The following is a 115,343-nucleotide window of genomic DNA, read 5'->3' on the forward strand; positions in this document are numbered from 1 at the left end:
CGACGCCGCCACGTTGCGGTACGCCTCGGCCAACGCGAGCTGCGCACCACGGTACGGATCGAGGAACGTGTAGCGCCCCGACGCGTCGGTGGCCAAAGCGATTCCGCGACCGGTCTTTTCGTCGATCCGAATCACCCCGGAGTCGGCATGCTCGGCGAGCACGGTGTTGCCGCGCACGTACCGGTCGTACTGATCGGTGATGAACTTGCGGCTGCAGAGCGCGGGCGACTCGAGCATGTCGAGCAGCGTCTGACGCAGTTCGTCGGGAGTCGACGGACGCTGCAGGGCCTCCGTGGTCGACTCGACCACACCGTCCTGCCAGTCGGGGCGGGCGACCGGACGCTCGTAGACCGGACCCTCGTGCGCGACGGTCCGCGGCGGGACGTCGACGACGGTCTCACCGTTCCACGTGATCACCAGGTTGTCGCCGTCGGTGACCTCGCCGATCACGGTGGCGAGCACATCCCACTTGCGACACACGGCGAGGAAGGCGTCGACATTCTCCGGGGTGACGACCGCGCACATGCGTTCCTGTGACTCGCTGGAGAGCACCTCTGCGGGCGTCATCCCCACCGCGCGCATCGGAACCTTCTCGAGCTCGATCTTCATGCCGCCGTCGCCGGCCGATGCCAATTCCGATGTGGCACAAGAAAGTCCGGCACCGCCGAGATCCTGGATGCCGACGACCAGCCCAGCGTGATAGAGCTCGAGACAGCACTCGATGAGCACCTTCTCGGTGAACGGATCGCCCACCTGAACGCTCGGGAGCTTCTTGCGATTGGGGCCGGACTCGCCGGTGTCGTCGAAGGTCTCCGACGCGAGCACCGACACACCGCCAATGCCGTCGAGTCCGGTGCGAGCACCGAACAGGATGATCTTGTTCCCGGTGCCCGATGCGAAGGCCAGTTGCAGGTCCTCGGTGCGCAACGCACCCGCGCACAGCGCGTTGACCAGGGGGTTGCCGGCATAGCTGGAGTCGAAGACCGTCTCGCCGCCGATGTTGGGCAGCCCGAGCGAGTTGCCGTAACCGCCGACACCGCGGACCACGCCGTCGAGCACGCGTCGCGTATCGGGGGCGTCGGCCTTGCCGAAGCGGAGTTGGTCCATCACGGCGATCGGGCGGGCACCCATGGCCATGATGTCGCGGACGATGCCGCCGACACCGGTCGCTGCACCCTGATACGGCTCGACGTAGCTGGGATGGTTGTGCGACTCGACCTTGAACGTGACGGCCCAGCCGTCGCCGATGTCGACAACGCCCGCGTTCTCGCCGATGCCCGCGAGCATGCCCGAACGCATTTCCTCCGTGGTGGTCTCACCGAAGTAGCGCAGATGCACCTTGGACGACTTGTAGCTGCAGTGCTCCGACCACATCACCGAGTACATGGCGAGTTCGGAATCAGTGGGTCGGCGCCCGAGGATCTGCTTGATCCGCTCGTACTCGTCGTCCTTGAGTCCGAGCTCCTTGTAGGGCTGGGGCTGATCGGGGCTCTCGACTGCCCGTTCGATTGAATCCACAGACGTTGAATCCACAGACACGGTCTCCACAGGATCGCTCACCTGCCAGATTCTACCGCCCGGCCCGCAACGACCTCGGACTGTGTCGAGCACGGCCCCGGCGCGCGGCACAACGGCTACGGTGATTGATCTACGCGAAGCGGTTCAATCGGACTTTTTGGGGGGATGATGACCGACGTCCGCAAGGCGCGGCAGCTCTTCGAGCTCGGGGTGCTCTCACTGGGGATCCCCGTCGAGGGCACCGACCCGGTCGACAACAGGGCGCAGGCCACCAAGGCGTTCACGCGCGCCAGCGAGTGGGACCCGAGCATGGCCGACGCCTGGCTCGGCCGCCTGGCCTGCGGCGACACGTCGAACGAGGTACTTCTCGCGCTCTTTCGCCACAGCGATCGCATCGGCGCGGAACAACGCAGGCTGGGCCTGCCGCCGCGAACGTTGGTCGGGCGCTGGTACACCGGCATGTTCCTCGACTACCCACTGTCCGACGCCGTCGAGGCCGCGGCCGCGTACGCCGCGACGCTGATCGCGGGCGACGACTTCGCCGGAGCACGTGACGTCGTGGACGCGATTGCAGCGCAGCGTCGAACACCGATCGTAACGTTCATCGAAGCCGTCCTCTACTTCCGCACCGGGCGGTGGCCGGATGTGTTGTCGACGCTCGCGCGCTCCGAACAGTGGCGCGACCCGCACATGAGCGCGGTCGCCGACTACCTGACGGGCACCGCGTGCGCGCAACTCGGAATGAGCGCCGAAGCCCTTCGACGCCTCGAACGAGCCATGTCGTCCGCCATTCCCGCATGTGCGAGCCGTGCGATGTACACCTACGGGCTGACACTGCGTGGCGAGGGCAAACAGGCGGAGGCCACGTCGATGCTCGAGCAGGCCTTCGCCAGCGATCCCACCCTCACCGCGGCGGCCGACGCTCTCCAGTCGCCCGCGACGCGACTCACCGTCACCAGTGCCGACGAGATCGCTGCGCGGACCGATCCGTGGGATCCCGCGTCTGTCCCGACGACTCCACCGACTCTCACGTCGAGTAACTCCGACGAGGTGTCGCACTCGGCGGAAGATCTGGTGAGCGCTGCGCAGGCAGAGCTCGACGCCCAGATCGGACTGACGTCGGTCAAGGAGCAGGTCGCCAAACTACAGTCCGCGGCGACGCTGGCCAGAATTCGCGCCGACCGCGGGCTCTCGACGTCGGCGCGCAGCCTGCACCTGGCATTCACCGGGCCGCCGGGCACCGGCAAGACGACCGTCGCGCGCGTGATCGCGAAGATGTATTGCGGCCTCGGGTTCATCAAGTCCGACAAGGTCGTCGAGGCCACCCGGCGCGATATGGTCGGCGAACATCTGGGCAGCACGGCCATCAAGACGGCGGCGCTGATCGACTCGGCCATGGACGGCGTCTTGTTCATCGACGAGGCGTACACCCTTGTCCAGCAAGGACTTTCCGGTGGCGACGCCTTCGGGCGCGAGGCCGTCGACACCCTGCTCGCGCGCATGGAGGACAACCGCGACCGGCTCGTGGTGATCATCGCGGGCTACGACGCCGAGATCGACAGATTCCTCGCCTCCAACGACGGCCTGGCGTCACGATTCGCCCGACGCATCCGCTTCGAGTCGTACACGCCGCAGGAGTTGGCCCGCATCGGCGAATACCTCGCGCGGCGTCGTGATTCGATACTCACCCCCGAGGCGGCAGCCGAAATCGAGCAGGCGTGTGCACCGCTGTATGAGGACGTGCGCGAAGCCGGCGCGGGGTTGCGGCGGGGAATCGACCTGGCGGGCAACGGCCGATTCGTGCGGAACATCGTCGAGTCCGCCGAGGAGGAGCGCGAATATCGGCTCACCGCAGGCGATCTGAGCGCACTATCCGCCGACGACCTGATGCGGATCGAGGCAAGCGACGTACGCGCAGCTATCGCGACTCTGATGTCGGGGTTGGCTCTGAACTCGTGACCGCGATGATCGCGTCGCGCAACTCCGGTCGGCAGATCACCAGGTCGGGCAGATACGTGTCGTCCTGGTTGTAGACCAGCGGCGAACCGTCGATTCGACTGCACCACAGACCTTTTGCCTGAGCGACGGCCACCGGGGCCGCGGAATCCCACTCGTACTGGCCACCCGCGTGCACGTAGGCGTCGGCCTCGCCGCGCACCACGGCCATCGCTTTCGCTCCCGCTGAGCCCATCTGCACGACCTCGCCACCGATCGCGTCGGCGACGGCCTGCGAGAACGCGGGCGGACGAGAGCCACTGACGACGACGCGCGGGGCGTCACCGCGCGGAACGTCGGCGAGACCTTCGGTCGGCGCCACGGGCGTCTCGTGGTCGATGTAGGTGATACCGAGGGCGGGCAACGCGACGGCACCGGCGATGAGGGTGCCGCCACCGGTCGACGACCAGAGCGCGACGTGCACAGCCCAATCCCGACGGCCCTCACCGGATGCGTCGACGGCGCCGTATTCCCGTGTGCCGTCGACGGGATCGACGATCCAGACGCGCGGCGAGATCAACCGCGCCTTGTCGTCCGTCGACTCCTCCGAGAGCACGGCGTCGTCGGGGCGATCGGTGGCGAGGCGGGCGAGCAGAAAGTCGTTGGAACGTCGATCTCCCTCGTCACCGAGCGCGCGACCGGTCAGGCCGCTGTTCGCACGGATGTCGAGAAGCAATTCACCTGCTGCGGTCGCCAATTCTCCGGCCAGGCTGCGGTCGTCCACTCGTGGTCCCTCCACCTCTCACCCAGGCGCCGGGATGCGCCTGCGCGCGCCGACTACGCCGACGCCTGCTGATCGTAGACCGAGAACGTAGCGCTCATAGCCCGAGCTGCTCAAGGACAGCGGCAGCCGTCTCCGCTGGTAGCCCGTCCGTCGGCCTGATCACGACGTCCGGTTTCTCCGGCCGCTCGTAGGGCGAGTCGATACCGGTGAAGTGACTGATCTCACCGCGCCGTGCACGGGCATAGAGACCCTTGGGATCGCGACGTTCGCATTCCTGCAACGACGTGTCGAGGAAGATCTCGTAGAACGGCAGAGCGCGTTCGTCGTGAATCTCGCGGGCGCGCTGACGCTCCGCCGCGAACGGCGAGATCAGTGAGACGATCGCGACAGAGCCCGAATCGGCGAACAGTGCCGCGACTTCTGCTGTGCGCCTGATGTTCTCGCGCCGATCGTCGTCGCTGAAACCGAGGTCGGAGTTGAGGCCTTGTCGGAGATTGTCGCCATCCATCAGATATGCCGGGCGCCCCAGCGCCACCAGTCGACGCTCGAGTTCGATTGCCACAGAGGACTTTCCAGAGCCCGACAATCCGGTGATCCACAGCGTCCCACCACGATGGGGGCGCTGCTCCCGACCCACTTTGCCGGCCTGCCACACCACATTCGGGCTCAGATCGCGCTCGTCGCCCGACGGCCGCCCGCCGTCGCCACCATCTGCCGTCATCGTGCCGTCACTTCCGTCGCGCCCACCTTCATCTCGCCGCTGACGCCGAATGGTGTCAGCTTGCCACGTCACGGTCGTGTCACAGCTCACAATCCCGGCTAACGGTTCAGGCGAATTGCCCGAATTAACCGCCGTGCATCGCCGCACGCCCCGATGCAACACCTTCGCACTCGAACCCGATCGAGGACTACACCATGCATCATCGACACACGATCCGCACCCGCCTCACAACTGGACTCGCAGCAGCCGCAATCGCTGCGTCCTCACTCGCCGCGCTCAGCGTCGGCTCGGGCACCGCCCATGCCGAAACCGTCGCACCCCTCGAGCGGTGTTGGGGCATCAGCCCGAACATCGTCGACCAGCCCTACAGCACCGCGCGACTGTTCGTCTCCGGGACGGGACCGGGCAGAGTCACCGCCGCTGTCCGCGACATCTCGTCCTTCTGGACGTTCAGCGGAGGCTACGAATCCGTCGGTCGACTCGACTGGCACAACCTGACGAACAACCGCAAAGGGACTGCCTTCAACACGGCAAAGATCGGCCTCTACGGCGGCGGGCCCACCTTCGCGCTCGACACCGGACCGGGCAAGGTCCGGGTCACGCTCAGCGCGGTCAACCGCAACGCGCTGTGGGCAATCCCCACCACCGCCTGCAGCGGAACAATCACCGTGCGCTGAACCCCAGGCGCCAACCTGGGCAGCACGGCACAACACTACCAACCAAGCATTTGCTAGGTTAGGCTCGTGAGCATGAGCGACGCCGTGATCCCCGCCCCACTTGGTCCCGACGACCTCGGCCCGGACACCTCGCCGGTCGCCTACGAGGTCGGCGGACCAGGTGGCGCCGTCGCCTACGTGACGCTGAACCGGCCCGAGTACCGCAATGCCCAGAACTCGGTGATGACGTACTCGCTCGACGCCGCGTTCCGCAAGGCGGTCGACGACGCCGGCGTCAAGGCGATCGTCCTTCGTGCCAACGGCAAACACTTCTCGGCGGGCCACGACATCGGTACCCCGGAACGGGACTTCGACACGTACTACGACAACGTCGCCGCCCTGCACTGGGACCACACAGACAAGTCGGGAGCCGATCAACGTCTCGCCCGCGAGACCGAGGTCTACCTCGGGATGTGCAGGCGGTGGCGGGAGATCCCGAAGCCGATGATCGCGGCCGTGCACGGCGCATGCATCGCGGGCGGACTGATGCTCGCCTGGGTATGCGACTTCATCGTCGCCTCCGACGACGCGTTCTTTTCCGATCCCGTTGCACGCATGGGTATTCCGGGCGTCGAGTACTTCGCACACGCCTACGTGCTGGGGCCACGCCGAGCCAAGGAGATCCTCTTCACCGGCGAGCGTTTCACCGCGATACAGGCGGAACAGTGGGGCATGGTCAACCACGTCGTCGAGCGGGATGGCCTGGCCGCCAAGGTCGATGCGATCTGCGAGAACATCGTGGCGATGCCGATGCAGGGACTGTTCTTGTCCAAGAAGGCGGTGAACATCTGCGAGGACCAGATGGGCATGCGCACCGCGATGGACTCCGTATTCGGTTGGCACCATTTCGCCCATTCGGCCAATGCCGAATCCTCCGGCGGAGATTCGCTCGGCGGCATGGACGCCAAGTCGATGAAGGCGTCCGCTGGTTCGACGTCGAACGGACGCTGACCCATGGACCTGACGTTCGACGACGCCGCTGACGAGTTCCGCTCCGAGGTGCGCGCCTGGCTCGCAGATCATGTTCCCGCACAACCACTTCCCTCGATGGACACGGCCGAGGGTTTCGAGGCGCACCGGGAGTGGGAACGAACGATGGCCGCCGACCGCATGTCGGTGGTGAGCTGGCCGGAGGAATTCGGTGGCCGCGACGCCCCGCTCCTGCAATGGGTCATCTTCGAGGAGGAGTATTACCGCGCAGGCGCACCAGGGCGGGTGAGCCAGAACGGCATCTTCCTCTTGGCACCAACGCTTTTCGAGCACGCGCATCCCGAACAACTGGCCCGCATCATGCCCCGCATGGCGCGTGCCGACGATATCTGGGGCCAGGCCTGGAGCGAACCCGAAGCCGGCAGCGATCTGGCGTCACTCCGCTCGACGGCCACCCGCACCGACGGTGGCTGGCTCCTCAACGGCCAGAAGACATGGAGTTCCCGGTCGAGCTTCGCCGACTGGGCATTCGGACTGTTCCGCACCGACAAAGAGGCGCAACGCCACCGGGGACTCACCTACTTCATGTTCGACCTTCGCAGCCCGGGCGTCACGGTGCGGCCGATCCCCCAACTCGACGGCGAGCCGGGTTTCGCAGAAGTCTTCTGCGAGAACGTCTTCGTCCCCGACGACCCGACCGATCGCGCGAACTCCGGCGTCATCGGCGACGTCGACAACGGCTGGCGCGTCGCGATGAGTACCGCCGCCAACGAACGCGGGCTGTCGCTGCGTTCTCCTGGTCGCTTCCTCGCCACCACGGACCGCCTCGTCGACCTGTGGAAAGCACAGCGGGACACCGTACCCACGACCTCCGGCGTCGATACACGCGTCGCCGACGCCTGGATCGGCTCGCGGGCCTACGAGCTGTCGACGTACGCGACGGTCAGCAGGCTCGCCGCCGGTGGCCAGTTGGGCATGGAATCGTCGATCAACAAGGTCTTCTGGTCGCAGTGGGACATCGCGGCCCACGAGACGGCCCTGGAGCTACGGGGCACCGACGCCGAGATCGACGACGCATGGGTTGACGGCTATCTCTTTTCCCTGTCCGGGCCGATCTATGCAGGCACCAACGAGATTCAGCGCAATGTGATCGCGGAGCGTCTGCTCGGCCTCCCGCGCGGGGATAGGTGAACGATGGACTTTCTGCTGTCCGATATCCACGACGACCTCGCGTCGAGCGTCGACACGCTCCTCACCAAAGCCGACACGCCCGCCGTCGCACGGGCGTGGGCTGGCGGTGATCACGCGCCCGCGGCAGGCGTCTTCCGTCAGCTCGCGGACATCGGCGTCTTCGGACTGCTCATCGACGAGGAGCACGGTGGCGCCGGAGCAGGCGCCGTCGAGATGGTCGTCGCACTCGAAGAGATCGGGCGGCACGCATTGCCCGGGCCGATCGTCGAATCCGTTGCGGTGGTGCCGATCCTGCTGCGGTCGGCCACGGAGTCAGATGCGCTCGACGCCGCGGCATCCGGGCGGCTGAGTTCGGCGGCAATCGCGCCACTATCTCCGCGCGCAGCCGACACCGATGCTGCCGAACGTGTGTACGTAGTCGACAACGACGTGTTGTCGCTCGCGACGGTCGACGACACGGCACAGTCGGTCGATCCCACGCGAACGGTGTCCACGGTGCGCCCGGCCGAGGTGATCACAGAGGGTGTCGATGGCGACCGAGCCGCACAGTTCGGCGCACTGGCCACCGCGGCCCAACTACTCGGCCTCGGCTCGACGATGCTCCGAATCGCATCCGACTACGCATTGTCACGCAGGCAATTCGGACGTCAGATCGGATCGTTCCAGGCGGTCAAACATCACCTCGCCGACGTCGCGATCGCCCTCGAAATGGCGCGTCCACTCGTCCACGGTGCAGCGGTCGGCATCGACGGCGGAGTTCCCGAGGGCGTCGACGCGAGCCGTGACATCTCCGCGGCCAAGGTCGCGGCAGCCGACGCCGCGTACCTGGCATCCCGGCGATCTCTTCAGGTTCTCGGCGCGATCGGATACACCTCCGAACACGATCTGTCGTTGTACCTCACCAAGACTCGCGCACTGGTGAGCGCGTGGGGGACGCCGGCACAGCATCGCGCGCGGATTCTGGAGTCGCTGTGAGCACGACAACACACGGCGCGACAACAGACGGCGCGACAACAGACGGCGCGACAACAGACAGCGCGATATCCACCGAGGACCGGGATGCGTTGCGCCAGTCCGTCGCCGACCTCTTGGCCAAGCGATCCGACTCGACAGCGGTGCGCGCGGCGATGCGCACGCCCCGCCGGTTCGACGACGCCCTGTGGCGCACGCTGTGCGACGAGATCGGCGTGGCAGCACTCGCAGTCCCCGAAGAGTTCGGCGGGGCGGGGGCGTCGTTCGTCGAAACCGCGACCGTGCTCGAAGAACTCGGCGCGACGTTGAGTCCCGTGCCGGTCTTCTCGACCGCACTCGCCACCGGCGCACTGCTGCTCAGCGGCGATACCGACGCGTGCGCGCGGTTCCTTCCCGAGATCGCATCGGGAGAACGCATCGCGAGTCTGTGCTGGGCGGGCGCGACGGGGTGGGACAACCCCGGTGTTTCGAGCGAGGCCGGATTACTCACCGGCACAGCAGAGTTCGTCATCGACGGCGAGTCCGCCGACCTGCTGCTCGTCCTCGCCGGCACACCGTCCGGCGTGACACTGCACGTCGTCGACGCCGACGCCGACGGCATCGAGGTGACGGCACTCCCCACGGTCGACCCGACGCGGCCGTTGGCCCGCATCACCTTCGACGACACCGCGGCCACAGCGATCACCGCGGAGGGCAACGTGGTGGCGCGACTGCGCACGCTGGCCTGGGCGCTCCTGGCCGCCGAACAGGTCGGTGGCGCCGACCGCGCGCTGCGGCTCGCCGTGGAGCACGCATCGTCGAGGACGCAGTTCGGCCGGATCATCGGGTCGTTCCAGGCGCTCAAACACCGCATGGCCGACATGTACACGCTCGTCGAGTCGTCGCGATCGCTCGCGCGCGCGGCCATCGAGGCCGTCGTCTCCGACGACCCGAATGGCGCCGACCTCGCGGCGTCTGCCCACGTCTACTGCTCGGAATCGTTCGCCACCGTCGCGGGCGAGGCGATCCAGATCCACGGCGGCATCGGGATCACCGCCGAGCACGACATCGGGCTCTACTTCAAGTGCGCCCACGGCAGCGCCCAGCTCTTCGGCCAACCACACGACGTCGTCGCCGAGATGGTCGACGCCCTGCGCGGCTAGCCGAGCCGCGGCTCGAGCGCGCCGCTGGTCGAGCGTCCACCGCTGGTCGAGCCGCCAATCGCTGGTCGAGCTTGTCGAGACCACCAGCCGCAGCGGGAAGTGGTCTCGACTCGGGTGCTCGCTCCGCTCGCGCCCGCTCGACCAGCGAGGGAGCTTGCGCCGGCCGGGCCCACCCAACCGCGGTCAAGCCGCCAACCGCTGGTCGAGCGTCCCACCGCTGGTCGAGCTCGTCGAGACCACCCCACCGCCGGTCGAGCCCCAACCGCTGGTCGAGCTTGTCGAGACCACCCCACCGCCGGTCGAGCCCCCACCGCTGGTCGAGCTTGTCGAGACCACCAGCCGCAGAAAGTGGTCTCGACTCGGGTGCTCGCTGCGCTCGCCCCCGCTCGACCAGCGGGAGACTACCTGCGCGGGGCCACGGCGGCGACGATCTTGTCAGCGGGACCCGCCAAGAAGAGCAGGACCAGCCACCAACTCCCCCACTGCGGCACCACCAGCGACCCGACGAGCGCCACGACGAGCGCAATCACCGTTCCGAGATCGGGCGCACTCGACACCCACTCGTCGACATCGTGCCCAGTCGCCAACAGCTCCCGATGCCTCCTGCCCCACTCACTCATCGCCACCAGGCTCGACACCGACACCAGGAGCACCGCAATATAGAACGCCGTCCCCCACTTCAACGTCGGACCACTGATGAGTGAGGTGGCGAACGGCAGCACGACAATCGTGAACAGCCACACCATGTGCAACTCGAACAGCACCCGGTCGTAGGCGTCGAAATACTCGATCATGCGATGGTGATTGCGCCACAACACCCAGATCACGAAAAAGCTGATGAGAAATCCGAGTAGCTCACTGGAGTGGTCACGAAACACCGCGACCACCGTCGTATCGCTCCCGATCTCCTTACCGATCTCGGCAAGAGGCAAGACCAACAGGGTGAGCGCAATGGCAACCACCGCATCGGCGAACGAGATCAACCGTCGAAAACCCTCGGTGGTACGTCGCCCTTCGGGTGCTGCCATGCCCCGACTCTAGAACGCCGCGGCGACCTCCGCCTCCGTGAATCCGTAATCCGACAGGTCGTACCGATGGTGCGGCCGACGTGCGCCTGATGCACTCTCCGCATCGAGGGCGACCATCGCGGCACGCGCCTCTCCGGAGATCTCCGTGCCCAGCGCCGCATACACACGTTCGACGGTCCCGAGCGGATCTGCCCGGAGGTCGTCGAAGTCGACGTCGAGAAACTGCGCCTCGTCGTATTGCGCACGCGCCTGCGAGAATTGGTGCATTCACGCGACCAGAGGTCGAGTTGTGTCCGGCCGATCGTGTCGCCGACGAACACCGTCGACCACCCCGGAGTGGCGTGTTCGGCGAGGCTGCACATCGACGCAATGATCGTCTCCGGCGCGCGATGCGTCTGGATCACCAGGGCGTCGGGATACACCGCCATCAGCGCGTCCAGCGCGAAGAGATGACTCGGGTTCTTCAGCACCCATCGCTTGCCGGGATCATTCGAACCGATCATCTGAAGGTTTCGACGATGCCGCGCGTAGGCCGGTGTCCAGTCCTGCTCGGCGAGCCACCTCGAGTACGTCGGCACGTAGGCGAGCGATTCGTACGAGATCGACATGATGCTCTGCCGCAACAACTGCCAGCATTCCTCGACCTCGCCGGCGTCGAGATAGTGCAGACCCATGAACTCCGGATTCTCGACGTGGTGCTGCGCGATACCGGCATCAATCTGCTGATAAACCGGATTGCTTGCCCACTGCTCACGCGGCGGCCGCGGCTGCGGAAACTCGGTCAGCCACATCTCGAGTCCCTGGTGCGCGGGGTCGGCGGCGAGCAGTCGATGCAGGGCAGTGGTCCCGGTGCGGGGCAGCCCGGTCACGAAGATCGGACGGGTGATCTCGACGTCGGCATACGACGGGGTGGCCCGCCACGACGCTTCGCTCATCAGTCGAGCGATCAACGCCCCCTTGAGGAAGTACCGAAACATCTTGCTACCGAGCTCGGTGAGGCCCGCTTCGTTCGCGTACGAATCGAGAAGCACGCCGAGCGGCTCGAGGTATGCGTCGTCGCCGAAGTCGTCGAGACCCGTTGTCCTCATCGCAGATTCGTGCAGATCGTCGATCGTTCCGACGTTGCGCCTACCGACCGACTCAGTCATGGTATTCCCCACAGTTCACGTCGAGGGTGTGGCCGGTGATCGCACTGGCCGCGTCGGAGGCGAGAAACACGACGGCGTCAGCGATCTCGTCCGGCTCCGGCAGCCGCTTGAGGTCGGAGCGCGCGGCGGTCTGCGCGTAGACGTCGTCCTCGCTGATGCCGTACTTCTTGGCGACCTCGCCGAAGTACCACTTGAGCTGATCGTCCCAGATGTATCCCGGCGCAACGGAGTTCACCCGTATCCGCTTGTCACCCAATTCCGTGGCCAACGTCTGCGACATCGCCAGCAGCGCCGACTTCGCCAACTTGTAACTGCCGTAACGCGGTTCGGAGTGTCGGATCACCATCGAATTGATGTTGACGATCGCACTCGTCGCTCGCGGCGAAGAAGACTCCGACGCCGCGTCGGCAAGTGCCCCGGTGAAGGCTTTCACAACGCGCAGCGTGCCGAGTACGGTCAGTTCGATACTCGCGTTGATCTGCTCGAAGTCGGTGCGGGCCAACGGCTTCATTGAGGGAAGCGCAAAGGCATTGTTCACGACGACGTCCACCCGCCCGTACTCGGCAAGCGTGGCAGCGACCAACTGGTCGACCGCATCGTCGTCGGTGATATCGGTGGGCACGACGAGTGAGCGGCCACCGGCAGCGTCGACCTCGGCGGAGATCTCCTTGAGTCGCGACTCGGTTCGCGCAGCGAGCACCACGCGAGCGCCGTGTGCTGCCGCGCGCAGGCAGATCGCTCGACCCAGTCCCGGTCCGACCCCGGATACGACGACCACCTTGTCGTCGAGGAGTCCCACACCCGCCATGTCAGTCACCCCAGCATTCTCTCTGCAAAACCGCGCTGGCGGAGGGCGATTCGCGCAGCCCATCCCGCGGGGTCGAGCCTGTTGTCGTCGAGGTAGGGCAGATGATCGGCGATGTCGCCCGCGTCGACGACCTGTGCCGTCGGCCCTTGTTCCGGCGGGATCGGCACATCTGTTCGCTGCCAACGGAATTGCATGATCCCGACCTCGTGACCGGTGGTCTCGATCCAGTTGGCGACGCCGGGATTCTCGTGCGCAAGTACCAATCGGATCATGCCGTCACGGTCGACCTGCGCCTGCGCGGAGTTCAGGCTGGTCTGGTGGTTGACGTAGTCGAGCGAGATGTACCACATGCTGCCGAGCTGAAAACCCTGATATGGCGCAGCAGATTTCGGAACCGTGATGATCATGGCCTCGCCGGGCAGCAGTCTGAAATGCCCGACGGACGAATACTGTGTCGACAGTCCACCGGGCGTGAGCCGCGGCGGTGTGAAGGTGTTGACCGGCTCGTCGAGGTAGAACCACTTCGGAAAGTTGAACCAGGTGTTCAGCCGTGCGAGCAGCATCTTGCCCGCGGTGGCGTACCGCCGCTGCACTCGCGCGAGGTCGAGGTCGGCGGGAGCGCTGCCCACCGTGTCGACACGCTCGATGGCGATCTCTCCCCTGCGCTGCGACCAGTCGGAGTACACCTCACGCACCGCGAGCATCGACGCGCCATCGCCGAGCGCGAAGTAGTCGTCACGCGCAGACGCCGCGGACAGATCCGGCCCGAACGTGATCTCGAACGTCCCGTCGGCGTTGATCGGAATCCGCCGGTCGTCGAAGGCGTCGTCGCCGCCGGGCACCTCGCTGGGTGTGTAGTCGCCGCGCAGTACCTGGAAACTCAGATCCGTTGTGCTGCCGCGGCGTCCCCAGACCCGATACGTGGCGCTCGGCTCGATGTCGGCGTGGAGGTAGAGGGTGTCCGGGTTGTCGAGACCCATCTTGGTGGCCGGTCCCGTCGAGGTGATGAACCCTGGATGGGTCCGACTGCGCACTCGCGCCAATTGCAGTGTTGCCGCGATACTTCCGGCGAGATAGTCGAATCCCTCTGCGAGATCGGCATCCGTGCGCGCGAAGTCGGCGTTGGCGACCAACGCCTGTGCCTGCGTGATCGCGTCGGTGAAGGAACCGGTCACGTCGACTGTGTGCGAGACGGCATTCGTCGTCATAACCACGTATCTCCTCCGGTCCATGTCAGGAAATTGTCGAGCTCGGCCTGCGCTGGGGTGACCCGCGGATGCTCGGTCGACAGATAGCCGCCGCGGTAGAAGAGAAGTGGCTTGTCCTGCAGCACTTCTCCGAGCGTGAGTGCCCGACCGATCACGATGTGGTGGTCGCCGCCGTCGTCGACGCGTTCGACGGAGCATTCGACCCAAGTCAATCCGTGTCTGATCACGGGCAGTCCCGCGGGCGAAGGGTCCCAGGCGATTCCCGCGAACTTGTCGTCGCCCGGTGCGCCGAAGGCAGCACTGACATCCTGCTGCCGGTTGGAGAGGATGTTGACGCAGAACTTCCCGTTCTCTTCGATCACCCGCCAGGTCCGCGACGTCTTCTGCGGACAGAAGAGCACGAGAGGCGGATCGAGCGAGAGCGCCGCGAACGACTGGCAGGCGAATCCCGACGGCGCCCCATCCGCGGTGAGCGTGGTGATGACGGTGACGCCGGTACAGAACTGCCCCATCGCCGTGCGGAACTGACGTGTGTCGAAATCGCTTGACCCGTACGGTGTCGCAGCCATCTGGGCGCTCGCCCTTTCGTTCACTGGTTCTTGAATCCGACGGTGAAGTCGTGTCCCCACAAACTCACCGCGGTACTCTCCCTCGCCACCCACTCGCCGTCGTCGACCTGTCTTCCCTCACAACCGAATTCGACGTCGAATCCGCCGGGGGTCTTCATATAGAACGAGAGCATCAGGTCGTTGACGTGGCGTCCGAGCGATGCAGACATCGGCACTTTACGACGCAGCGCCCTGTCGAGGCAGAGCCCGACGTCGTCGGACTCACCGACCTCGACCATGAGGTGCACGATGCCCGTCGCGTTCGGCATCGGCAGGAACGCGAGCGAATGATGTCTCGGGTTGCATCCGAGGAAGCGCAGCCACGGAACCTCGTCGCCTTCTTCACGGCCCACCACCTGCGGTGGCAGACGCATCGAGTCACGCAGCTTGAAGCCGAGGACGTCGCGGTAGAAGGCCAGCGCGGCTTTGTCGTCGTCGCAGGTGAGTACGACGTGGCCGAGTCCCTGGTCGCCGGTGACGAACGAGTGCCCGTACGGACTGACGACGCGGCGATGTTCCAGTGCTGCACCGTGAAATACCTCGAGGGTGTTGCCGGCCGGGTCGTCGAAGATGATCATTTCGTCGACCCGACGATCGGCGCGTTCCTCGTCTTTACCCTCGCGGAAGATCACGCCCGCGGATGCGAGACGGTCCCGAACATCCTGCAGCGCTTGCGCATTCGGACACTCCCAGCCGGTGCTGCCGAGGTGGTCGCGGTCGGACGGCACGATAACCAGTCGCGCCGGAAAGTCGTCCATGCGTAGATACAGGGCATCGGGTGTTGCACCCTTGCCCTCGATCATGCCGAGAACCTTGAGTCCGTATTCGCGCCACGCGGCCATGTCGGTGGCCTCGATGCGCATGTAACCGAGGGAACTGATGGGGCTGTCGCTCATCGTTTCTATTACTCCACTCAGACCATCGTGTCGCCGACGGGAATTCCGAACTCGCCGTTGCCGAATGCGACGTAGGCACGCTCGGGGTCGTTGGCGGCGTGGACGCGTCCCGCGTGGGCATCGCGCCAGAAGCGCTGGATGGGCGTGCCGTTCTCGAGGGCGTGCGCACCCGAGTTCTCGAACAGCGTGTCGATCGAGGCGATCGCCCGGCCGGTTGCCCGCACCTGGTCGCGACGTGCGGCGAGCCGCAGTTCCATCGGCACCTCCTCACCACGCAGGATGTAGTTGTACTCGTCGGCGAGGTTGCCCGACAGCTGTCGCCATGCCGCGTCGATATCGCTTGCCGCACCGGCGATCCGGACTTTCGCGAACGGATCGTCCTTGGCTTTCTCGCCCGCATATGCGGCACGCACGCGCTTGCCCTGATGTTCGACGTGCGCGGCATACGCCCCGTAGGCCATGCCGACGATCGGCGTCGAGATGGTGCTGGGATGAATTGTGCCCCAAGGCATCTTGTAGACGGGGGCGGTGTTGCGCTCGAGTCCTGGCGCCTGACCCATCCCCATCGTGCGGTAGCTCAGCATGCGATGCTTGGGCACGAAGACGTCTTTGACCTCGATCGTGTTCGAGCCGGTGCCCCGCAGGCCAACGACGTTCCAGACGTCCTTGATGTTGTAGTCCTCACGCGGAATCAGGAAGCTGACGAAGTCGACGGGCTTGCCGTCCTTGATGACCGGGCCGCCGACGAACACCCAGTCGGCGATGCCACTACCCGACGACCACGCCCACGACCCGTTGACGATGTACCCGCCGTCGACCACCTGGCCGGCACCCATCGGGGCATACGACGACGAGATGCGCACCGACGGATCGGAGCCCCAGACGTCTTCCTGTGCCTGCTGGTCGAACAGGGCGAGGTGCCAGTTGTGGACGCCGATGATGCCGGAGACCCATCCGGTCGACCCGCAGGCGCTGCCGATCCTGCGTACCGCTTCGTAGAACGTGACCGGGTCGGCCTCGTATCCACCCCACTGCGATGGCTGCAGCAGTTTGAAGAAACCTGCGTCGTCGAGGCTGGACACCGTTTCGTCCGGGATCTGGCGGAGGTCCTCGGTCTGTTGCGCCCGCTGCTCGATCTCGGGCAGCAGTGCGTTGACCTTCTCGAGCACCTGTGCAGCCGCGTCTGCCCGATCGGCGCTCGTCTGAGCGCCCGGCGCCATCGATTGTTGTGCTGACGGCTCATGTGCTGGCATCTGGCCCGGCTCCTACCTGTCGATTCGCGGTCGTGAGACACTGGTTTCAGATCTGAGATTAGAACAGGTTCTAGTTTTTGTCGAGATATTCGGAAACACGGGACCTTGGCCCGATGTACTGCTGCGATCGGGCAGCGCAGAGTCGATGTGGACACGAATACTGGAACCTGTTCTAGTATTCGATGTAGACCAGCCCCCACCTCAAGGAGCATCGGAGATGACCGTCACCCCACGACCCGCTGCCCACACCGGAGCATCCGGTGCGGCACGCGACAGTGACGTGCGCGAGATCGACACCGGAGTACCCCCGACGCGGTTCGCGCGCGGCTGGCACTGCCTCGGCCTGCTGTCTGAGTTCGACGACGGCGAGCCCCACTCGATCACCGTGTTCGGCACCAAACTCGCGCTGTGGATACACGACGGCGAGGTCAACATCCTCGACGCGTACTGCAGGCACATGGGCGGCGATCTCAGCCAGGGCTCTATCCGCGACGGGAACGTCGCGTGCCCGTTCCACGGCTGGATGTGGAAGGGCAACGGACGTTGCGCGGGCGTGCCGTACGCGAAGCGCAATCCCAAACTCGCCAAGACACGTTCGTGGCCGACGATGATCCGCAACGGACAGGTCTTCGTCTACAACGACCCGGAGGGCAACCCGCCACCAGATGACTGCGTCGTCCCGGAACTCGACGAGGTCGGTAGCGACGCCTGGACCGGATGGACCTGGAACCGCCTGGTGATCGAGGGTTCCAACTGCCGCGAGATCATCGACAACGTCGTCGACATGGCGCACTTCTTCTACGTCCACTACGCGCTGCCCGACTACTTCAAGAACGTCTTCGAGGGCGAGACCGCCGCGCAGTACATGAACTCCCACGGCCGACCCGACATCGACTTCGGCAGCGGATATGCCGAGAGCCGCCTCGAATCGATGGCCGCGTATTACGGGCCGTCGTACATGCTCAACCCGATGGTCCAGTTCTACGGCGACTTCAAGATCGAGACCATCCTGACCAACTGCCACTACCCCATCGACGCCAACTCGTTCGTGCTGATGTACGGCGTGGTGGCCAAGGTGCCAGACGGCATGACGGGCGAGCAGGCGTCGCGGATGGCCCATAAGATCTCCAAGGGCGTCGAGGTCGGGTTCCTGCAGGACGTCGAGATCTGGAAGAACAAGACACGCATCGACAACCCGCTTCTCGTCGAAGAAGACGGTCCGGTTTACCAACTTCGACGCTGGTACGAACAGTTCTACGTCGACAAGGCCGACGTCTCCGACGAGATGACCCAGCGCTTCGAATACGAGATCGACACCACCAAGGCCGTCGAGAACTGGAGCATCGAGGTGGCCGAGAACCTGCGCCGCAAGCAGGAACGCGAGGCGGCAGAGGCTGCGGCTCCTGACGATTCCTCCGCGGACAACTCGTCCGACACCGACACGCGCGTCTGACCATGACCACCGCCGCCGATCGCACGGAGACAGGCGAGACCCCGCGGGGTACCTCTCCCGCCCTCGCCGGGTGGTCGAAGGCACCCGACTTCGGCGACGATCCGCAGCGTCGGGCCGCGGTCCACGAGTCGACGGCACGCGACCGCGAACACTATCTTCGCGGCGGCATGACCGAGATCGAGTGCCGCGGATGCCACGCGTGCGTGCTGGTCAAGAAGACCAGCTCGCACCACACCAGCGTGCAGTGGAACGCGGACGCCCGAGAGCGGTGCAACGAACTCGCCCGCATACGTGCCGAGGGCGGGAATCCGGCGCTCGTCCCGACCTGCTCGCGGCTGTCGGCGAGCATCGATCACGGTGTCGCAGAAGGGATCATCCCGGCGGAGTCGCCGGAGTCCGATCCCGACGGGTACTGGTGAGCCTCGTACTCGTGAGCACTGCTGTGGCGCTGACAAACACCACGCCGACGGCGAGCAGAATCGCGACGACGAGCACCGCGATCACGCCGTCGCCCGGTTGGAGGATCTGTTCGCCCGGTGCGAGCTCGAGGGTGCTGGTCACCGCGTCGTCGAGCAGTTGTCCGGACGGGTCGGCAACCACGATTGCCGCGGCCACCGCGGCTCCGACCGCGGCGAGCCCGATCACTGCGAGCGCGATCGGGCGCAGCCGACGACGCCACCATCCCACTGCCGCGACGGCAGCGATCACCGCACCCAACACGATGGTGATCAGTCCGGGACGTTGCGTGTGCGCTTCCAGGAATGCGACGTCTTCCGGCGCGGCACCGGGCACCGATACGCGCCCGACACCGGAGATCTTGGAGCTGAGCCCCTGGCTGGAGTCGCCCCACGACACCAGGCTGAACGCGACGATCAGCAGGCCGGACACGGCGAAAAGCGGCCATGCGAGTGCGCGCGCACGTTCTGTCATGGGGTCAAGCGTGCCACCCCGGGTCTCGCTCGCGTACCGACCTCCGGTGTTCACCGACGCCGCCGATGACTTTTCGCAAGGATGAAGGTCAGTACCAGCGTCCGAGACCAGCGACCACAGAGAAGAGCTACTGCCATGACCGACTACACCGCTCCCCCCGGCGCACCCGTCTGGTTCGACCTGATGAGCAGCGACACCGCGAAGGCCATCGACTTCTACAGCGACCTGTTCGGGTGGAAGGTCGAGGAGCCGAACCCCGACTTCGGTGGATACCAGAACTTCACTCTCAACGGTCACCGCATCGCCGGCCTGATGCCCGCCATGGGCGAGGGGTCGGTACCCAACGTCTGGTCGTCGTATCTACGCACCGACGACCCCGAGGCCACTCTCGACCTGGTCAAGGCAGCGGGCGGATCGGTCATGCTGCCTCCGATGGAGGTCGGCGAGGAGGGCACGATGGCCGTGGCGGTCGACGCCGCAGGCGCGGTGATCGGCTTCTGGAAAGCCAACAAGCACAAGGGCTTTGCCGAGTGGGGCGTCCACGGCGCGCCGTACTGGTTCGAGTGCGTGAGCCAGGACTACACCAAATCGGTGGTGTTCTATCCGGAGGTCGTCGGCGCTCGCGTCGAGTCGGTCATCGACAACAGCGCCGTCGAGATCGTCGAGCCGGGCAGCCCGCTGCGGTACGCGCAGGTCTTCTTCGGCGACATGGCCTACGCTGGAATCATGGACGCGGCCAACCTCTTTCCGCCGGAACTACCCTCCTTCTGGCAGATCTACATCTGCGTCGACGACGTACCCGCGACCGTCAAGCGCGCCGAGGAGCTCGGCGGCTCGGTCATGATGCCCGCCACGGACACGCCGTACGGCACCCTCGCCACGGTGCACGACCCCAACGGCGCACTGATCTCGCTGGGGCACCCGCCGGCCGGGATGTAGGCGGGCTCCAGACGCGGCTCGAACGTGCAGACGCGGTCGGTGTACCAGCCGCGTTTGCACGTTCGGGCCGCGTTTGGGTGCAAGGGGAACCGCCGGGCGCTCGCGCGCGTCGGAGCTGTCATGACCCCGTTCATCGCAGACGACCACGGCATCATCTACCGCAAGACGGCGCTTGCAGCTGGCTTCACCGACGACGATCTGCGCCGAGCGTGCCGACGCGGCGAGATCGTCCGTGTCGGCCGTGGCGCCTTCGCGCCCGCCGAGAAACGCACACCCGACGACGCGCACCGGCTGACCGTGATCGCGTCGGCCATGCTCGGCACTGTCGCGGGAGTGGTGACCCATCAGTCGGCCGCCGCAATGCACAGGCTGCCGATGCTCAAGCCCAACTTCCAGCGCCTGCACGTCACCACCGGTGACGCCAACCACGGCGGACGCACGGCCACCAGGCACACGCACGTCGGAGTGGTCGCGCCCAGCGAGACAGTCGACGTCGATGGTGTGCTGGTCAGCTCGCTCGAACGAACAGCCGTCGACATCGCCTGCACGAGCCCGATGGGCTTCGCGGGCGCACTCGCAGTGCTCGACGCCGCGCTGCGCCTCGGCGCCGACCGCAAGGTGATGCGCAAGATGCTGCGGGCCACGCGGCGGGGCGTCGGGCAGGCGCGCCGTGCGCTCGCACACGCCACGGCCGACGCGGAGAGTCCCGGTGAGTCGTGGTGTCGGGCGCAGATCATCGAGGCGGGCCTGCCCATTCCACGCCTGCAGCACGAGTTCCGCGATCAGGACGGGTTCGTCGCGCGAAGCGACTTCGACTGGTCGGGGCTACTCGTCGGAGAGTTCGACGGAAAGGTGAAGTACCAGAAGTACTTACGGCCCGGCGAGGACGCCACCGACGCCGTGGTCCGGGAGAAGAAGCGCGAGGACCGACTGCGTCGACTCGGCGTCATGGTGATCCGCTGGACCTGGGCCGACCTCGAGCGGGGCACCGTCGCGGCGTCGGTCCGGCAGTGGCTGACAAGACTGCAGCTCGACGTGGCGTGAGCGGATCGTCGAACTCCAGACGCGGCTCGAACCTGCAAACGCGGCTGGTACACCAGCCGCGTCTACACGTTCGGGCCGCGTTTGGGCGAACGCGGAACCCCTCAGACGCCGGCGTTCGCGTCGGCCTTCTTCCTCAGCTCAAGGGCGATATCGATGAGCTGATCCTCCTGGCCGCCAACGAGTTTACGGTTGCCGGCCTCGAGCAGGATGTCCGCCGCGGAGACGCCGTACCGTTCGGCGTGGCCCTCGGCGTGCTTGAGGAACGAGCTGTAGCAGCCCGCGTAGCCCATCATCATTGACGAGCGGTCGACGAGGCACTCCGACGGCATGGCGGGTCGCACGACGTCCTGGGCGGCGTCGGCGATCTTCATGAAGTCGACGCCCGTGGTGATCCCGAGCTTGTCGCAGACTCCGACGAAGGCCTCCGTCGGCGTGTTGCCCGCGCCTGCGCCGAAACGGCGGATCGATCCGTCGATCTGCTGCGCTCCTGCGCGAATGGCATTGATGGAGTTGGCAACCGCGATGTCGAGGTTCTCGTGGCCGTGGAAGCCGACCTGGGCGTCGTCGCCGAGTTCGGCAACGAGTGCCTGCACGCGGACCGTCACGTCTTCGAGCACGAGCGCCCCGGCGGAGTCGACGACGTACACGCACTGACATCCGGCATCGGCCATGATTCGCGCCTGTGCGGCAAGCACTTCCGGCGGCTGACTGTGGCTCATCATCAGGAACCCGACAGTCTCCAAACCCAGCTCGCGAGCCAGGCCGAAGTGCTGAATCGACACGTCGGCCTCGGTGCAGTGCGTCGCGATCCGGCAGATCTGACCGCCATTGTCCTGCGCGGCCCGAATGTCGTCCTTGGTGCCGAGCCCCGGCAGCATCAGGAACGCGATCTTGGCACGCTGCGCGGTCTCGGCGGCCGCCTTGATCAGTTCCTGCTCAGGGGTTTTGGAGAAGCCGTAGTTGAACGACGACCCGCCGAGCCCGTCGCCGTGGGTCACCTCGATCACCGGGACGCCGGCGTCGTCGAGCGCGCCGACGATGGACCGCACCTCGTCGACGGTGAACTGGTGGCGCTTGTGGTGGCTGCCGTCGCGTAGCGACGAGTCGGTGATCCGGATGTCGAGCGTGTTGGAGTACTTGCGCGCGTGCGCCATGAGATCTGTTGTCGCCGTGGTCATGCCGACACCCCCAGCTTCTGCTTCGCGATTTCTTCGCCGACCTTGGTGGCGGCAGCCGTCATGATGTCGAGGTTTCCCGCGTACGGCGGCAGGAAGTCGCCCGCGCCCTCGACCTCGACGAAGATCGAGACGCGCGCGTGCCCGCCGTTGAGCACACTGGGCGGATCGAACTGCGGGTCCTGTAGCAGCCGGTAGCCGGGAACGTATGCCTGGATGTCTTTTTCGCGCTGATGAATCGACGCGGCGATCGCGTCGGTGTCGGCATCCTCGGGAATCGCGCAGAAGATGGTGTCGCGCATGATCATCGGTGGATCGGCCGGGTTGAGGATGATGATCGCCTTGCCGCGCTGCGCACCGCCGATCGTCTCGATCCCCTTCGACGTCGTGCGCGTGAACTCGTCGATGTTGGCGCGCGTGCCCGGCCCCGCCGAGACCGATGCCACCGATGCGACGATCTCCGCATACGGCACCGGAACAACCGAACTCACCGCGTGCACCATCGGGATGGTCGCCTGCCCACCGCAGGTGATCATGTTGGTGTTCGGGGCGTCGAGGTGCTCGCGCAGGTTGGCGGGCGGCACCACAGCGGGCCCGACCGCCGCGGGTGTGAGGTCGACGGCGATGATGCCTGCCTCCTCGTAGCGAGGCGCGTACTCGCGGTGCACGTAGGCCGACGTCGCCTCGAAGATCAGATCGGGCTTCTCCGACGACGCGAGCAACTCGTCGGCGCCGCCGCTCATGGTGATCAGCCCGTGGTCGGCGGCACGTTTCATGCCCTCGGAGTCGGCGTCGATACCGACCATCCAGCGCGGGTCGATGACCTGACTGCGTTCGAGTTTGTACATGAGGTCGGTGCCGATGTTGCCCGACCCGATGATGGCTGCGGTCAGCGTTGCCGCCACGGTGCCTCCTGTGGGTGAGTGGTCATGATTCTTGACGAAAACTGTTGAGACTCAGTCGAAGTCCAGTGTGACGGTGCCGAGTCCCGCGAACTCGGCGACGACGTGGTCGCCGGGCGCGACGTCGAAGGCCCGTGTCGCGGTCCCGGGAAGGATCAGGTCGCCCTTGCGCAGCCGCACCCCGAAACCCTCGACCTTGCGCGCGAGCCACGACACCGCATTGAGCGGATGTCCGAGTACCGCAGACGAATTGCCCTTGGCGACGACCTCACCGTTGCAGTGCAGCACCGCGTCGACGTCGCCGGTATCGATATCGCCGATGGCCACCCGCTGCTCGCCGAGAATCCATCCGCACGACGACGCGTTGTCGGCGATGGTGTCGCAGAGCGTGATCTTCCAGTCCGTGATCCGCGAATCGATGAGTTCGATCGACGGCACCACCCACTCGACGGCATCGATGACGTCGTCGTTGGTGCACCCCTCCCCCGGCAGGTCCTTGCCGAGGATGAACCCGACCTCCACCTCGACCCGCGGGAAGCAGAGCCGAGCCGTGTCGATGGGGGTCGACTCGTGGTACTGCATCTCGTCGAGCAGATGCCCGTAGTCGGGCTCGTCGACGCCCATCATCTTCTGCATGGCCTCCGACGCAAGGCCCACCTTGTGCCCGGCTACCTTCGCACCCGCATCGAGACGCCTGCGGATATTGATCAGCTGGATCTCGTACGCGTCGACGACGTCGAGGTCGGGATGGGTGTCGGTCGGGCGCTCGATGGCGGTCGCGGTCTGTTCCGCGGTCCACAAATCCGCCGCTATCTGCTCGCGAGTTGCCTTGTCGACGGCCACTTCTGCTCACTTCCGAGGTCGGTACGTTATCACACCCACCGCGGCGAGCACACAGGCCACCACGGCATGAACACGTTCTAGTTTAGAACATGTTCCAGTTTTGCGGCAGTCCCCTTCAGCGCCCCACCCACGCCCCCGCCCACTACTCAGTCGATGACCGCAGGGCTGAACGTCGGCGGGTCGCCCAGCATCGCGCGGTGTGACGGCGGCTGCCGACCGTCGGTGTCGACGACGCCGTACTCGGCAGCGAGTTCCGCTGCGATGAGAACCCGCCCACTCCGCGACATCCGATCGGGGTCGTCGGCGAGCGCGGCGACGACCCGCCCCACGAACTCCGGCGATTCGGCGTTGGCGGCGAGACCGGCATACGCATCCGGGTGATCGGCGAATGCCGCGCGGGTGCGCTCGGTCAGCAGCAGGCCCATCCACAGCGAGATCACGGCGACGTCGTGCGGCCGGAAGTCGACGGCCATGTCGTGAGCCAGTTTGTCGACGGCAGCCTTGCCCGCGCCGTACGCGGGTCCGTGCATGTAGCAGGCGCCACCGAAGGAGGAGGTATTGACGATCAGGCCCGAACCGCGGTGCACCAGAAGCTGTGCGGCGAAATGGCTTGCGACATACGTCGAGCGCATTCCGACGTCGAACAGGTCGGTGAGCGAGAGCGGCTTGCTCCAGAACGGACCCTTCCCCGTCAATGCGTCCGGCAGGGTCAGCGCGTTGTTGACCAGGATGTCGAGGAAGCCGTCGTTCTCGTCACCGACTCGCTCGAACAGTGCGGCGACCGCCTTGTCGTCGGCGTGGTTGAGCACCACCGGAACACCGACGCCGCCGCGAGCGCTCACCTCGGCAGCAGTCGAATTCACCGAACCGGGTAGTCCGCTGTCGCCGTCGTTCGCGGTCCGGCCGGTCACGTACACCGTCGCCCCGCTCGCGCCCAGCGCGAGCGCGATTCCCCTGCCCGCGCCGCGGCTCGCGCCGGTCACCACCACAACTCGCCCATGCTCCATGCGCACCGACTCTCCCACACCCTGGCGCCACATTTCTGAAACGTGTTCTAATTCGTAGATAGAACACGTTCCACCGCGGAGCACGAAGGGAACCCGATGGCAGGCGAGCGCGAGCAAGGACAACCAGAGACCTACGACGTCATCGTCGTGGGTGCGGGTGCGGCAGGGCTGAGTGCCGCGATCACCGCAGCGGCGCAGGGCCTCACGACGGTGATCATCGAAAAGTCGCCGTACTGGGGAGGCTCGACGTCGCGCTCGGGTGGCGGCGTCTGGATTCCGAACAACTCCGTGTTGAAGCGCGACGGCGTCGACGACACACCCGAGCGGGCCCGCGAGTACGTCAAGGCGATCATCGGCGAGCACGCACGCGAAGACCGCATCGACGCCTACATCGACCGCGGCCCCGAGGCGCTCGACTTCCTGATGAAGCACGCCCCTCTCGACCTCGAATGGGTGAAGAACTACTCCGACTACTACCCCGAAGCGCCGGGCGGTCGGCTGGGCGGGCGCAGCGTCGAACCTCGGCCATTCGATGCACGAGCACTCGGCGACGACCTCGACACCCTGCACCCGCAGTACACCAAGGCGCCGCTCAATATGGTTGTGCTGCAATCGGATTACCGCTGGCTCAACACCGGTATACGCCATTGGCGCGGCCCGGCGCGGATGGCCAAGGTCGGCGGTCGATTCTTCTGGGCACGCTCGCGCGGCAAGAAGCTCATCGCGATGGGTGCGGCACTCGCCGCCGAACTGCTGCTCGGCGTTCGACAGGCCGGCGTGCCACTGCGATTGAACACCGGCCTCGTCGACCTTCTCACCGATGACGGCCGTGTCGTCGGGGTGAGAGCGGAATCCGACGGTCAGCAGTTCGACATCCGCGCCGAGAAAGGCGTGATCCTCGCCTGCGGCGGATTCGAGCGCAACGTCGAGATGCGCCGCAAATATCAGCGCGAACCGATCGGGGCGGACTGGACGACGGGCGCGCCGTCGAACACCGGTGACGGGATCAACGCGGGCATCAAGATCGGCGCCGCGGTGTCGCTGATGGACGACGCCTGGTGGGGACCGACCATTCCCCTGCCGCGCGGGCCGTGGTTCGCACTCTCCGAACGCTCCGTCCCCGGCACGTTCATCGTCAACATGCGCGGCGAGCGATTCATGAACGAATCACTGCCCTACGTGGAGGCCGTGCACCAGATGTATGGCGGCGAGTTCGGCCAGGGCGACGGCCCGGGAGAGAACGTACCCGGCTGGCTGATCTTCGACCAGACGTGCCGCAACCGATACCTCTTCGCGGGGATCAACGCGCGACAACCGTTGCCCAAGAAGTGGTTTGATTCCGGGGTCGTCGTCAAAGCCGACACGATCTCCGAGCTCGCCGACAAGATCGGCGTCCCTGCCGACGCGCTGACCACGACAACCGAACGCTTCAACGGATTCGCGAAGTCCGGCGTCGACGCCGACTTCCATCGCGGCGAGAGCGGCTACGACCACTACTACGGCGACATCACCAACAAGCCCAACCCGAGCCTCGGGCCGGTCCGCAAGGCGCCGTTCTACGCGGTCAAGATGGTGCCGGGAGACCTCGGCACCAAGGGCGGCATCGACACCGACGCGTCGGGCCGCGCGCTGCGACCGGACGGCTCGGTCATCGAGGGCCTCTACGCCGCGGGCAACACCAGCGCACCGGTCATGGGCCACACCTATGCCGGCCCCGGCGCCACCATCGGCCCCGCGCTCGTCTTCGGCTACCTCGCCGCGCTCGACGCCGCCGCACGCACCGGGCAGGCAACCCCGACGTCGACGACGGCAGGAGCGTAAGCCGTGCCCATCGATCCATCGGTCGCAGTCGGGGCAGAGTTGCCCGAGGTCACCTTCTCGTGGACGGCATCCGACGTTGCGCTCTACCACCTCGCCGTCGGAGCAGCCCGTGATCCGCTCGACGCCGCCGGCCTGCGCTACGTCGACGACGCCGCTCCCAAGGTGCTACCGACGTTCGCGACGGTCGCCGCGACGTTCCACGCGACGCAGGCTCCCACGGTCTCCTTCCCCGGCATCGACATCGATCTGGCGAAGGTCGTCCACGGCAGCCAGCAGATCACCGCGCACCGACCACTGCCGCCGGAGGGCAAGGCGACGACGCGCAAGCGGATTGTCGAGGTCCAGGACAAGGGGTCCGCGGCGGTCATCATCTCCGAGGGCGTCACCGTCGACGAGACGGGCGAACCGCTGTGGACCGAGCGGTCGTCGATCTTCGCCAAGGGCGAGGGCGGTTTCGGAGGCGAACGCGGAGCGTCGAGCAAAGTCGCTTATCCCGACCGAGCACCCGATGTCACCCTGCAGGTCCCCACGCTGCCGAACCAGGCGCTGCTCTACCGGTTGTGCGGCGACCGCAATCCCCTGCACTCCGACCCGGCATTCGCCGCGGCCGCCGGCTTTCCGCGTCCCATCCTGCACGGCCTGTGCACGTATGGATCGGTGTGCCGGGCCGTCGTCGACGAACTCCTCGACGGCGATGTCATTGCGGTGGCCGACTTCTCGGCAACCTTCGCGGGCGTGGTGTTCCCGGGTGAGACTCTCGACGTTGCGGTGTGGGACGAGGCCGACAGGCTCCTGGTGACCGCCTCGGTGATCGACCGCGAGAACGCCCCGGCGCTGGCGAACGTGGTCGTGGACAAACGCCGCTGAGCAGTCGACGGGAGTCGCGGAAATTCGACGTCGAAGACCGGATGCCGCCAGCGCGCACCATCGCAGACGGAACCGATAAGGTCACTGACGGTCATTCCCGCAACCTGCCGTGGCCGTGCCACGGACCAAGAAGGAGATTCGATGAGCGATTCGCTGCAGTCACTGCTCGGAGCCAACCGTCCGGCAGTGGTCAACGATTTCGTCGGCGTGATCGACGCCGAGGTGTCGGAGCAGAAGGGCCTCAGCGGAGCCGCTGTCAAAGCGGCATACGGCGCAGTCCAGAAGATCAAGCCGGACATCGTGACTCGGGCCACCGATCAGTTGCTGCCCGACTTTCTCGCTGCGCTGCAACCGTTCTGGGACAGCAAGCCCGCGGGAGTCGCGTTCGGCGATCATCTCGCGAACAATTCCGACGCGGCCTCCGAAGCACTGCTTCAGGTGACCGACGATCAGGTATCGAATGCCAAGCCTGCACTGGCGAAGGCATACAACTCGCTGCGCGGCAAGGCGAAAAACTATGTGGCCGCGGCACTTCCGCGAGTCGGCGCAGTCGTCGAGAAGTACGCGGGCTGAGTCCGACGTGTCGGCTGGTCGCGCTAGGCCGCGGAGGTGAGGATGAGAACCAACACCACACCGACCGCGATCAGCGCGGCCAGCATCGACAACACCCGCCAGATGTGCAGGCGGACCGGCGTCGTGTCGGTTGCTCGTGAAGATGCGACCTGGGATGAGGCCATGATCTCTCACTTTCGATCGTCCGGGACACCCGCCAACTACCTTGTCGAATACTCCCGGTGTGTTACTACAGTGATAAATGTGTCACATGGTGCAGGAGTTTGGGGTGTTTCCCGGCAGCGTGTCGCGAATAACCTCGACACGATACCCACGGGGACGAAATGGCCGGGCTGACACGCACGAGACTGACCCGCGAGAACACACGTGCGGCATGGCTGATTCTGATCGCCTGCGCTGCGGTCAGCATGGTGGTCGCGGCGATGGCCGCACTGAACACCGCTCTGGCCGACATCGCCGTCGACATCGGCGCCGACTCGAGCGAGATGACGTGGATCGTCGACGGCTACACGTTAGCCCTTGCGGCACTTCTACTTCCGGCAGGCGCCATCGGCGACCGGTTCGGTCGGCGCGAGGTCCTGATCGTCGGTCTCGTCATTTTTGCCGTCGCCTCGCTGCTGGCGATCTGGACCACCAATCCCACCCAGTTGATCTGCACCCGAATCCTGGCAGGCGCCGCTGCGGCGCTCATCATGCCCACCACGCTGTCGCTGATCACCTCCGGCGTGCCCACGGACAAGCGCAGTATCGCCGTGAGCATTTGGGCTGCGGTGGCAGGTGCGGGAGCGATCGCGGGATTCTTCGTCACCGGTGTGCTGCTCGAATTCTTCTCGTGGCACTCGATTTTCATCACCTTCGCGGCATCGGCCCTCGTGACCGCTCTGCTGTGCCTGACGATCGGAACCTCCCGCGACAGCAACCCCGGACGCTTCGACTTCGGCGGTACCGCCCTCTCGGTCCTCGGCGTGACCGGAATCGTCTTCGGTCTTCTCGAAGCACCGCACCGGGGTTGGGGTGACGCGCTCGTACTGTTCACCCTGATCGGCGGACTGGTGCTGTTGGCCGCGTTCTGCGTGGTGGAACTACGCATCACCGACCCGCTGCTCGACGTCCGACTGTTCACCAACCGCGCCTTCGGTTCCGGCGCACTCTCGGTGGCATTGCAATTCTTCGCGTCCTTCGGCGCCTTCTATCTGATGTTGCAGCGACTGCAACTGGTGATGGGCTACTCCCCGCTGCAATCGGCTTTCGCACTGATGCCCATGGTCGTCGGCGTCAGCGCTTTCGCGCTCGTGGGCAACTGGGTCGCCGTGCGGTTCCACTCGCTGCGTTTCGTTCTCGCGGGCGGAATCCTCGTCGCAGGCATCGGCATGCTGCTCCTAGGGCTCGTCGACTACGACAGTTACCCGGTGTTCGCGGCGATGACAGGAGTCATCGCGACCGGTATCGGACTCGCGACCGCACCGTCGACCACGGCCATCATGTCGAATACACCGCTGGACAACCAGGGCGTCGGGTCGGCGGTCAACGACACAGCGCGCGAACTCGGTGCGGCCATCGGGATCGCCATCGCCGGGTCGCTGCTCGCGGCCGGGTACTCCGCCCGAATCGGGCCGACGAGCGCACTCGCTCACGACCAACTCGACGCCGCCGGACGCCAACGCATCGCCGCCGGCGACACGGCGGGTGGCCAGGCGCTTCTCGCCCAGGCCGACGAGGCGTCGACTCGCATCGGCAAGTCACTGGCGGAGGCCACCGAGGTGGCACACAGACTTCCCGCGCAGGCGAGCGGTCTGGCACGCGCCATCCTCGATGGCGCGCAAGACGCGTTCGTCACGCCGATGAATCAGGCGTGCGTCGTCCTCGGAGCGGTCCTCCTCGCGGGCGCAGCCGTGTTGCTGTGGCTCGCTCCTCGTCGTGTCGTCGCGGTCACCGATACCGACATCGGTACCGGAACCGGCGAGGGGGAACCTGTGACAGGGAGCAACGAGTTCGGCTGGGCCGACGGCGACAGGCAACGCTCCACGGAAAGGTGAGCAGCGTAGGCTCGCTCCGGTGATCGAGGCGAGCAGCGCGTTCGGCACCGTGGTCGCGGTCGTCGTGATGGTCGTGACCATCGTCGCCACCGTATCGGTCACACGCGTCCCCGCCGCAGTTGTCGCCGTTCCGGCGGCTGTGCTCGTCGTCGCGCTAGGTCTCGTCGACTGGCACACCGCCCTGGCAGAGGTGCGGTTCATGCTGCCGACGATCGGGTTTCTCGCGGCGATGCTCGTCGTCGCCGAGATCTGCGCACGCGCAGGCGTTTTCGTCTGGGTCGGGGTGGTACTGGCCAGGTGGAGTCGCGGTTCGGCGATCGGATTGCTGCGCATCGTGTTCGTGGTGGCAGCCATCACGACCGCTGTACTGTCCCTCGACACCACGATCGTCCTGCTGACCCCGGTGGCGGTGCTGACCGCACGACACATCGGCGCGCGGGTCACACCCATCGCCTTCGCGAGCAACCATCTGGCCAACAGCGCCTCGACGCTTCTGCCCGTCTCCAACCTGACCAATCTGCTCGCCTTCGGCGCGGCCGGGCTGTCGTTCACGCGCTTCGCCGCGATCATGGCGTGGCCGTGGGTCGCGGCGATCGTCGTCGAATATCTCGTCTTTCGGTGGTTCTTCGCCGTAGACCTGCGGTCTCCCCGTGGACAACGTGAGGTCGACGACCCTCCCGAACCAGACGTACCCGATGTGGCGCACGACCATTCAGGAGGAGGCGAGTCGCCACGAGCGCCGCTGCTGACGTTGGCCGCGCTCGGCGTGCTTCTCGTGGGATTCGTCGTCGCAGAACCTCTCGGTGTCCCGCTGGCCGCCGTGGCGGGCATCGGGGCGCTGGTCATGGCGTTGCCGTCGCTGTGGCGGGCACCGGCCGCAACATGCGTCGACGCCGTCCGCGCCGCAGGAGTCCCATTCCTGATCTTCGTTGCCGCGCTGGGTGTGATCATCCTGCCCGTGCGCAACGGCCCCGTGGGTGATCTCTTCTCGACGCTGATGCCCTCCGGGGCAGGACTTCTCGCGCTGCTGGGTGCCGCGGTGATCGCAGCGATCGCCGCCAACCTGTTCAACAATCTCCCTGCGACGCTGCTGCTCGTCCCGCTCGTGGCGGGTCAACCGGCGCTGGTGCTCGCGATACTGCTCGGTGTGAACATCGGCCCCAACCTGGCCGTGTTCGGGTCGCTGGCCAATCTGCTGTGGCGTGACGTCATGCGTCGGCACTCGGCGTCGACGTCGTCGCGTGTCTACCTGTCACTCGGACTGGTGTCGGTGCCGCTGACACTGGTAGCAGCCGTGCTCGCACTCTGGGTCGGGCTGCGAGCGTTCGGCTGAGCTTTCGGCTGTGCGGGTCAGCCGAAGAGCTTGGCCACGAACGGGATCGAGTCACCCTTCGACGCATTGACCGTGCCACTGTGGTCTTGGTTCGGATAGAACCGAAACGTGACCGGCTGGTTGTTCGCCTTGAGTCGCGACACGAGGAGCAACACTCCGGGAGTGTTCACATCGGTGTCGAGGCCGCCCTGTCCGATGAAGAACGGTCGGTCGTAGCCGGATTCGGGGATGCCCATGTAGTCGGTGAGTTTCGCCTGGAATCCGGGAATGTCCGACAGCGGGCGGCTCAACAGTTTTCCGGGATCGACCTTCTGCGACCGGACCAGACCGCCGAGTTCGTTGTCGGAGTCGCACAGGGTCTCGGCCTTGTCGACCCAGTAGCGCCCGTACGGGGTCAGGAACGAGTTGATGTTCCATTCCGGGAACGACGTGCGCAGTCCGGAGAGGATGTACATCACGTAGATCGTCGTGTTGGGCGAGAACCCGCCTAGTCGGACCGGCGACGGACGACCAAGCGCCGCAACGAGATTCTCGATGTATGCCGGAACGCCGGTCCCGACGGCGCCCCGATAGTCCAGATCCTTGCCACCGAACTGGGTTGCGTAGCGAGCCGTCGTGATCGCGGCTCCGCCACCCTGCGACTGCCCGACGACCGCCCACTTGCGCGACAACTGCGGATACACCTGCCGTGCCGCCTTCACGCTGTCGACGATGCTGTGCGCCTCGACCCGACCGTTCAGATACGGATGGTTACCCGGCGTACCGAGCCCCACATAATCCGAGGCGACCACCGCGTATCCCTTGGACATCCACGAGCCGAGGTAGTCCCAGTCACGCTCGACGGCGACCGGACCGCCGATGGAGTAGGCACAGTGATCGGCGAGCCCGGTAGTACCGTGCGCCCACGCGATCACCGGCCAGCCACCCTTGGGAGGAGTACCCGGCGGGAGATAGACAGCACCGCTCGACAGCGCAGGCACATCGCGAACGCCCTTGGTCCAGTAGGTGATTCGCTTTGCATCGACCGCACCGGGGACGGTGATGCGCGCCGGGAGCGGCTCGGTGGACACCACAGTGCCCGACGCACCGCTCGGGGCCGCATGTGCGGGCGAGGCGCCGGCCACCGCCGACACCGTCGCAACGGCCACTGCCATCGCCGACACCATCACGCCAACCCGACGCCCGACCCTGCTTCGCTTACTCACGATGAACACCGTATACATTCGGCGCCCCCTTCGCGCGGCAAACGGCCGATCGAGTGGGCGTCGCGTTACGCCGAGCGGGCGCTCTGTCGGGCCGAGTGTGCTCAGACGCCTGCCGACTCCGGGGCAGCAGGCGCCTGGGCAGCGGTGGCTTTCGCCCACTTGTAGTCGGCCTTGCCCGCGGGCGTCCGCTTGACCTCGTCGACGAAGACGACGAGGCGCGGCACCTTGTAGCCCGCCAGCGATTCGCGGCAATGCGTCTGCAAGTCTTCGAGAGTCGGCTCCGATTCGCCCTGCGCCACCGCGACCACCGCACCGACCCGCTGCCCGTATTTGGGATCAGGAACCGGGACGACGAGAGCGTCGGCCACGGCCGGGTGCGCGTGCAGCGTCGCCTCGACCTCCTCGGCGTAGACCTTCTCGCCGCCGGTGTTGATGCATTGCGAACCACGCCCGAGAAACACGATGGTCCCGTCGGCTTCCACTGTCCCCATGTCGCCGAGCACCGAGATGCGTCGACCGTCGGGAAGTGTCGGGAATGTCTTGGCCGACTTGGCCTCGTCCTTGTAATAGCCGAGGGGCACATTGCCGATTCGCGCGATGTATCCGACATCGCCTGAGCCAGGGGTGATCTCGTTGAGCGACTCGTCGACCACCATCATCTTGTCCGTCGGCGGCACCCGAAGGTTGCCGTTGTCGTCCATCATGATCTCGCCGTCGTTGCCCGACTCCGACGCGCCGAAATTGTCACGCAGCACCAGATCCGGCTTGACCGCCGCCATCCGCTCACGGACGTGCTGCGACCAGATCGCACCGCCGGAGGTGATCGAGAACAGCGACGACAGATCGACGTCGCCCTTGCGACGCTCGAGTTCCTCGACGAGCGGCATTCCCATCGCGTCGCCGACGATGAGGATGATCTGGATCTGCTCATCCTCGATGCCCGACACGATTGCGGCCGGATCGAAGTCGCGCATCAGCACCAACCGACCGCCAAGCGTGAGGAAGGTGAACAACGAATACGACGCCGCGCCGTGCATCAGCGGTGCGGCGATATTGAAGGCGATCGACGGGAAATCCTTCACCGCCGCACCGACTTCGGCAAGATCCTTGCGCGCCTCGCCATACGGGTTGCCACCGGAGATCGGCTTGCGGAAGAAGTCGTCGTGGCGCCAGATCACGCCCTTCGGATAGCCGGTGGTGCCGCCCGTGTACAGGAGATAGTGCTCGTCGCCGGTCCGCTGCTCGAAATCCTTTGCGTCGGACATTTTCTCCGAATCAGAGAACGGCACGATCTGCACAGTGCGTCCGTCGGGCAGATCGTCGGCCGCCGCGCGCAGTTCGTCGACGATCTCGCCGATGACGAATACCGTTCTCACGAGCGGTAATTCGGACAGCAGGGCGGCGACGCTGCGCTGATGCTCCGGCTCTTCGACGACGATTCCCCGCGAGTCGGAATTGTCGAAGATGTATCCCAGCTCGGCATTGGTATAGCGATAGTTGACGTTGACCGGCACCGCGCGGACCTTCAGCAGGCCGAGCAGACTGGTGACGTGTTCGACGCTGTTCTTGAGAAACAGTGACACGTTGTCGTCGAGTCCGATGCCCTGCGCGGCGAACATGTGCGCGACCTGGCTCGAAAGTCGATCGAGCTCGGCATAGCTGATCTGCCGTCCGCCGTAGCTGAGGGCTATGCGGTCGGGGACCGAATCGGCGACTGTCTCGAAGACGTCGGCGAGGTTGAATTTCATTGCTGCTGGCTCCTCTTGCTGCACTGCTTGTGACCCGTCATCTCTCTCCGCGCTGCACGGCTCTTACGCCGCCGTCAGCACCAAACCACTTGTCGGAACCCCTGTTCCGGCCGTGACCACCACCCGCTCCGCGCCCGGCACCTGATTCACCGAGGTGCCGCGCAGTTGCCGGACCGCTTCGGCGATCCCGTTCATCCCGTGGATGTAGGCCTCCCCCAACTGACCTCCGTGTGTGTTCAGCGGGAGCCGACCACCGACTTCCAACGCGCCCGGCTCTCGCACGAAATCCTTTGCCTCGCCGCGGCCGCAGAACCCCAACTCCTCCAACTGCAACAGGGTGTACGGCGTGAAGTGGTCGTAGAGGATCGCGGCGTCCATGTCGTCGGGCCGCAAACCCGACTGCTCCCAGAGCTGCCGACCGACCAGGCCCATCTCGGGCAGCGCGGCGAGTTCGTCCCGGTAATAGCTCGTCATGATGAACTGGTCGACGCCGCTGCCCGACGCCGCCCCCGAGATCACGGCAGGCGGATTCGGTAGATCGCGCGCGCGGTCAGCCGACACGACGACGATCGCAACGCCACCGTCCGACTCCTGACAGCAATCGAGCAGATGCAACGGCTCGGCGATGTAGCGCGACTGCTGATGGTCGTCCAACGTTATCGGCTTGCCGTAGAAGAACGCCTCGGGATTGGTTGCCGCGTGCTTGCGGTCGACGACGGCAATGCGTCCGAAATCCTCACTCGTGGCGCCGAACTCGTGCAGGTACCGCTGCGCGACCATGGCGACGAACGCTGCCGGGGTCGACAACCCGTGCGGATAGCTGAACGCGTTGTCGGTACCCGACGAGTTCTCCTGGTTGGCCACAGCCGAATTGACCTGTCCGAAGCGCAAACCCGACCGCTCGTTGAACGCTCGATACGCCACGACGACGTCGGCGACACCCGTGGCCACAGCCATCGCCGCCTGCTGCACCGTCGAACATGCCGCACCTCCGCCATAGTGGATGCGCGAGAAGTACGTGAGCTCGGGGATTCCCACCGCGCGGGCGACGGCGATCTCCGAGTTGGTGTCCATGGTGAAACTGACCAGCCCGTCGACATCGGCGGGAGTCAGGCCGGCATCGGCGAGCGCTGCCTGCACCGCCTCGGTTGCCAATCGCAGTTCGCTGCGCCCGGAGTTCTTGGAGAACTCGGTGGCACCGATGCCTGCGATCGCGGCTGCCCCCGACAGCTGCCCCATCAGCGATCTCCCCACGTGAGCGTGACCGTCGAGATCACATGCTTACCAAGCGCATTGGTTCCCGTGACGGCAACGGTGATGAGATCGTCGTCGACGCCGGTCACGTCGCCGGTGAAGGTCAACGAGTCGTAGGCGTACCACGGCACACCGAGTTTGAGCTTGATCGAACGAATCCGCGACGAGGGACCGGCCCAGTCGGTGACGAATCGCTCGACGAGTCCGGTGTCGGTGAGGATGTTGACAAAGATGTCCTTGGACCCCTTGGCCTGAGCGAGATCGCGGTCGTGATGCACGTCCTGGAAGTCACGGGTTGCCAGCGCCGTCGACACGATGAACGTTGGTGTCGCTTCGATTGTCAACGGCGGCAACGTCGTTCCTACTTCGACAGCGGGAATCGCGCTGGTGGTCACTGGGCCTCCTGTGTGGTCACTGTGCCTCCTGTGCGGTAGGGCGCCACGCGTACAACGTCCAGGCGTCGGTGCCCGACTCCTCGTCGGCGGGAAAGTCGACGAACATCGCCTCGACGCGCTGTCCGATGTGCACGTCGGCAGGGTCGACGTCGCGCAACTCGGCGAGCATGCGGACGGGCGCGGAGAGCGGTACACCGTCGCCGCCGCTCTCTACCGCGTCGAGTCCGTCGAGTTCTACGAGGGCGACCACGAAAGGCAGCTCGCGCCCTGGCACTTTGGGTGCGCGGTGCACCACGTAGCTGTAGACCGTCCCCGTGCCTGCCGCGACGACGTAGTCGGTGACCGGCACCGTTCCGTCGGGTCGTCGCGGCTTCCAGGTCGCGGGTATCGGCGGATGACGTAGCGTTCCGTCGTCGAGTTTCTGGATGCGCAGTTCGTGGGCTGCGACGCCCTCCCAGAAGAACTCGGTGTCGCGAGATGCGCTGGGACGCAACATTCGTGAGGGGTCGAGATCGGAGGGTACGCCACCGGCCTCGGTGTCGGCGGTCCCGGTGTCGGCGGTCCCGATGTCGCGGGTCGTGGCGGCGTCGTCGTGCGGCCGGAACTTCAGGATGCGGAAGTCCATCTCGGCGACCACCTCGTCGTCGACCGACCAGGTGTTGCGCGTGGTGAAGAACCAACCCTCCCCCAGTGCCGTCTGCTTGGGTCCGACGACGTCGAGAAGTTCAGCCGAGAGCGAGACCTGCTCTCCCACATCGAGATAGCGATGATAGGTGGTGTCGCAGTTGGTCGCCACGACGGAGGTGTACCCCGCCTCATCGAAGAGCTCCGACGCCCTGCCGAGCGGATCGTCGGCGGTACGCCGCCCGTTCAGCCCGCGCATCGTCCACACCTGCGCCATCGCGGGCGGTGCGACGACTCCCGAATGTCCCGCTGCACGAGCAGCTTCGGCGTCGACGTAGACAGGGTTCGTGTCGCCGATGGCCTCGACCCAGTTGTTGATCATCGGGGTGTTCACCGGGTCGCGCCCGAGCGTCGGCGCGCTCGGCCCGGCGTCGATGATCGCCTGCGCGGCGGTGCGGATGTCGCTCATCGCTTGGCCCTCGGTAGTCCCAGTCCGGCGGTGGCGATCATGTCGCGCATCACCTCGTTGACGCCACCTCCGAAGGTGATCACCACGTTTCTCTTCTCCTGAACGTCGAGCCAATCCACCAGGGCTGCGGTCTCGGGATCGGTGAAATCCCCGTAACGGCCGATGATCTCGTCGATCATGCGACACACCACCTGCACGCGCTCTGTCGCGAACACCTTCGTCGCCGCGGCATCGGCCATCGAAATGGCCTCTCCCGTCGACGCCACCTGCCAGTTGAGTAGTTCGTTGATCCGCGCGTATGCGTCGATCTGGGCGAGCGCCCGCGCGACGTCGGGATGCTTGGCGATCACGGTGCCGTCGGGGCCGGGACGCGATGCCCACGCACGGACACGCGACGCCAGTCCCTCGATACGTCCGGCGGGTCCGAGCATCACCCGCTCGTGGTTGAGCTGCGTGGTGATCAGTCTCCACCCGCCACCCTCGTCGCCGACGCGCATCGATACCGGAACGCGAACATCGTTGTAGTACGTGGCATTCACGTGATGAGCGCCGTCGGCGGTGATGATCGGCGTCCAACTGAATCCCGGATCGGAGGTGTCGACGATGAGGATCGAGATGCCCTTGTGCTTGGGGGCGTCCTTGTCGGTGCGGACCGCCAGCCAGATGTAGTCGGCGTCGTGGCCGCCTGTGGTGAAGATCTTCTGCCCGTTGACCACGTAGTGATCACCGTCGCGGACCGCCGTCGTGGTCAGTGATGCGAGGTCGGTCCCGGCGTCGGGTTCGGTGTAGCCGATCGCGAAATGGACGTCGCCGGCGAGGATTCTGGGAAGGAAGAGCTTCTTCTGTTCGTCGGTTCCGTGTACCTGGAGGGTGGGCCCGACCGTTTGGAGGGTCACCGCGGGAAGCGGAACGTCGGCGCGCACCGCCTCGTTGGTGAAGATCTGCTGTTCGATCTCTCCGAATCCCTTGCCGCCGTATTCCTTCGGCCACCCGACCCCGAGCCACCCGTCGCGCCCCATCTGTCGGATCACATCCCGATAGGTGGGGCCGTGGCGCTCGGTGAGCATGGTGTGTGCTGCCGTGGGGTCGACCAGATCGGCGAAATACTCACGCAGATCGGCGCGCAACTGCTGCTGCTGCGGCGTGAGGTCTATGAACATCGGTGTACTTCCCCTGCGGATTCGGTATGAGCTGTCGGGTGAATCAGGTTGGTGCCGCTATGGATTCGACGCGTCGGCGAGCTCGTCGAGTCGGGCGTTGGCCCCTCCGACGAGTCGCGCGAGATCCTTGGCGATCGAGAAGTAACGATGCAACGGATACGTCAGGTCGACACCGACGCCCCCGTGGAGGTGGGTCATGGTCCGCATCGCCGCGGGGATCTCGGCTGCCGTCCAATACGACGCGATGCCCAGATCCTGTTGTGCATCAAGACCTTCGGAGAGTCGCCACGCGGCAGCCGTGGTCGAGAGGTTCAGCGACCGTCCGACGACGTAGATGTCGGCCAACTGCTGCCCGACAGCCTGGAACAGCGCGATCGGTTTGCCGAACTGCGTACGGTTGGACACGTGATCGGCGGTGAGGCGCGTAGCCCCCGCGACAAGGCCGTCGGCGTACGCACTCACCGCGAGTCGGTACAGGTTTCGCAATCCCGAGATCTCGGCGGCGAGAACGTCGGCGTCGTCGACGATCACGTCGTCGAACCGCACCGTGAACTCGCCCCAACCACTCGACGTCGGGGTTCGCGTGATCGACACACCGTCGGCGGCGGTTGCCACGGCGACCACCCCGGCATCGCTGGCGACGAGTAGCGTCGACGCGCCGTCGGCGTGCAACACCCCACTCTTGGTGCCCGACAACCGCCCGTCACGCAACGTGGTGCGCGGCGTCGACGTCAACGGATCGCCGGGTTCGCCGATCGCGATCGCGTGCCATCCGCCGTCGGTGAGCGTCGCGGCCCACCGATCGCGCGCGGCGTGGTCGACGGTCTGCAGGAAGAGTGCGGACACCAGTGCGCCGAGTGCCGGGGTCACCGCGGCGGCCGAACCCAGCTGCCGCAGCAGCGGTAGCACGCCGAGGACTCCGAGATCGTCACCCCCGAGCGCTTCCGGTAGTGGCAGGGCGAGCAGTCCGGCGTCGGTCAATGCCGTCCAGAGGTTGTGATCAAAGCCGTCGTACGACGCCGCGGAATCCTCTTGCGACTCGCCTGCCCTGACCCGTCCGCCGAACAGCGACGTCCAGTCGGACTCGTGGCGGGTGAATACATCCCGCGCCACATCGGCGACCGCTTCCGCGGAGCTGTCCATGCCGAAATCCACCGACGGTCCCCTTCTCGCCAACACCAAAACTAGAACTCGTTCTAGTTGTATCAGACTTCGCGCCCTCGGTGGGCGAATTGGCGGTTGATCTGCTGATTCTCGGGTCTCGTCACGCGTCAGCCGCGCGGCAGACCGAGAATCCGTTCGGCTGCGGCGGTCCGCAGTATCTGGGTGGTGCCGCCTGCAATGGACAGACACCTGTTCTGCAGGAGCTGATCCGACGCCTCACCGGCACCAGCACCGTCGACGCCGAGCAGGTCGAGACCGAACTCCGGCACCGATTGCCGGTGCGCGACGCCGATCAGCTTGCGCACGCTCGACACCGCACCCGGATCGTGGCCCGCCAGCCGACGCGACACCGCGAGGGCGTCGAGAACACGTCCGACGTGAGCATCGGCGACGAGCTCACCCAACCGTGCCAACTCGCCTGCGGACAGCTCCCGACCCAACGAATCGATCTGCCCCAGCAGCGCGTCCATCTCCTTGCCGAGTCCCGAACCACCCATGGCCACACGTTCGTTGGCAAGCGTCGTACGGGCCAGGCGCCAGCCACCGTCGACCTCACCGACCACGCACTCGTCGGGCACGAACACGTCGTCGAGGAAGACCTCGTTGAAGTTGGCCTGCCCGGACAACTCCCGAAGCGGTCGGATGTCGATGCCGGACGAAGCCATGTCGATCAGGAAGTAGGTGATCCCCTTGTGTTTCGGCACCTCGGGATTCGTTCGGGCGAGACAGATCCCCCACTGCGCGTTGTGCGCCTGGGAGGTCCAGATCTTCTGCCCGGTCAGACTCCAACCGCCATCGACGCGAATAGCCCTGGTGCGCAACGACGCAAGGTCGGAGCCTGCCTCGGGTTCGCTGAACAACTGGCACCAGATGATGTCGCCGACGAGGGTCGGATGCACGAAACGTGTGTGCTGCTTGGCGGTTCCGTGCTCGAGGATCGTCGGGATCGCCCATGCCCCGATCACGAGGTCGGGACGTTCGACGTCCGCGCGTTCGAACTCGGAGTCGATGAGCAACTGCAGCGCCGGGTCGGCACCGAGACCGTGCGGCGGCGGCCAATGCGGTGTGAGATAACCGGATTCGGCCATCGCAGCCCGCTGCGCATCCGGTGCTGCTGCCGCGATCGCGGCGATGTCGGCCCTGATCGCCGCGCGACAATGTTCGACGGAGGTCAGGTCGAGCTCAAAGCGTCGACGCCCACCGAGGATGCCGAGGCGACCGAGTTGCTCACGCTGCGTCGACGCGGCCGCTGTCGCGGCGCGCAGTGCCAATGCCGTCCGCAGGTAGAGATGTGCGTCGTGCTCGAATGTGAACCCGATGCCCCCGAGCACCTGGATGCAGTCCTCGGTGGTCGCGACGGGCAGCGATGCGATGAGCACATCGGCGGCGAGCCTGGAGAACGCGAGTTGTTCGCGCGCGGTCTCCGCGTCGTCGTCGCCCACGGGTGCGGCAATCGCAGCGTCGACGGCGACCGCGAGATCCCATGCCGCCGCGGTGACCTGTTCGCTGCGACAGAGCATGTCGGCGCAGATGTGCTTCACGGCTTGGAACGAGCCGATCGGCGCTCCGAACTGAGTGCGCACCTTGGCGTAGTCGACCGCGGTGTCGAGCGCCCAGCGCGTCACGCCGGATGCGTATGCGGCGAAGGCGGCCGACAGCGCGCCCGCAATGAGATCACCATCGTCGACGGCGAGCAGGTCGTCGACTCTCAGATCGGTGATGCGCAGCCGACCGACCGATCCTCTGCCATCGAGGCTCGCCGCAGGCTCCACATCGCGTACGCCCGCATCGGCAGGAATCACAAACCACCTGGCATCAATACCCTGACCTGCAATTTTTGTGAGGATTACGCTGCTGTCGACATATCCGACGATGCTGCCGAGATCGACTGATCCGTCGACCAGCACCGCCTCGCCACCTGCCCGCGTAAGGGTGGGCACCGTCGCGGAGACTTCTCCCGACACCAACGTGTCGCGCACCGCCGCGGCACGGGGGTCGATCGACACCGATAGCGCCAGGGTCGCCACGACGGTCTCGCCGATCGGACCCGGCACCAGGCTGGCCCCACACTGCTCGATCATCGCTGCGACGTCGGCGAACGAGGCTCCGACGCCGCCCTGTGCCTCGTCGACCAGCGCAGCGAACACGCCCAACTCGGCCAGTTCTGGAAACAGGTGGCGCCAGTGATCGCGCGGTTTCTCCAGTTCAGCCCGTACGATATCGGTGGTGCGACGGCGCGTCGCCCACGCGGAAATGGCTTCGCAGACGGCGATCTGTTCGGCCGACGTGGCAAGGCTCACGCTGAAATCCTCTGCATTTCGGTTGTGACGAAGAATTAGAACCTGTTCTAATAGTCCGAAGGGATTTTGTCCACCAGACCTGTCGACGTCCCAGCGACGTCGACGGTCACGAGATGAGGATGTCGCCTACACATGACCCGGTCGTCTGAAGATGCCGTGCCACAGAAGTCGGCACCGAGTCCGAACAAGGGAGCCTCGTCGAAGTCGGTCGCCGACAAGGGCTCTCCCGCCCAGCCCGACGCCGCATCAACCGCAGCCACAGCCGCGTCAATCGCAGCGACATCCACGACAGCCAATTCGACGACCGAAAGCGGTTCCGCAGCGCAACGCGACCGTCGACGCCGCATCCTCGACGCGACGCTCGCCCTCGCCTCCAAGGGCGGCTACGACGCCGTGCAGATGCGCACCGTCGCAGAGAAGGCCGACGTCGCGGTGGGAACCCTCTACCGCTACTTCCCGTCGAAGGTGCACCTGCTGGTCACCGCGCTTGCGCGTGAGTTCGAGCGCGTCGAGACCCGCGTCGACCGCTCCCAATTGCAGGGCGAGAACGCCATTGAGCGACTGCGCCACGTCCTCGACATGATCACCTTCGCGATGCAGCGCGATCCGCTGTTGACCGAGGCCATGACAAGAGCCTTCATGTTCGCCGACGCGTCCGCGACCGCCGAGGTCGATCAGGTCGCCGGGATCATCGACCGACTGTTCGCAGGCGCGATCGTCGACGAGGGCGAGCCAAGCGACGAAGAACTCGCGATCGCACGCGTGCTGTCGGATGTGTGGATGTCGAACCTGGTGCAGTGGCTCACCCGCCGCGCCTCGGCCACCGACGTCACCAACCGGCTCGAGCTCACAGTCCGACTGCTCCTCAAGGGCAGGGTCGCAGCACAGGCGTAACCGAACCGCCGGCGCGGACCTACCGGATCAGCCCAGGTCGACGGTGATCGTGCCCGACTCGTCGGCGCGCACCGCGTACGCACGGACTCCGCTGCCGCCGAAGGCGATCTCGTCACCGGTCCCCAGGTCGTAGGTGTGATTGTGCAACGGGCACACCACGACACAGTCGTCGATCAGTGCGTCGGCCAGTGGCCCGCCGCGGTGCGGGCAGACGGCGTCGAGTGCGCGCAGCGAATCGTCGCGCAGTCGGAAGACCGCGATCTGCGCACCGTCGATACCGAATGCCCGTCCCTCGCCCTGCGGGATGTCGGCGATGTTGCCGACTGCTATCTCGCTCATCGGACCGGCACCTGCGGGAGCGGCAGCAGCGGTAGCGCCGAACGGAACTGCCCGGGAGTTGCAGGCTGTTTGCCGTCCTGCCAAGGATCCCGATAGGCGTCGACGGAGCGCTGCATGTTGGAATCGAGTTGTTGCGCAATGCCTTCCGCGTCGTCGACGACGACGGCCCTGATCTTCTCGATGCCGTAGCGCGGAACCCAGGCGTAGGTGCGTTCGAGCCATTTCGCGCTCTCGCGGTAGTACTGCAGGAAGCGGCCGGCCAGTGTCATGACCTCGTCGGCACTGTCGACGGTCGCCAAGAGATCGCCCTTGCGGATGTGTGCGCCTGCGGCACCGCCGACGTAGATCTCCCACTTGCCGCCGTCGATCGCGACGACGCCGAAGTCCTTGCACAGCGCTTCAGCACAATTGCGCGGGCAGCCGGTGACCGCGAGTTTCATCTTCGCGGGACCCGCTATGCCCTGATACCGCTCCTCGAGAGCAATGCCCAGCGCCGTCGAGTCGCCCACCCCGAACCGGCAGAAGTCGCTTCCCACACAGGTTTTCACCGTGCGGAAACTCTTGCCGTACGCATACCCCGACGGCATGTCGAGATCGGCCCACACGTTGGGCAGATCCTCCTTGCGCAGGCCGAGCAGGTCGATGCGCTGGCCTCCGGTCAGTTTGATGAGCGGAACGTCGTACTTCTCCGCGACGTCGGCGATCTTGCGCAACTGCTCGACGTTGGTCACGCCGCCTTTCATCTGCGGCACAACGGAAAACGTACCGTCGCGCTGGATATTCGCGTGGACACGGTCGTTGATGAAACGTTCGGCGCGTTCGTCGATGAAGTCGGAACCCCACATCATCTCCAGCAGCGACGACAACCCCATCTTGGAGTTCGCATCCTCCTTGCCGTCCGGCGCGAGGGCAGCGAACACCGAACGCACCGAGTAGAGCTTGAGTTCGCGGATCAGCCGCATGAGTTCTGGCTTCTCGTACGGGATTGCGGGAACGTACCAGTTGGCCGACGGGTCCTCGGTGACCGCGTCGCCTGCGGCCCATTCGACGACCTGCGCCACCAAACCCTTACATGAGCCGCAGCCCTTTCCGGCGCGGGTCGCGGCCATCACGCCTGCCACCGAGGTGGTGCCGCCCGCGACACACCCGACGATGGTCGCCTTGTCGACACCGTTGCAGTTGCACACCTGGGCATCGTCGGAGAGTTCCTCGACACCCGTTGCGGCGTCGGGTGTTCCGATGTCGAACATCAGCGAGATGCGTTCGTCGGGGAGTTCGGTTCCCTGATCGAAGGCCTGCATCAGGAACGAGACCTTGCTGACGTCGCCGACGAGGGTGGCGCCGACGAGCTTGTTCTCCCGGATCACCACCGTCTTGTAGACGCCGTGCCGGGGCTCGTAGAACTGCAGGTACTCGTCGTCGGCATGTTCGGGTGCCTTGACGCCCATCTGGGCGACGTCGACGCCGGCGACCTTGAGTTTCGTCGAGGTCCGCGAACCATGATATGCGGCAGTCGAATTGGCTGCGGTGAGGTGATCGGCCAGGACCTTGGCCTGCTCCCACAGGGGTGCGACGAGTCCGTATACCTGGCCACGGTGCTGCGCGCATTCGCCGACCACGTAGATGTCGTCGTCGTCGATCGAGCGCATGTGGTCGTCGACGACGATGGCGCGTTCGACGGTCAGTCCGGCACCGCGGGCCAGCCCCACGTTGGGTCGGATGCCGGTGGCCAGCACCAGCAGATCGCACTCCATCTGCTCGCCATCGGCGAATCCGATTCCGGTGATGGCATTCTCGTCATCGGCGAAGGCTGTGACGGTGCGTTTACCGGTGACCACGGTGACGCCGGTCGACTCGATCGCGCTGCGCAACACCGCACCACCGGTTTCGTCGAGCTGGGCGTTCATCAGAATGGGGCCGGAATGCACCACCGTCGACGCCACACCGCGGCCGTAAAGACCGTGTGCCGCTTCGAGTCCGAGTAGTCCGCCGCCGATGACCACCGCATGCTGGGCGTCGTCGGCGTGGGCGATGATCGCCGTGGTGTCGTCGAGGCTGCGAAAGCCGAATACGCCGCTCAGCTGCGTGGTGTCGTCGACCCACAGCCCCTCGATGGGCGGGAAGAAGGCACGGCTGCCGGTGGCGATGATCAACTTGTCGTAGGCCACCCGCGAACCGTCATCGGCGAGCACGACTTTCGCGTACGGGTCGATGCGGACCACCCGCACCCCGGCCCGCAGATCGATTCCGTTGTCGCCGTACCAATCGACGGCGTTCAGGTAGATGTCGTCGGGCGCATCGGAGCCGGCGAGCACGTGGGACAGCGCGATGCGGTTGTAGTTTCCATACGGTTCGTCACCGAAGACGGTGATGGCGAACTGATCTGCTCCGCCACGCGCCAGGATCTCCTCGATGGCGCGGGCGCCTGCCATGCCATTGCCCACCACCACCAGCGATTGTCGGGTCATCGCAGACTCCTGCGCCATCAGAACTCCACCACGCCGAGGTCGATGACCACGGTGCCCGACGCGGAGGTGGGTGCGGCCAGCGCCAGGGATATCTCCGCGCCCTCCAGAAAATCCTCCACCAGCCGTAGCGGCACGTGGGTACCGCCCTGGGCGGCAATCGGGAAGTAGCGCACCGGCTTCCCGTCATGCATCAACGCGATCGTGATCATCTCATCGCTGCTGTTGCCGCCACGGAAGTAGACCGCCTGCAGCGTCGAGCCGTCGGGCACGGTCAGGGTGAGCGAGTCGTCGATGACCACGAGGGTCTCGAATCCGGCTCCCTTGAACGCGAACAGGCCTTGCAGAAATCGCGGTGTGCTGCTGTCACTCATGAGGTCTCAGGGCACCTTTCAGTAGACGTCACGCACGTAACGTTTATCGGCGGCAAGGGCTTTCACATATGCCTCGGCGCTGGGGCCGGACAACTTACCGTGTTCGGCGACGACCCGGGTCAGCGCGTCGTCGACATCGCGGGCCATGCGTGTCCGATCGCCGCACACGTAGAAGTGCGCACCGTCGGACAGCCATCGCCAGAGCTGCTCACCGTGCTCAATCATCCGGTCCTGCACATAGACTTTCGACTTCTGATCGCGGGAGAATGCGACGTCGAGCCGGTCCAACGACCCGTCGGCGAGCATCGTCTCGAGTTCGTCGCGGTAGTAGAAGTCGGTGGCCGCGTGCTGCTCCCCGAAGAACAACCAGTTCGGCCCACGATGACCCAGTAGCCGACGGTGATGCAGGAACCCGCGGAACGGAGCGATGCCGGTACCCGGGCCGACCATGATCATCGGGGCGTCCGGATCCTCGGGCGGCGAGAAGCCGGCATTGCGCTGCACCCAGATTCGGATGTCATCGTCGGCGGCGTGGTCGGCGAGGTAGGTCGAGCAGACGCCGTGGCGCGGGACGCCGTGCAGGTTGTAGCGCACTGCCGACACGGTCAATTGGACCTCGTCGGGGCTCTCCAGCGGACTCGACGAGATCGAGTACTGCCGGGGAGTCATCGGTGCCAGCTTCGACAGCCAGTCGGTCGCCGAAGCACGCATCGGGAACGTGGTGAGCAGGTCGGCGATCTGCCTGCCCCACAGCCAGTCGTCGAGTTCGGACTTGTTCTCCGGCGCCAGCATCGACCGCAGATCCGCCGATGCTGCCCGGTCGCAGACGAATTCGAGGACACCGGGGCTGATCTTCGCGATCTCGAGACGCTCACGCAGGGCAATATCCAACGGCATGTCGTCCCCGCCGACGGTGACCACCGTGTCGGCGTCGAGCCCCGAGGTCTCCAGGAACGCCTCGACAAGTGGTGGGCTGTTGCGCGGCCACACCCCGAGGGCATCGCCGGCATCGTAGGTCAGAGTGTTCTCGGGCAGCGCGAAACCGAACTGCCGCACATCCTTTGCTGATCCGTCGCCACTGAGGCGGGTGTTCCGGACCAGCGAGGTCACCAGCGGGTTCTTACGACCGTAGGAGATCGGCGCGGCCGGCGCCGGCGGAGCTTCCGCAGGGGCGCTCGCCGACGGCAGCGCGGTGGCCAGTTCACCGGACACGGCGTCGAGCCAGCCCTGTGCCGTCGACTCGAAATCGGGTTCGCAGTCGACCCGGTCGAGGAGACGAGTGGCTCCCAGTTCGGCCAGCCGGTCGTCGAGTTTGCGTCCGAAGCCGCAGAATTCGTCGTAGCTGGGATCGCCGAAGGCCAGCACCCCGTACCGCACGCCGCTCAACGGTGGGACATCGTCGCCGGACAGTTGGTCCCAGAAGGATGTGGCATTGTCCGGGGGATCGCCGTCTCCGGTGGTGGAGGTGACGATCAGTACCGTGCTCTCCGGGGTGAGGGACGCCAGTCCGGCCTCGTCGAGAGTTTTGGTGGCGGCCGAATAACCCTGCGCGGCCAGCGATTGCGCGACCGTCGGCGCGTAGTCCTCGACGGTACCGGTCTGCGATGCCCAGAGCACCTCGACGGTCGGTGCGGAAGCCTGTTCCTCCGGCGCTGCTGTCAGCGGCCCGCCCGTGGTGGACGTCGATCGTGAGAATGCCCCGGCGAGAACACCATTCACCCAGGCGCGATTCTGTTCGGACAGCGGCGCCTCCGGCGGCAGCAGCGGTACGCCTGCGACCGACGCCTCGCTCTGCAGACCGGCCAGCACGCCTGCCACATAGGCTTGTTCGGTGCTCGATAGTGCAGGCGGCGTGATGGCCGAAAGCCCCAGGGTCACAGCAAGAGACGACGCCGGGACATCGGCCCGGGCCTGCGCCGATGCGGGTGTATCAGAGGTCGGCGCTGCGGCGACCTTCTCCAATGCCACGGCACTGACCTTGAACTCCGGTTGCAGCGACGCCGGGTCGACGGCGTCGTTGGTGACGGCGTTGATGGTGACGTCAGCACCGAACATGTCGCTCCAGTGAAACGGGGCAAAGCAGTTGCCGGGGCGTACGCGGTCGGTGAGGACTGCAGGCAGCACCGCGGCACCACGCCGCGAGCGGACGCGCACCGAATCCCCTTCGGCCACATCGAGAGCGGCCGCATCGTCGGGGTGGATCTCGACGAACGGTGACGGGTTGAGTTTGTTGAGTTTGGCCACCCGCCCGGTCTTGGTCATGGTGTGCCACTGGTGCGGCAGCCGTCCGGTGTTGAGGACCAGGGGGAACTCGTCGTCGGGCATCTCGGCGGGCGGAAGGCATGGTCGGGCGTGGAAGATCGCCCGCCCGCTCGGGGTGGGGAAGACGAACTCCGGTGTGGTGCCGTCGGCCCGCACCACCTTGGTCTGGCTACGGCCGTCGTTGAGGTAGCGGATCGGGTGGCGGTCGGCGTCGTCGTCGGGCGGGCACGGCCACTGCAGCGCGGTCTCGCGGAGACGCGCATAGCTGGCACCGCGAATGTCCCACCCGGTCTTGGGATTCCAGAAACGCTTGATCTCCTCGAACACCTCTTCGGCCGATCCGAAGGAGAATCCTTCGCCGTATCCCATCTCGGTGGCGATCCGGCAGATCAGTTGCCAGTCGGGTAGCGCGTCGCCGGGTGGCGCGACGGCGGGCTGGAAGAGGGTGAGGTTGCGTTCGGAGTTGATCATCACCCCGTCGGACTCGGTCCACAGGGTGGCAGGCAGTGCGACGTCGGCGTATGGCAGGGTCTCGTTCTCGGCGAACACATCCTGCACCACCACCAGCTCACAGCGCTGCAATGCGTCGATGACCCGCGACCGATTGGACACGCTGGCAATGGGATTGGTGCAGATGATCCAGCAGGCCTTGATCTTGCCGTCGGCCATCTGGTCGAACATGTCGATGGTGCCGGTCCCGACCTCACTGCGCAGGGTGCCGCGTGGCACCTCCCAGGTGTCCTCGCAGAAGTCACGGTCGGCCTCGGAGATCACCGCCCGCTGGCCGGGCAAACCCGGCCCCATGTAACCCATTTCGCGTCCGCCCATCGCGTTGGGCTGTCCGGTGAGCGAGAAGGGGCCACTGCCGAGGCGGCAGATCGCGCCGGTGGCCAGGTGCAGATTGATCAGCGCGTTGGTATGCCAGGTGCCGTGGATCGACTGGTTGAGTCCCATTGTCCAGCAACTCATCCAGTTCGTGGATTCGCCGATCCACGTTGCGGCCGTGCGGATGTCGGCCTCGGGGATGCCGGTGGTCTCGCTGACGAATGCTGGCGTGTACTCGGAGACGAACTCCTTGGTCGCGGTGAAACCCTCGGTGTAGCTCTCGACGAAGTCGTGATCGACGTTGTCGGCCTCGATCAACAGGTGCAGCAGACCGTTCAGCAGGGCGAGGTCGGTGCCGGGTTTGACCTGCAGGTAGAGGTCGGCCTTGGCCGCGGTGGCGGTGCGTCGTGGATCGATGACGACCAGCTTCGCGCCTGCCTTGACCCGTTCCATCATGCGCAGGAACAGGATCGGATGACAGTCGGCCATGTTGGAGCCGATCACGAAGAACAGGTCGGCGTGTTCGAAGTCCTGATAGGAGCCGGGTGGGCCGTCGGCGCCGAGGGACTGCTTGTAGCCGGTGCCTGCGCTGGCCATGCACAGTCGCGAGTTGGATTCGATGTTGATGCCGCGCAAATAGCCCTTGGTGAACTTGTTCGACAGGTACTGTGCCTCGGTCGACATCTGGCCCGACACGTACACCGCAACCGAATCCGGGCCGTGCTCGTCGGCTATCGCCCGCATCCGGCGTGCGGCGAAGGAGATCGCCTCGTCGATTCCGACCGACTCCCGGTCGGTGTCCCGGCTGGTCCGGATCGACGCCTTCTCCATCCGTCCCGGCGCGGCCAGCATGTCCGACGTGGTCGATCCCTTGGTGCACAACCGCCCGAAGTTCGTCGGATGGTCCTTACGTCCGGTGGTCTTGGTGACCAGCGGAAGTCCTGCGCCGTCGGGCGTCGACACGTGCAGCACCATCCCGCACCCCACCCCGCAGTAAGCACAGAGCGAGTCGACGGTGGAGGTCGCGGGCATGACTCCATGGTTGGAGCCGATTGTTTCCGATGCCATGAATGCGCGTTACCGGTCGATCACATGGTTCTCACACGGGCTGGTCGCGACTGTGAGTCGCGCAGACCCGCGGAGGTGAGCCGCGCGACGATCAGATCGGCCACCCGCGAGTCCGCGCCGATCGGTGCGGCAACGCCGTCGGCGCCATACTCGCTCAGGCGGGAGTGAAACAACCCGGGCGCCAACAGGTATGCGGCGATGAAGACCCGACGCCGCCGTGACCTGCGCGTCGCCGACACCACGTCGGGGACGCGCGGGGTCGCGGTGGCGACATAGCCGACCGACACGTCGTCGTCGATCAGCTCTCCGAGCTGACGAGCGGCGGTCTCGACGTCGGCCAGCGCGAGCGGGTCCGACGATCCGGCGGCGGCCATGACCACGGCGTCACCATCGCGCCAGCCTGCGGCGCGCAGTCGCTCGAGCATCAGCACCGCGAGCATCGGGTCGGGGCCCATGTTGTCGCACAATGTGACCCGCTGATGGCCACTGGCCTCGATGTGCTCCGGGATGTCGCGTCGGACGTGGTATCCGGCGGCAAGAAAGGCAGGCACGATGATCGCCGGTCCCGGGGTCTGCGCGAGCAGTTCCGACGGTGACGGACCGAGAACGTCGACGAAAGCCACGCGGGTCGTCCCCACGCGCTCCCCCACGAGTTCGGCGATGCGTCCGACGGTCGAGACTCCCGCAACCGAGCGGGTGCCGTGTGCCACGAGGATGGGTTGCGGACGGGTGGCAGCGGTGTGTTCAGGCTTCATCGGAATCGTTCTCGTCATATTCGAGGTCGACAGCCAAGCGGTATCCACGCTTGACCACCGTCTGGATCATTTTCGAATCGCCCAGCGCCGAGCGCAGTCTGGTGACCGCCATCTCGACGGCGTGGGTGTCGGTGCCTCCGCCGGGGAGTTCGTCGAGCATCGCCTTGCGCGAGATGACTTGTCCCGGAACACGATGCAGCACGCGCAGTAGCGCCATGCTCGAACCCGTCACCGAGTGAAAGCAGCCGTCGACGACGACGCCCGACGCCCGAAGGCTCAGGTCGTGCCCGGCGACGCGGAGCACACTCGCACGACGCGGCAGTTCCTCGGCGATCAGTCTGACGAGCGCACCGAGACGAAAGCGGGCGGGCTGCACCGTGGGAACCTGCAGCGCATGCAGGGGCCCCGCAGTCACATTGCCGACGCACATCGCAGGTACCGCGGTGCGCATGGCGTGCAGCAATGGTTCGAGTGCACCGGTGCGATGCGCCTGACCGAGCATCGACGCCACCGCAGGCGCGCTGGTGAACGTCACGGCGTCGAGGTCGCGGTTGATGACGGCGTCGATCATCCGAGCCATCGGGTCGGTGTCGTCCGGCGGAGTCCAGCGGTAGACCGGAACCGGGACGACCTCGGCACCCGCCTCGCGCAGCACGTCGCACAGGTCGGGTAGCGGCTCCCAACTCGTCGTCGCACCGTGGAGCTGTACGGCGACCCGCAGTCCCGCGACTCCCTCGTCGAGTAGCTCGCGAATGAGCTCGCTCGACGACTCGCTGGGTGGCGACCACTGCTCACGCAGGCCGGCCGCACGAATGGCGCCCTTGGCCTTGGGACCTCTCGCGAGCAGCCGAACCCCACCGAGTGTGTCCACGAGGTCGTCGGCGAGTCCCCACCCGTCAGCCGCCTCGACCCAACCCCGGAATCCGATTCCGGTGGTCGCCACCATGACGTCTGGCGGTTCTTTGAGGATCGACTCGGTGGCACGCTCAAGCTCGTCGTCGTCGATGAGCGGGATGATGCGAATGGCAGGGGCATGGATGACCTCGGCGCCACGACGTGTGAGCAGAGCGGCGAACTCGTCGGCTCGCCGCGCCGCTGTGATGCCGACGGTGAAGCCGGTCAGGGTCTTGTCCGGAGTCGCCGTGACAGTGGGTGAGTCGGAGGGTGTCATCGGGTATCGCTGATCTCGATGATCCCGATCTCGACCGTGCCGTCGACCACCCGCACCGGATACGTCTGCAGGGCCTGTGACTCATCGTCGAGGCACGCACCGGTATCGAGCGAGAACACCTGCTTGAGCAGCGGCGATGCGACGGTGGGCTCGCCGTTCCTGTCGCCGATGAGCCCGCGCGACATCACCGCAGCCCGACCGAAGGGGTCGATGTTGTCGACGACGCGCAGTGTGTCCTCACCATCGGACAGGCGGAACACCGCGACCTGCGTGCCGCCGACGAGTGCAGCGACACCACGGCCGACGGTCAATTGGTCGAGGGCGCACACCGGCACCCAGGTGCTTACGGCGTCGTCCAACGCGGTCATGGTGGTGTCTCCTTGAATCGTGTGGGCGTTCCGAGCAGCACCGGGACCTTGCGGCCCGACGAGTCGTCGAAGGCGATGGTCGGGTCGGGAGTCTCCGGGGCGTTGACAAAGGACACGAAGCGACGCAGTTTGTCCTCATCGTCGAGCACTGCGGCCCATTCGTCGCGGTAGCCGTCAACGTGCCTGGCGACCGCATCCTCGAGGTCGCCTCCGATACCCAGGATGTCGTCGCAGACGATCTCCCGCAACCGATCGAGCCCTCCGTCGAAGCTCTCCTGCCACGGCGCGGTGCGCTGCAACCGGTCGGCGGTCCTGACGTAGAACATCAGGTAGCGGTCGATGTAGCGCACCAGCGTCTCGTCGTCGAGTCCGGAGGCGAGAAGCTTTGCATGCGCTGGACTCTGGCCGCCATTTCCGCCGACGTAGAGGTTCCAACCATTCTCGGTCGCGATCACGCCGACGTCCTTGCCGCGTGCCTCAGCGCACTCGCGGGCACACCCCGACACACCGAGCTTGATCTTGTGTGGTGAGCGCAACCCGCGATAGCGATGTTCGAGACGGACCGCCATCGCCACCGAATCCTGCACGCCGTAGCGACACCAGCTCGAACCGACGCAGCTCTTCACCGTCCGCAGGCTCTTGCCGTAGGCGTGGCCCGATTCCATCCCGGCGTCGACGAGCCGACGCCAGATCTCGGGAAGCTGCTCGACGCGCGCACCGAACATATCGATGCGCTGACCACCGGTGACCTTGGTGTAGAGGCCGAAATCCTTGGCGATCTGACCGATCGTGATCAGCTGATCCGCGGTCACCTCGCCACCGGGCATCCGCGGAACGACCGAATAGGTGCCGTTCTTCTGCAGATTGGCCAGGAAGTGGTCGTTGGTGTCCTGCAGCGCGGCCTGCTCGCCGTCGAGGATGTGATCGCTCGACGTCGAGGCCAGGATCGACGCGACGGTCGGCTTGCAGATCTCGCAGCCACTCCCGGTCCCGAAGCGGGCGATCAACTCGGAGAAGGTGCGGATTCCGGTTGCCGCCACGATCGAGAACAGTTCGGCACGCGACTGTGTGAAGTGAGCACACAGCGCCTTGGACAACTCGACGCCGGAGTCGGCGAGGAGTCTGGTGATCGACGGCACGCAACCACCACACATGGTGCCCGCCGACGTGCACCCCTTGATGTCGGCGACCGAGCACGCACCGTCGGCGATGGCCGAGCAGATCGCTCCCTTGGAAACGCCGTTGCACGAACAGATCTCGGCGTCGTCGGGCAGTGCCGACAATCCGATCCCGCCGCCTTCACCTGCCGCCGGCGCGATCAGCGACGACGGATCGCCCGGAATCTCGCGCCCCACCATCGGTTTCAGCATCGCGTAGGCGTCGGCATCACCGACGAGGATGCCGCCGAGCAGGGTCGACGCGTCGTCGGAGAGCACGAGCTTCTTGTACGTACCCGCGACGGGATCGGAGTAGACGATCTCGAGTGCGTTCTCGGTGACACCCATCGCGTCGCCGAAGCTCGCGACGTCGACGTCGAGCAGTTTCAGCTTCGTCGACATGTCGGCGCCGGGGAACGTCGCCTCGGCGGCACCGAGGATGCCGTCCGCCGCGATCTCGGCCATCGTGTAGCCGGGAGCGACCAGGCCGTAGCAGCGACCCTCGACCGCGGCGACCTCACCGATCGCCCAGATCGACGAATCGCTTGTGCGACAGCCGGTATCGGTGATGATTCCGCCCCGCTCACCGACGTCGAGGCCGGCCTGTCGACCGAGCGCGTCCTGTGGTCGGACACCCGCGGAGAACACCACGAGCGCGGCGTCGAGGATGGTCCCGTCCGACAGGGTGACCGCCAGGGAACCGTCTTCGGCGTCGGCGATGGCCGTCGTCGACACCCCGGTGTGCACATGCAGACCGAGGTCGCCGACGAGCGATGCCAGCAACGCACCGCCGCCCTCGTCGACCTGCAGTGGCATCAGTCGGGGCGCGAATTCGACGATGTGCGGCGTCATTCCGAGCAACCGGAGTGCGTTGGCTGCCTCGAGTCCCAGCAGCCCGCCGCCGACCACCACACCGGGCGCACCCGGTCCGGCAGTCTCGGCGGTTGCGCGGATGGCGTCGAGGTCGGCAAGGGTGCGGTAGACGAAGCTACGCGCATTGTCCTTGCCGTCGACCGGTGGGACGAACGGGTACGAGCCGGTGGCGAGAACTACTGTGTCGTAGTCGATCTCGTTGCCCGCCGAAGTGGTGATCCGACGTTGCTCGCGGTCGATGGTGGTGGCGGACTCGCCGAGTCGGAGCTCGACGAGGCCGTCTCCGGCGTAGGTGTTGTCGGGCAGCGACATCGACGCTGAGTCCCACGACCCGACGTAGCTCGACAGCCCGACCCGGTCATAGGCAGCGACCGGTTCTTCGCTCAGCACGATCACCCGGTACTGGTTCGCGGTGTCGCGTTCGCGGAGTTCCTGTACGAATCGGTGGCCGACCATGCCGTGGCCGACGACCACACAGGTGCGCGTGTCCATCGTTGGCGCCGAATCCATTTCGGGGGTCACTTCGCGGGTTCCGCTGCCGGGATGGTGGCCGCGGGAGCGTCGTCGACGACCGTCGAATCGACCGCGATGTCGGTGGTCTCGCGCTCCTCGAGCACGATCTCGCGTCGAGCGTAAAAGACCCAGGTGATGATCGCGGCGATCACATAGAAGCCGAGGAACACCCAGAAGGCAACCGTCGCAGACTGATTGGCCTTGTAGCTCGAACGCAGCACCAGGTTGATGCCGACGCCGCCGAGTGCACCGACCGCACCCGCGATACCGATGAGCGCACCGGACATCTTGCGCGACCAGACCACATGGCCCATCGTGTCGAGGCCGGTGAGGTTGCGCGCCTTGTGCTCGAAGACGGTCGGAATGATCTTGTAGACCGAACCATTGGCGATTCCCGAGATTAGGAACAGCAGGATGAATCCGACGATGAATCCGATCAGCTGAGCGGTACCGATCTTGTGATGTGCGTGTGCGTCGGCAGCCATTCCGGAGATCACCAGCACCGACGCCGACGCGATCATCGCGAGGAAGCACACGAAGGTGATGCGGCCACCACCGAAGCGATCGGCGAGCTTGCCACCGTAGGGACGCGCAATGGAACCGAGAAGCGGTCCGATCCAAGCGATTTGGGCTGCAGCGAGTGCGGCATTACCGACGCCGGACGACTTGAAGCTGATCTGCAGGACCTGCGAGAAGGCAAAGCTGAAGCCGATGAACGAGCCGAACGTGCCGATGTAGAGAAGCGAGATCAACCACGTGTCGCGGTACTTCAGGCAATCGACCATGGAGCGGTAGCTCGACGTCTGGTGGTCGAGGTTGTCCATGTAGATCGCGGCACCGATGGCGGCGAATGCGAGGGCGACGAGGTAGATGGCGCACACGATCTCCGGCTTGTCGGACGCCAACCAGATGACCAACAGCCCGATCAACTGGATCACCGGGACACCGATGTTGCCGCCGCCTGCGTTGAGTCCCAGTGCCCAGCCCTTGAGGCGGTGCGGGAAGAACGCGTTGATGTTGGTCATCGACGACGCGAAGTTGCCGCCGCCGAGGCCGGTGAGCGCTGCGGCAAAGAGGAACCAACCGAACCCGAACTTGCCCGGATTCATCATCAGTATCAACACGAGGGTGGTCGGGATCAGCAGCACGATTGCCGAGAAGATGGCCCAGTTACGGCCACCGAACTTGGCAGTTGCCTGGGTGTAGGGAATGCGCAGGCAGGCACCGACGAGGGTGGCCGTTGCCGTGATGGCGAACTTCTGGTCGAGGCTGATGCCGTACTTCGGCGACATGAACAGCACCATCACCGAGAACAGCGACCAGATGGAGAAGCCGATGTGCTCACAGATGATCGACCAGACCAGGTTGCGCTTGGCGATCTGTGCGCCGCCGGCGTCCCAGGCCTGCCGGTCTTCCGGGTCCCATCCGGTGATGTGGTGTTTACGGGTGTACGCATAACTCATGGGGGGTGCCGCTTCCTGCGATGGGGCTGAGGTGTCGCGACAATCGGCGGCGCGACGTGATGTGTCTACGACGATAGGAAGCGGCTGTTGCAGAGAGTTTTCCGTGCGTGACCCCGCCGTCACAGTCTGCTCACCTGACGAGGCGGCGAGGTGTGAGAACTCTGCGGGGTACGAGAAGCGGGCTGTGAGAAGTCAGCGAGAAGACCGACTCGAGCAGTCGGGCGCAGCGTCGACTACCGGGCCGACGGCCCGTCGTAGCGCGACCTTACTTCTTCGGTGCGGGCTTTGCAGCGGGTGCGGGCTTGGCGTTGAGATCTGCCTCGATCATCGGCCAGGTGTCGTGGAGGTCCTGTTCCCAGTATGCCCAGGAGTGCGTCCCGCCTGATCGGGTCAGAACCTTGTTGGGAACGTGGAGCTGCTTCATGCGCGCAACCATCTGCTGGGTGCAGTTGTTGACCGCCGCCTCGATGACCCCTCCGAGCAGCACCTGGTTGGCGAGAGTGACCGGGTCGCCGTTGATCAGCGGCGAGTCGAGCCGATCGTATTGGCCGGGCAGTCCCGTGCCGCTTGTCATGTACACCTTCGTGCCGCGCAGCTTGGCCGCGTTCAGGTAGGGGTCGTTCGCTTGCCACCCCGGGCCGCCCGGGACGCCCCACATGTTCACGATGTTTCCGCGTCCGCGATCACCCACGACCATCCGAATGTATTGCAGCCCAAGCGGATCGCTGGTTCGCGCACATCCACTGTAGGCCGCGACAGCCTTGTAGAGCTTGGGCTCCGCGATTGCGAGATTGAGCACCGACGTACCGGCCATCGAGATGCCGGCTATCGCGTTGGCCTTGGTGGTCTTGAACTCCTTGTCGATCAGCGGCGGAAGTTCTTTGGTCAGGAATGTCTGCCACTTGTTGCGGCCGAGGACCGGATCATCGCGCTGCCAGTCGGTGTAATACGAGAATGCACCGCCGATCGGGGTGACCACGTTGACGTTCTTGTCGGCAAAGAACTGTGCATACGACGTCTTGGCGGCCCAGGTTGCCGAATCCTCGCCTCCGCCTGCGCCATTGAGCAGGTAGAGGGTGGCTACCGGCTTACTGGTGTCCTTCGGATGCAGCACCGTGACCGGGATCGCCTTGTTCATCGACGCCGAGTAGACGATCAGCGTCGACTGCAGCGGCGTGTCATGCACGACGGTCTGGATGCTCGACGGGGGCGGAACGGGCGTCGGGTCGGCTGCGGCAATGCCGCTCATCGTGGCGGCACCGACGATCACAGCCGCGAGCGCGGTCAGAGCCGTCGCACACCGAACTCCACGAAGTCGCACCATCAGCCCCTTTAGTCACATCAATAACAACAGCCTCAAATGCTACTGCCGTGCGCCGAGCGTCGCCAAATGCTCAGTGGGGTCGTTAGGCAGTTGTGACCACGGCATACGCCGATCGCGCCCTATCCGGCGTCGTTACTCATCGAACTTCGGCGACAGCCTCATCCGCCGCGGCCGAAAGTAGGGGAAGGATTCTTTCCCCTAGTTCCTGCACCCCGCGAAGGCGGCGCCGACCGGCCCGGCGGCGCCAGCAACCCCCTCCTCGACGCTCCCCACGCGCCGTCGAACTCTTCCCCGACTTGTCGACGCTTCCCCGCGCAACTTCTCGAGAAAGGGCACGAAACCCGCGGAAGGATTCTTTCCCCTACTTCCTGCGCCCCGCGCGGCCCACACCGACCGGCCCGACGGCGCCAGCAACAGACTCACCCCACACAGCCGAAAGTAGGGGAAGGATTCTTTCCCCGACTTGTCGACGCTTCCCCGCGCAGCTTCCCGAGAAAAGGCACGAAACCCACGGAAGGGTTCTTTCCCCTACTTCCCGCGCCCCGCGAGGAGCAGCACCGACCGGCCCGACCGCGCCGGCAACACACCTCCTCGACGCTCCCCGCGCACCATCGAACTCTTCCCCCACTCTCCAACGCTTCCCAGCGCGCATGCGGTGATGACAACTCCTCGCAAACTCTATAGACTATTTTTAATAGACACGGATCGAAGGAGTTCTCATGACCAGCACGCTGAGCGTCGAAGAAGAAGCCATCATCAAGACCGTTCGCGACTTCGTCGACAAGCAGGTCCGGCCGGTGGTGCGGGAGTTGGAGCACTCGAACACCTACCCCGACGACCTCATCGAGCAGATGAAGGAGATGGGCATCTACGGGCTCGCCATCCCCGAGCCGTACGGTTTCGCCCAGGTCTCCATGCCCTGCTACGCGCGGGTGACCGAAGAACTCGCCCGCGGCTGGATGAGTCTCGCGGGCGCGATGGGCGGGCACACCGTCGTCGCCAAGCTTCTCCTGACCTTCGGCACCGAGGAGCAGAAGGAGAAGTACCTGCCCCGTATGGCGACCGGCGAGATCCGCGCGACCATGGCGCTGACCGAACCGGGTGGCGGCTCCGACCTGCAGGCCATGCGCACCAGCGCCATCCGTGAGGGCGACGAGTACGTGATCAACGGCTCCAAGACGTGGATCTCCAACGCCCGCAAGTCCGATCTGGTCGCGCTGCTCTGCAAGACCGACCCCAAGGCCGAGCCCGCGCACACCGGCGTCTCGATCCTCCTCGTCGAGAAGGTGCCCGGTTTCGAGGTCTCCAAGGACCTGCCGAAACTCGGCTACAAGGGCGTCGAGAGCTGCGAGCTGAACTTCACCGATGCGCACGTGCCCGCCGACGCCGTGCTCGGCGGCGTCGAAGGCAAGGGCTTCGCCCAGATGATGAAGGGCCTCGAGGTGGGACGCATCCAGGTCGCCGCGCGAGCCACCGGCGTCGCACGGGCCGCCCTTCGACGACGCACTGAGCTACGCGCAAGACCGCGAGAGCTTCGGCTTACCGATCTGGAAGCACCAGGCCGTCGGCAACATGCTCGCCATGATGGGGACCAAGCTCTCCGCGGCCCGCAGCCTGCTGTTCGACGCCGCCGACCGCGTCGGCACCGGGCAACGCGCCGACATGGAGGCAGGCATGGCCAAGCTCTTCTGCTCGGAGACCGCGATGGAGATCGCACTCGATGCGGTTCGCATCCACGGCGGCTACGGCTACTCCACCGAATACGACGTCGAACGGTACTTCCGCGACGCACCGCTGATGATCGTCGGCGAGGGCACCAACGAGATCCAGCAGAACGTCATCGCCAAGCAGCTCGTGAAGCGCGGCGGACTCGACATCTGATCTGATCACCACACCCGAATATCACCGCGGAGGTGAGAGCATGCTCCCCCTGTCCGGAGTGACGGTCCTGTCGCTCGAACACGCTGTCGCAGCACCGTTTGCGACTCGACAGCTCGCCGACCTCGGCGCGCGCGTGATCAAGGTGGAACGTCCGGGCACCGGCGACTTCGCCCGCGCCTATGACGAATCCGTCGACGGTCTCGCCAGCTACTTCGTCTGGCTCAACCGCTCCAAGGAGTCCATCGCACTCGACGTGAAATCGGAGTCGGGCGCAAAAATGTTGCACGAGTTGGCCGATCGCGCTGACGTGATCGTCCAGAACCTCGGGCCGGGCGCGGCGGAGCGGCTCGGCCTCGGCGCCGACGCGGTGCGGGCGCGCGATCCACGCAAGATCGTGCTCTCGATCACCGGGTGGGGCAGCACCGGTCCGTGGGCTGATCGCAAGGCGTATGACCTTCTGGTGCAATGTGAAACGGGCCTGGTATCGATGACCGGGACTCCCGACGACGTCGCCAAGGTCGGTGTCTCCGTCGCCGACATCGCTGCCGGGATGTACGGATTCTCCGGAGTGCTCGCGGCGCTCTATCAACGCCAGATCACCGGCGAGGGCGCCACCCTTGAGGTCTCACTGTTCGAGGCACTGAGTGAGTGGATGGGCCAGCCGGCACACTTCACGCAGGGAGCGGGTCGCCAACCGGGACGCTTCGGCGCGGCGCACGCCACCATCTCGCCGTACGGGCCATACGCCGCCGCGGACGGACACGTCTTCCTCCTCGCCATCCAGAACGAGCCGGAGTGGCAACGACTGTGCGAGAACGTCTTCGACGACGCCGCTCTCGCCGATGACCCGCGGTTCGCGTCGAACACGCTGCGCGTGGCCAACCGTGACGCCGTCGACGCCGCGGTGACCGAGCACTTCGGTCGCATGACGACCGACGAACTCACTGCTCGGCTCCAGCAGGCGAAGATCGCCTTCGGCGGCGTCAACACCGTCTCGGAGTTCCTCGACCATCCGGTGCTGGCGGGCCGTGACCGCTGGCGCAGCGTCGACACCGAGCGCGGACCGACACGAGCTCTGTTGCCGCCCATCGGATTCGGCGACGAAGCGCGGATGGACCCGGTTCCGGCACTCAGAGCCGACAGCATCACGATCGCCCGCGAGTTGGGCGCGACCGACGACGACATCGACGCGCTCCTCTCGTCGGGAGTGCTCGATACACCCACACAGAAGACCGGAACCGCACAGGGAGGCACCTCGTGACCGACACCGCGACCACCACGTTGAGCAGTTACGTCGAGAACTGGACGCCGCAGCCCGTCGTCGAGACCGACGGCCTCGATCCCGCTCAGGCGTCACGATTGGCAGCGACCCTCGATCTGGACGACTCCTTCAGCGCAGATTCACCACTCCCGATGACCTGGCAGTGGATCTACTTCTCCGAGTGGCCCCCCACCGGTGAACTCGGCCCCGACGGCCATCCGACGGACGGCCACTTCCTGCCACCGATCCCCGACCGACGTCGCATGTTCGCCGGGTCGTCGATCCGCATCTCCGAGCCACTCCGCCTCGGTACACCCACACAGAAACGAACAAGTCTGCACGCGGTCACCGAAAAGCACGGCCGCACAGGCGACATGCTGTTCGTGACCGTACGGTCGGAGTACCTCCAGGGCGATCGGACGGCACTCATCGAGGATCAGGACCTGGTGTACCGCAGCGACTCCGGCTCGTCGCGCCCGTTTGAGCGCGAGGCCGAGCAGCTCGGCCCGACGGACGCGGCGTGGACCGCGGAACCGACGCCCAGCGCTCCCCTGCTGTTCCGCTACTCGGCGCTCACATCGAACGCACACCGCATCCACTACGACCAGCCGTACGTGACGCAGGTCGAGGGCTATCCCGATCTCGTGGTTCTCGGCCCACTTCTCGCGACCTACCTGGCCGAGCTGGTGCGGGAGAGGTCTGGACAATCGTTGCGCAGCTTCGACTTCCGACTCCGCAAGCCCCTGTTCCTCGGCGACACCTTCCGCATCGAGGGTCGACCCTCGGGCGACGATGGTGACGTCGAGCTGCAGATCATCAGTGGTGCCGACACGGTGCACGTCACCGGGCGGGGTGCGCTGGCATGAACGTCGATCTACTCCGTGCCGCCCGGACCCTTCTGTTCGTTCCGGGAAACCGCCCCGACCGCTTCGCGAAAGCCGAGGCGGCGGGCGCCGATGTCGTCGTGATCGATCTCGAGGATGCGGTCGCTCCCGACGACAAGGATGCCGCGAGATCCGATGTCGCCCAGTGGTTGTCGGACGGGCACGCCGCCGTTGTCCGGATCAACGGCGCAGACACGCAATGGTTCGATGATGACGTCGCCATGCTCGGCGCTGTGGGCATCAACCACGCAGCCGAGGCAGGAGCAATGATCGCCAAAGCCGAAGCGTCGGAAATCGTTTCGAGGGTCGCCACGGCGTCGAACGCACCGGTCATCCCGCTCATCGAAACCGCGGTCGGTGTGCTCAACGCGCCAGGTATCGCCGCGACACCCGGTGTCGCACGGATCGCGTTCGGCGCCATCGACTTCGCAGCCGAACTCGGCGTCGACCCCGACGACCGCGAGGCCCTACTCCACGCACGGTCGACGCTGGTGCTGGCGTCAGCGGCGGCACGGGTCGCATCGCCAGTTGACGGGGTCACGACGGCGCTACGCGACGCCGAGAAGCTCACCGACGACGTCGGATACGCCGCACGAATCGGTTTGCGCGGCAAGCTCTGCATTCATCCGAGCCAAGTCGCTGCGGTGCACGACCGACTCGCACCGACCGATGATGAGGTCGCGTGGGCACGGCGGATCGTCGACGCCACGCGTGCCGACGGATCGGCCGTCGCGGTCGACGGCCACATGGTCGATCCCCCCGTCGTCGCACGTGCGCAGCAGATCCTCGCCGCGGTCCGGTCATGACCAGCGGTGCTGTCAGAATGGTGCCCGTGCAGGAGTATCACGAAACAGCCCGTACCTCCGACGGCACCCGCCTGGCCGTACAGGTACGCGGGAGCGGACCGGTGTTGCTCCTCCTACCCGGTCAGTCCAACAACCATCACTGGTGGGACCGCACCCGCAACGACTTCGCGCGCCACCGCACCACCGTCACCTTCGACTACCGCGGCACGGGCGCAAGCGATTCCCCCGACGGCGACTACAGCACGCAGTTGTTCGCGCAGGATGCGCTCTCGGTGCTCGATGCGTTGTCGATCGGCCGATTCGACATCTACGGCACATCCATGGGCGGGCGCACCGCGCAGTGGATCGCCATCTCCGCACCGCATCGCGTCCGCAGACTCGTCCTCGGCTGCACCACTCCCGGGGGAAGCCATGCGCGAGAACGTGATCCGGAGGTCCGTCGCGCACTGGCGGGTCCGGATGCCACGCAGGTCATGACCGACCTGATGTACACGCCCGAATGGCAAGCGGCCAACCCCGGGCCGTACACGGTTCTCGGTGACCCGACGATGACACCGCGTGCACGACGACAACACCTGCGCGCCAGCGACTCTCACGATGCGTGGGACCACCTGCCGGAGATCACCGCGCCAACCTTCATCCTCCACGGCTCCGACGACAGATTCGCACCGGTCGTCAACGCCGAGATTCTGGCGTCGGCCATACCCGACGCCAGGACACACGTCTTCGACGGCGCCCGGCACGCGTACTTCGACGAGTGTCGTGCAGAGGCCAGTCCGCTGGTGATGAATTTCCTCGACGACTCGGCGAGCTAGTCGTCGGCACGAAGGCGTTCGGCGAGTTCGACGAGAGCGTCTGTCGCCGAGAACAATTCAGACCTCCGACGCTCCGACATTGCGTCGATTCCCACTGCGAGCATGTCGACGTGTTCGCGCACCCGCTCCTGCATGTAGGCGGCACCCGAGTCGGTGATCGCGATGAGCGATGCCCGTCCGTCGGCTGGATCGGGACGACGCTCGACCATTCCCGAGCGTTCGAGCGAGCCGATGAGTGCGGTCATGGCGGGCTGGTTGACACCCTCGAGCGCGGCGAGACTCGTCGCGCGCCGCGGCCCCCAGCGCCACAAACTGAACAGCGTCGACGACCCGCCGATGCTCAGGTCCCTGGTTCTGCGTTCGAGCGCATCGGTCAACAGGTCGAACAGTCGGGTCGCGACCTCGACACTCGTCTCGCCCTCGCCCGCCATGCCCTCATCGTAGGCGGATTGCACAGAATCCGTAAGTCGTTGCCCGGGCCCCGGTCAGCCCGATGCCTTCCTCAGCGCCGCGCGGCGAGGAGGTGTCCCGCATTCCTGATGTGGTCGATCATCGCCACCCGTGCGGCCTCGCCGTCGCGAGCTCGCAACCCCGCGATGATCGCCCGATGATCGGCGGCCGACGCCTGCGGCCACCCGTCGACCGAGGCGAAGAACCGGCGCGGCGCGTAGTTGAGCGATCCCTTGATCATCCATGACAGCTTCGCGGAGTCGGCAGCCGAATAGATCGACCGGTGGAATTCATGGTTGAGTCGTTCCACCTCGTCGTAATCGGCTGTGTCAGCGGCATGTTCGAGATCGGCCTGGATCTTCTCGAGTGCGTCGAGATCGTCGTCGGACATCCGTGACGTCGCGCGCGCAGCCAATTCGCCTGCGAGGAGCGATTGCCCGACGAACACGTCCTCGATGTCGTTGGCGCTCAATGGCGCAACCATGAAACCGCGGCGCGGTTCGACGCGCAGCAGGCCTTCACTCTGCAGGGTGAGTAGTCCCTCACGCATCGGCGTCGCGGAGATGTCGAGTTCGGCTGCCATCGTCTCGGGGCGGATGAACTGTCCGGGCTCGAGTTGACCTGAGACGATCAGCTCGCGCACATGCTCGGCCGCCTCGTCGGACAGCCGAGGTCGTCGTCTCCGGGGACGTGCGGGAACCTCGGCACTCATGCCGAACAATATAGTCTATTGAGTTGGGCGCGGCGGTAACGTCGATGGGGTGCGTCTGACAACACTTCTCGCAACGGGTCTCGGTACCGCCGTAGCGGCAGCCGTCGGCAGCTTCGCATCTCGCTCGGCGCTGCAGTCGTGGTATCCGAAACTGAACAAGCCGTCGTACGTGCCACCCGATCTCGCGTTCCCGATCGTGTGGACGGCACTCTATGCCGACATCGCGGTGACATCGGCGATCAGCATCGACGATCTGAGTGAGCACGACGCCGCCGAGGCGAAGAAGTACATCGCAGCGCTCGGCACCAATCTGGCGCTCAACGCGGGCTGGAGCTGGCTGTTCTTCGGCGCGCACCGCCTCGGGGCGTCGGCGATCACCGCGTTGGCGCTGACGGCGAGCAGCGCCGACCTCGCGCGGCGTACGGCCAAGGTCTCACCCGCAGCGGGCGCCGCGCTGGCGCCGTATCCGCTGTGGTGCGGCTTCGCGACGAAGTTGTCGACGGACGTCTGGCGGCTCAATCGCGCGCAGCGTTGACAGCCCCGACGTCGCCGCTACCCGCGCAGTCGACCGGGGTCTTCGCGTCACTGTCGGTGCACAACTACCGCCTCTACTTCGGTGGCCAGGCCGTCTCGCTTGTCGGGACGTGGATGCAGGCCACGGCGCAGGCGTGGTTGGTGCTCACGCTCAGCGGGTCGTCGTCGATTCTCGGTCTGATCGTCGCGCTGCAGGCGTTGCCGATCCTGATCATCGGGCCGTATGCGGGGGTGGTCGCCGACCGCGTGGACCGGCGTCTGCTCATGATCTTTCTGCAGTCGATCATGGGTGTCCTCGCGCTGGTGCTGGCCATCCTCACGCTCGGCGGGTGGATCGCGGTGTGGCAGATCGCGATCCTCGCGCTACTCCTCGGACTCAACAACGCATTCGAGAATCCGGCGCGGCAGGCGTTCATCCATCAGATCGTCGGCGAATCACTGATCCGCAACGCGGTCACCCTCAACTCCGTCATGGTGAACGCCGCGCGAGCGATCGGGCCTGCGGTGGCAGGCGTGATCCTGGCCGCCGTCGGCGCCGGATGGTGCTTCGTCATCAACGCGACGAGTTTCGTCGCGGTGGTGGTCTCGCTGCTGGCGATGCGGACCACCGAGATCTCACACGAGATCCCCGTCCCCCGCGCCAAGGGACAGCTTCGCGAGGGACTGCGTTACGTCCGCAGCAAACCCATCCTGTGGGTGCCGCTGGTCATGATGGCGCTCGTCGGCACACTCGCGTATGAGTTCCAGGTGTCGCTTCCCGTTGCCGCCCGCGACGTCTTCGACGGCGGACCGCAGGCATTCGGGTTCATGACGTCGTCGATGGGAGTCGGCGCTGTCGTCGGCGGCCTCATCGTCGCCGCACGCGGCACCACGGGCCTGCGCACGCTGATCGTGACCGCAACCGGGTTCGGAATCACGATCGCGGTGACTGCGGCAGCACCCAGCCTGTGGCTGGCGATCGTCGCGCTGTTCTTCGTCGGCTGGCTCAGCGTGTCGTTCATGTCGACAGGCAATGCGACGCTCCAGCTCAACTCACGCCCCCAGATGCGGGGTCGGGTGATGGCGCTGTGGTCTGTCGCTTTCATGGGTTCGACGCCGATCGGCGGACCGTTGATCGGCGCGATCACGCAGGTGGCCGGGGCACGCACGGGACTCGCGGTCGGCGCGGCGTCGTGCTTCGTGGCAGCGGCGATCGGTCTCGTGGTGTGGCGGCGCACCCGCTGACCAGCAATTACCCGATTCGGCGCAAACCGGACGTCGATTAGGCCAGACAGCTGTCTCACAGCAAGAATCACAGGATCGGGGAGTACCGTTCCTCGATGCAACACACCATTTAGGGCGACTCAGGATCTACGGGCGCCGGGTTAACGGAGGGTGAGCAATCGTAAGCCAGCAGACGACGCCGCGACTGCCAGAACCCGAAGGTTCCCCCGAAAGCGACAAAGCAGACACGACGGTGCTGGCCGAAAAGCCGACGCTTACCGAGAAGCCGACGCTGACCGAGAAGCCCCGCCGCGACAAGCATCTGTATCAGATCGACCTGGTCCGGCTTGTGACGTTCGGAGGCGTGATCCTCGATCACGTCATGATCGGCATCACCGCCGCGACAAGTATTGCGGCAGGCTCCATCGAGGTCTTTCTTCGCTACACCCGGTACGGATTCTTCGCGCTCACCGGCTTCGTGCTGACCTACCAGTACCGCCACCGCAGTCTCGAGCCGATCAGCTTCTGGCGCCGTCGATTCAAGCTCATCGGGCTGCCCTTCGTGACGTGGACACTGTTCTACTGGCTGTACGGGCGATACCGTATCGGCGGCATGGAGACATTGAAAGGTATTGTCGCCGACCAACATTCGATGGTGACCGCAGCCAAGAGCATCGGCTACGACCTCATCACCGGCAACGCCATGTATCACCTGTACTTCTTGTCGGTGAGCATGCAGATCTACCTGTTCTTCCCGCTCATCCTCGCGATCCTCAAGCGCACGTGGGGTTTTCACCGTTACCAGTTGATCGTGAGCTTCGCGATCCAGGTGACGTTGATGTACCTCATGGTCCGTCCGCCGCTCGACATTTTCGCCGACGGCGTCGGCGGCGTGATCTGGACGCACCTGGTCATCACGATCTTCCCGTATCAGTTCTTCATCCTCGCGGGATGTGTCGCCGCCATGCACTACGAGGCGTTCCAGGCGTTCGTGATCCGTTGGCGCTGGGCACTTCTCGCGGCGTGTGTCGCGACGATCGGCGCCACGCTGGCGTACTACCTGCACATCACGTCGACCGGCACTTCCGTCGCACGCGCCACCAACGTGTTCCTGCCGCACAACGTCTACGCGTTCATCGCGATCATCATGATGCTGTATTGCCTCGGCACGATCTGGCAGCAGCGTCGAACACCGGGGTCGGTCCCCGACAAGATTCTCCGCACGGCGTCGGACAGATCGTTCGGTATCTACCTCGCGCATCCCCTTGCACTGAGTGCACTGCTGCCCACCATCGCGCCGGCGTCGTGGCCCGGTGTTCCGCGCGTGGTCTTTGCCTACGCGGCCACCGTTGCGGCAACCATCTTCGTGGTCGAAGTGCTTCGACGCAGCCCCATCAGTCTGATCACCACCGGTCGTAATCGCCTCGATTGGCGATCGCAGAATGTCGGCCGATCGCTGGCCGTCGCGGCGGTGGCGATCGTCGGCGGAGTGATCGCCTCAGAGGTGTTCGACGTCTGGGCCGGCTACCTCTTCGCCGCGACCGGAGCGCTGCTCGCCCTCTCGGAGTTGATCGTCGCGTGGCATCAGTGGCGCAACCGCGACGACGAGTTCACCGAACAGCCGGTCTAAAAAACCAGCGTGCACGAAAAAGCCCCGACGACATCGTCGGGGCTTTTTTACCGGTGTCTGATGAAAATCAGAGAGCGGTCACGTTGGTAGCCTGAAGTCCTTTGGCGCCCTGTTCGACGTCGAACTCGACGCGCTGCTGCTCCTCGAGGCTGCGGAAGCCGCTGCCCGTGATGGCGGAGTAGTGAACGAACACGTCCTGGCTCTGGTCATCGGGAGCAATGAAGCCGAAGCCCTTCTCGCCGTTGAACCATTTGACGGTGCCCTGAGTCATGCAATTTCTCTTCCTGTTTTGCTGAGCCGTCAGTTCGACGACCCGACTTCTAGTGTGTCACACATTGGGGCCTGTCCACGATCCGATGTCCACAAGGACACGAATCCCTCTGAGCGAATGACATTCCGCGGGGTGAATCGGCACATCACACCGAGACCGAGGGGGCGTTGATCGCGACCGTCTGCGATACAACGCCGCCGTGGCCGTCGTCGACCGTGATCACGAAGCTGTCAGGGGTGGTCGAGCCCGGAGTGTCGGGGCTATAGGTCCATGCGCCAGTCGTCGGATCGATGACCACCGCGCCGTGGGCCGGCTGACCACTGACCGAATAGGCCAGTGTGTCTCCGTCAGCGTCCGAGCCGTGCGCTGTTCCGGTCACGACGCCGGTTGGAATCACACTCACGGTGTCATCGGAGTTGGCGGTGTACAGACGCGTGCCGTCCGGGGTGAGCGCGACGTCGTACGGCTGCGCGCTCACCGCGTACGTCCCGAGGACCTGCTTGTAGGTCGGGCTCTGCGGATCGACGTCGATGACCGAGACGACTTGTGCATCTTGCTCGCTGACGTAGAGGAGCTTGCCGTCTGCGCTGACTGCAGCGCCGGTCGCCACAGGCGCGCCAATCGTGCCGATCACCTGTTGGTAGGTGCTGCTGGCGGGATCGATGTCGATGATTCGGACGACGCTACTTCCGGTCACGTAGAGACGTGTGTTGTCCGGACTGACCAGCACACCGGTCGGAGACTTGTCTGTCGGATAAGTCGCGATCACCGTCCCCTGTGTCGAGCCACCCGTGACGTCGATGGCAACGACACCGTCGCCGGTGGTCGCATACAACGTGTTGCCATCGGGGCTCATCGTCAGGTCGCCGAGCCCACCTGGCATGGCGATACTCGCAACAACGGTACCCTTGGTAGGACTCGCCGGATCGAGGTCGATCACGTTCACGTTGTTCGAGCTGTATTCGGCGACGTAGAGCGTCTTGCCGTCCGGCGTGGCGACCACCCCGCTCGCACTGTTCGCAGGCACCTCCACGATGACCTGGTTGTAGGTGGGGCTGGCGGGGTCGGCGTCGAGGATCACGGCTGTGTTCGCAAGCGTCTCGCCGACAAAGGCATATTTGCCGTCGGAGCTCACCGTCACCCCGTTGGGACAACTGCCCGAGGTGAGTTGAATCGTGCCGGCAGTCGGCGCGGTCGAGGTCACCGACAACGTCCGGGCTTGGTTCTCCGGGGTGATCGGCACGACGACCGAGGCAGTCTGACCCTCCGTTGTCGTCGCCGACAAGTAGTGCCAGTGAACAGGATTCGACGATGTGTCGTCGGATACCGAGACGGTGAACGAGTCGGTCGTCGCAGCGGTACTCGATGTGTCGCTGAGCGAATGGGCGTATGCGGGGTCGGGCGTGTAGGTATACGTGCCGTCCGGATTGATCACCACCGTGCCGTGTTCGGGTTGGGTGAGGACGGTGTAGGTCAGCACATCACCGTCGGGGTCGCTGGCGCCGATTGACCCGGTGACCACACCGGTCGACGCATCCACCAGCGGCGTCGAGGGCGACACCGTCGGATACGAATTGAAGAACCGACGATTGACCTGCTGCCACGCCGCCCACGCGAACACCAGTGCAGGCGCCGGCGCAGGGGCGCTTGGGTCATGCGCCACAAGCGGATTGAACCCCAGCACGCTGAACAGCGTCGCAATCAACTTCGTCGGCGCATTCACCACTCGCACCCCACCCGACGTCGTCACCGGCGCGGGACCCGAACCGACGACCACCTGCGTCGCAGACGCGTCGGCAGCGGTAACGGCCAACGGGTTCACGACCGACAGAGACGCCACGCGGGAAGTCTGGGTGCCGACGGCCGCCGCACTGTCCGGGTGCCGCTGCGTGGTGTGGCGCTGGGTGGAGAGTCGCTGCCTGGGGTGTCGCTGTCTGGGGTGTCGCCCGACGACGCCGCGGCCGGCGTTGAGGGTGCACCGGATGTCACTGTGGGAATCGACGGCGCAGACGGCGCTCCTGTCGGCTGGTCGACGTGTGAAGGTGTCGACGTGTCCGCGGGCGGATCGGTCTCGGTCGGCGTAGCGGGGGGCGCGGTGGGCTGCGACGTCGTCGACCCAGCGTCCGACGACCCAGGGCTTGTGGAACCAGGGCTAGTGGAACCAGGACTCGGCGAACCAGCATCCGAAGACGGTGTCTCCGCGGGCGCGGCCTGCGAGTGAGCGTCCGGTGGTGTGGCAGTCGGGCCCGACGAGCCGGTCGGCCCTTCGGTCGATGCAGAGGAGTCAGGGGGCGCGGCCTGTGCCACCGAGGCGATCGTGGCCTGCCCTCCCCACCACAACACAGCACCGATCCCCGCACCCGCCACCGCCGCCCGCACCCTTCGAGTCGAACCGCTGCATCTCGTCTGGGTCATCGTGTTGCCTCGGTCATCGTGTTGCCTCGGTCATTGCCACTCCTCAGTGATGGGGAAGCCTCGCGTCGGGTTGCGCGCAATCGACGCGCGGGCGGCGCGCGCCCGCACCCCAGACGATTCCAACTACTGCGATCACTGGAAAGCCCCATCATTTGGGGACACAATTTGCCGTATCGGAGGCGGCTATTTCGGCGGATTCCGACGCGGCATGGGAAGCCAGCCGTCCTCGACAGCTCTTTTGTAGAGGTCCGTCTTCGTCGGAGCGTCGCGATGCACCTCGCGGTATTTACTACGAATGCGCTCGATGTATTCGTTGACAGTGTCCGGAGAGAGCCCCATGACACGAGCGACGTGAGCCCGGAGCCGCCCGCTGCGTACAGTTCCAACACTTCTCTCAGTCGCGTGGGAAGGTCGACGAATTGCGGGTCCGAGTCGAGCGCCGCAGCCCAATCCATCGATACGACGGTCGACCCCGACGCTGCCGTACGGACAGCCGCGCACACCTCGGTCTTCGTCGCGTTCTTGCGGACGACGCCGAGAGTCCCTGCACCAGCCGCATCCCGGACCAGATACGGTTCGTCTCCCGAGGTGTAGACGAGTGTCGATACCCCCGCTTCCGACAACTCCGCGATATTGCCCGCGGGCGTCGACCCGTCACCGAGCCGGAGATCGAGGACGACAAGGTCGAGTGGAAGGCCCATGTCAGGAGAGTCGGATGTGAGCTGAGCCAGGAGGTCTCCGACGGTGTGCGCGCCGACCACCAGGTGCAGGTCATCTGTGTCCGCGAAGAAGCCCCGTAGGCCTTCGATCACCGAATCGTGATCGTCGATGACGCCAATTCGCCGCACCACGATGTGGCTTTCGGATTCTTCCGAATTCACCATGGGATAGTCCTTCTTCCAGAAAGTGGTCGGAATACTCTCTCTACAAGACAGCATGAGCGCTGAGGGGAATAATGCGGGCGGTGAACGCACGGCGATTCCCCCGACCATATCGGTCGGTGTCCGAGTCCCGTCGGATTGATGCGGGCCGACTGCCGAAGAATGCTGCGCTCCGATCGCCTACCCCGGACTTCGCTGCGTCTCGAACAGCTGTCTCCCGAGCCCTTCGCTACTACGGGTTGTTTGCTGGTGCGGCCTACTGCGTGTTCATTCCATTTCTGATTCCCGCAGTAGCGCAAGCACGCTCGATATCGGCGTGGTGGTGGACTCCGACGGCATTGATCTGTGCGGCACTCCCGGGCGTCCTCGTCGGAGTTCATTGCCTGATCTCGGCCAATCCGGTCCGGCTCCGACGGTGGGCCGCCCTCGGAGCCCTCGGTGTGCTCGTGGCGGAGTTCCTCTGGTGGCCTGCGTGGAACGGAACGCCGCTCGACGACGCCACGGTGTACTGGCTCGGGCCGTTCGTGGTGTTGGGCACGATCTGCGCGATGATCGCGTGGAAGCCCGCCCCGGCAGCTCTGTATCTGATCGTGTGCGCGGTCACCTTCAAAGTCACCGGCAATGTGGCACAAGGGGTTTCGTCTCCGGCAACGATGATCACCGACGCCGCGTGCAGTGCGGCATTCGCCATCGTGCCGTTCGCACTGGGCGTGTCCGGGCTGAGCATCGCGGCCACACTCGACCGCAACTCTGCCGCCGAAATCGCCCTCGCCGAGCAGACCGCTGCGACCCGTGCACGGTTGGCCCAACGCGCGCTCGCGCGCGCGATCACCCACGACGAGATCATGTCCACTCTGCTCGAGGCCTCGCGAGACCCGGAGTCGCCCGAACTCCCCTCTCGTGCAACCGCAACGCTGGTCGCACTGGATGACGCTCTGCGTGAGACAACATCGGGCCTCAACCCCGAACCCGCCGGGGTCGTGGGCAGGCTCAGCGAGGCCGCACAGCGCAACGATCCGGGCATGACCGTGAGCAGCGACGTACGCGCATCCGCCGGATCGACGTATCCGCAATCGGCCGTGGACGCGCTGGTGGGCGCAACCGCGGAGGCCGCTCGCAACTGCTTTCGACACGTTCCGCCCGAATGCACCCGGTTCTGCCGAATACTCGTGGAAGATCATGGGATCGAGGTCACCATCGGCGATGACGGACCCGGCTTCGACCGCTCGGCGGTGCCGCGTGAGCGGCTCGGACTCGCGATGTCGGTCGAAGAACGGTTGCGCCGGGTCGGCGGTGAGGCAACTGTCGACTCCGTTCCCGGCAGGGGCACCACCTTGGCTCTAGGCTGGCGCAGACCGGCCGAGCCCGTCCCCGTCGACGACCCCGACCCCCTCCGGCTGCGCTCATCCACCGCTCGGGTGCTCGCTTCGACGATCATCGTCGTCCTTGCTGTGTCTGCGGCCCTCAATCCGGGTTCCGTTCCCTGGTGGGCCCCGGTGGCGATCATCGCCATGATGGCGGTCGCGGTCGCGTTCCTGGTCGGCGGTGCAGCAGACCTGCTGCGACCGCTGCCAGGGCTCTTCGTCGCCGCGGTGCCCGCGCTCATGTGCGCCACCTACCTGTTCACGCTCGCCGACACCACGCAAACGATCCCGCTGTGGGTCACCGGCCCTCCGGCGCTGATGGCGGCGTTGCTCGCGATGAGGGGACGCCCGACCGCTGCGATTCTCGGCTTCGCCGTTGCCTTGGCCGTTTCGGGTCTGTGGTCGTACACCGCGACGGGCAACGCACTTCCCGGGATTCTGCTGATCGGCCCGTCCGGCGGCTTCGTCGCGATCGGCATCGTGTTCGCGCGGGTCAATCGGACGCTCGCGCGAGATCTGACAGACAGTCGACGACGCACCGCGGATGCTGCGGGCAATGTCGCCGCGACACGTGCGGCTGCCCAGGAACGCGCTCGACAACTCGAACCGGTGACCGCGCTCGCCCGGCCTCTCCTGCTACGACTCTGCAGCGGCGAATACATCGACGACGCAACCCGAACCGAATGCGGTCTCACCGAGGCGCGACTACGAGATCTGTTGCGTTCCAGGGCATTGTGCACTCCGGACATCAACGCCGCGGTCGACGCTGCCCGACGTCGGGGTGTCACGGTCAGCCTGCTCGACGACCGCGGACTCGACCGCCCCGACAGTGACGCCCCGGATCCCCTCGACAAGTCAACGCGTGACCTGATCATCGACACGCTCCGCCGAGCCGCGGACGGTGCGGTCCGGATACGTGCGCTGCCGCAGCACCGGACATTTGCTGTCAGCGTGGTCGCCGAGGCCGACGACCGATGCGAGTGGATCGGAGTCGACACCGACGGCCGCGTTCGCACGACAGTCACCGAGATGGGTGTTACCGACCTGGGATTCATAGAATCACCGAGGTGACGGAAAGTCCTTCTCGGTGACCGTCGTGGGCGGAGGCGTCCACCCCTGTCGGGATGTCCCCTGTCGGGATGTCCCCTGTCGTCGAAATGTCACAGTCGGATGCAGACGCTGCCGAGATCGCGGCCCCCTCCCCAGAGCACCCGAACTCGGCAGACAACAGCGCCGGCAACAGTCACATGAACCTGCACCCACGAGATCTCCATCCACGATGACATCGCACGACGATGACGGATTGGCCCCGACCTGACCCCGGAGATACCGGGGCCATGAAGAAACCCTAGAGCGACCCCATCATCCGCACATGCCCCAACTTTCTGGGCCATCGACTCTCTGGGCCATCGACTCTCAGGGCAATCGACTTTCAGGGGACGGGACGTCAGTCAGGCGACCGGACCGCCGAGAGATGCGACGACGAGGTCGGCGACGCCCGCCTTGCCACGCGTCGTCGGGTGATACGGAATCGGCGGAGCGAACCCCCGCAGCCACGGCTCCGCAGAGCACACGGTGTGGTCGGCCCCGGCGACGGACGCCTGGACCAGGTCGACGCCGGTCTCGTGTGCCGCCAGCGCCGTGGCGCCCGCGAGCCTGTCGAAGATACGCACCGTCTGCGCGACCTGTTCAGGCGTGAGTGGCAGCAGATCGCACGCCGCCTCGCCTGCGACGGTGAGTGGCGGATAGTCGACGATGACCACTCGCGCACGTGGGGCACGCAGCTTGATCTCGAGGACCGTCTGGATCAACTTGCGCTGAACCTTCGCGTAGTCGGCGTCCGTGGGCTCTGCGGCAATCCGATGCCCGGTGTGACAACTCCTGGCGGCAGGCCCCAACGCCTTGTCGACGCCGCTCGCGACGTTGTTGCAGCTCATCGCGAGTAGTCGGCCGATGTAGTCGATGTCGTTTCCGCCGCTGGTGACGGTCACGAGTGCGGTGTTGCGGGTGACGGCGTCGATCTGCTTGTGCGCGAGGAATCGTTGCGGCTTGTCGACGATGTTCTCTGTCGTCGCGCCCGAACACGTCACGTCGACCAACCGCAGGCGCATCGCCCTGGCCACCCGATTGGGGTAATTGTCCGGGCTGCGGAAGCAGACGTTCAGTCGCGTCGGTACGGCGTCGGGGCCTGCGGCATACGAACTTCCGAGTGCCACGTACGCGGGTGGCGTCTCAGCGGAGGCGCGGACGGCAGGCTTGATCGTCGGCCCCTGGGACGTGCTGTCTCCGCCGCCGACACCTGGCACGACCACTGCGGCAGCAGCGAGAAGCACACCCGCGGCAATACCCACACGGCGGAACAGGCGTCGAGACACGACTGCGATCTTCCCATACTCCTCGCGCAGACCACCGCGACCACACCCGTCGACCGTCATGACGGAGGGCACACTCGAGGCGACGGGACCCTTCTCAGCTGTTACGGAACTCCGGCTTGCGCTTGGCCACGAATGCCGCCATACCCTCGGTCTGGTCGTCGGTGGGGAACGTCGAGTAGAACAAGCCGCGTTCGGCGCGCACGCCCTCCGTCAGCGTGGTCTCGAAGGCACGGTTCACCGCATCCTTGGCGAGTCCCGCAGCGATCGACGACGTGCCCGCGATTGTCGCGGCGACCTCTTTCGCGGTCGCGAGGCATTGGCGGCGGGGACGACGCGGGAGACGAGTCCCGCGCGCTCGGCCTCGTCGACCTTCATCTGGCGACCCGTGAGGATCAGATCCATCGCCTTGGCCTTGCCGACGGCGCGCGTCAGGCGTTGCGAACCGCCGATACCGGGGATGACCCCCAGGGTGATCTCCGGTTGCCCGAACACCGCGTTGTCGCCTGCGATGAGGATGTCGCAGAGCATCGCGAGTTCGCAGCCACCGCCGAGTGCATAGCCGGTCACCGCGGCGATGGTCGGGGTGCGCAGCCGCGACAGGTTGTCCCAGGCACCGAAGAACGACTCGCTGACCACTTCACTGAAGGTCTTGTCGGCCATTTCCTTGATGTCGGCGCCTGCCGCGAAAGCGCGCTCGGAACCGGTGATGACAATGGCGCCGATCTCCGGATCAGCGTCGAATTGCTCTGCCGCAGAGACGACTTCGTTCATCAGCGTGGTGTTCAGCGCGTTGAGCGCTTTCGGTCGGTTCAGTGTGATCACACCGACTCCGTCGGCACTGGTGACGATGATCGTCTCGTGGTCAGACATTCGATTCCTCCTGGACCGTTGTGGTGTCGAGCGAAAGTTCATACCGTGCGGGCAGCGGGGCGAACACGGCGTCGAGCGACGCGGCCGCCGACGCAGGATCCGAGGTCCACGCAGGGGTGCGATCCTTGTCGATCACCTGGGCCCGAATTCCTTCAGCCATGTCGGGGTGCTGCAGGAAGCGCAGCGAGACACGATATTCACGACGCAGCGCCGCTGCGAGGTCAGAGTCCCTGTGGCGCAGCACGTACAGGGTTGCGGCCAGGGAGGCAGGACTCTTCGAAGCGATCCGATCCGCCGCACGATCGGCCGACTCGGCGCCAACTGCCCGGCACCTCTCAATGATCTCCGATACGGTGTCGGCCGCGAAAGCCTCACGTATCCAGTCTCGTTCGGAGTCGAGCGCCGATGCCGGCGGCGTCACCGCGTACCGAGCCACCGCAGCGTCGACGCCGTCGGAGACGATCGCGTCGCGGAAGACGTCGAGATTCTCGGCCGGGACGTAGTGATCGGCGAGGCCCATGACGATCGCGTCGGCACCGGACAGCGTTCCGCCGGTCAGCGCCGCGAAGGTGCCGAGTTCGTCTGGCACACCGGAAAGGAGAAATGTCCCACCGACGTCGGGAACGAAGCCGATACCGACCTCCGGCATGCCCAGACGAGTTCTATCGGTCACAAAGCGTGTGTTGCCATGCGCGGAGATGCCAACGCCACCGCCCATCACGATCCCGTCCATGATCGCGACATACGGCTTGGGATAGGTCGAGATGTCGAGGTTGAGGCGGTATTCGTCGGCCCAGAAGCGACCCGACGGGCTTTCCGCGGCTGCGGCGTCATCTCCCCCACCCGCCGAGAGTCTCGACGCGTCGCGATGGATGGCCGCGATGTCGCCGCCCGCACAGAGCCCACGTTCACCCGCGCCTGCGACGACGACGGCGTCGATTTCAGGGTCGCGCGCCCACGCGCGAAGCGCGTCGTGCATCGAGAGCGCCATCGAATTGTCGAGCGCATTGATCGACGCGGGCCGATTGAGTGTTATCTGCCCGATCCGTCCGACCACATCGATGAGAACCGTCGGCTGATCCGTCATGGGTGCCACTCCTCGCTGTCTCGACTGCCTTCTCCCAAATACTTGCACATCCTAGTATTCGGGTGCCAGTCGCGCGCGGCTACGGGACGCGGTGTCCGGCGGCACGGAAGAGTTCGTACCACTCCGGACGGGTCAGCGGGATGTCGGAACCCTGCGATGCGGCGACGACGCGTGCGGGGGTGGTGGTGCCGAGCACCACCTGCATCTGGGCGGGATGTCGCGTGATCCAGGCCGTGGCGATCGAGATCGGTGCGACGTCGTATTTGTCTGCGAGCGCATCGATCACGGCATTGAGTTCCGGGTAGCGGTCGGACCCGAGGAAGACGCCGTCGAAGAATGTTGCCTGGAACGGCGACCACGCCTGCACGGTGATGTCGTTGAGTCGGCAGTAGTCGAGGACGCCCCCGCCGTCGAGCGTCTGCGCCTGCTCCTCGCCCGCCATGTTCGCGGCAACACCCTGCGCGATGATCGGCGCGTGGGTTATCGACAGTTGTAGCTGATTGGCGACGATCGGTTGTGTCACAGACTTTTTCAGCAGTTCGATCTGACGTGGCGTGTGATTAGAGACCCCGAAGTGGCGCACCTTGCCCGCCTGCGCAAGGTCGTCGAAGGCGCGCGCCACCTCGTCGGGCTCGACGAGGGCGTCGGGTCGATGCAGGAGCAGGATGTCGAGGTGGTCGGTGTCGAGTGCCCGCAACGATCCGTCGACGGCCTCGACGATGTGGTCGTACGAGAAGTCGTAGTAGGGACCATCTTTGACGATGCCTGCCTTCGATTGGATCGTGATCTGCTCACGCTCCGATGACGAGAACCGCAGTGCCTCCGCGAACCGTTGTTCACAGCCGTGGGCGGGCGCTGTGCCGTAGATGTCGGCGTGGTCGAAGAAATCGATGCCCGCGTCGCGGGCCGCTGCGACGAGCTCGCGGATCTTGTCGTCGGAGCGATCTTGGATACGCATCATCCCGAGGACGACGTTGGGCACGGAGACATCAGTGGCGCCAAGCGTGATTCGTTTCATCCCGCCGATGGTAGGCGTCACCGAGTCAGCGGCGGCGTGTGCGCACTAGGTGTGATGTCAATTAGTCGCCGTAGCTGGCGTCGACGTATCCGTCGCCGTTGGTGTCGTAATTGGCGGTATCGACGTAGCCGTCACCGGTCGTGTCGGTGTACTGCGTGTCGACGTAGCCGTCGCCATTGGTGTCGTAGTTCTCGACATCGGCGTAACCGTCACCGGTCGTGTCGGCGTACTGCGTATCGACGTAGCCGTCACCATTGGTGTCGGTGTCCTGCACGTCTGCGTAGCCGTCACCGTTGGTGTCGGTGTACCGCACGTCGGCGTAGCCGTCACCGTTGGTGTCCTGGAGTTCGACGTCGGCGTAACCGTCACCGTTGGTGTCGGTGAGCTGAACGTCCACGTAGCCGTCGCCGTTGGTGTCGTAGCTTGCAGTCGCCATGATCGTGGTCCTTTCGAGGGGGTGGATCTCCGGTGGTCGTCAACGCTTTCTGCGTTGTCATTACATTGGATGCGGCCACAGCACCGACATGTTCCCCCGCATCGAGATTTTTTTCGACGACTCAACCTATAGACACACACACGTCGTCCCTCGGCTGCCCCGATCGGTCATCTGCAGTGCTCGTCGAGAATGGTGTGCAGCACCTCTTCGGCGGCGATCAGCTCACGCCATCGCTCGCTGCCGCGCGGCGCAGTGGCCGTCGTGGTGAACACCACCGCACGGCTGCCGACAATCTCCACCGCCAGTCCGGTTCGCGAAATCGCTTGTGCGCGACGGCCCATCTCGGTCCATCGTGAGTCGACGAGCAACGAATCGACGGCGGCCTCGTCGCAATCCCGTGACACTCGCACCGCCATGCCGGTGCCCTTCGACGACACCTTGCGCGACCCTGGCGACCCGAACCGGCCGGCCAGTCGGTGATTGCCGTACGGCACCAGCCGCCATCCGATCTCGACATGCGGCAACGCAACACGCGTGTGATCGGGCGCCGCGCGACCAACGACGTCGTACACCGGCTGGTCGTACTCGTCGTTGAACACCTCGAGGTGTGAGGCCAGCACACCGCCGGGACCCTCGATCGCCCATGCCTGCCATCGGGCGCCACGTCGCCGGAGACCGTGGACATCGACGCCGGCGTGGGTCGGCGGCTGGATGGCCGAGAGATCCACCGACGCAGCCGTGGCCCATCCGAGTTGCGCTCCGACCTCATACAGCGCGGTCGGCGCATTGGGCCCACGTCGAAACATCCCGATGTCCTTTCGACACGCACTGCCCCTTCGGCCGACGCCGTCCTTCTGGCACGCCGCGGCAACTATCCGAGAAGATAAAGCGCAGGGGCGCAACAGCTTTTAACTGTTGCGCCCCTGCACTTGTCGATCTATTGACTTGTCGGTCTTTCGACTCAGGCGTCGCTCTTGCCCTCGCCTGCCTTGCTCAGCTCGACGGGAGCGTCGGGCAGCTCGCGAGGCTTCTCCGAGCCGACGAAGGTGAACTTCGCGTCCTCGCCTTCGCCTTCGCCATCCCAGTTCTCGACGTCGATCAGCACGATCTGGCCCGGCTCGACCTCGCCGAACAGGATCTTCTCCGAGAGCTGATCCTCGATCTCACGCTGGATGGTGCGACGCAGCGGGCGCGCACCGAGCACCGGATCGAACCCACGCTTGGCCAGCAGCGACTTGGCCTTGTCCGTGACCTCGATCGCCATGTCCTTGTTGCGCAGTGCGGTCTCGACGCGCGCCAGCATCAGGTCGACCATCTGGATGATCTCGTCCTGGGTGAGCTGGTGGAACACGACGATGTCGTCGATGCGGTTGAGGAACTCCGGCCGGAAGTGCTTCTTGAGCTCGTCGTTGACCTTCTGCTTCATCCGCTCGTACTGCGAGCCGTCGGAGCCGGTCTTCGAGAACCCGAGGCCGACTGCCTTCGAGATGTCGGAGGTACCGAGGTTCGAGGTGAAGATCAGCACCGTGTTCTTGAAGTCGACGGTGCGACCCTGGCCGTCGGTGAGACGTCCGTCCTCGAGGACCTGCAACAGGGTGTTGTAGATCTCCGAGTGTGCCTTCTCGATCTCGTCGAACAGAACCACCGAGAACGGCTTGCGGCGCACCTTCTCGGTGAGCTGGCCGCCCTCTTCGTAGCCGACGTATCCGGGAGGCGCACCGAACAGGCGCGACGCGGTGAAGCGGTCGTGGAACTCGCCCATGTCGATCTGGATCAGTGCGTCGTCCTCGCCGAACAGGAAGTTCGCGAGCGCCTTGGACAGCTCGGTCTTACCGACACCGGACGGGCCGGCGAAGATGAACGAGCCCGACGGGCGCTTCGGGTCCTTCAACCCGGCGCGGGTACGACGGATCGCCTTCGACACGGCCTTGACCGCGTCTTCCTGACCGATGATCCGCTTGTGCAGCTCCTCCTCCATGCGGAGCAGACGGGTGGTCTCCTCCTCGGTGAGCTTGAACACCGGGATGCCGGTCCAGTTACCGAGAACCTCGGCGATCTGCTCGTCGTCGACCTCGGCCACGACGTCCATATCGCCACTGCGCCACTGCTTTTCACGCTCGGCACGCTCGTTGACGAGTTGCTTCTCCTTGTCGCGCAGGCTCGCGGCCTTCTCGAAGTCCTGCGCGTCGATCGCGCTTTCCTTCTCCTTGCGCGCGTCGGCGATGCGCTCGTCGAACTCACGCAGGTCTGGCGGCGCGGTCATCCGGCGGATGCGCATGCGCGCGCCCGCCTCGTCGATGAGGTCGATCGCCTTGTCGGGTAGGAAGCGGTCGTTGATGTACCGATCAGCCAGGGTTGCCGCAGCGACGAGAGCTCCGTCGGTGATGGACACGCGGTGGTGCGTCTCGTAGCGGTCGCGCAGACCCTTGAGGATCTCGATGGTGTGCTCCACCGACGGCTCGCCGACCTGAACCGGCTGGAAGCGACGCTCGAGTGCAGCGTCCTTCTCGATGTACTTGCGGTACTCGTCGAGCGTGGTGGCACCGATGGTCTGCAGCTCGCCGCGGGCCAGCTTCGGCTTGAGGATGCTCGCCGCGTCGATCGCGCCCTCTGCTGCACCCGCACCGACCAGCGTGTGCAGCTCGTCGATGAACAGGATGATGTCGCCGCGGGTGTTGATCTCCTTGAGCACCTTCTTGAGTCGCTCCTCGAAGTCGCCACGGTAACGGCTGCCTGCGACCAGCGAACCGAGGTCGAGCGTGTAGAGCTGCTTGTCCTTGAGCGTCTCGGGCACCTGGCCGTTGACGATGGCCTGCGCGAGACCCTCGACGACGGCGGTCTTGCCGACGCCGGGCTCGCCGATCAGGACAGGGTTGTTCTTGGTGCGGCGGCTCAGCACCTGCATGACCCGCTCGATCTCTTTCTCGCGACCGATGACGGGGTCGAGTTTGCCCTCGGCGGCAGCCGCGGTCAGGTTTCTGCCGAACTGGTCGAGGACCAGGGAGGTCGACGGAGTGCCTGCCTCGCTGGAACGGCCGCCGGTGCCCGCCTCCTGCGGCTCCTTGCCCTGGTAGCCGGACAGGAGCTGGATGACCTGCTGGCGGACCCGGTTGAGGTCGGCGCCGAGCTTGACCAGGACCTGCGCGGCAACGCCCTCGCCCTCGCGGATGAGGCCGAGCAGGATGTGCTCGGTGCCGATGTAGTTGTGGCCGAGCTGCAGCGCTTCACGCAGCGACAACTCGAGGACCTTCTTGGCACGCGGCGTGAACGGGATGTGCCCCGACGGCGCCTGCTGACCCTGGCCGATGATCTCCTCGACCTGGCTGCGGACGCCCTCGAGGGAGATCCCCAGAGACTCCAGTGCCTTGGCGGCAACGCCCTCACCCTCGTGGATCAGACCCAGGAGGATGTGCTCGGTGCCGATGTAGTTGTGGTTGAGCATCCGCGCCTCTTCTTGGGCCAGAACCACAACCCGGCGTGCGCGGTCGGTGAACCGTTCGAACATTGTTCTCCCTCACATTGCTAGCGCCCCGGCCGTCGATGTCTTCAAGCCTCTTGGCGACAACTGCGGTGGTGTCGATATACGACGACCAGCCTGGCTTCCACTGTAGTGGTCAACAGGAGTGCACCTGCACTTAACGTCTGCACAGGTCGCAACGAAAACAGATGTCGGCGGGGATCTGACAGCTACAACTCCGCAGGACACGGGCATGTTCCGGCAAATGGTGACGTGGGCTACGCCGAGAGCGAACGAGGTTCTGTGGATTACCGGACCGGCTCGTAACGGAGCACGACGATGTCGGTGTCGAGCTCAGAGCGCTCGACGAGACGCAGGTCCACGTGCTGCGAGATCCCTTCGAAGATCCGTGGGCCGTGGCCGACGATCCTCGGATGGACGATGAACTCATAGGAGTCGATGAGGTCGAGCTCGGCGAGGACGAGCGGCAGCGTGACGCCGCCGGTGGCCAGCCCGTTGCCGGGTTGGGCCTTGAGTTCGCGGACCGTCGACTCGAGGTCGTCGCGACGGATCAGTTCTGCGTTCCAGTCGACGCTGGTGAGCGAGTCGGAGACGACATACTTCGGCGCGCGGTCGATGACGTGGGCGAAGGGCACCATCCACTCGGGCCTACCGTCGGGCACCTCGTCGTTTCTGGCGACCTCTCGCCATCCGGCTTCCATCATCTCGTAGATCACCCGGCCGAAGAGCAGCGCGTCGGCGTCGGCGAGCAGCTGTGCCGAGTGCCGATGCATCGCCTCGGTCGGGGTCACGGCCGTGTGGTCGACACAGCCGTCGATCGTGATGTTGATGGAATACCGCAGTGGGCGCATGGGGGAAGGGTACGAGTCCGCCGACGTCGAGCCCGACATCATTGCTCGCCTCGTTGCGCAAGTGCAATCACGTTGCCCGAGGGGTCGGTGAACCAGGCGATGTCGGGTCCGACACCGTTGCCGTGCACGATGCCGCGCTCGTCATGCTCAAAGCCGTCGTAGCGCAGGAACTCGACGCCGCGCGCGGTCAGGTCGTCGATGCTCTTGGCCAGGTCGGACACCGGGATGTTGAGCACGGTGAAGGTCGCGGGTTGGTGATCGGGCTTCGGATAGGCGAGGACAGTGGTACCGCGGTTGATGCGGATACCCAGAATGTCGTTGTCCCCCATGGGGAATCGCAAGACTCGCATGCCGAGTACGTCACGATAGAACTGCCCGGTCGTTGCGGTGTCGCGAACCGCGAAGCCGGAGTACGGCGACGTCGGATAACTCATCTGCGCCTCGTGCTCGTCGGAGAGCGATACGAGTTGCAGCCAGTTGCCGTCGGGGTCCTCGACCGTCGCGAACTGGTTGCCGTCGCGGTTTTCGAGCGGGCTGATCCAGGTGGCGCCGAGGGCGTCGAGGCGTGCGGCCGTCGCGGCTGCATCGTCGACCTCGACGTTGAGCAGCGTGCGCGCTCCCTGCGGGTTGCGCCCCGAGACGTCGTCGCGCTTGTCGAACATCAGGTAGAAGCCGTCGAGCTCGACGATTGTGTAGCCCGGTCCGTCAGGACCGCCCGGTGCCGACATCGGTTCGGCTTCGAATGCGGTCGCGTACCAGCGCGCGAGCTGCTGCGGATCGTCGGAGGACAGGAGCATGGAGGAAATGGTTGCGGTTGCCATGTAGGTGCTGACCGGCCCGCAGTCGAAAACTCATCGGAGTTGCGTGGGACAGCGGGGTGCAAAAATGCCCCCGTGGATCCCACGCAACTCAGATCCCCGGACGCAACCTGGCCGAGGTGGTGTCCCATCGATGAATGACTCCTGCTAACGACTGCCCCGACGCCGACCGATCACCTCAACAGCGGGCCGATCGCACGGCCGGCGGCCAGCGTCCACTGGTTCCCCGAGCGGAAGGCACCCCTCATGCACTCATTCGCCACCCGAACCCGGCTTTCCCTCCGAACGCGACGTCTCATCGTCCTCGCACTGACCCTCGCGGGCCTGGTCGCGGGAACGCTGGGGGCGACCACGCTCGGCTCGGGCTCCGCGTCGGCCGCACCGCCGTACGGCAGCGGCCACGGCCTCTGTTTCGACATCAATTCCCCGCTGGCGAAGTCGTCGCTCTCGAAGATCGGGCGTGACTCCAACGGTGGCGGCTGGTCGCCGTACCGCGCGAGCAACAATCCGTTGAGGAACGGGTGCAACCTCGACTGGATGTTGGTCAACGGCAACGGAATCGGCGATGCGACGTATCAATCGCGCGTCCTGCTGTTCAAGCACGGTCGATTCATCGGAACCGTCGATCCGAGGCCGTACGGCTACACCTGGGTGGCGAAGTACACCAAGAACTCGGTGACGGTCCGCTACCGCTGGCTCAAGCAGTCGGACCCGTTGTGCTGCGCCAGCGGCGGACCGACGTTCGTCACGGCGTACACCGTCGGCACCCACATCGTCCGCATCGGACAATTCCCGCCGCGCCCCTGAAAACCCCCAGACCGCCCGACCCGACCACCGCCCCGCTGCGTTCGCGCTGCGGGGCGGTGTGCTGTGCGAAGAAAGTTCTCCCAACGACCGTCGGGTTTCGGTGGCGGCGAACGATGATGATGGTGTGAGCGGCGAACACACCGGCCCCGAGGCCATACTCGAGGTCTACGACGAGGCGCTACCCGCTGTCTACGGGTACGTCTTTCGACGCTGCTCGGATCGGCGGATCGCCGAAGACGTGACCTCGGAGACGTTCCTGGCCGCGATGGACACGATGCGCCGCGACCGGACTGCCTCGCCGAGTGTCAGCTGGTTGATCGGCGTCGCGCGGCACAAGCTCGCCGATCACTGGCGGCGGGCGCAGCGCACACCCGAACCCGTCGACGACCTCCCCGAACTCGCCGACGACGAGTGGGATGCACACCTCGACCGCATGGTCGCGCACGCGACGCTGACGCAACTCTCACCGATCAACCGCTCGGTGTTGACGTTGCGCTACGTCGACGACCTCACGGTCGCCGACTGTGCGCACATCCTCGGTCGTACGGTCGGCGCCACCGAGGCGCTGCTCACCAGGGCCAAGCGAGCATTCCGCGAGGCCTATCCGCTCAACCAGTCCGCGAAGGGGTGATCGCATGAACGCCGATGACGCGAACACGACGTCGCATGACCCACTCAGCGTCCTGAGCGCCGCCACGACGCCGGGCTGGAACGAACCCCTCGCTCCCGCACACGATTTCGCCGAAGCACTGCGCAGGCGACTCGAGCGCGGAGTGTCTCTACCCGAAGGAGTCGACATGGACACCGCCCAACTCGAACACGAACTGACCGCCACCGAGGCCGACGCGGCCGCACCGCAGGTGCTCGTCGAACGCCCGGGTGCGCTGCCCTATCTCACCGTGCGCGACGCGCGCTCGGCGCTCGACTGGTACGTCGAACGCCTCGGCGCCACCGTGCGTGGTGAGCCGATCCTCATGGACGACAACACGATCGGACATGCCGAACTCGAGGTCGGGGGTGGAGTGATCTACCTGGCCGAGGAGTTCCCCGACATGGGGTTGCGTGGACCGCAGCCCGGAGCGGTATCGGTCAGCCTCATGCTGGCCGTCGACGACACCGACGAGGCTCTGCGTCGTACCGCGGCGGGCGGAGCCGCAGTGACCCGAGAACCCTACGAGGCGTACGGAACTCGCACCGCGACCATCGTCGACCCCTTCGGGCACCGATGGATGCTGACCGGTCCGACGCTCGCGGCGCGGGCGTCGACGAGCGAGCCGCCTGCCGCGCGAATCCTTCAGGGCGACATCGGTTTCATCTCTGTCAACACCCACGACGCCGCCCGCGCCCGCGCGTTCTACGGCGCGGTCCTCGGTTGGGAGTTCGACGACGAGCTACGCATGGTGACCACCACGAGTCACCCCACCGCGGTGGTGGAAACGTCTGGGCCGCAGACGATCTTCTGCGCCTACGCGGTCGACGACCTCGACGCCGCGCGGCGTCGAATCGAAGCAGCGGGCGGGACGACACGCGACGACCGGCACGGCCTCGACTGCGTCGACGATCAGGGCGTCGAGTTCGCGGTGTACGTCGCAGCCCCCGACGAACCGCGCGCGGCTCAGCATCCGCGCGGCGTCGGCGAGATGTCATACCTGACGGTGCACACCCGCGACAGCGCACGGTTGCGCGAGTTCTACGGGACCGCGCTGGGCTGGACGTTCACGCCAGGACGCATCGCCGACGGCTGGGAGGTCGACGACGCGCACCCGCAGATCGGGATTGCGGGCGGAGCGGATTCCGACGTTGCGGTCCCGATGTGGAACGTCGACGACGTCGACGCCGCAGTCGAGCGGGTCCGCGCAGCGGGAGGCGCGGTGATCTCCGAGCCCGACCGCGCGGCGTACGGAGTCGTGGCACTGTGCGCCGACGACCAGGGAGCGCAGTTCTACCTCGGTCAGCTCTTCTGAGGCGACCAACCGGACAGTTGCGTGGGACCCACGGGTACAAAAATGCCCCCGTAGGTCCCACGCAACTTTTTCGTCAGCGGCTGTCGTAGCGCTCGCGCGCCTGCTCGACGTCGGGTAGGTGTCCCTCGACCAGTTCGATGACACCCACCAGGCGAGTGGCCACCTCACGCCCCAGATCGGTCAGGGAGTACTCCACCTTCGGCGGGATCGATTGCAGCACAGTGCGGTTGACGAATCCGTCGCGCTCCAGCGTCTGCAGCGTCACCGAGAGCATCCGCTCGCTGACACCCTGCACCCGACGCCGCAGGGCACTGAACCGCAGGTCGCCGTCGTAGAGGGCCCCGAGCGCGAGCAGGCCCCAGCGACTCGTCACGTCCTGCAGCACTTCGCGCGATCCGCAATCCCGCGCGAACACGTCGGCTTCTAGCGCCGGATCTTCTAGCTGCGAGTCTTCTGAAGCGGGATCGATGTCGGAGTCACGCGCCGAGCGGTCTTCTGCCCTGGTCATGGTCTCAGTGTACTGCACATTACAGCCAGCGCTTCCAGAAGCTGTTGCACTATACGAAAAGTAAGTGCACGATGAGATGGACAGCTTGATCCACCAGAACACCAGGAGATCACATGACCACCTACGCAATCACCGGAGCAACGGGCCAGCTCGGCGGACTCGCCGCCGAGAGCTTGCGCGCCGCAGGCGTCGACGTCGCCGACATCGTGGCGATCGTGCGCGACGAGAAGAAGGCGAGCACGCTGTCGAACGCGGGAGTGAACGTCCGCGTCGCCGACTACGAATCCCCCGAGACACTGCGCGCGGCACTTGCAGGCGTCGACCGCCTGCTGCTGGTGTCCGGCAGCGAGGTGGGTCGTCGAATCCCGCAGCACCGCAACGTGATCGACGCAGCCAAGGAAGCCGGGGTCGGACTGATCGCCTACACCTCCATCCTGCGCGCCGACACCAGCACGTTGGCGCTCGCCGAGGAGCATCAGGCCACCGAACAACTGCTCACCGAGAGCGGAATCCCCACCGTGCTCCTGCGCAACGGTTGGTACTCGGAGAACTACCTCGCGGGCGCGTCGGCCGCGATCAACTCGGGAAACCTCTACGGCAGCGCGGGCGACGGCAAGGTGGCGGGCGCGTCGCGTTCCGACTACGCAGACGCAGCGGCGTCGGCCCTGATCAACGCCAAGGGTGGCGAGATCTACGAGCTCGCGGGTTCGGAGCATCTGACGCTCAGCGACATCGCCGCCACGCTGGCGAGGGTGAGCGGCCGTCACGTGCACTACCAGGACCTCCCCGAGGCCGACTTCGCAGCCGCCCTGACCAGCAACGGTGTCCCCGAGGCGTTCGCAAAGGTCCTCGCCGACTCGGATGCGGGCATCGCGCGCGGTGAACTCGACTCCGATTCCACCGACCTCGAGACCCTCGCAGGCCATTCCTCGACGCCGCTCGCCGACGTGATCAGCGGCGCGCTTTCCGCGACTGGCGCCTGACTCGGGAGAGCGTGACCTCACGCGGGGCCGGTCGACCGGAGGGCGCACAACGCGGCCGTGATTGACTGTTGCCCATGTCTGCCCGCTACGCTGTGAGGCGCGTTGCGCAACGCATGCCGTTTGGTATCGGCACGGTCACCCTGGTGTTGATCGCACTGCTCGTCGCGACCGTCGGGATCGTGTTGTCCATGGGAACCCCCACGGTGGCACGGACGTACGAGAATGCCCAGCTCCGCGGATACACGCATCAGCCAGAGGTCGCGTGGACGGCGTCGGCGGAGACGCTGCCCGGCTACAACCAGACCGGCAGTATCGAGGTCGCCGACACCAGCGGTGATCAGTGGTTGCTCTCGTATCCGCGCGGCATCGGACGCGCCTATGAACTCGTCGATCGCCACAGCGGGCGTGCACTGTGGTCGCAGCCCGTCGTCGCGGGGCTCGGTTCGTGTGCGTTCGACGCCACTGGGAACGTCGGGTGCGCCATCAAGCTCGGTGATCAACCGGACGGCTTCTATCTTGTCGACGATTCGGGCAGCGTCGGTGCGCAGTCGGCACTCGACGACACCGCGCAGGTGGTCGGGGTCGGCGCGAACTTCGTGCGCATCGATCAGGCGGGTTATGAGGTCTCGATGCGCACCGCGACGGGCAAGCGGGTCTGGGGTCGCACCTTCGCGTCGGCGGCGCACGCGACCTTTGACCACGACATGCTCATCATCTCGACGGCGGACGGCAGCCGATTCGTCGTCGATTCGCGCGGCAAGGACTCGCTGCGCTGCCGTCAGTGCGACATTCTGACGTACTCGACGGGCCTCGCCGTCATTCGCCGCGACGGGGATCAGCAGTCCGTCGACACCTACGCCGTGGTCGGTGGCACCCCCAGCCGCCGCCCGACGTCGGAGTCCGCGGAAGCCGACGTGGTCGAGGGACCGTCGACCCTTCCGGTGCTGACGACGGTTGGCGACGCCTCCATGCAGGCGACGCAGGGCTTCTACCAGGTACGTGACCCGGCGCGCGGGGATGCGCTCTGGCAGATCACCGACCCGAACCTGTCGAAATCCAACACCCGACCGTGCGGATCGATGGTCGCCTTCGCGCGAATGGACCGCTCTCGAGTGATCTACCGACTCGACGACGGCGAGCGCCTCGGGACCCTTTCCGTGCCGAGCATCGACGATCCCGACACCAACCTCGACCTGTTGAACTGTGTCGGCTCGTCCGGCGATCATCTGGTGTTCGGCAGCAGCGGCCAACTGACCGCATTCGACGTCCCCGCGGGCAAGGTCGCCTGGACCCGCCCGATCCTCGGGCGAGCAGCCGACGTGGACGGCTACATCGTGCTCACCGAGGGCACCTCGCTGTCGGTGTTGCGACCCAACTAGGGGTTTCACGCAGGGCCGAAATCCTTGCATCGACAAGGGTCCAAAGCCCCTGTGTGCCAGACGTCACACTCGACGAAACATCCCCGTAACGACCAGCAACGTCGCAGCCGGCATTCAGTGACAACTCAGTTTTCGATAACGCTGCGATAACGGTAAGGACACGTCCGCATGTACGGTCTCTTTCGGCACATCCACCGACGTACGTGCGAGGTTCAGTTTTGGGTAAGCATTCGAAGCCGCGGCAGACCATTCTGCCGCACGCGTTCACCAAGTCGCGGGCACCGCTGATCGGGGCCGCGTTGATCCCCGTCGTCGGAGCCCTGACTGTTGCCGCGGGAGCCAATGCCGACCAGGGCGCTCTGGGCGCCCCCACATCGAGCCCGACCCACCACACCCAGTCCGCTGCCGCTCCGAGCGCGCAGAAGGACGCTGAGGCGTCGAAGAAGGCACCCGCACCCGCGCAGCCGGTCGTCGCGACCCAGAAGGTGACCGCGACGCCGCCGCCTCCCCCACCACTTCCTGCCAGCGTCACCGACGGCGCCGTCCCGCAGGTCGCCTTCGAGGCGTACCGCCACGCCGCCGACACCATGGCCCACGACCAGCCGACCTGCGGTATCCCGTGGACGCTCATCGCCGGGATCGGCAAGGTGGAATCGCACCACGCCAACGAGGGTGACGCCACACCCGACGGCACGCTGAAGAATCCGATCTTCGGACCTGTCCTCGACGGTTCGCTCGCAGGCAATCAGGTCATCACCGACACCGACGGTGGACGCCTCGACGGCGACTCCGTGCACGACCGCGCCGTCGGACCGATGCAGTTCATCCCCGCCACGTGGGAGAAGTACGGCGCCGATGGCAACGGCGACGGCAAGATCGACCCGCAGAATCTCTTCGACGCCGCGCTGACCACCGCCCGATACCTGTGCGACGGTCACCTCGACCTGCGCAACCAGGCCTCCGAGGCCACAGCCGTTCTGCGATACAACAACTCGATGGACTACGTGAACAACGTCCTCGGCTTCGCGCGTAGCTACTGATCGCGCACACCGACCGTCCGCCGGGGCGTGAGGGGTGGCCCCGGCGGGTTGGATCTGGCCGGTGGGATTAAGCCACCGAACTCAGAAACGCCTGCAGCGCAGCGGAATACATCGGAACGTCGGCGGCGCCCATCAGTTCACGTGCGCTGTGCATGGCCAGTTGCGGCGCGCCGACGTCGATGGTGAGCAGTCCCGTCCGCGTCGCCGTGATCGGTCCGATCGTCGAGCCGCACGGCAGGTCGGCGCGGTGGATGTAGCGCTGCATCGGCACACCGGCGGTGTCGCAGGCGAGAGCGAATATGGCCTCCCCCAACGCATCCGATGCATACCGCAGATTCTGATTGACCTTGAGGACCGGTCCGCCGTTGATCGCGATCCGGTGCGTCGGCTCGTGCCGGTCCGGGTAGTTCGGGTGGGTGGCGTGCGCCATGTCGCCCGAGACGCACACGCTCGACGCCATGGCGCGTAGATAATCGTCGCGAGAACCACCCTGCGACAGCACGATTCGCTCCAACGTCGTCGCCAAGAAGTCCGACGCCGCGCCGCGCTCCGACCCGCTGCCCACCTCTTCGTGGTCGAACAGTGCGAGCACTCTCGTGTGGATCGTGGGCTCGCCGTCGAGCAGCGCGTGCAGTCCCGCGTAGCAGGTGCCCTGGTTGTCGAGCCTTGGGGCGCTGAGCAATTCGTCTTCGGGTCCGATCAGCCTCGAGGGCGTGACGTCGTGCGTCATCAACTCCCATCCGAGCAGTGCGTCGGCGTCGATACCCGCGTACTCGGCAACCCACTGCAGGATCGGGGTCGCGGCGTCGACGCCCCAGATCGCGTCGACGTGTCGCTGGGGGTTCAGTGTGACGCCCTTGCGGTCCTCGGAGAGGTGAATCGCCAACTGGGGCACGCGAAGTACCGGCTCGGTGACGTTGACCAGCACACTGCTGACACCACTGTCCGCGCGGTAAGCCAGGCGACCCGAGAGTCCGAGGTCGCGATCGAGCCACGAGTTGAGCCACGCGCCGCCGTAGGGTTCGAGCGCAACCGTTGCCAGCCCGGCTGATTCACGGTCGGGGTTCTGCTTCAGCCGCAGATTGGGGCTGTCGGTGTGGCCGCCGACGATCCGGAAACCGTCGCCGTCGCCGAGATCCCACGCGATGATCGACCCACCACGAATGACATAGAACCGACGGCCCGCGTCGTCGACAAAGCCCTCGAAGGCATCGCTCTCCTCCGTCGACCAGTCCTGATCCTCGAAAAGGCGTTGGAATCCCGCGGATTCGAGTTCGGCGGCGACCGTCGCGCACACGTGGAAAGGTGACGGCGAGGCGTCGATGAACTCACCGAGCCCCTCGGCTGTGGCGGACGTTGCCAGCGACGGGGTGGGCATCGGGATCAGGCGTTGGCGAGTACGGCGTCGATCGCGGAGTAGAACAAGCCGAGGCCGTCGTCGCTGGGGCCGGTCAGCGCTTCGGTCGCATGCTCGGGGTGCGGCATGAGTCCGACGATGCGTCCGTTGGGGCTGGAGATGCCCGCGATGTCGAGGACGGAGCCGTTGGGATTGCTTCCGGCGTAAGTGAATACGACGAGGCCCTCACCCTTGAGTTCTTCGAGCTTACGTTCCGGCGCGACGTAGCGACCCTCGCCCGACTTCAGCGGGATGAGGATCTCGGCGCCTGCGTCGAACCGCGACGTCCATGCCGTCGTGTTGTTCTCGACCTTGAGCCACTGGTCCTGGCAGATGAAGTGCAGACCCTCGTTGCGGGTGAGCGCGCCGGGCAGCAGTCCTGCCTCGCACAGGATCTGAAAACCGTTGCAGATCCCCAGAACCGGCATTCCGCGCTCGGCCGCCTCGATCACCGCGCCCATCACGGGAGCGAACTTGGCGATCGCGCCCGCACGCAGATAGTCGCCGTAGGAAAAGCCGCCGGGAACGATCACGGCGTCGACCCCCTTGAGGTCGGCGTCGCCGTGCCAGAGTTCGACGGCCTCGGCGCCCGCGATGCGCACCGCACGCGATGCGTCGACGTCGTCGAGGGTTCCGGGGAAGGTGATGACACCGATACGTGCAGTCATGTGGTCCTACTCGACTCGATCTCGTGCCGTCAGTCGGCGATGCGGGAGACGGTGAAGTTCTCGATCACCGTGTTGGTGAGCAGTTCTTCTGCGATGCGGCCCAGGGTCACGTCGTCGACCGAGTCGTCGACCTCGAGCTCGAACCGCTTGCCCTGCCGCACCTCGGAGACGCCGTCGAATCCGAGCCGACCGAGGGCTCCGACGATGGCCTGCCCCTGCGGATCGAGGATTTCGGCCTTGGGCATCACGTCGACCACCACTCGTGCCATCGGCTAGCGCTCCTCTTCTCACGTGACATCCGCTCGACGAGACGCCGACGGATTTTCGACGGCTCTCACCTTACCGTTCAACCCGCAACCTGCACTCTCCGGTCGCGGTTTGCCGGTTCTGGATTGACCTGGCGTGCAGTTGGCCCGGTCGTGGAGTCGACCCGGTCAGAGCACCGCTTCGATGGCCTCGATCACGACGGGGTCGGTCGGCTCGGTGCGCGGGCGGATGCGAGTGGTCACGTGGCCGTCGGCGTCGACGACGAACTTCTCGAAGTTCCACTGCACGTCGCCTGCCTCGCCGCTGGCGTCTTCGGTCTTGGTGAGCTCGGCGTACAGCGGATGCCGGTCGTCGCCGTTGACGTCGGTCTTCTCCAGCAGCGGGAAGGTCACGCCGTAGGTGGTCGAGCAGAAGGTGGCGATCTCCTCGGCACTGCCCGGCTCCTGGCCCATGAACTGGTTGCAGGGCACGCCGACGACGGTCAGTCCGCGGTCGGCGTACTTCTCGGCGACCTCCTCGAGGCCCGCGTACTGCGGCGTGAGGCCGCACTTGCTCGCGACGTTGACCACGAGCAGCGGCCCGGAGAAGTCCGCGAGACTCAGCGCCGAACCGTCGAGCGCGGTGACCGGGATGTTCTTGATGTTGGTTTCCGACATGGATTCGAGCGTAGTCACGCAGGCCGACACGTAGACGCCTATGCCACAGATCACATTCGGCGCAGATCCTGGTTACATCTCACATACATTTGCGTTGGTGAGATAGTTGCAGGGGCGTTAGTGTTTCACAGTGTCCGCTCCCGCTCCGCTCCAGAACGACGCCGCATGTGATGCGCTCAGCAGTTTTCTGGAGCGACTCTCCTGCCTCGGTACAGCCGAGGCGATGGATACTCTCGCGGCGTCGGAGCTGACGTTCACGCAGTTCCGCGCACTGTTCGTCGTATCGATGCACGACGCCCCGATGCCCGTCCACGAGATCGCCGAGTGCGTCGACCTCTCGATTGCGACCGCGGGTCGCACCGTCGACCGACTCGTGCAGGCGGGTTTGGTCGATCGTCGCGAGGATCCGGGCGATCGTCGGGTCAAGCTCGTGACGCTGACCGACCAGGGCCGCGAGACCGTCGAAAAACAGTTGGACATCAAGCGAGACCTCGTCGGACGATTCATCGATGGACTGCCCGATGAATTCCGGGCCGCGCTGACGTCTGCACTACGGAACATCGTCGACGCCGACGTCGACTACTTCACGCTCGACCGCGAGTCCTCGAGGACCCGCACTGCGACACCGTCCACCTCCGAACCGAAAGATCCCTCATGACGAGTTCCTCTGCCGGCGCGCACGCGCACGCCGGCCCTCCGGACACCAAGCTCGATCGCCATGTGCTGATCGTCGCCGGTGTGGTCGTGCTCGGCGCGATCATGTCGATCCTCGACGTCACCGTGGTCTCGGTCGCGCAGCCGACCTTCCAGAACGAGTTCAACACCGACGCCGCAGGCGCCGCGTGGACGATGACCGGCTACACGTTGGCGCTCGCCGCCGTGATTCCGCTATCGAGTTGGGCCGCAGCACGTTTCGGCACCAAGAACGTGTACATGGCGTCGCTCGTCCTGTTCACGATCGGATCGGCGCTGTGCGCGTTGGCCAGCAACATCGGCATGCTCGTGCTGTTCCGCGTGATCCAGGGACTCGGCGGCGGCCTGCTCATGCCGATCGGCATGATGATCCTCACCAAGGCAGCAGGTCCCGAGCGCGTCGGTTCGGTCATGGCTGTACTCGGTATCCCCATGCTGCTCGGCCCCATCGCGGGACCGATCCTCGGCGGCCTGCTCATCGAAAAGGCGAGCTGGCACTGGGTGTTCCTCATCAACGTGCCCATCGGCATTGTCGCGCTTGTCTATTCGTGGTTCGCTCTGCGCAACGACGACGAGAAGTCGAAGCCGAAGATCGACATCGTGGGCCTGCTGTTGCTCTCCCCCGGCCTCGCGTTGTTCCTCTACGGCATCTCGTCGAGCACGGAGGCAGGCACCTTCATCGACGCCAAGGTCCTGACGACGTCGATCATCGGTCTGATCCTAATCGTCGGATTCGTCTGGCACGCACTGCATACCGACCACCCGCTCCTCGACCTGCGACTGTTCAAGAACAAGGTGCTCGCCATCGCGGTGATCACCATGACGTTCTTCATGATCGCCTTCTTCGGCGCGGCGCTGCTCTACCCGCAGTACTTCATCGGCGTGCGCGGCGAGAGCACGCTCGCGGCGGGTCTGCTGCTGGCACCGCAGGGTATCGGCGCCATGATCACCATGCCCATCGCGGGCAAGATGACCGACAAGATCGGCCCCGGCAAGTTCGTTCTCGGGGGCATCGTCCTGATGGCGGTCGGTATGGGCACCTTCGTGTTCCTCGGCGCCGACACTCCGTACTGGCTGCTCTGCGGCGCGCTGTTCGTCCAGGGTCTCGGCATGGGTATGACGATGATGCCGATCATGTCGGCAGCACTGGCGACCCTGAACAACAAGCAGGTGCCGGACGGCTCGACGCTGATGAATGTCGTTCAGCAGACGGCATCGTCGATCGGTACCGCCGTGATCTCGGTGATCCTCGCAACCAACCTCAAGACGCATCTGGAGGCTGGACTGGCCATGGGCTTCAACGCCGCACCGGAGAAGTACGACGGACTGGTGAAGGCAGGCCAGGCACCGGCAGAACCGCCACACCAGTGGTTCTCCTGGGCTGCAGAGGCGTTCGGTGCGACGTTCATCGTCGCGCTCGTCCTCATCGTCGTGACCTTGATCCCGGCGTTCTTCCTGCCGCGCAAGAAGATCGCGTCGCCGCTCGTCGAAGAGGATATGGACCGCGCGCCGATCATCATGCACTGACCTGATCGGCTGGTCACCACAAAATTGCCCCTGGTTGCGGAGATCGCAACCAGGGGCAATTCTTCTTCAGTCGGCTACTTCGTCAGTGCGCCGGTCTGCTGGAGAATCCAGGCCAGTTCGAATGCAACCTCTTCCCACTGCTTGTAACGACCGCTGACGCCGCCGTGGCCGGCCGACATCTCCGTCTTCAGCAGGATCGGAGCGTCGGAGGTGCTCAACGCCTGAAGCTTCGCAACCCACTTCGCCGCTTCGGTGTACATCACGCGGGTGTCGTTGAGTGACGTCTCAGCCAGGATCGACGGATACGGCTGCGCGGTGACGTTCTCGTAGGGCGAGTACGACTTCATGTACTCGTAGACGTCCGCGTCGTGCAGCGGATCGCCCCACTCGTCCCATTCGATGACCGTCAGCGGCAACGACGGGTCGAGGATCGAGTTCAGCGCATCGACGAACGGCACCGACGCCAGGATGCCGTTGAACAACTCGGGCGCGAGGTTGGCGACCGCACCCATCAACAGTCCGCCTGCCGAACCGCCCTCTGCGACCATCAGTTTCGGTGTTGTCCAGCCCTTGTCGACCAGGTACCGCGCCGAATCGACGAAGTCGGTGAAGGTGTTCTTCTTGGTGAGCGTCTTGCCGTTCTCATACCAATGACGGCCCATCTCGCCACCGCCACGCACGTGTGCGAGCACGAACACGACGCCGCGGTCGAGCATCGACAACCGTGACACCGAGAAGCCCGGGTCGAAACTGGCCTCGTACGAGCCGTAGCCGTAGAGCAGCAACGGTGCGGGCGACGGATTCCCACTGTCGTCCACGCCGACGCCCTTGCGTCGGACGATCGACAGCGGGATCTGCGTTCCGTCTGCGGCCGTTGCCCATTCGCGCGACTGCTCGTACTCGTCGGGGTCGTAGCCGCCGAGAACCGGCTGCCGCTTGAGTAGCGTGCGTTCACCGGTTTCGACGTCGAGCTCGAACAGTTCTGCGGGCTCGATGAAGCTGCCGTACCCGAAACGCAGACGGGGCGTTGCCCATTCGCGGTTGCCCGCGAGTCCCAGCGAGAACAACTCCTGCGCGACTGCGACTTCGATGAAGTCCTCCGCCACCGGCATCCCGTCGATCCGACGGAGATCCGCGATCGAGACCCGCGGCAGCGCGTCGGCGCGATACGACAGGACGAGGTAGTCGCGGAAGGCGTCGATGTCCTCGATGCGGACGCCGCGGCAGTGGCCGATGAATTCGGTTCGGGCAGAGGGGTCGTCGACGGGCGCGATGTCGATCGCGAAGTCCTCGGCCTTCTCGCCGTCGCGAATGTCGTTGTGCACGATCAAGAAGTAATCGCGACCGGAGATCTCGGCGTGCTCCACCGAGTATTCGACGCCCTCGACGCGCGGTGCGACACTGCGGAATTCACCCGTCGGATCGGCGGCGTCGAGCACGAAGCACTCGGACGTGATCTTCGATCCCGTCACGATCATCAGGTACTTGTCGCTGCGCGTGGAACCCATGCCGACCCAGTACCGCTCGTCGGGCTCGTGGAACACCTTGACGTCGTCGGTGCCCGCACCGATGTCGTGGCGCCACACCGTATCCGGACGCCACGCGGCGTCGACCGTCTGATAGAACACGTGCTTGGCGTCGAGCGACCACGACGCCCCGCCCGCGGTGTCGGTGATGACGTCGGGAAGCAGGTCGCCGGTCTCGAGGTTCTTGAACCGCAACGTGTATCGCTCGTCACCGACGACATCGGTGCTGTATGCGAGCCACTTGCCGTCGTGGCTGATGGCGAGCGCCCCGAGGCTGAAGAACTCGTGTCCCTCGGCTTCGACGTTGGCGTCGAGCAGGATCTCTTCGCCAGGCAGCGGGGCGTCGTCGGAGACCTCGGGTGGTGTCCAGTTGTCGACATCGACGATGGGGCAACGACATTGGATGCCGTACTGCTTGCCCTCCTGCGTGCGGCCGTAGTACCAGTAGCCGCCGCGTCGGCCAGGCACCGACATGTCGGTTTCCTTGGTGCGCGACTTGATCTCGCCGAAGATGGTGGCGCGCAGGTCTGCGAGCTGCGCCGTATTCGCCTCCGTGTAGGCATTCTCGGCTTGGAGGAAGGCGATCACCTCGGCGTCGTCCTTGTCGCGCAGCCACTCGTACTCGTCGACGAAGGTGTCGCCGTGGTGGGTGCGCTCGGTACGAACCTTCTTCGCGACCGGCGGTACCGCCGTGTCGGATGCGATCGGGGTGGCAGCGTTGCCGGGTTGTGCGTCGGTCACAGGTCTCCTATGCGTGGTCGGGCCAGTCGTCGAACGACTTCTGCGAAATCAGTTCGTAGGCTTCGATATAACGTGCGCGGGTCCGCTCGACGACGTCGGCGGGCAGGCTGGGTGGTGGATTGTCGGACGATCGGTCCCAACCCGACGCCGCCGAGGTCAGCCAGTTGCGGACGATCTGCTTGTCGAAGCTGGGTTGGACATGTCCCGGCGTGTACGAGGCGGCGTCCCAGTACCGGGACGAGTCGGGGGTCAACACCTCGTCGGCAAGGACGAGCGAGCCGTCGGGGGTTTGCCCGAACTCGAACTTGGTGTCGGCCAATATGATTCCGCGATCCGCGGCGAGATCGGCTGCCCTGCCGTAGATGTCGAGCGTCGCGCTACGCAGGGAGTCGGCGAGCTCGGCTCCGACGACATCTGCCGCTTGCTCAAAGGTGATGTTCTCGTCGTGATCACCCTGCTCCGCCTTGGTCGCGGGAGTGAAGATCGGCTGCGGCAGCTTGTCGGCCTCGCGCAGACCCGACGGGAGCACGACGCCGCACACCGCGCCGGTCTTGTTGTAGTCGATGAGACCGGACCCGGTGAGATAGCCGCGGGCGACGCATTCGACGGGCACCATGGGCAGCTTGTGCACCACCATCGAACGGCCGACGAGTTCGGCGGGTATGCGCTCGTCGTCGGGGCCACCGGCGAGATGGTTGGGCACGCCGAGCGCGTCGAACCAGAAGAAGCTCATCGCGGTGAGGATGCGGCCCTTGTCGGGTATCTCGGGCGAGAGCACGAAGTCGTACGCCGAGATGCGGTCGCTGGCGACCATGAGAAGGGTGTCGGAATCGATCTGATAGATCTCGCGCACCTTGCCCGAGGCCACAAAGGTGTACGAATCGAGAGCTGGACGCATGCTTCGACCTTAGATGCTGCGCCTGCGCGGAGACATGTTCGGGTTGGTGGCCGAGACATCGGACCCCCGGCACATCATGTGGGACCGTAGGCAGATGACCTCTCCCGCGATCACCATCACCTACTGCACGCAGTGCAACTGGCTGCTGCGCGCGAGCTGGATGGCGTCCGAGCTGCTGAGCACCTTCGGCACCGACCTCGGCTCGGTGACCCTGGTGCCCGGCACCGGCGGCATCTTCCGCATCGACGTCGACGGGACGCAGCTCTGGGAACGCAAGGCCGACGGCGGGTTCCCCGACGCCGCCGAACTCAAGCGCCGCCTGCGCGACACCGCGCTGCCCGACTGGCAACTCGGACACTCCGAAAAGAAGTGAGTGGTTTCGACAAGCTCAACCAGCGGCGGCACAGCTCAACCAGCGGCGGCACGACTCAACCAGCGGCGGCACAGCTCAACCAGCGGCGGCACAGCTCAACCAGCGGCGACACGGCTCAACCGGCTGGATGCGGCGCCTAGAGGATGGGTGCGGGCACGTAGTTGGCGGCCTCGGGGTTGTCGGCGATGAGCTTCTCGGCGGCGGCGATGACGTCGGCGACCTGGCGGCCTGCGGCTCCGACGAACGCCTCCTTGTCGTCGAGTAGCGCGTCGAGCTGGGCGCGGTCGAGGGGGATGCGGTCGTCGGCGGCGAGGCGATCGAGCAGGTCGGGCTCGCGACCTTCCTCCCGCATCGCAAGCGCAACCGCGACGGCGTTCTCCTTGATCGCCTCGTGCGCGGTCTCGCGCCCCACGCCCGCCCGCACCGACGCCATCAGCACCTTGGTGGTCGCGAGGAACGGCAGGTAACGGGCCAATTCCTTCTCGATGACCGCGGGGTATGCGCCGAACTCGGCGAGCACGGTCAGGAAGGTCTCCAGCATGCCGTCGATCGCGAAGAAGGCGTCCGGCAGCGCGACGCGTCGAACGACCGAGCAGAACACGTCGCCCTCGTTCCACTGCGCGCCTGCGAGTTCGGCAGCCATCGAGCCGTAGCCGCGCAGCACCACCTGCAGGCCGTTGACACGCTCACAGCTGCGCGTGTTCATCTTGTGCGGCATCGCCGACGACCCGACCTGGCCCGGCTGAAAGCCCTCGGTGACCAGCTCGTGGCCCGCCATCAGCCGGATCGTGTGCGCCAACGACGACGGCCCCGCACCCACCTGCACCAGGGCAGACACGACGTCGTGATCGAGCGAGCGCGGGTAGATCTGGCCGACAGATGTGAGCGATCGCGCGAATCCGAGATGCCCGGCGACACGCGATTCGAGTTCGGCGAGCTTCGACGCGTCGCCGCCCAACAGGTCGAGCATGTCCTGGCTGGTACCCATCGGCCCCTTGACGCCACGCAGCGGATAGCGGTCGATGGTTTCGTCGACGCGCTGCAACGCGATCATGAACTCGTCGGCAGCGGAGGCAAACCTCTTGCCCAACGTCGTGGCCTGCGCGGCGACGTTGTGACTGCGTCCGGCCATCACCGTCGAGCTGTACTGCGCAGCATGCTCGACGAGTCGTGCGAGCACCGTGATGCCGTGCGCGTACACGTGACGCAACGACTGCAGGACCTGCAACTGCTCGACGTTCTCGGTGAGGTCGCGGCTCGTCATGCCCTTGTGGATCTGCTCGTGCCCGGCGAGCGCGTTGAACTCTTCGATGCGCGCTTTCACGTCGTGGCGGGTGACGCGCTCACGCTCGGCGATCGACGCGAGGTCGATCTGGTCGATGACGGCCTCGTAGTCGGCGACCGCACCGGCGGGGACGTCGATCCCCAGATCCTGCTGCGCCTTCAGAACGGCCAGCCACAGGCGGCGTTCGAGCGCGATCTTGTTGGTCGCCGACCAGATCTCGGCGAGGTCGGCAGACGCATATCGACTGGCCAGAACATTGGTGATGGCAGGTTTCGACACGTCAACAGTCTAGTCGTGCGGTCGGCAGTCGCCCTCCACGGGCGTATGGCCGCGCACCGGCAACGGGCGCCGGCTCAGATCGCGATGCACGTCCCGCCGGAGCCGTAGCCCTGATGCACCCGTGCCAGCGTCAGCTTCGACCGCACATTCTTCTGTTTCGTGTAGAGGTATCTGTCGCCGATCCGCCGCGGAATCCACTTCACCGTGGCCTGTCCGCCCGCGGGTTCGGCGCTCCCGATGAGCCGTGGCGTGTAGCCCTTCCTGCCCTCCCAGAACGTGACCGTCCCGCGCGAGTTCACCAGTCCCGTCAGCCAATACGTGCATCCGGTTCCGTAGACCACCGATGAGAACGGAACTCCCGGATCGGGCGCCTGAACCGGTTCGGCCGACGCCGCACCCTGCGCCGACAAGGCTCCGAGGAGCACGCCGACCACTACGACGACGGTCGCCACAGCCCGACCGATCACACGGCGCCACGCCACGGCGGTCCTCCGATCCGTCACTGTGAATCCTCCAATCGCGGGGCCAGTACGTCGACGACCTCACCGAGCGCATCGCGCGTCGCGGCGACCGGCGACGATCCATTACCGAGTGCACCGAGAACGGCCCCGTCTTCGATGGCGATGAGGTTCTCGATGTGCGCCGCCCGCGCCAACCGTCCCGATCTGTCGAGCACGACGAGGTGTGTCGAGGCGAGTGTCGCACGTCGCGCGGCCACGACGTCGTAGAGCCGTGGGTATCTCGGTGTGAGCGCGATCATCTCGTAGCGGGCCGCCAGCTCGTCGTAGGGGGTGTCCTCACCGACGAAGACGTCGGCGAGGATCTCCGCGGTCGCGTGCCCTCCTCGACGACGCCGCGCAACCGCTTCGCCCCGATCGACGATCGCCTGCTCATCGGCCCGCGAGACGAACGCCGCGGCCTCGGCCATCAGGTCTTCGAGCGAGCCGAAGTAGTACGTGGTCGACGCGAGTGGCAATTGCGCACGATCGGCAACTGCTCGGTGACGCACGGCGTCGAAGCCGCCTTCCAGCAACAACTCTCCGGCAGCCGCGATGAGACGCGACCGCCTGCGCTCTCCCTTGGGAGTGGTCGCCGCCGTCATGGCCCCCATGCTGCCAAGCGATCTCACTACGCGGTTGGCTTTCGCAAATCTCGACCTCGTGATCACACGCGTTGAAACTCGTGCCTGAGTCGGCTTCGCCGTGGATCACGAGGCATGGGTTCCCTCCGCGCTTCTCGACGGAGGTTCACGTTCGACAAATACCCCTAGGGGTATAGTGGATGGCAGTACGTACCCATTTCCAGGAGGCGCAACATGGTCGGCGACGACGAAGCGATCACCGTCGTACTCAACAGATTGCGCCGTGCGCACGGTCAGCTCGCAGGCGTCATCTCCATGATCGAGCGGGGTCGCGACTGCAAGGACGTCGTCACGCAGCTCGCCGCGGTCTCGCGTGCACTCGATCGCGCCGGGTTCAAGATCGTCGCCATGGGCCTGCGTGAATGCCTCACGGGCGACGAGGCGACGACGGAACCCATGACAGAAGAACAGCTCGAGAAGCTCTTCCTCGCCCTGGCCTGACATCGGCCCGAGATCCGGCCGTACAGAATCACCGGCCACGCCGTACAGAATCACCGGCCACACAGAAAGGAAGCGCCATGCAACTCGGCTACTCCACCACCCTCACCACCGACTTCGACGACGCCGTCGCCCGCACCCGCGCGGCGCTGGGCGAGCAGGGATTCGGCGTGCTGACCGAGATCGACGTCACCGCGACGTTGAAGAAGAAGCTCGACGAAGACATCGAGCCCTATCTGATCCTCGGTGCGTGTAATCCGGGTCTCGCGCATCGCGCGCTCGGCGTCGAACGGCAGATCGGTCTGCTGCTGCCCTGCAACGTGGTCGTCCGGGCGAATCCCGAGGTCACGGGCGAGGTGATCGTCGAAGCGATGAACCCCGACATCATGGTCGCGGTCACCGATGCACCGGGGCTACCCGACGTGGCCGCCGAGGCATCGACCAAGCTGAAGGCGGCGATCGCCGCAATCTAGCCGGTGCCCACTATCCTGTGAACTCGATGAGCACCGATCACCCAGCCACCGAGCGAACCTCGCGCGCCGGCACCGCCTCCGACGCACCGTCTGCGCAGCCCAACCGCCGGGCTGTTCTCGCGTCCGCACTGGGCGTCTCAGCTATCGGAGCCCTGTCTGCGTTGTCGCTGTCGGCGTGCTCGCGGTCGGATGCGGTGACGGTCGACGAGCGTCGAGCGGCGGCCCCTCGTTCGGCCGACGACGAGCTGCCCGTCGAGACCTCGCCCGCGCCGATCGCCGAGGGCCCGAAGCTGATCACCGGGAGCTTCGTCTCCGCCAAGATGGGTGGTCGGCCGACGCGTTGGGCGGTCGCACGTCCCTCGGGTGTGACCGGGACGCTTCCCGTCGTGGTGGTCCTGCACGCGTTGAACACCAACGAGCAGTCGATCTTCACCAGCAAGCTCAGCATCCAGACCGTGCTGCAGGAGTACGTCGACGCGGGCAATGCACCGTTTGCGATTGCCGCTGTCGACGGCGCGCGCAACTACTGGCATGCGCGCGTCGACGGAACCGATGGCGGCGCAATGGTTCTCGACGAGTTCATCCCGATGCTGGCGAGCAACCCCGAACTCGACCTGTCCACCGAGCGACTCGGACTTTTCGGCTGGTCGATGGGCGGTTACGGGGCGCTGCGCCTCGGAGCGCTGCTCGGCGCACCTCGCGTGGCCGCGATCGCGGTGAGTTCGCCTGCGCTGTGGGCAGATCCGAACAATTTTCCGCAGCGGGCCTTCGACAGCTTCGACGACTATCAGCGCAACTCGCTGTTCGGCCAGCAGCGCGCGTTCGACAAGATCCCCCTACTGATCACCATCGGGTCGAGCGATCAGTTCTTCACCTACACACGCCAGTGGGCGGCGGGCCTGCACCCACCCGCAGCATTCGGCACGGCGGCGGGTGGACACACAAATCGCTACTGGCGCAGCGTTCTTCCCGATCAGGTGGCGTTCCTCGGGCGCGAACTGGCCCGTTAGAGCACCGGTGAGATCAGATACTGATCTCACCTTCGAGCGCGGCCCTGCCGATGTCGGTGCGATGATGCGAGCCCGGCAGCTTGATCGCGTCGATTCGCTCGTACGCCTGGGCGCGCGCCTCGGCGAGGTCGGCACCCACACCGAGCACCCCGAGTACCCGACCTCCCGCCGAGACCACCGCACCCGAAGCGTCGATTGCCGTCCCCGCGTGCAGCACGCCCTCGCCGCCTGCGCCGATGATCACGTCGCCCGTGCGTGGCTTGCCGGGATAGTTCTCCGCTGCGACCACCACAATGACCGCCGCGCCGTCTTCCCACTCCAGTGGGGGCAGATCGGCCAGGGTGCCGGTTGCCGTCGCGTTGAGCGCTTGTCCCAGAGGCGATTTCAGCAGTGCGAGCACCGCCTGGGTCTCGGGATCGCCAAAGCGGCAATTGAATTCGACGACGGCCGGTCCGTCGTTGCCGATCGCGAGTCCGGCATAGAGCAATCCGGAGAACGGCGTGCCGCGTCGAACCAACTCTGCGGCAACAGGTTTGACCACGTCGTCGACGATCTGCGTGGTCATCTCGTCGGGTAGCCACGGCAGCGGCGTGTAGGCACCCATGCCACCGGTGTTGGGTCCGGTGTCGTTGTCGCCGACGCGCTTATGGTCCTGTGCGGGGATCAGCGGTACCACGGTCTCGCCGTCGACCAGGCAGAACAGCGAGACCTCCGGCCCGTCGAGGAAGCTCTCGAGCAGGACCGGGTGGCCGATCTCGAGGCATTCGGCCGCGTGGCTGCGCGCGGCCGCGCGGTCGGTGGTCACGACGACGCCCTTGCCCGCGGCCAAACCGTCGTCCTTGACCACCCAGGTCGGGCCGAAGCGATCAAGAGCGGCGTCGAGTTTGGCAGGGTTGTCGACGACCTCGCTGTGCGCGGTACGGACCCCGGCCGCGGCCATGACGTCTTTGGCGAAGGCCTTCGATCCCTCGATCTGTGCCGCTCGTGCACCGGGGCCGAACGTCGCGAACCCGGCGTCACGCAGCGCGTCGGCCACACCGAGAACCAGCGGCACCTCGGGGCCGATGACGACGAGATCGGCGTCGAGCTGACGCGCGAGGGCCAGCACACCGTCGGACGACACGACGTCGACGGCGTGATTGGTGGCGATCGACGCAGTCCCCGCGTTGCCGGGCGCGACGTGCAGTTCGGTGACCGACGGATCGCGGGACAGGCCGAGGAGCAGGGCGTGTTCACGGCCGCCCGAGCCGATGACTAGTACGCGCACGCCCACGACTCTAGTGGTTGCAGTGCCCGCGAAGCAGCACAGGTGGGGCGGCGTCGACGCGGCCGAGCAACGTCACGACACCACGACGTCGAGTCCCATGTCGACGAGCGCTTGCGCGCGCCGCGGCACGCGAAACGCCTCGTCGACGATCACGATGAAGACCGGCGCCAACGCGACCACCACGACGGAGATCGTCAGCGAGACCCCGGCGAAGGCCATCCACACCCCGGCGACGAGTAGCGCAACGGCCCCGACCGCGCACAGCAGCGAGACCGGGTCGAATTTCACCAGGTAGTCGTACATGCCGAGAACAGACAGACAGTAGATACCCAATGGCACCGCGACGCATGCCACGACGGCACCCGCGCTGATCTTCGCCTCGTGCTCGGTCCAGAGTGCTGCCACCTCGAGGCCAGCTCCGGTTGCCGCGGCCGACATGAAGATCACGGTGTGTCCATAGCCCCACTGAAAGCACTTGCTCTGGTTGAGATGCAGCGCGTCGCCGACCGGGACGGTGAAATAGATCCACCACATCGCGAAGATCATGACCATCGCGGAGAGGCCGAAGACCGCCGACTCGGTCGTCCAACCCTCTTCCTCGACCACCGCCTGCAAGATCGCCACGGTGCCGACGACACCTTCGCCGAGGGTGACGATGGTCAGCGCCGAATAGCGCTCGGCGATGTGATGTGGATGCCACGGCGTCGAGGTGAAACGCGTCTCCGCCACGTACGGCCCGAGATATTCGACGAACGCGCACACTGCGATCGCGATGATCGTCGGCCACAGCGACAGGTCGACGATCGCGACGATCACCCACAGGATCTGAGCGATGAGGATCATCAACGCATAGGTCAGGCAGGTCTTGCGGTATCGCGGACTCTGCGACGCCGCGCGCAGCCACTGGGTGACCAAGCCCAGACGCATGACCACGTACCCGATGACGACGACGCGGATGTCGACGTGCTGGTTGTTGTCGATCGAGCTGAACACCGGCGCGACCCCCAACGCGAGGATCGCGACGCCGACCATCTGCACCAGCACCATGACGCGGAAGAACCAGTCGTCGGTGTCGAATGCGGAGGCGAACCAACTGAAGTTGATCCACGCCCAGATCGCGGCGAACGTGCACAGGACGTATCCGAAGAAGGCGGTGCGCCAGTGACCTTCCGCGAGGTAGTGGGCCACCTGCGTACCCGCCACCGAGAAGATCACCACGAAAACGAGGTCGAAGAACAACTCGAGGTTGGTCGCCGAGCGTCGTTCCTCGTGCGGGTCACGGCCCGTCATCCGACTCAGTCGATGTCCGATCGTCAATGCCACGATCAGAACCTTAAACGTCGAGGGGCGTCGACGTCAGGTCACTCAAACCAGACCGGAGCAATCGCAACGCGTGGTTGTCTATTCACTCCTGCCCTGCGAGTTCCCGACGTCGACGTCGGGCGACTACTTGGGAGCGGTCAGGTCGTAGGTGGTCACACCGTCGACCGTCTTCGCGGTGAAGTTCTGCTCCACCCACGTGGTGATCTGACTCGACGGCCTGCTGCTGTCCGAACCCCCACCGAATCCACCGCCACCGAATCCACCGCCGCCGATGAAGTAGTGGATCTTCTTCTGCTCCACCAGCTTCTGGAACTCTGCGAGCGTCGGCGACGGATCGGTGCCGTTGAAGCCGCCGATCGGCATCACGGAGTAACCGGACTCGAGTTGGTAGCCCGACGCCGTGTTCGAGCCGACGGCCGCTGCGACCCAGGTGAAGTCCTGGGCGTCTGCCTTCAGCAGAGACAGCATCTGCGCGCTGGGCTTCGACCCGTTGAGCAGGCCGCCACCGGGGCCACCCATTCCGCCGCGTCCTCCTGCAGATCGCGAGCCCGTACCGTTCTGCGATTGCCCGGGCCGCCACATCTGACCCTGCTGGCCCGGTTGTCCCGGTTGCTGACCTGCCTGACCCGGTTGACCTGCCTGACCCGGTTGACCTGCCTGACCGGCGCCGCCCGCCATCGGCGGCATGCCGCCGGTTCCACCGAAGCCTGCGCGGCCCATGCGCATTCCGCCGCCCGGGCCGAATCCGCCCTCGACGCGCGGTCCGGCGCTGATGATCGAGCCCTGCTTGGCCGTGGTGATGGTGTCGACCGTGTACGCGAACGGGCCTGCGAGTGCGGCGATCACCGACATCGCGATCGCGAGCGCACCGACGTAGGCGCGTTGCGCGAACAACATCGCGGCACCCCCGACGATCCCGAGGAACAGCACCACGTAGCGCAGCCATGGCACGAAGTCCGACGACCGTGCGAGGAGCGCGAAACCCCAGATCGCCGCAATCCACACCGCGGCGGCAAGCACACATCGGACCCACACCTTGTCGCGTGCACGCCAGGCCACCGCGGCACCACCGGCGAGTACGGCGGCGACGGCCGGCGCGAGGGCAGCGGTGTAGTAGCTGTGGAAGATGCCCGCCATGAAGCTGAACACGGCCATCGTCACGAGCAGCCAGAGCCCCCACACGACGAGGTAGGCGCGTCGCGTGTCGGTGCGCTTGGCCCTACCGATGATGATCAGCGCAGCGATACCGAGCACCAGTGCCGACGGGATCAGCCAGGCGATCTGACCACCCTGCTCGGGCTGGAACATTCGCAGCAGTCCGGGCTGTCCCCACATGCCACCGCGACCACCGGGCGCGCCCGGTCCCGCGAAGTCGGCACCCATTCCGCCGGGCCCCGCTGCCGAACCGCCGTAGGTACTGCGCCCCATACCCGGTCCGACGCTACCGGTCTCGTTGCCACTGAGGCGACCGAAACCGTTGTAGCCCAACGTCAATTCCATCACGGAGTTGTTCTGCGATCCGCCGATCCACGGCCGCGACGACACCGGCCACAGCGCGACGGCGAGCAGCCACCAACCCGCGCTGACGATCATCGCACCGAGTGCGGCGAAGCAGTGCGTGAGGCGCCTGCCCCACCCGCCGGGACCGAACGCGAAGTAGGTGATCGCAAGTCCCGGCACGATCAGCATCACCTGCAACTGCTTGGTGAGGAAGCCCAACCCGACGAACACGCCGACGAGGATCATCCACCGAAGCCGTCCTGTCTCAACGGCTTTCAGGCACGCCCAGACCGCGGCGATCATCAACAGGATGAGCAGCGCCTCGGGATTGTTGAAGCGGAACATCATCGCGGCGACCGGGGTGAGCGCCAACGTCGCACCGGCGAGAATACCCGCCCAGTGTCCGAAGTACCTGCGGGTCATCCAGTAGAGCAACGCCACCGATGCCACACCCATCAGGGCGTTGGGCACCAGGATCGCCCACGAGTTCAACCCGAAGATCCGCACCGACAGCGCCGGAATCCACAGCGACGCAGGCGGCTTGTCGACAGTGATCGAGTTCGCCATGTCCGACGACCCGAAGAACCATGCCTTCCACGACTGCGACCCCGCCTGGATCGCCGCGGAGTAGAACGAGTTGGCCCAACCGTTCGCCGAGAGGTTCCAGAGGTTGATGATCGTCGTCGCGATCACTAGTGCGGCAAGCGATCCGCGCTCCCAGAGCCTCGTGCGTGCCATCGAACCGGCCGAGGTGTCGACAGGCGCACGGCCCCGGGAGTCCGGGGCCGTCGCCGATTCTGCTGTGGTGGTCATCGTCTCGATTCTTGCTCGGTGGGGCGGCTGGCAGCAGTGTGACCGGCCTCGTGAATGCGGTGCGACGTCATTCCGTTGCCTCTGCGGTGCGTCGCAGGTGAGCACGGAACACCCACCGCAATCCGACGAAGCGAGTCGCAGTGGCCACCAGATTGGCGACGATCAGCACGACGAGCTCGACATGCTTCGACGCTCCCGGCGCGTAGGCGTGTAGCCCTGCGAGTGCCCCCGCGGTGACCGCCCAGCCGAACAGGAACACGCCGAACCCGAAGAGCTGATGTTTGAGAGCATCCTCGCGGCCGTGCACACCGAAGCTGAACTTGCGGTTGGCCGCGGTGTTGAGCACCGCGGTCACCGCGAGTGCAACGAAGTTGGAGACCTGCGCACCGAGGATCGAGTGCAGCAACAGGTAGAGCACCGCATACGCGGCCGTCGACGCCACCCCGACGACGCAGAACCGGACGAGCTGACCGACCATGCCCGGTGGCACACCCGCGATGTCGGGACCGGCCGCGCGCTCACGGCCGACCGTCGAACGCAGTTCAGCGATGGGCAGTCGACCCCGCGCCAGCGCGTAACCCACGCGGGCGCAGCCCTTGAGATCGTCGACCGCGGTGGACACGATGTCGACGGTGCTGTTCGGGTCGTCGACCCAATCGACAGGAACCTCGGCGATCCGCAGCCCGATGCGCTCACCGAGCACGAGCAGTTCGGTATCGAAGAACCAGCCTGTGTCCTCGACGTAGGGCAACACCTGACGGGCGATGTCGGTGCGCATCGCCTTGAAGCCGCACTGGGCGTCGGAGAACTTGGCGCGCATCGTCGTACGAAGAATGAGATTGTATGAGCGCGAGATGAATTCGCGCTTGGTGCCACGTACCACGCGTGAACCGCGGGACAGTCGGGAGCCGATCGAGATGTCGGAGTGCCCGGACTCCAGCGGTGCGATGAGCGGCATCAGCGCGTTGAGGTCGGTGGACAGATCCACATCGCAGTAGGCGACGATCCGTGCGTCGCTGCGTGTCCACACCGCCTTGAGTGCCCTACCGCGACCCTTCTCGTCGAGGTGTGCCACCCGGATGTCGCCGAGTTCACCCGCGAGTTCCGCTGCGATCGCGACGGTCGCGTCGGTGCTCGCGTTGTCGGCGACGGTGATGCGCGCAGTGAACGGGACGTGTGCGCGCAGATGGTCGTGGAGGCGGCGCAGGCACCGCGAGATGTCGTTCTCTTCGTTGTAGACCGGCACGACGATGTCGAGTACCGGAGCGGTGACCGATGTGTCGGCGACGATCGTCACGGGTGCCGCGGCCTGCGGGAGGGCTTCTGTCGTCATGAGTACAGGTTCGGGTGCCAAACTGCAGCAACTCTGCGTCGAACCTGCCAGCTTCCTGTGAGCGTCTGGCCTGCGAAAAGAACCTCGTCGGTGGACGTCACTAGATTGGCGGGCATGACGGGAACATCGGTAGGACTGTCCGACGACGACCAAGCCGTCGCCGACGCTGTCATCACCAGCCTCGCGGGCGACGGCGCGCGCCTGCGCGACGACCAGCTCAGCGCGGTGGTCGGGTTGGTGGGGAGTTCGGGGAGCTCAGGGCCGCGTGTACTCGTGGTGCAGGCGACGGGGTGGGGGAAGTCGGCGGTCTATTGGACTGCGACGGCGATCCTGCGGTCTCATCGGCGGGGTCCGACATTGATCGTGTCGCCACTGTTGTCGCTGATGCGCGATCAGGTGTCAGCGGCAGAGCGCGCCGGACTGCGGGCGGCGACACTCAATTCGTCGAACGTCGACGACTGGTCGGCGATCGAGGCGTCGTTGCGCTCCGGCGAGCTCGACGTTCTGCTCGTCTCGCCAGAGCGCCTCGCCAATCCCGGATTCGGCAGGCGTGTGCTCGACGCGCTGTCGGGCGAACTGGGCCTGCTCGTCATCGACGAGGCGCACGCGATCTCCGATTGGGGTCACGATTTTCGGCCCGACTACCGCCGGGTCTCCGACGTCCTGCAGTCGCTCAATCCGCAGACTCCTGTCCTCGCGACCACGGCCACGGCGAACAGTCGGGTCACCGACGACGTCGCCGCGCAACTCAGCGCAGGCGGCGAGCAGTCCGAGACGCTGGTGCTGCGCGGTCCGCTCGCGCGAAAATCGTTGCACCTGAACGTGATCGACGGACTGTCACCGATCGGGCGGTATGGATGGGTCGCACAGCACCTGCCGGAACTCCCCGGTTCAGGCATCGTGTACGTGCTCACCGTCGCCGACGCCGAGCGCCTCGTCGACGCGATTCGCGCGATACACGGCGATTCGCTGGCCGTCGAGGCATACACCGGGCAGCTCGACGCCGACCGCAGGCACCATCTCGAAGACGCCCTGCTGCGCAACGAGGTCAAGGCGCTCGTCGCGACGTCTGCGCTCGGAATGGGTTACGACAAGCCAGATCTCGGGTTCGTGGTGCATGTCGGATCGCCGCCGTCGCCGGTGTCGTACTACCAGCAGGTCGGGCGTGCGGGCCGCGCACTCGACGACGCCGTCGTGATGCTGTTGGCGTCGGCCACCGACAACTCGGTGTGGGACTACTTCGCGACCGCCACCATCCCTGATCCGGTGAAGATGGAGTCGGTGCTGTCGGCGTTGCGCGAGGCCGACGAGCCGATGTCGGTGCCCGCACTGGAGGCGGCTACCGGGCAGCGTCGGGGTCGAATCGAGTTGATGCTCAAGCAGCTTGCAGTCGACGGCGCTACCGAACGCGGGCCGGACGGGTGGTCGGCGACGGGTACGCCGTGGACGTTCGACGCCGCCCACTACGACGGCGTCGTCGCGGTTCGACGTCGCGAAGCCGACATCATGCGCAGCTACATCGCAGGCCGACAATGTCTGATGCAGTTGCTCACCGAGTCGCTCGACGACCCGCAGGCGCAACCGTGCGGACGTTGCTCCGTGTGCACGGGAGCCCTGACCCCGCCGCTGACCGCCGACGTCGATCCCGCCGTCGTACGCACGATCACCGGCAACCTTCGACGTTCCGCGCAGATTCTCGAACCACGAAAGATGTGGCCAGGTGGCGATTTCGGACGTCGCGGCCGCATCGCCGCCGACCTCGCCGCCGAACCGGGACGAGTGCTGGCACACGCCGACGCCCCGGAGTGGACCGACCTCCTCACCGCCGCTCGCGCCGCCGATCCGCAGGCACTGGCCGACCTCGGCGACGCCGCCGTGGCGACACTGTCGTCGTGGGTGCGGCAGTCGGGAGTGCGACCCGACATCATCATGTCGCTGCGCCTGACCGGCACCAACCTGGCCGATCAACTCGCCGAACATTTACGCGTCGTCGGCAAGCGGCCGGGCGGACATCTACCGGTGCGACAGGGCAACCCACCCGATCGCGACGCACCCGGCGCCGTCGAGGCCGCCTACTGGCGCGACCACCTCGGCGAACCGCCCCCGGAGGTCGCGGGTCAGAACGTGCTGCTCGTCGTCGACGAGTCGCGGTCGGGGTGGGCGATCACACTCGCCGCCGCCACACTGCGTGAGGCTGGCGCCACCGCGGTCATGCCGCTGCTGATCCACCGGAGCGTCTGACCGGCCGGCCGGTGCCGACCGGGCGCTCGAGACTGCCGACTGGGCGCTCGAGACTGCCGACTGGGCGCTCGAGAGTGTCGAGTGTGCGCTCGAGACTGCCGACTGGGCGCTCGAGACTGCCGAGCGGGCGCTCGAGAGTGTCGAGTGTGCGCTGCGGACGCTCAGTCGGCGACGTACTCGCCGTAGCCGGTGGCCCGGAGCGCGGCGCGGATCTTCTCCGCGTCGGCGTCGAGTTCCTCGGGCGTGATGTCTTTGCGAGCCTTGCTGAGGTCGAACGTCTCCATGCTCTTGGCGGGGAACACATGGAGGTGGACGTGCGGGATCTCGAGCCCGGCGATGAGCAGACCCATGCGCGGAGCGTCGAACGCGGCTTTGACTGCGCGGCCGACCTGCTGCGCGACGTCGGCCAGATGAGTGAACGACGCCGTGTCCATCTGCTCCCAGTGATCGACCTCCTTGCGCGGCACGACCAGGACGTGGCCCTCGGTCACCGGCTCGATGGTGAGGAATGCGACCGCCTGGCCGTCCTTCCACACGAATCGACCGGGCAGTTCTCCGTTGATGATCTTGGTGAATACCGATGCCATGAGGACAGTCTATGGCGGTCGGGCGGCAATCCTGCGGGTGTTGTCGGCAATCCTGCGGGTGTTGTCGGGGATCGGGTCGTGTTGCCTGCGATCTTGTCGGTGGGCCGTGACATTCTTTTCCTGTGAGTCGTCGAGAGTTCACCGACGCCGCGCCCCCGACGCAGTCTGCATCGTCGTCCGGGACGCGGCCGGTCGGTTCCGCAGAGGTGGTGGCACGCGCGCAGCGCTTCCCCCGCTTGCGGTACATGGGCTCCAAGTACCGGCTCGTGCCGCACCTCGAGCGGACGTTTGCCGAGATTGGCGGAACCACCGCTGTCGACGCGTTCTCCGGGTCGGGCGTGGTGTCGTATCTGCTGAAAGCTCAGGGCTTCTCCGTTGCGAGCAACGACTTTCTGAACTTTCCGAGCATCATCGCCCGCGCGACGGTCGCGAATTCGTCGGTGCGCCTCGAGCCCGAGTTGATCGACGAGATCTGCGGACCGCCCCTCGACGACCGCGACTTCATCCGCAGCACGTTCGACGGCCTCTACTTCGACGCCGCCGACCGCGCCTTCCTCGATTCCGCGTGGTCACACATAGCGCGGCTGCGTGGGTACCGCCGCGACCTCGCCATCTCCGCCCTCGTCCTCTCCGCAGCACGTAAGCAGCCACGCGGCGTCTTCACGTTCACCGACTCCACCCGCTACGCCGACGGCCGCCGCGACCTGCGCATGTCGCTGCGCGACCACTTCCGGCTGCGCGCGGCGTCGGAGTACAACTCGACGGTCTTCAGCAACGGACGCAAACATCGCAGCAGTTGCGGCGACGTCTTCGAGCTCGACGTCACACCGCTGTTCGACGCCGCACCCGACCTCGTCTACCTCGACCCTCCCTACGCACCGCCCACCGACGACAACGACTACATCAAGCGCTACCACTTTCTCGAAGGCCTCTCGGTCTACTGGGAGGGCATGAGCATCATGGAGAACACCAAGACCAAGAAGTTGCCGAAGCGGTTCACCCCGTTCGCCTACAAGCGAACCATCGACGACGCTCTGGTCCGCACATTCGAGCACTTCGAGGACGCAGGCGCGATCGTGCTGTCCTATTCGTCGAACGCCCTGCCCGGCGCCGACCGCATCGTCGACCTGTTGGGCAAGGTCAAGCCGTCGGTCGAGGTCATCGCGATCGACCACAGGTACAGCTTCGGCACCCACGCCGCCGCGACCCGTCGCGACGTGAGCGAGTACCTGTTCATCGGTCGAGACTGAAAATCATTGAAATACAACATCTTTGACACACGCAGGGATCGACGACGATGAGTGACGCGGGAGAGTTCGACGACTATTTGTCGACGCTGGGTCGGCTGACCGCTCATGTCGACCCGACGGCGTCGACCCCGGATGCGGAGAAGATCGTCGACGCCGTCGAGACGCTGACCGAGGTACTCGACACCGACCTCACGGGACTCGCCGTCTGGGCGCGCGATCATGCCGATGAAGACAGCATCCTGCGGCTGGCCGTCGGCCTCTCGCAGGAGAAGTTGCGCAACAACCTGCGGCACGAGTTCGGGACGTCGTCGTGGCAGAAGGTTGCGCGCACACAGCCGTACGAGCTGGTCAGTTGGATGGACCGGGAGTTCGACCTGGTCCGAATGCTGCGAGTGCAGATGGCACGGACGTACACGTTTGCCGACATCCTCGTCGCGCGGTCGGGTACGCGCGCGACGGCCACACGTGCGGGAGCGTCGGGCAGACACATCGAGGACGAGATCGAGGCGATCGCCCGCGATCTCGGACTCCCCTACGTGACCCGCTCCCGATTTTCCGGACGAGGCGGGCGCGACGCCCCCGCCGACCTGATCGTCGGACACGAGGGAGCCGCCGACATCGTCGTCGCCGCAAAGGGTTTCGACTCGACCGGCAGCAAGCTGACCGACGCCGTGCGCGAGATCGAGGAGATGGCCGAAGTTCGGCTTCCGCGCCAGGTGGTTCTGGCGGTCATCGACGGAATCGGCTGGAAGTCGCGGCAGTCCGACCTCCGCCGCATCCACCAGCTATGGGCCGACCGCCAGATCGACGGGATGTACACGCTCGCAACGCTCGACACATTCCGCGACGACCTCGCCGAGTTCGCGCGGCTGCACCGGCTCGTCTGACGCACAGTCGGCAGTCTCGAGCGCACAGTCGACGGTCCCGAGCGCACAGTCGGCAGTCTCGAGCGCACAGTCGGCAGTCCCGAGCGCACAGTCGACACG

The 115,343-nt window shown here is 65.7% G+C and carries 99 protein-coding genes and 5 pseudogenes; 41 read left to right on the plus strand and 63 right to left on the minus strand.

Annotated elements, in window-relative coordinates:
• Positions 1-1,548, minus strand: a 1,548-nt coding sequence (gene purL / locus A5766_RS01790) for a phosphoribosylformylglycinamidine synthase subunit PurL (protein ID WP_197501278.1), incomplete at its 3' end; no start/stop codon positions are given.
• 138 nt (positions 1,549-1,686) lie between these two features.
• Here purL and eccA point away from each other — a divergent pair.
• Positions 1,687-3,477: a type VII secretion AAA-ATPase EccA gene (eccA, locus tag A5766_RS01795; RefSeq protein WP_039855020.1), complete on the plus strand. Its 1,791-nt coding sequence runs from the start codon at positions 1,687-1,689 to the stop codon at positions 3,475-3,477.
• Here eccA and A5766_RS01800 read toward each other — a convergent pair.
• Both A5766_RS01800 and cysC read right to left on the minus strand, forming a co-directional pair.
• Positions 3,437-4,237 (minus strand): 3'(2'),5'-bisphosphate nucleotidase CysQ, encoded by an 801-nt coding sequence (locus A5766_RS01800; protein ID WP_064903270.1) that lies wholly within the window; start codon positions 4,235-4,237, stop codon positions 3,437-3,439. The genes eccA and A5766_RS01800 overlap by 41 nt on opposite strands.
• A gap of 94 nt (positions 4,238-4,331) precedes the next feature.
• Positions 4,332-4,898: pseudogene (gene cysC / locus A5766_RS01805) on the minus strand (adenylyl-sulfate kinase); the annotation flags it as partial.
• A gap of 254 nt (positions 4,899-5,152) precedes the next feature.
• On the opposite strand from cysC, the gene A5766_RS01810 reads away from it, so the two are divergent.
• The 5 genes from A5766_RS01810 (at position 5,153) to A5766_RS01830 (ending at position 9,909) form a co-directional block, all read left to right on the plus strand.
• A complete protein-coding gene (locus A5766_RS01810) occupies positions 5,153-5,635 on the plus strand; it encodes a hypothetical protein (RefSeq protein ID WP_064903149.1) in 483 nt (160 codons plus the stop codon).
• A gap of 72 nt (positions 5,636-5,707) precedes the next feature.
• A complete protein-coding gene (locus A5766_RS01815) occupies positions 5,708-6,625 on the plus strand; it encodes an enoyl-CoA hydratase (protein ID WP_064903151.1) in 918 nt (305 codons plus the stop codon).
• A gap of 3 nt (positions 6,626-6,628) precedes the next feature.
• Positions 6,629-7,795, plus strand: a complete 1,167-nt coding sequence (locus A5766_RS01820; protein WP_064903153.1) for an acyl-CoA dehydrogenase family protein — start codon at positions 6,629-6,631, stop codon at positions 7,793-7,795.
• Positions 7,796-7,798: 3 nt separating this feature from the next.
• Positions 7,799-8,770: an acyl-CoA dehydrogenase family protein gene (locus A5766_RS01825; RefSeq protein WP_064862716.1), complete on the plus strand. Its 972-nt coding sequence runs from the start codon at positions 7,799-7,801 to the stop codon at positions 8,768-8,770.
• Positions 8,767-9,909, plus strand: coding sequence for an acyl-CoA dehydrogenase family protein (locus A5766_RS01830; protein WP_064862722.1), 1,143 nt, complete (start codon positions 8,767-8,769; stop codon positions 9,907-9,909). The genes A5766_RS01825 and A5766_RS01830 overlap by 4 nt, the downstream gene beginning before the upstream one ends.
• A 401-nt stretch (positions 9,910-10,310) precedes the next feature.
• Here A5766_RS01830 and A5766_RS01835 read toward each other — a convergent pair whose 3' ends face one another.
• The 7 genes and pseudogenes from A5766_RS01835 to hsaA form a co-directional block, all read right to left on the minus strand.
• A complete protein-coding gene (locus A5766_RS01835; protein ID WP_064903155.1) occupies positions 10,311-10,937 on the minus strand; it encodes a TMEM175 family protein in 627 nt (208 codons plus the stop codon).
• 9 nt (positions 10,938-10,946) lie between these two features.
• A pseudogene (locus A5766_RS01840) lies at positions 10,947-12,085 on the minus strand (sulfotransferase family protein).
• On the minus strand, positions 12,078-12,893 hold the full coding sequence (locus tag A5766_RS01845) for an SDR family oxidoreductase (RefSeq protein WP_039854998.1): 816 nt from the start codon (positions 12,891-12,893) through the stop codon (positions 12,078-12,080). Before A5766_RS01845 ends, A5766_RS01840 begins: the two are co-directional and overlap by 8 nt.
• 5 nt (positions 12,894-12,898) lie before the next feature.
• Positions 12,899-14,101, minus strand: coding sequence for a hypothetical protein (locus tag A5766_RS01850; protein ID WP_064903157.1), 1,203 nt, complete (start codon positions 14,099-14,101; stop codon positions 12,899-12,901).
• Positions 14,098-14,670: a 3-hydroxy-9,10-secoandrosta-1,3,5(10)-triene-9,17-dione monooxygenase reductase subunit gene (gene hsaB, locus A5766_RS01855; protein WP_005204144.1), complete on the minus strand. Its 573-nt coding sequence runs from the start codon at positions 14,668-14,670 to the stop codon at positions 14,098-14,100. The genes A5766_RS01850 and hsaB overlap by 4 nt, the downstream gene beginning before the upstream one ends.
• A gap of 20 nt (positions 14,671-14,690) precedes the next feature.
• Positions 14,691-15,605, minus strand: coding sequence for an iron-dependent extradiol dioxygenase HsaC (gene hsaC / locus A5766_RS01860; RefSeq protein ID WP_064903159.1), 915 nt, complete (start codon positions 15,603-15,605; stop codon positions 14,691-14,693).
• A gap of 17 nt (positions 15,606-15,622) precedes the next feature.
• Entirely contained in the window at positions 15,623-16,825 is a 1,203-nt protein-coding gene (gene hsaA, locus A5766_RS01865) for a 3-hydroxy-9,10-secoandrosta-1,3,5(10)-triene-9,17-dione monooxygenase oxygenase subunit (RefSeq protein ID WP_039855017.1), read from the minus strand.
• 250 nt (positions 16,826-17,075) lie between these two features.
• Between hsaA and A5766_RS01870 the strand changes: the two genes are divergently transcribed.
• Positions 17,076-18,311: a Rieske 2Fe-2S domain-containing protein gene (locus tag A5766_RS01870; RefSeq protein ID WP_005204132.1), complete on the plus strand. Its 1,236-nt coding sequence runs from the start codon at positions 17,076-17,078 to the stop codon at positions 18,309-18,311.
• Between the two features lie 2 nt (positions 18,312-18,313).
• Positions 18,314-18,730 carry a hypothetical protein gene (locus tag A5766_RS01875; protein ID WP_005204130.1) on the plus strand — a complete coding sequence of 139 codons (417 nt, stop codon included), beginning with the start codon at positions 18,314-18,316 and terminating at the stop codon, positions 18,728-18,730.
• On the opposite strand, the gene A5766_RS01880 is transcribed toward A5766_RS01875, so the two are convergent.
• Positions 18,684-19,241: a hypothetical protein gene (locus A5766_RS01880; RefSeq protein ID WP_005204128.1), complete on the minus strand. Its 558-nt coding sequence runs from the start codon at positions 19,239-19,241 to the stop codon at positions 18,684-18,686. The genes A5766_RS01875 and A5766_RS01880 overlap by 47 nt on opposite strands.
• Positions 19,242-19,376: 135 nt before the next feature.
• Here A5766_RS01880 and A5766_RS01885 point away from each other — a divergent pair, with 135 nt between their 5' ends.
• A complete protein-coding gene (locus tag A5766_RS01885; RefSeq protein WP_005204126.1) occupies positions 19,377-20,180 on the plus strand; it encodes a VOC family protein in 804 nt (267 codons plus the stop codon).
• Positions 20,181-20,300: 120 nt separating this feature from the next.
• Entirely contained in the window at positions 20,301-21,224 is a 924-nt protein-coding gene (locus A5766_RS01890) for a type IV toxin-antitoxin system AbiEi family antitoxin domain-containing protein (protein ID WP_039855016.1), read from the plus strand.
• A 101-nt stretch (positions 21,225-21,325) separates the two neighbouring features.
• On the opposite strand, the gene dmpG is transcribed toward A5766_RS01890, so the two are convergent.
• The 4 genes from dmpG to A5766_RS01910 all read right to left on the minus strand — a co-directional run bounded on the left by dmpG (position 21,326) and on the right by A5766_RS01910 (position 25,151).
• Positions 21,326-22,402: a 4-hydroxy-2-oxovalerate aldolase gene (gene dmpG / locus A5766_RS01895; RefSeq protein ID WP_005204121.1), complete on the minus strand. Its 1,077-nt coding sequence runs from the start codon at positions 22,400-22,402 to the stop codon at positions 21,326-21,328.
• Positions 22,399-23,304 (minus strand): acetaldehyde dehydrogenase (acetylating), encoded by a 906-nt coding sequence (locus tag A5766_RS01900; protein ID WP_005204120.1) that lies wholly within the window; start codon positions 23,302-23,304, stop codon positions 22,399-22,401. The genes dmpG and A5766_RS01900 overlap by 4 nt, the downstream gene beginning before the upstream one ends.
• Before the next feature lie 51 nt (positions 23,305-23,355).
• Positions 23,356-24,144: a 2-keto-4-pentenoate hydratase gene (locus A5766_RS01905; protein ID WP_064903161.1), complete on the minus strand. Its 789-nt coding sequence runs from the start codon at positions 24,142-24,144 to the stop codon at positions 23,356-23,358.
• A 146-nt stretch (positions 24,145-24,290) separates the two neighbouring features.
• Positions 24,291-25,151, minus strand: coding sequence for an SDR family NAD(P)-dependent oxidoreductase (locus A5766_RS01910; RefSeq protein ID WP_231894514.1), 861 nt, complete (start codon positions 25,149-25,151; stop codon positions 24,291-24,293).
• A 96-nt stretch (positions 25,152-25,247) separates the two neighbouring features.
• On the opposite strand from A5766_RS01910, the gene kstD reads away from it, so the two are divergent.
• From kstD to A5766_RS01925, 3 genes are all read left to right on the plus strand, one after another.
• Positions 25,248-26,972 carry a 3-oxosteroid 1-dehydrogenase gene (kstD, locus tag A5766_RS01915; RefSeq protein WP_005204113.1) on the plus strand — a complete coding sequence of 575 codons (1,725 nt, stop codon included), beginning with the start codon at positions 25,248-25,250 and terminating at the stop codon, positions 26,970-26,972.
• Between the two features lie 3 nt (positions 26,973-26,975).
• Positions 26,976-27,839: a MaoC/PaaZ C-terminal domain-containing protein gene (locus tag A5766_RS01920; RefSeq protein ID WP_005204098.1), complete on the plus strand. Its 864-nt coding sequence runs from the start codon at positions 26,976-26,978 to the stop codon at positions 27,837-27,839.
• 141 nt (positions 27,840-27,980) lie between these two features.
• Positions 27,981-28,412, plus strand: a complete 432-nt coding sequence (locus A5766_RS01925; RefSeq protein ID WP_005204096.1) for a DUF6918 family protein — start codon at positions 27,981-27,983, stop codon at positions 28,410-28,412.
• Positions 28,413-28,435: 23 nt separating this feature from the next.
• Here the strand turns inward: A5766_RS01925 and A5766_RS24580 are convergent, their stop codons facing one another.
• Positions 28,436-28,576: a hypothetical protein gene (locus tag A5766_RS24580; protein WP_168431241.1), complete on the minus strand. Its 141-nt coding sequence runs from the start codon at positions 28,574-28,576 to the stop codon at positions 28,436-28,438.
• A gap of 159 nt (positions 28,577-28,735) precedes the next feature.
• On the opposite strand from A5766_RS24580, the gene A5766_RS01930 reads away from it, so the two are divergent.
• Both A5766_RS01930 and A5766_RS01935 read left to right on the plus strand, forming a co-directional pair.
• Positions 28,736-30,448, plus strand: a complete 1,713-nt coding sequence (locus A5766_RS01930; RefSeq protein WP_005204094.1) for an MFS transporter — start codon at positions 28,736-28,738, stop codon at positions 30,446-30,448.
• A gap of 19 nt (positions 30,449-30,467) precedes the next feature.
• Positions 30,468-31,781, plus strand: a complete 1,314-nt coding sequence (locus A5766_RS01935) for an SLC13 family permease (RefSeq protein ID WP_005204093.1) — start codon at positions 30,468-30,470, stop codon at positions 31,779-31,781.
• Between the two features lie 17 nt (positions 31,782-31,798).
• Here the strand turns inward: A5766_RS01935 and A5766_RS01940 are convergent, their stop codons facing one another.
• From A5766_RS01940 to A5766_RS01975, 8 genes are all read right to left on the minus strand, one after another.
• Complete coding sequence (locus A5766_RS01940; RefSeq protein WP_005204091.1) at positions 31,799-33,004, minus strand: alpha/beta hydrolase family protein; 1,206 nt, start codon at positions 33,002-33,004, stop codon at positions 31,799-31,801.
• Between the two features lie 83 nt (positions 33,005-33,087).
• Entirely contained in the window at positions 33,088-34,734 is a 1,647-nt protein-coding gene (locus A5766_RS01945; RefSeq protein ID WP_064903164.1) for an AMP-binding protein, read from the minus strand.
• Between the two features lie 63 nt (positions 34,735-34,797).
• Positions 34,798-35,973, minus strand: coding sequence for a lipid-transfer protein (locus A5766_RS01950; RefSeq protein WP_005204087.1), 1,176 nt, complete (start codon positions 35,971-35,973; stop codon positions 34,798-34,800).
• Positions 35,973-36,383 (minus strand): MaoC family dehydratase, encoded by a 411-nt coding sequence (locus A5766_RS01955; protein WP_005204085.1) that lies wholly within the window; start codon positions 36,381-36,383, stop codon positions 35,973-35,975. Before A5766_RS01955 ends, A5766_RS01950 begins: the two co-directional genes overlap by 1 nt.
• A 16-nt stretch (positions 36,384-36,399) precedes the next feature.
• Entirely contained in the window at positions 36,400-37,476 is a 1,077-nt protein-coding gene (locus A5766_RS01960) for a bifunctional MaoC family dehydratase N-terminal/OB-fold nucleic acid binding domain-containing protein (protein WP_005204080.1), read from the minus strand.
• Positions 37,473-38,636, minus strand: coding sequence for an acyl-CoA dehydrogenase family protein (locus A5766_RS24830; protein ID WP_005204078.1), 1,164 nt, complete (start codon positions 38,634-38,636; stop codon positions 37,473-37,475). Before A5766_RS24830 ends, A5766_RS01960 begins: the two co-directional genes overlap by 4 nt.
• A 57-nt stretch (positions 38,637-38,693) precedes the next feature.
• On the minus strand, positions 38,694-39,791 hold the full coding sequence (locus tag A5766_RS24835; protein WP_005204077.1) for an acyl-CoA dehydrogenase family protein: 1,098 nt from the start codon (positions 39,789-39,791) through the stop codon (positions 38,694-38,696).
• A gap of 116 nt (positions 39,792-39,907) precedes the next feature.
• Complete coding sequence (locus tag A5766_RS01975; RefSeq protein WP_064903165.1) at positions 39,908-42,100, minus strand: acyl-CoA dehydrogenase; 2,193 nt, start codon at positions 42,098-42,100, stop codon at positions 39,908-39,910.
• Between the two features lie 132 nt (positions 42,101-42,232).
• Here A5766_RS01975 and kstR point away from each other — a divergent pair, with 132 nt between their 5' ends.
• Positions 42,233-42,994, plus strand: coding sequence for a cholesterol catabolism transcriptional regulator KstR (gene kstR, locus A5766_RS01980; RefSeq protein ID WP_005204074.1), 762 nt, complete (start codon positions 42,233-42,235; stop codon positions 42,992-42,994).
• Positions 42,995-43,021: 27 nt separating this feature from the next.
• On the opposite strand, the gene A5766_RS01985 is transcribed toward kstR, so the two are convergent.
• The 10 genes from A5766_RS01985 to A5766_RS02030 form a co-directional block, all read right to left on the minus strand.
• Positions 43,022-43,333, minus strand: coding sequence for a Rieske (2Fe-2S) protein (locus A5766_RS01985; protein ID WP_005204072.1), 312 nt, complete (start codon positions 43,331-43,333; stop codon positions 43,022-43,024).
• Positions 43,330-45,801, minus strand: coding sequence for a nitrite reductase large subunit NirB (nirB, locus tag A5766_RS01990; protein WP_039855013.1), 2,472 nt, complete (start codon positions 45,799-45,801; stop codon positions 43,330-43,332). The genes A5766_RS01985 and nirB (A5766_RS01990) overlap by 4 nt, the downstream gene beginning before the upstream one ends.
• A gap of 17 nt (positions 45,802-45,818) precedes the next feature.
• Positions 45,819-46,172, minus strand: coding sequence for a hypothetical protein (locus A5766_RS01995; protein WP_005204068.1), 354 nt, complete (start codon positions 46,170-46,172; stop codon positions 45,819-45,821).
• Positions 46,173-46,190: 18 nt separating this feature from the next.
• The gene (locus A5766_RS02000) at positions 46,191-50,327 is read right to left on the minus strand and encodes a bifunctional nitrate reductase/sulfite reductase flavoprotein subunit alpha (protein WP_064903167.1); all 4,137 of its coding nucleotides are present in this window, start codon (positions 50,325-50,327) and stop codon (positions 46,191-46,193) included.
• A 20-nt stretch (positions 50,328-50,347) separates the two neighbouring features.
• Complete coding sequence (locus tag A5766_RS02005) at positions 50,348-51,082, minus strand: sirohydrochlorin chelatase (protein ID WP_064903170.1); 735 nt, start codon at positions 51,080-51,082, stop codon at positions 50,348-50,350.
• On the minus strand, positions 51,072-52,253 hold the full coding sequence (locus A5766_RS02010; protein ID WP_005204062.1) for a uroporphyrinogen-III synthase: 1,182 nt from the start codon (positions 52,251-52,253) through the stop codon (positions 51,072-51,074). The genes A5766_RS02005 and A5766_RS02010 overlap by 11 nt, the downstream gene beginning before the upstream one ends.
• A complete protein-coding gene (nirD, locus tag A5766_RS02015) occupies positions 52,250-52,621 on the minus strand; it encodes a nitrite reductase small subunit NirD (protein ID WP_005204060.1) in 372 nt (123 codons plus the stop codon). The genes A5766_RS02010 and nirD overlap by 4 nt, the downstream gene beginning before the upstream one ends.
• Positions 52,618-55,161, minus strand: coding sequence for a nitrite reductase large subunit NirB (gene nirB, locus A5766_RS02020; protein WP_064903173.1), 2,544 nt, complete (start codon positions 55,159-55,161; stop codon positions 52,618-52,620). The genes nirD and nirB (A5766_RS02020) overlap by 4 nt, the downstream gene beginning before the upstream one ends.
• An 8-nt stretch (positions 55,162-55,169) precedes the next feature.
• Complete coding sequence (locus A5766_RS02025) at positions 55,170-56,627, minus strand: nitrate/nitrite transporter (protein WP_064903175.1); 1,458 nt, start codon at positions 56,625-56,627, stop codon at positions 55,170-55,172.
• A gap of 265 nt (positions 56,628-56,892) precedes the next feature.
• On the minus strand, positions 56,893-57,951 hold the full coding sequence (locus tag A5766_RS02030) for an alpha/beta hydrolase (RefSeq protein WP_064903178.1): 1,059 nt from the start codon (positions 57,949-57,951) through the stop codon (positions 56,893-56,895).
• A gap of 719 nt (positions 57,952-58,670) precedes the next feature.
• Here A5766_RS02030 and A5766_RS02035 point away from each other — a divergent pair.
• The 5 genes and pseudogenes from A5766_RS02035 (at position 58,671) to A5766_RS02055 (ending at position 63,598) form a co-directional block, all read left to right on the plus strand.
• Positions 58,671-59,832: pseudogene (locus A5766_RS02035) on the plus strand (acyl-CoA dehydrogenase family protein).
• Between the two features lie 40 nt (positions 59,833-59,872).
• On the plus strand, positions 59,873-61,093 hold the full coding sequence (locus tag A5766_RS02040; RefSeq protein ID WP_064903180.1) for a CaiB/BaiF CoA transferase family protein: 1,221 nt from the start codon (positions 59,873-59,875) through the stop codon (positions 61,091-61,093).
• On the plus strand, positions 61,090-61,959 hold the full coding sequence (locus A5766_RS02045) for a hypothetical protein (RefSeq protein WP_064903183.1): 870 nt from the start codon (positions 61,090-61,092) through the stop codon (positions 61,957-61,959). Before A5766_RS02040 ends, A5766_RS02045 begins: the two co-directional genes overlap by 4 nt.
• Positions 61,956-62,783 carry an HpcH/HpaI aldolase/citrate lyase family protein gene (locus tag A5766_RS02050; protein ID WP_064903187.1) on the plus strand — a complete coding sequence of 276 codons (828 nt, stop codon included), beginning with the start codon at positions 61,956-61,958 and terminating at the stop codon, positions 62,781-62,783. The genes A5766_RS02045 and A5766_RS02050 overlap by 4 nt, the downstream gene beginning before the upstream one ends.
• Complete coding sequence (locus A5766_RS02055; protein ID WP_064903192.1) at positions 62,780-63,598, plus strand: alpha/beta fold hydrolase; 819 nt, start codon at positions 62,780-62,782, stop codon at positions 63,596-63,598. The genes A5766_RS02050 and A5766_RS02055 overlap by 4 nt, the downstream gene beginning before the upstream one ends.
• Here the strand turns inward: A5766_RS02055 and A5766_RS02060 are convergent.
• Entirely contained in the window at positions 63,595-64,029 is a 435-nt protein-coding gene (locus A5766_RS02060) for a MarR family winged helix-turn-helix transcriptional regulator (protein WP_039856308.1), read from the minus strand. The genes A5766_RS02055 and A5766_RS02060 overlap by 4 nt on opposite strands.
• 71 nt (positions 64,030-64,100) lie before the next feature.
• Positions 64,101-64,760, minus strand: coding sequence for a GntR family transcriptional regulator (locus A5766_RS02065; protein ID WP_039856306.1), 660 nt, complete (start codon positions 64,758-64,760; stop codon positions 64,101-64,103).
• Positions 64,761-64,809: 49 nt separating this feature from the next.
• On the opposite strand from A5766_RS02065, the gene A5766_RS02070 reads away from it, so the two are divergent.
• The 3 genes from A5766_RS02070 (at position 64,810) to A5766_RS02080 (ending at position 68,127) form a co-directional block, all read left to right on the plus strand.
• Positions 64,810-65,295: a TspO/MBR family protein gene (locus A5766_RS02070; protein WP_005207469.1), complete on the plus strand. Its 486-nt coding sequence runs from the start codon at positions 64,810-64,812 to the stop codon at positions 65,293-65,295.
• Positions 65,292-66,518, plus strand: a complete 1,227-nt coding sequence (locus A5766_RS02075; RefSeq protein WP_005207468.1) for an MFS transporter — start codon at positions 65,292-65,294, stop codon at positions 66,516-66,518. Before A5766_RS02070 ends, A5766_RS02075 begins: the two co-directional genes overlap by 4 nt.
• A 232-nt stretch (positions 66,519-66,750) precedes the next feature.
• The gene (locus tag A5766_RS02080) at positions 66,751-68,127 is read left to right on the plus strand and encodes an acyltransferase (protein WP_005207467.1); all 1,377 of its coding nucleotides are present in this window, start codon (positions 66,751-66,753) and stop codon (positions 68,125-68,127) included.
• 67 nt (positions 68,128-68,194) lie between these two features.
• Here the strand turns inward: A5766_RS02080 and A5766_RS02085 are convergent, their stop codons facing one another.
• Positions 68,195-68,398, minus strand: coding sequence for a cold-shock protein (locus tag A5766_RS02085; RefSeq protein ID WP_005207466.1), 204 nt, complete (start codon positions 68,396-68,398; stop codon positions 68,195-68,197).
• 145 nt (positions 68,399-68,543) lie between these two features.
• Complete coding sequence (locus A5766_RS02090; RefSeq protein WP_005207465.1) at positions 68,544-70,238, minus strand: Ig-like domain-containing protein; 1,695 nt, start codon at positions 70,236-70,238, stop codon at positions 68,544-68,546.
• 39 nt (positions 70,239-70,277) lie between these two features.
• Here A5766_RS02090 and A5766_RS02095 point away from each other — a divergent pair, with 39 nt between their 5' ends.
• Positions 70,278-70,619, plus strand: a complete 342-nt coding sequence (locus tag A5766_RS02095; protein WP_064903194.1) for a hypothetical protein — start codon at positions 70,278-70,280, stop codon at positions 70,617-70,619.
• A 377-nt stretch (positions 70,620-70,996) separates the two neighbouring features.
• Here A5766_RS02095 and A5766_RS02100 read toward each other — a convergent pair.
• Positions 70,997-71,697: pseudogene (locus A5766_RS02100) on the minus strand (LuxR C-terminal-related transcriptional regulator).
• A 260-nt stretch (positions 71,698-71,957) separates the two neighbouring features.
• Between A5766_RS02100 and A5766_RS02105 the strand changes: the two are divergent.
• Positions 71,958-74,129 carry a sensor histidine kinase gene (locus A5766_RS02105; protein WP_156527332.1) on the plus strand — a complete coding sequence of 724 codons (2,172 nt, stop codon included), beginning with the start codon at positions 71,958-71,960 and terminating at the stop codon, positions 74,127-74,129.
• A 380-nt stretch (positions 74,130-74,509) separates the two neighbouring features.
• Here the strand turns inward: A5766_RS02105 and A5766_RS02110 are convergent, their stop codons facing one another.
• From A5766_RS02110 to A5766_RS02150, 9 genes and pseudogenes are all read right to left on the minus strand, one after another.
• Complete coding sequence (locus A5766_RS02110) at positions 74,510-75,493, minus strand: SGNH/GDSL hydrolase family protein (protein ID WP_231894515.1); 984 nt, start codon at positions 75,491-75,493, stop codon at positions 74,510-74,512.
• A 34-nt stretch (positions 75,494-75,527) separates the two neighbouring features.
• Positions 75,528-76,303, minus strand: a pseudogene (locus A5766_RS02115) (enoyl-CoA hydratase).
• Positions 76,296-77,390: a 3-hydroxyisobutyryl-CoA hydrolase gene (locus A5766_RS02120; protein ID WP_064903196.1), complete on the minus strand. Its 1,095-nt coding sequence runs from the start codon at positions 77,388-77,390 to the stop codon at positions 76,296-76,298. Before A5766_RS02120 ends, A5766_RS02115 begins: the two are co-directional and overlap by 8 nt.
• Positions 77,391-77,469: 79 nt before the next feature.
• Positions 77,470-78,408 carry an aldo/keto reductase gene (locus A5766_RS02125; RefSeq protein WP_064903198.1) on the minus strand — a complete coding sequence of 313 codons (939 nt, stop codon included), beginning with the start codon at positions 78,406-78,408 and terminating at the stop codon, positions 77,470-77,472.
• A 61-nt stretch (positions 78,409-78,469) separates the two neighbouring features.
• Positions 78,470-78,844, minus strand: a complete 375-nt coding sequence (locus A5766_RS02130) for a hypothetical protein (RefSeq protein ID WP_064903200.1) — start codon at positions 78,842-78,844, stop codon at positions 78,470-78,472.
• A gap of 167 nt (positions 78,845-79,011) precedes the next feature.
• Entirely contained in the window at positions 79,012-79,650 is a 639-nt protein-coding gene (locus A5766_RS02135) for a hypothetical protein (RefSeq protein ID WP_064903202.1), read from the minus strand.
• A 155-nt stretch (positions 79,651-79,805) separates the two neighbouring features.
• Positions 79,806-82,349, minus strand: coding sequence for an ATP-dependent Clp protease ATP-binding subunit (locus tag A5766_RS02140; protein ID WP_064903205.1), 2,544 nt, complete (start codon positions 82,347-82,349; stop codon positions 79,806-79,808).
• 260 nt (positions 82,350-82,609) lie between these two features.
• Complete coding sequence (locus A5766_RS02145) at positions 82,610-83,173, minus strand: dihydrofolate reductase family protein (RefSeq protein ID WP_064903207.1); 564 nt, start codon at positions 83,171-83,173, stop codon at positions 82,610-82,612.
• A 38-nt stretch (positions 83,174-83,211) separates the two neighbouring features.
• Positions 83,212-83,994 (minus strand): VOC family protein, encoded by a 783-nt coding sequence (locus tag A5766_RS02150; protein ID WP_005207453.1) that lies wholly within the window; start codon positions 83,992-83,994, stop codon positions 83,212-83,214.
• A 243-nt stretch (positions 83,995-84,237) separates the two neighbouring features.
• Here A5766_RS02150 and A5766_RS02155 point away from each other — a divergent pair, with 243 nt between their 5' ends.
• The 3 genes from A5766_RS02155 to A5766_RS02165 all read left to right on the plus strand — a co-directional run bounded on the left by A5766_RS02155 (position 84,238) and on the right by A5766_RS02165 (position 86,762).
• The gene (locus A5766_RS02155) at positions 84,238-84,798 is read left to right on the plus strand and encodes an LppP/LprE family lipoprotein (RefSeq protein ID WP_005207452.1); all 561 of its coding nucleotides are present in this window, start codon (positions 84,238-84,240) and stop codon (positions 84,796-84,798) included.
• A gap of 124 nt (positions 84,799-84,922) precedes the next feature.
• Positions 84,923-85,429, plus strand: coding sequence for an RNA polymerase sigma factor (locus A5766_RS02160; RefSeq protein WP_005207451.1), 507 nt, complete (start codon positions 84,923-84,925; stop codon positions 85,427-85,429).
• 4 nt (positions 85,430-85,433) lie between these two features.
• Entirely contained in the window at positions 85,434-86,762 is a 1,329-nt protein-coding gene (locus A5766_RS02165; protein WP_005207450.1) for a VOC family protein, read from the plus strand.
• Positions 86,763-86,835: 73 nt separating this feature from the next.
• Here A5766_RS02165 and A5766_RS02170 read toward each other — a convergent pair whose 3' ends face one another.
• Positions 86,836-87,270, minus strand: a complete 435-nt coding sequence (locus tag A5766_RS02170; protein ID WP_210734380.1) for a winged helix-turn-helix transcriptional regulator — start codon at positions 87,268-87,270, stop codon at positions 86,836-86,838.
• A 113-nt stretch (positions 87,271-87,383) separates the two neighbouring features.
• Here A5766_RS02170 and A5766_RS02175 point away from each other — a divergent pair, with 113 nt between their 5' ends.
• The 3 genes from A5766_RS02175 to A5766_RS02185 all read left to right on the plus strand — a co-directional run bounded on the left by A5766_RS02175 (position 87,384) and on the right by A5766_RS02185 (position 90,672).
• The gene (locus A5766_RS02175; protein WP_064903209.1) at positions 87,384-88,253 is read left to right on the plus strand and encodes an SDR family oxidoreductase; all 870 of its coding nucleotides are present in this window, start codon (positions 87,384-87,386) and stop codon (positions 88,251-88,253) included.
• Between the two features lie 74 nt (positions 88,254-88,327).
• Positions 88,328-89,632 (plus strand): hypothetical protein, encoded by a 1,305-nt coding sequence (locus tag A5766_RS02180; RefSeq protein WP_064903212.1) that lies wholly within the window; start codon positions 88,328-88,330, stop codon positions 89,630-89,632.
• 218 nt (positions 89,633-89,850) lie between these two features.
• Positions 89,851-90,672 carry a lytic transglycosylase domain-containing protein gene (locus A5766_RS02185; protein WP_064903215.1) on the plus strand — a complete coding sequence of 274 codons (822 nt, stop codon included), beginning with the start codon at positions 89,851-89,853 and terminating at the stop codon, positions 90,670-90,672.
• A 67-nt stretch (positions 90,673-90,739) separates the two neighbouring features.
• On the opposite strand, the gene A5766_RS02190 is transcribed toward A5766_RS02185, so the two are convergent.
• The 4 genes from A5766_RS02190 to A5766_RS02205 all read right to left on the minus strand — a co-directional run bounded on the left by A5766_RS02190 (position 90,740) and on the right by A5766_RS02205 (position 93,659).
• Positions 90,740-92,050, minus strand: coding sequence for a M18 family aminopeptidase (locus A5766_RS02190; protein ID WP_005207445.1), 1,311 nt, complete (start codon positions 92,048-92,050; stop codon positions 90,740-90,742).
• 5 nt (positions 92,051-92,055) lie between these two features.
• Positions 92,056-92,736 carry a phosphoribosylformylglycinamidine synthase subunit PurQ gene (gene purQ, locus A5766_RS02195; protein ID WP_005207444.1) on the minus strand — a complete coding sequence of 227 codons (681 nt, stop codon included), beginning with the start codon at positions 92,734-92,736 and terminating at the stop codon, positions 92,056-92,058.
• 29 nt (positions 92,737-92,765) lie between these two features.
• Positions 92,766-93,005, minus strand: a complete 240-nt coding sequence (purS, locus tag A5766_RS02200; RefSeq protein ID WP_005207443.1) for a phosphoribosylformylglycinamidine synthase subunit PurS — start codon at positions 93,003-93,005, stop codon at positions 92,766-92,768.
• Positions 93,006-93,170: 165 nt separating this feature from the next.
• Entirely contained in the window at positions 93,171-93,659 is a 489-nt protein-coding gene (locus A5766_RS02205; protein WP_039856279.1) for a glutathione peroxidase, read from the minus strand.
• A gap of 130 nt (positions 93,660-93,789) precedes the next feature.
• Here A5766_RS02205 and A5766_RS02210 point away from each other — a divergent pair, with 130 nt between their 5' ends.
• Positions 93,790-94,317 (plus strand): MarR family winged helix-turn-helix transcriptional regulator, encoded by a 528-nt coding sequence (locus A5766_RS02210; RefSeq protein ID WP_005207441.1) that lies wholly within the window; start codon positions 93,790-93,792, stop codon positions 94,315-94,317.
• Positions 94,314-95,879 (plus strand): DHA2 family efflux MFS transporter permease subunit, encoded by a 1,566-nt coding sequence (locus tag A5766_RS02215; protein WP_064903217.1) that lies wholly within the window; start codon positions 94,314-94,316, stop codon positions 95,877-95,879. The genes A5766_RS02210 and A5766_RS02215 overlap by 4 nt, the downstream gene beginning before the upstream one ends.
• A gap of 74 nt (positions 95,880-95,953) precedes the next feature.
• Here A5766_RS02215 and A5766_RS02220 read toward each other — a convergent pair whose 3' ends face one another.
• Positions 95,954-98,146: a S9 family peptidase gene (locus A5766_RS02220; RefSeq protein ID WP_064903219.1), complete on the minus strand. Its 2,193-nt coding sequence runs from the start codon at positions 98,144-98,146 to the stop codon at positions 95,954-95,956.
• A 7-nt stretch (positions 98,147-98,153) separates the two neighbouring features.
• Entirely contained in the window at positions 98,154-99,044 is an 891-nt protein-coding gene (locus A5766_RS02225; RefSeq protein WP_005207438.1) for a phosphoribosylaminoimidazolesuccinocarboxamide synthase, read from the minus strand.
• Between the two features lie 94 nt (positions 99,045-99,138).
• Between A5766_RS02225 and A5766_RS02230 the strand changes: the two genes are divergently transcribed.
• On the plus strand, positions 99,139-99,417 hold the full coding sequence (locus A5766_RS02230; RefSeq protein ID WP_039856296.1) for a SelT/SelW/SelH family protein: 279 nt from the start codon (positions 99,139-99,141) through the stop codon (positions 99,415-99,417).
• Between the two features lie 136 nt (positions 99,418-99,553).
• Here A5766_RS02230 and purB read toward each other — a convergent pair whose 3' ends face one another.
• The 3 genes from purB to A5766_RS02245 all read right to left on the minus strand — a co-directional run bounded on the left by purB (position 99,554) and on the right by A5766_RS02245 (position 102,092).
• Entirely contained in the window at positions 99,554-100,981 is a 1,428-nt protein-coding gene (gene purB, locus A5766_RS02235) for an adenylosuccinate lyase (protein ID WP_064862133.1), read from the minus strand.
• A gap of 74 nt (positions 100,982-101,055) precedes the next feature.
• Positions 101,056-101,484, minus strand: a complete 429-nt coding sequence (locus A5766_RS02240) for a hypothetical protein (protein WP_197501270.1) — start codon at positions 101,482-101,484, stop codon at positions 101,056-101,058.
• The gene (locus A5766_RS02245; RefSeq protein ID WP_064903221.1) at positions 101,481-102,092 is read right to left on the minus strand and encodes a TetR/AcrR family transcriptional regulator; all 612 of its coding nucleotides are present in this window, start codon (positions 102,090-102,092) and stop codon (positions 101,481-101,483) included. The genes A5766_RS02240 and A5766_RS02245 overlap by 4 nt, the downstream gene beginning before the upstream one ends.
• Before the next feature lie 204 nt (positions 102,093-102,296).
• Between A5766_RS02245 and A5766_RS02250 the strand changes: the two genes are divergently transcribed.
• The 3 genes from A5766_RS02250 (at position 102,297) to A5766_RS02260 (ending at position 104,043) form a co-directional block, all read left to right on the plus strand.
• A complete protein-coding gene (locus tag A5766_RS02250; protein ID WP_064903223.1) occupies positions 102,297-102,563 on the plus strand; it encodes a metal-sensitive transcriptional regulator in 267 nt (88 codons plus the stop codon).
• Positions 102,564-102,640: 77 nt separating this feature from the next.
• Positions 102,641-103,033, plus strand: coding sequence for a DUF302 domain-containing protein (locus A5766_RS02255; protein ID WP_064903225.1), 393 nt, complete (start codon positions 102,641-102,643; stop codon positions 103,031-103,033).
• A 26-nt stretch (positions 103,034-103,059) separates the two neighbouring features.
• Entirely contained in the window at positions 103,060-104,043 is a 984-nt protein-coding gene (locus A5766_RS02260; protein WP_064903275.1) for an alpha/beta hydrolase, read from the plus strand.
• Positions 104,044-104,056: 13 nt separating this feature from the next.
• Here A5766_RS02260 and purD read toward each other — a convergent pair whose 3' ends face one another.
• The 4 genes from purD to A5766_RS02280 form a co-directional block, all read right to left on the minus strand.
• A complete protein-coding gene (gene purD / locus A5766_RS02265) occupies positions 104,057-105,310 on the minus strand; it encodes a phosphoribosylamine--glycine ligase (protein WP_174273066.1) in 1,254 nt (417 codons plus the stop codon).
• 72 nt (positions 105,311-105,382) lie between these two features.
• Entirely contained in the window at positions 105,383-106,600 is a 1,218-nt protein-coding gene (locus A5766_RS02270) for a low temperature requirement protein A (protein ID WP_064903277.1), read from the minus strand.
• 156 nt (positions 106,601-106,756) lie between these two features.
• Positions 106,757-108,946, minus strand: coding sequence for an ArnT family glycosyltransferase (locus A5766_RS02275; protein ID WP_064903228.1), 2,190 nt, complete (start codon positions 108,944-108,946; stop codon positions 106,757-106,759).
• A 67-nt stretch (positions 108,947-109,013) separates the two neighbouring features.
• Entirely contained in the window at positions 109,014-110,279 is a 1,266-nt protein-coding gene (locus A5766_RS02280; protein ID WP_064903279.1) for a bifunctional glycosyltransferase family 2/GtrA family protein, read from the minus strand.
• A gap of 114 nt (positions 110,280-110,393) precedes the next feature.
• Here A5766_RS02280 and A5766_RS02285 point away from each other — a divergent pair, with 114 nt between their 5' ends.
• A complete protein-coding gene (locus A5766_RS02285) occupies positions 110,394-112,520 on the plus strand; it encodes a RecQ family ATP-dependent DNA helicase (RefSeq protein WP_064903230.1) in 2,127 nt (708 codons plus the stop codon).
• Positions 112,521-112,681: 161 nt separating this feature from the next.
• On the opposite strand, the gene A5766_RS02290 is transcribed toward A5766_RS02285, so the two are convergent.
• Entirely contained in the window at positions 112,682-113,107 is a 426-nt protein-coding gene (locus A5766_RS02290; protein ID WP_005207423.1) for an HIT family protein, read from the minus strand.
• A 122-nt stretch (positions 113,108-113,229) separates the two neighbouring features.
• Between A5766_RS02290 and A5766_RS02295 the strand changes: the two genes are divergently transcribed.
• Positions 113,230-114,357 carry a DNA adenine methylase gene (locus A5766_RS02295; protein ID WP_005207422.1) on the plus strand — a complete coding sequence of 376 codons (1,128 nt, stop codon included), beginning with the start codon at positions 113,230-113,232 and terminating at the stop codon, positions 114,355-114,357.
• A gap of 47 nt (positions 114,358-114,404) precedes the next feature.
• Positions 114,405-115,244: a hypothetical protein gene (locus A5766_RS02300; protein ID WP_005207421.1), complete on the plus strand. Its 840-nt coding sequence runs from the start codon at positions 114,405-114,407 to the stop codon at positions 115,242-115,244.
• Positions 115,245-115,343 lie beyond the last annotated feature (99 nt).

It is taken from the genome of Gordonia sp. 852002-51296_SCH5728562-b, from assembly GCF_001665475.1.
Lineage (GTDB): Bacteria > Actinomycetota > Actinomycetes > Mycobacteriales > Mycobacteriaceae > Gordonia > Gordonia sputi.

What these genes read in the sequence shown, in the direction of transcription:
- eccA (WP_039855020.1), top strand. Translation starts at nt 1,687, where the DNA reads ATGACCGACGTCCGCAAGGCGCGGCAGCTCTTCGAGCTCGGGGTGCTC.
- A5766_RS01810 (WP_064903149.1), top strand. Translation starts at nt 5,153, where the DNA reads ATGCATCATCGACACACGATCCGCACCCGCCTCACAACTGGACTCGCA.
- A5766_RS01815 (WP_064903151.1), top strand. Translation starts at nt 5,708, where the DNA reads ATGAGCGACGCCGTGATCCCCGCCCCACTTGGTCCCGACGACCTCGGC.
- A5766_RS01820 (WP_064903153.1), top strand. Translation starts at nt 6,629, where the DNA reads ATGGACCTGACGTTCGACGACGCCGCTGACGAGTTCCGCTCCGAGGTG.
- A5766_RS01825 (WP_064862716.1), top strand. Translation starts at nt 7,799, where the DNA reads ATGGACTTTCTGCTGTCCGATATCCACGACGACCTCGCGTCGAGCGTC.
- A5766_RS01835 (WP_064903155.1), bottom strand. Translation starts at nt 10,937, where the DNA reads ATGGCAGCACCCGAAGGGCGACGTACCACCGAGGGTTTTCGACGGTTG.
- A5766_RS01845 (WP_039854998.1), bottom strand. Translation starts at nt 12,893, where the DNA reads ATGGCGGGTGTGGGACTCCTCGACGACAAGGTGGTCGTCGTATCCGGG.
- A5766_RS01850 (WP_064903157.1), bottom strand. Translation starts at nt 14,101, where the DNA reads ATGACGACGAATGCCGTCTCGCACACAGTCGACGTGACCGGTTCCTTC.
- hsaB (WP_005204144.1), bottom strand. Translation starts at nt 14,670, where the DNA reads ATGGCTGCGACACCGTACGGGTCAAGCGATTTCGACACACGTCAGTTC.
- hsaC (WP_064903159.1), bottom strand. Translation starts at nt 15,605, where the DNA reads ATGAGCGACAGCCCCATCAGTTCCCTCGGTTACATGCGCATCGAGGCC.
- hsaA (WP_039855017.1), bottom strand. Translation starts at nt 16,825, where the DNA reads ATGGCGCCGGGCGCTCAGACGAGCGCCGATCGGGCAGACGCGGCTGCA.
- A5766_RS01870 (WP_005204132.1), top strand. Translation starts at nt 17,076, where the DNA reads ATGACCGTCACCCCACGACCCGCTGCCCACACCGGAGCATCCGGTGCG.
- A5766_RS01875 (WP_005204130.1), top strand. Translation starts at nt 18,314, where the DNA reads ATGACCACCGCCGCCGATCGCACGGAGACAGGCGAGACCCCGCGGGGT.
- A5766_RS01880 (WP_005204128.1), bottom strand. Translation starts at nt 19,241, where the DNA reads ATGACAGAACGTGCGCGCGCACTCGCATGGCCGCTTTTCGCCGTGTCC.
- A5766_RS01885 (WP_005204126.1), top strand. Translation starts at nt 19,377, where the DNA reads ATGACCGACTACACCGCTCCCCCCGGCGCACCCGTCTGGTTCGACCTG.
- A5766_RS01890 (WP_039855016.1), top strand. Translation starts at nt 20,301, where the DNA reads ATGACCCCGTTCATCGCAGACGACCACGGCATCATCTACCGCAAGACG.
- dmpG (WP_005204121.1), bottom strand. Translation starts at nt 22,402, where the DNA reads ATGACCACGGCGACAACAGATCTCATGGCGCACGCGCGCAAGTACTCC.
- A5766_RS01910 (WP_231894514.1), bottom strand. Translation starts at nt 25,151, where the DNA reads ATGGAGCATGGGCGAGTTGTGGTGGTGACCGGCGCGAGCCGCGGCGCG.
- kstD (WP_005204113.1), top strand. Translation starts at nt 25,248, where the DNA reads ATGGCAGGCGAGCGCGAGCAAGGACAACCAGAGACCTACGACGTCATC.
- A5766_RS01925 (WP_005204096.1), top strand. Translation starts at nt 27,981, where the DNA reads ATGAGCGATTCGCTGCAGTCACTGCTCGGAGCCAACCGTCCGGCAGTG.
- A5766_RS24580 (WP_168431241.1), bottom strand. Translation starts at nt 28,576, where the DNA reads ATGGCCTCATCCCAGGTCGCATCTTCACGAGCAACCGACACGACGCCG.
- A5766_RS01930 (WP_005204094.1), top strand. Translation starts at nt 28,736, where the DNA reads ATGGCCGGGCTGACACGCACGAGACTGACCCGCGAGAACACACGTGCG.
- A5766_RS01940 (WP_005204091.1), bottom strand. Translation starts at nt 33,004, where the DNA reads ATGTATACGGTGTTCATCGTGAGTAAGCGAAGCAGGGTCGGGCGTCGG.
- A5766_RS01945 (WP_064903164.1), bottom strand. Translation starts at nt 34,734, where the DNA reads ATGAAATTCAACCTCGCCGACGTCTTCGAGACAGTCGCCGATTCGGTC.
- A5766_RS01950 (WP_005204087.1), bottom strand. Translation starts at nt 35,973, where the DNA reads ATGGGGCAGCTGTCGGGGGCAGCCGCGATCGCAGGCATCGGTGCCACC.
- A5766_RS01960 (WP_005204080.1), bottom strand. Translation starts at nt 37,476, where the DNA reads ATGAGCGACATCCGCACCGCCGCGCAGGCGATCATCGACGCCGGGCCG.
- A5766_RS24830 (WP_005204078.1), bottom strand. Translation starts at nt 38,636, where the DNA reads ATGTTCATAGACCTCACGCCGCAGCAGCAGCAGTTGCGCGCCGATCTG.
- kstR (WP_005204074.1), top strand. Translation starts at nt 42,233, where the DNA reads ATGACCCGGTCGTCTGAAGATGCCGTGCCACAGAAGTCGGCACCGAGT.
- A5766_RS01985 (WP_005204072.1), bottom strand. Translation starts at nt 43,333, where the DNA reads ATGAGCGAGATAGCAGTCGGCAACATCGCCGACATCCCGCAGGGCGAG.
- nirB (WP_039855013.1), bottom strand. Translation starts at nt 45,801, where the DNA reads ATGACCCGACAATCGCTGGTGGTGGTGGGCAATGGCATGGCAGGCGCC.
- A5766_RS01995 (WP_005204068.1), bottom strand. Translation starts at nt 46,172, where the DNA reads ATGAGTGACAGCAGCACACCGCGATTTCTGCAAGGCCTGTTCGCGTTC.
- A5766_RS02000 (WP_064903167.1), bottom strand. Translation starts at nt 50,327, where the DNA reads ATGGCATCGGAAACAATCGGCTCCAACCATGGAGTCATGCCCGCGACC.
- A5766_RS02005 (WP_064903170.1), bottom strand. Translation starts at nt 51,082, where the DNA reads ATGAAGCCTGAACACACCGCTGCCACCCGTCCGCAACCCATCCTCGTG.
- A5766_RS02010 (WP_005204062.1), bottom strand. Translation starts at nt 52,253, where the DNA reads ATGACACCCTCCGACTCACCCACTGTCACGGCGACTCCGGACAAGACC.
- nirD (WP_005204060.1), bottom strand. Translation starts at nt 52,621, where the DNA reads ATGACCGCGTTGGACGACGCCGTAAGCACCTGGGTGCCGGTGTGCGCC.
- nirB (WP_064903173.1), bottom strand. Translation starts at nt 55,161, where the DNA reads ATGGATTCGGCGCCAACGATGGACACGCGCACCTGTGTGGTCGTCGGC.
- A5766_RS02025 (WP_064903175.1), bottom strand. Translation starts at nt 56,627, where the DNA reads ATGAGTTATGCGTACACCCGTAAACACCACATCACCGGATGGGACCCG.
- A5766_RS02030 (WP_064903178.1), bottom strand. Translation starts at nt 57,951, where the DNA reads ATGGTGCGACTTCGTGGAGTTCGGTGTGCGACGGCTCTGACCGCGCTC.
- A5766_RS02040 (WP_064903180.1), top strand. Translation starts at nt 59,873, where the DNA reads ATGCTCCCCCTGTCCGGAGTGACGGTCCTGTCGCTCGAACACGCTGTC.
- A5766_RS02050 (WP_064903187.1), top strand. Translation starts at nt 61,956, where the DNA reads ATGAACGTCGATCTACTCCGTGCCGCCCGGACCCTTCTGTTCGTTCCG.
- A5766_RS02055 (WP_064903192.1), top strand. Translation starts at nt 62,780, where the DNA reads ATGACCAGCGGTGCTGTCAGAATGGTGCCCGTGCAGGAGTATCACGAA.
- A5766_RS02060 (WP_039856308.1), bottom strand. Translation starts at nt 64,029, where the DNA reads ATGGCGGGCGAGGGCGAGACGAGTGTCGAGGTCGCGACCCGACTGTTC.
- A5766_RS02065 (WP_039856306.1), bottom strand. Translation starts at nt 64,760, where the DNA reads ATGAGTGCCGAGGTTCCCGCACGTCCCCGGAGACGACGACCTCGGCTG.
- A5766_RS02085 (WP_005207466.1), bottom strand. Translation starts at nt 68,398, where the DNA reads ATGACTCAGGGCACCGTCAAATGGTTCAACGGCGAGAAGGGCTTCGGC.
- A5766_RS02110 (WP_231894515.1), bottom strand. Translation starts at nt 75,493, where the DNA reads ATGACGGTCGACGGGTGTGGTCGCGGTGGTCTGCGCGAGGAGTATGGG.
- A5766_RS02120 (WP_064903196.1), bottom strand. Translation starts at nt 77,390, where the DNA reads ATGACGGATCAGCCGACGGTTCTCATCGATGTGGTCGGACGGATCGGG.
- A5766_RS02125 (WP_064903198.1), bottom strand. Translation starts at nt 78,408, where the DNA reads ATGAAACGAATCACGCTTGGCGCCACTGATGTCTCCGTGCCCAACGTC.
- A5766_RS02130 (WP_064903200.1), bottom strand. Translation starts at nt 78,844, where the DNA reads ATGGCGACTGCAAGCTACGACACCAACGGCGACGGCTACGTGGACGTT.
- A5766_RS02135 (WP_064903202.1), bottom strand. Translation starts at nt 79,650, where the DNA reads ATGTTTCGACGTGGGCCCAATGCGCCGACCGCGCTGTATGAGGTCGGA.
- A5766_RS02140 (WP_064903205.1), bottom strand. Translation starts at nt 82,349, where the DNA reads ATGTTCGAACGGTTCACCGACCGCGCACGCCGGGTTGTGGTTCTGGCC.
- A5766_RS02145 (WP_064903207.1), bottom strand. Translation starts at nt 83,173, where the DNA reads ATGCGCCCACTGCGGTATTCCATCAACATCACGATCGACGGCTGTGTC.
- A5766_RS02150 (WP_005207453.1), bottom strand. Translation starts at nt 83,994, where the DNA reads ATGGCAACCGCAACCATTTCCTCCATGCTCCTGTCCTCCGACGATCCG.
- A5766_RS02155 (WP_005207452.1), top strand. Translation starts at nt 84,238, where the DNA reads ATGCACTCATTCGCCACCCGAACCCGGCTTTCCCTCCGAACGCGACGT.
- A5766_RS02165 (WP_005207450.1), top strand. Translation starts at nt 85,434, where the DNA reads ATGAACGCCGATGACGCGAACACGACGTCGCATGACCCACTCAGCGTC.
- A5766_RS02170 (WP_210734380.1), bottom strand. Translation starts at nt 87,270, where the DNA reads ATGACCAGGGCAGAAGACCGCTCGGCGCGTGACTCCGACATCGATCCC.
- A5766_RS02175 (WP_064903209.1), top strand. Translation starts at nt 87,384, where the DNA reads ATGACCACCTACGCAATCACCGGAGCAACGGGCCAGCTCGGCGGACTC.
- A5766_RS02180 (WP_064903212.1), top strand. Translation starts at nt 88,328, where the DNA reads ATGTCTGCCCGCTACGCTGTGAGGCGCGTTGCGCAACGCATGCCGTTT.
- A5766_RS02190 (WP_005207445.1), bottom strand. Translation starts at nt 92,050, where the DNA reads ATGCCCACCCCGTCGCTGGCAACGTCCGCCACAGCCGAGGGGCTCGGT.
- purQ (WP_005207444.1), bottom strand. Translation starts at nt 92,736, where the DNA reads ATGACTGCACGTATCGGTGTCATCACCTTCCCCGGAACCCTCGACGAC.
- purS (WP_005207443.1), bottom strand. Translation starts at nt 93,005, where the DNA reads ATGGCACGAGTGGTGGTCGACGTGATGCCCAAGGCCGAAATCCTCGAT.
- A5766_RS02205 (WP_039856279.1), bottom strand. Translation starts at nt 93,659, where the DNA reads ATGTCGGAAACCAACATCAAGAACATCCCGGTCACCGCGCTCGACGGT.
- A5766_RS02215 (WP_064903217.1), top strand. Translation starts at nt 94,314, where the DNA reads ATGACGAGTTCCTCTGCCGGCGCGCACGCGCACGCCGGCCCTCCGGAC.
- A5766_RS02225 (WP_005207438.1), bottom strand. Translation starts at nt 99,044, where the DNA reads ATGCGTCCAGCTCTCGATTCGTACACCTTTGTGGCCTCGGGCAAGGTG.
- A5766_RS02230 (WP_039856296.1), top strand. Translation starts at nt 99,139, where the DNA reads ATGACCTCTCCCGCGATCACCATCACCTACTGCACGCAGTGCAACTGG.
- A5766_RS02245 (WP_064903221.1), bottom strand. Translation starts at nt 102,092, where the DNA reads ATGGGGGCCATGACGGCGGCGACCACTCCCAAGGGAGAGCGCAGGCGG.
- A5766_RS02250 (WP_064903223.1), top strand. Translation starts at nt 102,297, where the DNA reads ATGGTCGGCGACGACGAAGCGATCACCGTCGTACTCAACAGATTGCGC.
- A5766_RS02255 (WP_064903225.1), top strand. Translation starts at nt 102,641, where the DNA reads ATGCAACTCGGCTACTCCACCACCCTCACCACCGACTTCGACGACGCC.
- A5766_RS02260 (WP_064903275.1), top strand. Translation starts at nt 103,060, where the DNA reads ATGAGCACCGATCACCCAGCCACCGAGCGAACCTCGCGCGCCGGCACC.
- A5766_RS02270 (WP_064903277.1), bottom strand. Translation starts at nt 106,600, where the DNA reads ATGACGGGCCGTGACCCGCACGAGGAACGACGCTCGGCGACCAACCTC.
- A5766_RS02275 (WP_064903228.1), bottom strand. Translation starts at nt 108,946, where the DNA reads ATGACCACCACAGCAGAATCGGCGACGGCCCCGGACTCCCGGGGCCGT.
- A5766_RS02280 (WP_064903279.1), bottom strand. Translation starts at nt 110,279, where the DNA reads ATGACGACAGAAGCCCTCCCGCAGGCCGCGGCACCCGTGACGATCGTC.
- A5766_RS02285 (WP_064903230.1), top strand. Translation starts at nt 110,394, where the DNA reads ATGACGGGAACATCGGTAGGACTGTCCGACGACGACCAAGCCGTCGCC.
- A5766_RS02290 (WP_005207423.1), bottom strand. Translation starts at nt 113,107, where the DNA reads ATGGCATCGGTATTCACCAAGATCATCAACGGAGAACTGCCCGGTCGA.
- A5766_RS02300 (WP_005207421.1), top strand. Translation starts at nt 114,405, where the DNA reads ATGAGTGACGCGGGAGAGTTCGACGACTATTTGTCGACGCTGGGTCGG.